This is a genomic window from Roseateles cavernae (genome assembly GCF_040187885.1).
Lineage (GTDB): Bacteria > Pseudomonadota > Gammaproteobacteria > Burkholderiales > Burkholderiaceae_C > Roseateles_E > Roseateles_E cavernae.
The window spans coordinates 392,791-504,326 of sequence record NZ_JBDPLH010000003.1 but is presented as its reverse complement, the minus strand read 5'-3'; the positions used below and the strand labels follow the sequence as shown (position 1 = coordinate 504,326).

Sequence of the window (111,536 nt, the reverse complement as noted above, 5' to 3'; positions counted from 1 at the left end):
CAAAGGGCGAGCCTATGGCCAGCACCCATTCGCCGACGCGCAGCCGGTTCACATCGCCGATCTTGACCGCCGGCAGACCGGTCGCCTCGATCTTGACCACCGCGACATCGGTGCGTGCATCGGCGCCGATGAGCTTGGCCTTGAACTCGCGCTTGTCAGGCAAGGTGACCCAGACCTCGTCGGCGCCGTCCACCACATGCGCATTGGTCATCACCAGGCCGTCGGCACTGAGAATGAAGCCGGAGCCGACACCGCGGCGCTGCGGCTGCTCGTCCTCGTCGCCGCCGCGCGGCGTGCCGGGACGCTGATTGGGCAGCGGGATGCCGAAGCGGCGCAGGAACTCCAGCATCTGCTCATCCATCTCCGGCGTGCCGGCCGCCCGGCGCACGCGCTCCGAGGTGCGGATATTGACCACCGAAGGCGCCGAGCGTTCGACCAGCTCGGCGAAGTCGGGCAGCTCGCGCGCCTGCGCCAAGGCCTGCCGGGGCGCCACGCTCAGACCCAGGCCGAGCGAGAGGACGGCCGCTGACAGCAGCGCGGCAGACCAGCGCGACAGGGCATGACGGGGATCAGAGCTTGTTTGCATGATGAGGAAGGGTGGGCTTTCGGACGGGTGAGGATGACACAAGCGCTGCTCGGTCGCTTGGTCGAGGTTTTGGCGATCTTGCCGCAAGACGGCGGCTTTTGTCAGGCCACTCGGGTCAGGCCACTATGGCTGCGGCGCGGGACCATTGTCTTTAGTCACAGCCGGCTCGGGCGGCAGCTCCATCAGCAGCGCATCGCCGGCAAGCCCGGCCGATTGAGCAAAAGACAGGGCCGGTGCCGGCACCAGCGCTGGCCTGGCGGATGGCGCGGCCGCCAGGACCTCGGTCGGTGGCGAAGGAAGAAACACCGGCAGGCTCGTCAGGCCGGCCGCCAAGGCAACGAAGCCGGCGGCCACGGCCGCGGGCGCCAGCCAGCGCTGCACCCGGGCCTGCGGTGCAACGATGCGCGGCTCGGCCAGCAGCTGCGGCCGCAAGCGGGCCAGCAGGTCCTGGCCACGGCCCATCTCATGCGCCAGTTCGGCCGAGCGCAGACTGTCCCCGATCAGCTGATAGGTCTGCCATTGCTCGCGCAAGCCTTGCTCGGGCCAGGCGCGCAGCAGCGCGCTGGCCTCGGCGGCATCGGCCTCGCCATCGGCCAGCGCCGACAGGGCCGGACCGAGCAGGCTCAGACTCTCAGGCCGGGGTTCGGAACTTCGCATCGCACACTCCATCTTCAAGCTCATTTCACCAGCGCTCGCCCTCGCGAGTGCCCAGCAGCGGCCGCAGCCGCACGGCGACCGCCTCGCGGGCCCGGTAGATGCGCGATCTGACCGTGCCCGCCGGGCAGCCCATCAGGCTCGCGATCTCGTCATAGCTCAGGCCTTCGACCTCGCGCAGCAGCAAGGCTTGCCGGAATTCGTCCGGCAGCGCATCGACGGCCGCATTCACCGCCACGCCCAACTCCTTGCTGGACAGCAGCGACTCGGGCGTTGCGCCATCACTTAGTACGCTGTCGACGGCAAAAGTTTCCTCGTCCTCATCCCCCGACTTGAGGGATGCCTCGCTGAGCAGCGGGTCGCGCCGGAGCTGGACCAGGGCTTTCTTCGCACTATTGACCGCGATGCGGTGCAGCCAGGTGTAGAAGGCGCTCTCCCCCCGAAAACCCGGCAGGGCGCGGTAGGCACGCAGAAAAGTCTCCTGCGCGATATCGGCCACCAGATCGACATCGCGCACCATGCGCGCGATCAGGCGTTCGATGCGCCGCTGATACTTGAGCACCAGCATCTCGAAGGCCTCGACGTCGCCGCGCTGGACGCGCTCGACCAGCAGCCGGTCGGGATCCGGCTCGTTCATGGTTCGGGACTCGGGGCGGTGCGCGCCGAGTAGAGAGTCGCCCGCAGCTGGGGCCATTGCGCGGCACAACTCGTGCGCGCCAGCGGCAGGTAGCAAGGCAGGCGCGAGCGCAAGGCCAGGCGCAGCAGCAGCCAGGCTCCCAGATCGATCACCACCCGGGGGCGCACCGGCGTCTCGTCAAGCCACCATTGCTGGGCGTCCCAGCGCAAGTTCGCGGGTCGTGTGCGGCCGCATCGCCAGCCCAGCCAGCCGGCACCGGGCAGCAGCAGCGCGCCGAACAGGAGCCAGCCCAGCCGAGGAATGGCGGGCAAGCCCAGCCCGGACTGGCTCATCAGCGCGGCCAGCAAGGCGCCGCCGGCCAGCACCGCCAGCGCGGCCATCAATACACACCAGGCCCGATCGGGCCCGACGGTGATCTGGAATGCGCTCGCCTGGCGCTGGGCCGGCATGGCCCCGGCCTCAGACGCGCTTGAAGATCAGCGTGCCGTTGGTGCCGCCGAAGCCGAAGTTGTTCTTCGCGGCGTAGTCGATCTTCATCGGCCGCGCCTCATTGGCGCAGTAGTCCAGGTCGCACTCGGGATCCTGGTTGAAAATATTGATGGTGGGCGGTGCCACCTGGTTGTGCACGGCCAGGGCGGTGAACACCGACTCGATGCCCCCGGCCCCGCCCAGCAGATGGCCGGTCATGGACTTGGTCGAGCTGATCACCATCTGCTTGGCATGATCGCCGAAGGCCAGCTTGATGGCATTCGTCTCGTTCACATCGCCCAGCGGCGTCGAGGTGCCGTGGGCATTCATGTACTGGATCTGATCGGGGTTGAGTCCGGCGTTGCGCAGGGCCGCCCGCATCGAGCGCTTGGGGCCGTCCACATTCGGCGCGGTCATGTGATACGCGTCCGCACCCATGCCGAAGCCAGCCAGCTCGCAGTAGATCTTGGCGCCGCGCTTCTTGGCATGCTCATACTCTTCGAGCACCAGCACACCGCCGCCCTCGCCCAACACAAAGCCGTCTCTATCCTTGTCCCAGGGGCGGGACGCGGTCTTCGGGTCGTCGTTGCGGGTCGACAGCGCGCGCGCTGCGGCGAAGCCACCGACGCCCAGCGGCGACACGGTAGATTCGGCACCGCCGGCGATCATCACGTCGGCATCGCCGTATTCGATCAGCCGGCCGGCCTCGCCGATGGCGTGCAGGCCGGTGGTGCAGGCCGTCACGATCGCCAGATTCGGGCCTTGGAAGCCGAACTTGATCGAGACATGGCCGGAAATCATATTGATGATGGAGGCCGGCACGAAGAACGGCGAAATGCGGCGCGGGCCGCGATTCGTCAATTCCGCGTGGGTCTCTTCAATCATCGGCAGGCCACCGATACCGGAGCCCACCAGCACGCCGATACGCTCGGCCTGCTCTTCCGTCAACTGATCGCCCGTGGGCAGGCCCGCGTCCTGCACCGCCTGTATGGACGCCGCCAATCCGTAATGGATGAAGGTGTCCATCGTCCGCGCTTCCTTGCTGGAGATGTAGTCTCCGACATTGAAGCCCTTCACCTCGCCAGCGAACTGGCAGGCAAAGGTCGAGGCATCGAAACGGGTGATGCGGTCAATGCCGGACTGGCCGGCCAGGATATTGGCCCAGCCTTCAGCCACCGTGTTGCCCACGGGGCTGATCAGACCAAGTCCGGTAACAACGACACGACGACGGCTCATGCGGTACGGGGATCAGTTAAGGAAATGCCAGAGCGCGAGGCTCAGGCCTTCTGGTGCTTGACGGCGTAGTCGATCGCCAGCTGCACGGTGGTGATCTTCTCGGCTTCTTCATCGGGGATTTCGATGCCGAACTCGTCTTCGAGGGCCATCACCAATTCCACGGTGTCGAGCGAGTCAGCGCCCAGGTCGGCCACAAAGGCCTTCTCGTTGGACACATCGGACTCAGGCACGCCGAGTTGCTCGGCGATGATTTTCTTGACACGTGCTTCGATATCGCTCATGACTCCTCCAGGAGGGGTTTGCTAGGAACAGCCCGGGATTCTAAGGCCTCTAGGGTGACGCGCCTAAGTCAAGGCAAGACATCACGTCCAGCGGTCCTTCACCGGCCGGGCAAATCCGGTGGGTGGGTGTCTGAAACACCCACCTCAATTCATGAACATGCCTCCGTTGACATGCAGTTCGCTGCCGGTAATGTAGGCGGCTTGGGCCGAGGCCAGAAATGCGACGGCGGCGGCGATCTCCTCGGGTGCGCCCAGGCGCCCCACCGGGATCTGCGCCAGCAGCGCGGCTTTCTGTGCCTCGGGCAGGACTTCGGTCATGTCGGTGGCGATGAAACCGGGCGCCACGCAGTTGACGGTGATGCCACGGCTGCCCAGTTCGCGGGCCAGCGAACGGGTCATGCCCGCAACGCCGGCCTTGGCCGCCGCGTAATTGGCCTGGCCGGCATTGCCGGATGCGCCGACCACCGAGGTGATGTTGATGATGCGGCCATAGCGCTGCTTCATCATGGTGCGCATCACCGCGCGGCTCATGCGGAACACGGCTTTCAAGTTGGTGTCCAGCACCGCGTCCCAGTCCTCGTCCTTCATGCGCATGGACAAGGTGTCGCGGGTGATGCCGGCATTGTTGACCAGCACCTGCAGGCCACCATCGGTCTTGACGATGGCATCGACCGCCGCCTCGCAGGCGGCCGCATCATTGACGTTCAGCACCAGGCCGCGACCGCCCAGCGGCGCCAGGGCTTCGCCGATGGCGGCGGCGCCGGCTTCGCTGGTGGCCGTGCCGATCACGGTGAAGCCTTGGCTCGCCAGATGCAGCGCAATCGCGCGGCCGATGCCGCGGCTGGCGCCGGTGACCAGGGCTGTTTGTCGGGTATCGCTCATGGGTTCAGGACAGCAGATTCTTGGCTTCGGCCAGCGAGGCCGGGTCCAGCACCGTGGTGCTGATGATGTCGGCATCGATACGCTTGGCCATGCCGGCCAGCACCTTGCCGGGGCCGCATTCGATCAGGGTGTTCAGGCCGCGCGCCTTCAGCGCCTGCACCACCTCGACCCAGCGCACCGGGCCGAAGGCCTGGCGGTACAGCGCATCACGCAGCGCATCGGCGCTGTCGGTGACGGCCACATCGATGTTGTTGATCACCGGGAAGGCTTGGGGCAAGAAATTCACTGCGGCCAGCTGCTCGCGCAGGCGCTCGGCCGCCGGCTTCATCAGGCTGGAGTGGAAGGGTGCCGACACCGGCAGCGGCAGCGCGCGCTTGGCCCCCAGCGCCTTCAGCGCCTCGGCGGCCTTCTCGGCACCGGCCTTGCTGCCGGCAATCACCGTTTGCTTGGGGTCGTTGAAGTTCACCGCCTCGATCACCTCGCCGGTCTCGGCCGCCACCTGCAGGCAGCCGGCGCGCACGGCCTCGCCGTCCAGGCCCAGGATGGCGTACATCGCGCCGACGCCCACCGGCACGGCTTCCTGCATGGCCCGGGCACGGAAGCGCACCAGCGGCAGCGCATCGGCCAGACTCAGGGCACCGGAGGCCACCAGGGCGGTGTACTCGCCCAGCGAATGCCCGGCGGCCGCGGCGGGCAGCAGGCCGGTCTCGGCAATCCAGGCGCGGTAGCAGGCAATGCCGGCGGTCAACATCACCGGCTGGGTGTTGGTCGTCAGGTCCAGCTGTTCCTTCGGGCCGGCCTTGATCAGGGCGCCGATGTCCTCGCCCAGCGCAGCCGAAGCCTCGGCCAGCGTGCGAAGCACCTCAGGATGGTCACCCCAGGCGTCCAGCATGCCGACGGCTTGCGAGCCCTGGCCCGGGAACACGAATGCAAACTTTGCGCTCATAGCAGTCTTGTTTCTTCTCTCGTCAGAAATCCAGCAGCACCGCGCCCCAGGTGAAGCCGCCGCCCACACCTTCCAGCATCACGGTGTCGCCGCGTTTGACCTTGCCACCGCGCACCGCCACATCGAGCGCCAGCGGAATCGAGGCGGCCGAGGTGTTGCCGTGCTCGTCGACGGTGACGATCAGCTTGTCCAGCGGCATCTTCAGCTTCTTGGCCGTGCCCTGCATGATGCGGATATTGGCCTGGTGCGGGATCAGCCAATCGATGTCGGCCTCGCTGCGGCCGGCCTTCTCCAGCACCGAGCGCGCCACCTTCTCCAACACGCCCACGGCCAGCTTGAACACCGCCTGGCCGTCCATCTTCAGCAGCGGATCGCCCAGCACCTGGCCACCGGCCACGGTGCCCGGCACGCACAGGATGCCGGCATGGCGGCCATCGGCGTGCAGCTCCGACGCCAGGATGCCCGGCTCGTCGCTGGCGCCCAGCACCACGGCACCCGCGCCGTCGCCAAACAGCACGCAGGTCGTGCGGTCCTTGAAATCGAGGATGCGCGAGAACACCTCGGCGCCGATGACCAGGGCCTTGGCTGCAGCACCGGTCTTGATCATCGAGTCGGCCACCGTCAGCGCATAGACAAAGCCCGAGCAGACGGCCTGCACATCGAAAGCGGCGCAGCCGGCCACACCCAGCTTGTGCTGCAGCAGGGCGGCGGTGGACGGGAATACCATGTCCGGCGTCGAGGTCGCGACGATGATCAGGTCGATCTCGTCGGCAGCCACACCGGCCGACTCCAGCGCCGCACGGGCGGCCGGCAGGGCCAGGTCGCTGGCCGCCACACCGTCGTCGGCAAAGTGCCGCGCATGGATGCCGGTGCGTTCGACGATCCATTCATTGGAAGTCTCGATGCCGTCGCGTGCCAGCTGGGCCGCCAGATCGGCATTAGACAGACGCTTCGGGGGCAGATAGCTGCCCGTGCCGAGAATGCGGGCAAATCTTGGCTTCGATGAGGGAGTTGTCATGCGGCTTGGGCGGCGTCGGCCACCTTGTCTCCTGCATCGCCCTGGGCAGCGGCCGGCATGGCCTGCAGCGTGGCGATGATGCGATCATGAACCCGGTCCAACAACCGGTTGCGGGCGGCATCATACGCCCGGTTCAAGGCCTGCTCGAAGGCGTAGGCATCGGCCGAACCATGGCTCTTGAACACCAGGCCGCGCAGGCCCAGCAGCGCCGCGCCGTTGAAGCGGCGATGATCGACGCGGCCCTTGAAGCGCTTGAGCACCGGCATCGCCAGCACTGCAGCCGCCTTCGTCAGCCAATTGCGGCCAAACTCTTCCTTGATGATGGTCGAGATCATGGTCGCCAGACCCTCGGCCGTCTTCAGCGCGACATTGCCGACAAAGCCGTCGCAGACCACCAGATCGGTCGTACCCTTGAAGATGTCATTGCCTTCGACATTGCCGTAGAAGTTCAGCTGCCCGGCGGCATCGGCCTGACGCAGCAACTCGCCGGCGCGCTTGATCGTCTCGCTGCCCTTGATCACCTCTTCGCCGATATTGAGCAGGCCCACGGTCGGCTCTTCGCGACCCTCGACCGCCGCCACCAGGGCCGAGCCCATCACCGCGAACTGCAGCAGGTGCTCGGCCGTGCAATCGACATTGGCCCCCAGGTCCAGCACGGTCGTGTAGCGACCGGTCTGGTTGGGCATCACGGTGGCGATGGCCGGGCGGTCGATGCCCTCCAGCGTCTTCAGCAGATAGCGGGCCACCGCCATCAAGGCGCCGGTATTGCCGGCCGAAACGCAGGCCTGGGCTCGCGGCGCGGCGCCGTCAACAGCCTTGAGCTGGTTGATCGCCACACGCATCGACGAATCCTTCTTGCGGCGCAAGGCCACTTCGACAGGATCGTCCATGCTGACCACCTCGCTGGCGGCCACCAGATGACAGCGCGGCCATTGCGCGGCAGCGGCCAGCGCCTCGGGGCGCCCGACCAGCAGCAACTCGGCCTCGGGATGCTTGTCCAGAAACGCCCGGCAAGCCGGCAGCGTCACCGAAGGGCCATGGTCGCCGCCCATGCAGTCGACGGCCAGGCGAAGGGGCGCACCAGCGCTTGAATCAATTGGGAACATCGAGGCAGGAGGAGGTATGACAGCAGGCCTCAGGCCCTTGCTGCGAATGTGCGGACCTTACGCGAGCCCAGGCCTGCGGACAAGCGGGTGCACCCGGGACGACAAAGCCACACACCAACACCAAAACCCGGCACTGCACGGAACAGGCCGGGTTTTGCGCTTATCACCTGTTCGGGCGCCGCGGCTCAGGGCCGGCGGCACAAGCCGATTTAGGCGTCAGCCTTGGTCTTCAGGACCTTGCGGCCACGGTAGAAGCCGGTCGGGCTGATGTGGTGACGCAGATGCACTTCGCCGGTGGTCGGCTCGATCGCGGTGCCCGGATTGACCAGAGCATTGTGCGAGCGGTGCATGCCACGCTTGGAAGGCGACTTCTTGTTTTGCTGAACGGCCATGAAAATTCTCCTAGAGCTGCGGTGATGGAAGGCTTGCAGGCCAGACTTGTTCAAGCCTGCTTACCGCTGCCCAGCTTCCGCTCACTTCCGATGCCCCGGTTCGTTCTTGTCATGCGCACCACGCGCCAAGCACAGGCCCCTGCCATGCGCAAATGACCCCTGAACCGGGAAAGCCCGCGATTCTAGCACGCACCAGAGATTTCTCCCAAGCGCTGCTTAGCCATCACTTCTTCTTCAGTGCCGCCAGCACGGCAAACGGATTCGGCCGCTCCTCTTGCTCCGCATGCTCGGCATCATCCGACGGCAAGGGGAGCGCCTGCGGGCAGACCTCGTGACGGGGGACAAGTGGCAAATCCAGCAGGAGCTCATCCTCGACCAGCTCACGCAGATCCAGGCTGCGCGGCAAGGCCAGCACATCCTCCTCGCTCTCTGCATCCAGGCTGGCGGCTTCGCTCTCATCACGCGCGAAGCGGAACCAACGCTCGAACTGGATGGCCTCATGAACCGGCTGCAAGCAGCGCTGGCAAGTCAGCGCCGTGTTCGCCGAAGCCTCCAGGTGCAGCCAGGTCTGCGGCTCGCTGCCGCGCGGCTTGCGCTGCTCGCCGCGCGCCGACCATTGCACGTCCGGCCAGCCGCTGGCCGGCGCCTCGGGCGCGGCGGCATCGGCCAGCCGAATGAGCTCGGCAGCCGGCCATTGCCCCTGCAGGCTGGCGGCGTCGCGCGCAAAAGCGGCGACATCCAGTTTGCGCGGATCGAGTTCGCGCGCGGGCTTGGAGCTGGAACGGATAGTCATGGCGCAAGTGTACGAGGCGCGGCAATGGGAAAATCGCGACCATGCCCATCCCAGACACCCACGAGCGCCGACTGATTCTCGGCTCCAGCTCCCCCTATCGCCAGGAACTGCTGCGCCGCCTGCGCATTCCGTTTGACGTCGCCAGCCCCGACATCGATGAGACGGCTTTGCCCGGCGAAGCGCCGGCAGCGCTGGCAACGCGACTGGCCTTGGCCAAGGCGCAGGCCGTGGCCAGGCAATACCCCGAGGCCATCGTGATCGGCTCCGATCAGGTGGCCGATCTGCACGGCCAGGCCCTGGGCAAGCCCGGCACCCATGAGCGCGCGCGGGATCAGTTGCACGCCATGAGTGGCCAGCCGGTGGTTTTTCACACGGCGCTGGCCGTGGTCTGCGCCGCGCAGGATTTCACCGCGCAAGACCTGGCCCCGGTGCGGGTACGCTTTCGCACACTCGGCGCCGCAGAGATCGAGAACTATCTGCGCGCCGAACAACCCTATGACTGCGCCGGCAGCGCCAAGGCCGAGGGCCTGGGCATCGCGCTGCTGAGCAGCATCGAGTCCGACGACCCGACAGCCCTGATCGGCCTGCCCTTGATACGCACCTGCCGGCTTTTGCGCCAGGCCGGCATCGAGCTGCTGACCGGAGCCTCGGCATGAGCGGCAAACTCTATCTGGTGCCCAACACCCTGGACTTCGGCGTCGCCGACGCAGAGGTCGATCTCCAGGCGGTGCTGCCGCTGCATGCCATTCAGATCGCAGCGCGGCTGGGCTATTGGGCGGCGGAGAACGCCAAGACCACCCGCGCCTTCCTGAAGCGGGTGGATGCCGTCACACCGTTGACTCAGCCCTTGCAGAGTCTGCAGATCACCGAGCTGCCGCGCCCGCCCAAAGGGCAGGCGACCGGAAAAACCGCCGGCGACCAAAGCAAGGCCTGGAGCGAGTTGCTGGCGCCGGCACACGCCGGCCATGATGTCGGCCTGATCTCCGAAGCCGGCCTGCCGGCGATCGCTGACCCCGGCGCCCATCTGGTGGCGGCCGCCCATGCCGAAGGCATTGAGGTGGTGCCACTGAGCGGCCCGAGCTCGCTGCTGCTGGCGCTGGCGGCCAGTGGGCTGAATGGCCAGAGTTTCGCCTTCGTCGGCTATCTGCCGGTCGACGCGGCAGCGCGCAGCGCGCGGATCCGCGAGCTGGAGGCGCTGTCGCTGCGTCAGCAGCAAACACAGCTGATGATCGAGACACCCTACCGCAACGAGGCCCTGCTGCAAGCCCTGCTGACCCAGCTGAAGCCGCAAACACGGCTGTCGGTCAGCTGCGGCCTGAGCCTGGTCCAAGGCTGGACCCGCAGCGCCACGGTGGCGCAATGGCGGGCCAAGCCGCAGAGCCTGCCGGACAAGGTGCCGGCCGTGTTTGCCTTGCTGGCCGGCTGAGGGCTCAGGAGTCGGCGGTGGCCGGCTGCGCCGGCTTGGCACCGAACAGCGCGGCGACCCGCTTCTTCGGCTTGATATAGGGCGACAAGCCCTTGCCGCCACCCATACCCGCGGCGGGCGTGGTCTTCTCCCAGGACGGCGACTCGCTGCTGGCGCTGGGCTCGTAAGGCTTGTCGAAGAAGGGATCGCGCGAAGACGGGCGGTGCGCAGCGCGAGGCGCTGCAGCATAGTCCGAGCGAGGTGCGGCCGGGCGATCATCGCGCTCGCTGCGCTCGGGCCGCTCGGTACGCACATGGCGGCGCGGCCGCTCCTCTTCCAGCTCAATCGCGTCCAGGTCGATCTTGCGTTTGATCAGCTTCTCGATGTCGGCCACCAGACGGGCATCGGACTTGTTGACCAAGGTCACCGCAATGCCCGAGGCGCCCGCACGACCGGTGCGGCCGATGCGGTGCACATAGTCCTCGGCATTGAAGGGCACATCGAAGTTGAACACCGCCGGCAGGTCGGCGATGTCCAGGCCGCGTGCCGCAACATCGGTGCACACCAGCACATCGACCTCGCCGCGCTTGAACGCGTCCAGCGCCTTCAGTCGCTCGTCCTGCGACTTGTCGCCATGCAGGGCATTGGTGCGCAGGCCATCGCGCTCGAAGGAGCGCGCCAGACGGGCGCAGCCAAGCTTGGAGTTCACAAAGACGATCGCCTGGCGGATCTCGCGATCCTTCAGCACCTTCAGCACCGCCGCTCGCTTGTCCTCGTCGGCCACGCTGTAGAACAGCTGCTCGACATTGGTGGCGGTCGCATTCGGGCGCGCCACCTCAACCAGGATCGGCGACTGCAGATAACTCTCGGCCAGGCGCTTGATCTCGGGCGAGAAGGTGGCCGAGAACAGCAGGGTCTGGCGGGTCTTGGGCAGGAAACTCAGGATGCGCTGCAGATCCGGCAGGAAACCAATGTCCAGCATGCGATCGGCCTCGTCCAGCACCACATACTCGACCTGGTTGAGCACGCAGTTCTTGGCCTCGATGTGGTCCAGCAGACGCCCCGGCGTTGCGATCAGCACCTCGACCCCGGCCTTGAGCTGCAGCGTCTGCGGCTTCATGTCGATGCCGCCAAACACCACCGCCGTACGCAGATTGGTGTGCTTGGAGTAGGCTTTGACATTGTTGGCCACTTGGTCGGCCAGTTCGCGCGTCGGCGCCAGCACCAGTGCACGCACCGGATGGCGAGCGGGCGAGGCACTGGCGTTCTCGTGCTTGAGCATGCGCTGCAGCAGCGGAATCGAGAACGCAGCCGTCTTGCCGGTACCGGTCTGGGCCGCGCCCATCACGTCCCTGCCCTCCAAAACGATGGGAATCGCCTTGGCCTGGATCGGTGTCATGCTGGTGTAGCCGGAGTCGGCGACAGCGCGCAGGAGCTTGGGATCCAGGGGAAGGGTGTCGAAGCGCGCCGGAATAGGTTCGGGAGCAACTTCGGGGATTTGGGTGTCATTCATCCCCTGATTATCCGCCATGCGCGATCGTCAGTCGGGTTTGCCCTTGGCGGGGGGTGCGTCACGCCCCCGCGCCTTGTGCCGCCCCTCCCCTCGCAGGACCAGCCAACGCGGGGTACGAAAACGAACGATGCGCCAGTACAAGCCCACATAAGTGACGCCAAAAAGCACTAGGCATACCGCGAGCGCCGGTGTCGAATCCCAGAACAGCAGAGCCGGAACCAGCGAGGCCACGCAAAGCATCCACAGATAGGGCGCAGTCATCGAATTGCGCCGGGTCATCGCGCTGGCATCCTTCACACCCACCGCCCAGCGCATCAGCCGGCGATAGACCAAGGAGTGCAGATGGATGCCATCCGGCAGGCCCGGCGGCGTGGCACGCAGAACCCGGCGCCGGTAGATCGAGAACAAAGTCTCGAACACCGGATAAATGCACACCATCAAGGCAAACAGCGGCGACACCTCGGGATGGCGTGCCACCAGCAGAATGCCCAACTCGGCCAGCAAGAAACCCATGAAATAGGCTCCGCCATCGCCGAGAAAGATCAACCCGGCCGGATAGTTCCAGACGAAGAACCCCAGGACTGCCCCCACGCCGGCCAGCGCCCACATGGCCAACTCGGCATCACCGACCTGATAGGCCACATAGGCAAAACACAAGAGCATCAGACTGACGCACATCGACGACAGGCCATTGAAGCCATCGATGATATTCACCGAGTTCGCAACGCCGGCCACCGTGAAAACGGTCACGATCATCGCGCCGACAGACGTGGCCACAACCCAATCAAGCCCCGGAAGGCCGGTGCGTGTGATCAAAGCCTGCAGCAACCAGCCCCCCAGGGCCGCCGATACAGCGGTCGCAGCAAGCCGCTTGCCCGGCGACACCTGCTTCGTCAGATCCTCGACCAAGCCGGCCAGAAATGCAGGCAAGCCGCACAGCAGCAGCAGCAGACCCAAACGGGCATAGGCATGATCCATCGCCCACATGACCGCGACGCAGGCCGCCATGCCGACAAAGATGCCAACGCCACCGATCCGAGGCACAGGGCGGGCATGAAACTTCTGCGGGCCCGACAGATCATCGTCCGCCGAAATATGCCCATGCGTGGCCGACGACCGGACGATGAACAAGGTCACGATGGTCGCCACGAAGAACGGAATCAGTAAATACGACATGCGCGGCAGTGTAACCAGGGCGCCACAGTCACCAGCCGCCCGAGCACTCAATGCGACACCCTTAGAATGGCGCGCCGACGGCCTCGCCTGCCAGCATCTAGCCCTGGCCTGGAGACAGTTTATGAATGATCGCGCCCCTAGCGCCACCACAGCCCACTCGATGAAGCTCACAACGAACGCCCCCAAGCCGCAAGTGCGCGCCCTTTTGATCGCTGTGCTGGGCGGATTGGCCATGGCCTCCGCCCATGCGGCCGAGGTCAACGATAGGAACGACGCGTCCGATGCCGGCGGCCCTGTACGTCTGACGACATCACGAACACAAGGCGACAACAGCAACTCCGGCAATGCAAACAATGCAAGCAACAGGAGTCGACAGAACTCGGCGCTCAAGGAGCGCAGCACCCGCCGCTACAAGCCAGGCGAATTCGAGTTGTACGTCAATCGTCTGCTGGGTTGGGAGCCCGCCCCTCTACCAATGCCAGGCCAGGAACCCGAGGAAAAGGAACTGCTAATCCATCGACTCGGTGCCGAGTTGATGAGCGAGACCAACGGCGAGTTCAGCGCGGAGGACCCGAGCTTGCCAGGCACGGATAGCTCGCGGCAGATCCCGCCCGACTACCAGATTGGCGTCGGCGACGAACTGCAAGTCTCGATCTGGGGATCGGTGGACGCCGACCTGCGCCTGACGGTGGATCGCGGTGGGCGCATCGTGATCCCACGCGTCGGCCCCATCCTGGTCGCCGGCATCCGCTACGCCGATCTCAACAGCGTGATCAGCAGCCGGGTCGGTCAGGTCTTCCGCAATTTCCAGGTCAGCGCCTCTCTGGGCCGCCTGCGCGGCATCCGTGTCTATGTCACTGGCTTCACGCCACGCCCGGGCGCCTACACCGTCAGCAGCCTGTCCACCCTGGTCAGCGCGCTGATGAAGGCCGGCGGCCCCTCGGCAGCTGGCAGCTTCCGGCAGATCGAACTGCGCCGCGCCAACAAGACCGTCTCGCAGTTCGATATGTACGACCTGCTGCTCAAGGGCAACAAGTCCGCCGACATCCCCTTGCAAGCCGAGGATGTTGTGCATATCGGCCCCGTCGGCGCCCAAGTGGCCATCCTCGGCAGCGTCAACAAATCGGTGATCGCCGAACTCAAGCCCAACGAAACCATTGCCGACGTGCTGGCAATGGCCGGTGGCTTCAATCCCGTGGCTGACCGCTCACGCGTGACGCTGGAGCGCTTGAGCGAGCGCAATGACCGCCGCGTCGTCGAGTTGGGCTTGCCCGCTGAGTCTGGCCAGCGACTGAGCAACGGCGACGTGTTGCGCATCTTCAGCAGCGTCAACACGACACTGCCGCAGTACAAGCAGTTCAAGCGCGTTCGCATCGAGGGTGAAGTCGCCCGCCCTGGCGAGTACGTATTGCCGCCCAGCAGCACCATCAATGATCTAATCAAGGCCGCCGGTGGTCTGACGCCTCAGGCTTATGTATTCGGCACCGAATTCACACGAGAGAGCGTACGCCTGACGCAACAAGAGAATTACGAGCGGGCATTGCGAGACCTGGAAACCGAGTTCACACGTAGCGGATCGACGCAGAAAGCCCTGACAGCAGATGAGGCGACCGCACAGGCCACGCGAGCCAGTGGCTCCATCCGTCTGATCGAGCGCCTGCGCGCAGTCAAGCCGACAGGTCGGATCGTGCTGCAACTGGACACTGCAGCCACATCTCTGCCGGACCTTGCCGTCGAAGAGGCTGATCGCCTGCTTATCCCGGCTCGACCCAACACAGTGGGCGTGTTCGGCAGTGTCTTCAACGGCGGCAGCTACTTGCTCAAGGACGGCAGCTCTGTGGATGACATCGTTCGTCTAGCGGGTGGCCCCACGAGAGGCGCCGACACCAACAGCGTCTTCGTGCTGCGAGCCAACGGCACCGTCGTCAGTGCTCGACAGTCTAAGAGCGGTTGGGTGAGCTTCAACACAGCACTCAGCACCCTCCCAGCAGTGCCCGGTGACACTGTGTTCGTGCCTGAGGAGTTGAACAAGACGACCTTTGTGCAAGAAGCGAAGGAATGGACACAGATCCTGTATCAATTCGGCCTGGGTGCAGCCGCGCTGCAAACATTGCGGAACAACTGATTGCCGGACTCCCCATTGAATTTCACACACAATGAAAACAGACTCCATGGACGCCGGTGAACTGCGGTTCTCTGACCTCGCCGCTGCTTTGAAGACCAACTGGAAGATGGCGGTCGGCGCAGCCGTCTTGGCCGGTGCAGCCACTTGGTTTGGTACTTTTCTGATAACCCCCACATTTATCGCTACCGCTAGTTTCATCACTCCACAGCAGCAACAAAGCTCAGCAGCGGCAGCCCTGGCCTCATCGCTGGGAAGTCTGGGTGGTTTGGCTGGCGCTGCAGCAGGCCTCAAAACCCCCAGCGATCAATACGTATCGTTGATGCAAAGTGCCGTGGTAAGGGATGGCGTCATCAAACGTTTCGATCTCCAGGATGTCTACAAGGCCGAGCATCCGGCTGATGCGCGGGTCGCTCTGGGGACAAATGTGCGCCTCAGTACAGGCAAGAAGGACAACCTGATCTTTATCGAGGCCGAAGATACTGACCCACAACGCGCTGCAGACATTGCAAACGCACACATCGAAGAACTCAAATCCCTTTTGAACACCCTCGCTCTCACAGAAGCACAGCAGCGTCGCATGTTCTTCGAAAAGCAGTTGGTCGATGCGAAAGCAAAGCTTGCAGATGCACAGAGGGTGTTGATCGCCACCGGATTCAACTCCGCCGAACTTAAAGCGGAGCCCAAGGCGGCCGCAGACACCTACGCGAAGCTACAAGCAGAGCTCTCCACCGCCGAGGTCCGGCTAGCGTTATTGAAAAGTGGCCGAGCTGACAATTCGCCGGAAGTACTCGGGCAGCAATCAGTAATTGCTAACCTGCGCGCCCAAGTCAGCCGCGTGGAAGCCCCGACAAACAACCCGAAGTCTTCTTTTGTCGATGCTTATCGCGAGTACAAATACAACGAGACGATGTTCGAGATCTACGCAAAGCAGTTTGAACTCGCTCGCCTCGACGAGGCGAAAGAAGGCACCCTGGTGCAGGTACTGGACCCGGCCGAAGCGCCTGTGCGCCGAGCCAAGCCTCGCCGGCTAACCATTGCAGGTTCGGTGGGCCTGCTCGTGCTGCTGCTTTCTTCAACCATCGTTATCCATCTGCACATGCGGCGCCGGCGTGACGTCAATGCAACTCAGGCTTGATCCTCAATGCCGCAGAGTTGTGCGTCGCAGCGCGCTAGTTTCAACGCAGTTTCGGACGCCCCTCCCTCAATCACGACCCACCACATCAAACCCAAGCGCCATTTGAACCACGCGTATGAAAAAGCTGTTGGCGATGATGGCGGGGAGTGCCAGCGCCTCCGCACTGAACCTGATTGCGCTGACCTTAGCTGCATCAAAGGTTGACCTTCACGCACTGGACGTCTACTTCGTTTACCGCGATGCCACCGAGTCCATCCTAAAGCTACTCTTCGTTTCCCAGATTGGCCCTATCTGCATCGCTGCGATGCGTAGCCGAGCAGACAACCCGCACCCAGTTCGCTCCGCCCTCCTCATTGGGGGCGCCGCCACCGCGATCAGTTTGTGCCTGTGGACCGCTTTCTTCCCGCTGATCGCGCACTTCTTCGTCAACCCAGAGGCCCCGGTCAGGGTCACAGGCCTCGGCCTTCTAGAACTCTCAGTGGGTGTCTTCTGTCTATTTACCTGGCTTGATGCGATTGCATCTTCTGTGCTGGTGCATAGACGGCTGTTTGCTCAGAACCATTTCGGCAATTTCATCAGTGCGGCCGCAACTTGCGCATGGATGGCAGTACCGGAGCAATTGCCTGTCGAGTCGATGGCGCTTGCATTCGCGGTCGGCAAAGTACTTGGCACTTTGCCGAAACTCCTTATCTGTTTTTGGCCGCGGGCCGTCCCAAAGGGCGGGAGCGCATCCAATAAAAACAAGGTTGCGGAAGCGGCAGACCGCCAGAGCGAAAACGAAAACGGCCTGTCCGGCGTACTGGCGATGGCTGCGCCCTATATACCCTCCAATTTGCTGCAACAGTTCAACAAGTTCGCCTATCTGGCCGGTGCTGCGTTTCTTGCGCCGGGACTGTTTGCAATCTTCAACATCTACCGCCGTTACTACACTGCCCTGCAAAACCTGGTCACGGTAAACATCTTCAATTTAAGCGCCTCCCGGCTTACCGACCCCGCCGAAGCACCTCGCGAAACCGTCCGCCTGCTCGACCGGCACACGCTCTCATTCTTGACCGTTTACGCTGGTGGATCACTGTTGATGTTGCTGTGCTCCCTTCCAACGATGCAGTCTCGACTCCCTGAGTTCGTGACCTCCCCGTATGCGCCCCTGCTATGGAGCGTTACGCTGCTCAATTACCTGCCGGATGGCATCAACTTCGTGCTGTCACGACAGAGCATGCTGCAAAACGACCTCAGGGTAGATTCGCGCCTAAATACCGCCCAGGCACTCGCAAATATAGTGCTCTTGTACCCGAGCATGCGCTATTTCGGCATTGCGGGTTTGGCATACTCGACGATGCTCGTATGCACACTTTTCGCAGCGTTCCGCCTATGGCGTCTGCGCGAGCAGCACAAGCCGGTGAGACCCGCAGTCAACCGTATCGCTGCATATGGCTTGCTAACGTTTGGCATTTCACTGTTCAGCTTGGCCGTCAGCCCCTGGCTGTACTGTTTGGGAACACTGATACTGAGTTTGGGCTCGCTGGCACACCTAAAATTCTCGCTTCGGCGCATCGCCTGACGGGGCACCCCAGCCCCCGAACCCTCTCGAAAAGCATTGTCACCCATGGAATACAGACGCGAAATTGATGGCCTGCGAGCTTTGGCTGTGTTGCCGGTAATTCTGTTTCACGCTGGTTTGCAAGGGTTTGGCGGAGGCTTTGTAGGCGTTGATGTTTTCTTCGTAATCAGCGGATATCTAATCACCACAATCATTCTGGCCGAGTTGGAACGTGGCAGCTTTTCTATTCTAACTTTCTACGAGCGCCGCGCTAGGCGAATTCTTCCGGCGTTATTCCTAGTGATAGTATTCACGCTGCCCTTCGCTTGGCAGTGGATGACCGCTGAAGAACTAAAGGAGTTCGGTGACAGCCTGTTAGCAGTCTCAGCTTTCGGCTCCAACATTTTTTTCTGGCGCCAGAGTGGATACTTTGACAGCGCCACGGAACTAAAACCAATGCTCCATACATGGAGTCTGGCTGTCGAGGAACAGTACTATCTTTTCTTCCCGCCCGTCCTGATGTTGTTTTGGAGAGCGGGCAGGCGCTGGATAGGCCTGGCAATGGGCGTCACCGTACTAGCCAGTTTCGCCGCAGCCGACTGGGGATCGACCAATCGACCTACAGCGACTTTTTACCTACTACCAACGCGCTCCTGGGAATTGCTGGTCGGTGCGTTGGCCGCTTGGCATCTACGTGGCCGTACACCCGTAAAGACGCCCTGGAACGAGGCCGGAGCAGCGCTTGGAGTGTTACTGATAGGCGCGAGCATTGGCCTGATGGATGCGCATACTCCGTTTCCAGGTCGTCATGCGCTACCTCCGACAGTCGGCGCCCTGCTAATCATCCTCTGCGCAGCACCGGGCACAAGAACCAGTCGCTTACTCGGGCACGCTTGGCCGGTCCAGATCGGGCTCATCAGTTACAGCGCTTACCTATGGCACCAACCACTGCTGGCCTTCGCAAGGATTCACAGCACTGGGGAGCCACCACGGTCACTGCTTGTGGTGATCGGCTTGCTCTCTCTGCCTCTTGCGTACCTGAGTTGGCGATTTGTCGAAGCGCCGTTCCGAGACAAAGGCAGAGTTGATAGGCGGACAGTTTTCGCGTTCGCTGCAACAGGCACACTGAGCTTGATGATCGTGGGCCTGGCGATACACCTCACTCAAGGTTTCGAGTCTCGGCGTCCGCCGAATTTGGACTGGGATTCCTTCGGCCAGAAGGTGGAGAGGGCAGGCGATGTCTGCGACCTAGCACCGCTGCCCTCGGTTCCCGGCCTTCTCGGCTGCGAGTTTGGCGAGACTGGCACACCCCAGCGAACGATCATCCTTTACGGTGATTCCCATGCTCAAGCGCTATCTTCAGAACTCGACCGTGCGTTCAGAACCTCCAGCATTAGGGGCATAAAGATGGCACTAGATGGCTGCGAAGTGCTGCCATCCGTGGTGGCCACTACCAGCCCAACCGGCAACTCGGCGACCTGTGGACGCCAGTTCCAAACTCTTATCAACTTCATCCACAAACAACAAGCCGATGTGGTCGTCTCGAGCCGCTGGTCTTTCCGTCTCTATCCCATAGTGGGCGAAATTGAGGACATGCCGACCCGTAATAGCGAAGGAGGCGTAGAGCATGAAACCTACCGCGAATACGCAGTGGAATCCGGGAACCTCCGTCGCATGGATGCTGCAGCCAAGCGCATTACTCTTCAGGAAACCGTACGAGGACTGCTAGGAGCAGGCGGCCACGTGGTATTGGTCTATCCAATTCCGGAAACCTCATGGAACATCGCTTCGCTCAACTATCGACACTTCCAGGCTACCGGCAAACCGATGCAAGAATTGACCTTCCCAGACATAGATTTCCAACGACGAAATCGGCTGGTCAACACTGCCTTTGACGAACTGCTTGGCCACCCGCGGTTACACGCGGTTAAGCCCGCCAACCATTTCTGTAACCACGAGCGCCCCGGCAGGTGTGTCGTCCAGGAGGATGGGATCCCCCTCTACTATGACGACGATCACCTATCCGACGCTGGAGCCGCTCGCGTGGTGCCGGACATCATGGAAGCGCTACGCAGTCGCTAAGGCTTAAGCATCGACGCAGCCCCGCCATACGACCAAAACCCTCGCCAAGTCCTTCAACTGAAGACCACGCGCCAAAAGGCGCTGGAACTCCAGACCTTAAGCAGACTCTCCAAATGCCAGCGCAAATGCCTGCTGGATCTATGGCTATCGCGCTGGGCGTCGTGGATGACCTGAACATCATCGCGCACCATAATCTCATGCCCAGCCAGGTAAATCCGTGCGCAGAGATCGTAATCCTCGCAGTAAAGGAAATAGCGATGATCGAAACCGCCGATCTTCCGGAAAACCTCGGAGCGCACGACCATAAACATCCCTGCGACCCAAAAGAATGGCATGCCCTTACGTGTCACCGTGGCCAACAGTGACTCGCGCCGACCAACCAGCACCCGGGCCATCAGTGATGAAAGACTGAGATTAGGGCGCACCGCATCCTCCCACCCCCCAGACGAGTTCATGATGCGAGGAGACATGAGGCCGGCGGTATTGCCAGCCTTATGGATCAAGTCCGCGATGGCAGTGGCGCAAGGTAAGCGAACGTCAGGATTCAAGATGAAAAACCACTCAGTATGGCACTGCGCGAACGCCGAATTGTGATTCGCCCCAAACCCTCTCGGGCTGGAATTCTTGATAACTGAGATCCGCAAACCCGGATATCGGCTTGGATCGAAGATCTCATCTTCGAGATTGAGCGTAACGATGACCAGCAAATGATCGTGAACGGTCTGATTCTCAAGATCCCTCAACACATGGTCAAGCATTTCGCCATGACCGTGGCTGACAACAGAAATAGCGGCTATTGCCATACTAGCTCCCCTGTCAAGTAGACAGTCGAATATAAAAATTTAATGATGGCTAAACTTGACAAGAACTGCTTCGAAAGCAATCCACCTATGTCATAGCGCGGCAACCATTCAAGCACGGTTATGACTCACCGAAATTACTTAATGCACTAAACATTGATCAAACATCAGTCACACTCATTCCTGGCAAACATAAAACTGGTGGAGAGTTCTTCAATGATTGATCAATATCAAACCCAACGCTAACCATTGCCGTGCCTTCAGGGCAAATCCGTCCATATAGCTCTGGGAGATGAATTTTCCACTTACCAGGGAACCTCAACATGACTCGCCTACACCCATGCACAGTTAGGGATCCAGCAAACGCACAATACAGGATCTACTCAAAATCACTTGGCTCATAATAGCCCTGCGGCTTCGGATATTTACGACGTAAGCAGCAAGCCGCCAATGGTGACGTAATGCGCGGAAATTGGCTAGGCGAAAGGTTTTAATCCCATACGCATCATTTCCTCCAAGCAATGAGCTCAAGGGGGGGGGGAATAGAGGTATGCCTGCAGACGTAGTAATCTTCACGGTTGAGACAGAAGCGCACGTCGAAAACTATGACAATCCGGAACCGCACTCGCGACTGACACATAGAAGACGCCACACACGAAGAATAGACTACTTAGCAGCCAGTTGCTTCGTATATCCGTCCACAGTTCGCGCTAGCCGCCAGTCGGGCAAATGAGCGCGTTCTCGGACGCAAGAGGGATTGATTAGCCGAAGTCCAGTAATACTGAATTCAACAAGCCAGCAAGTACAGATTCAACTAGCCTTTATCAACGGACGAACTGCATATTACTAATGCCATCGCAAATCCGACCCGATTATGAAACAGCACTTACACAACTCCACTTCGGCAACACAAATTTCCACCAGTGTCTCTACACTCCAATATTCCATATTTACACAAGAACTCAGCTTAATCAAAAAGCCGCCCCATCGCCGGACAATGGAAGTGAACTTACCTGCCACCTGATTACCCGAACAAGGCTTGATTCTACGCATAGTGAAGACATCAGCCGACAATCTTCCGATGGGCCGCCGACATCGGACGGCGGCCAGCCTCAATATTCGCAATCATATTCTCAATACGACTAGTTCCAAACGTTGCACTATGTACAAACGGATTCCCCACCACGTACCGTATTGCTGCTCGCGCACCATCATCACCAACGAGACGAAGCCTCTTTCTTAATTGAGCCCCTTTGACGAGGAACATTGGATCACTCTTTAACGCCCTTAAAAGATACCAGACGCGCTCCCAAGAGGTTGGGAGAAAGACTCTTGGAGAATAAATAGCCCGAGCCATAGCGGTACCGGAAATTATGATCTTCCCTTTACTATGCAGCAATTCCATTACCTCAGAAGCAGTCTGATCCACAACGTTATATTGCAGCATCACAGCATCGATTGGCAGTTGTGCACAGTGCGAAAGGACTTCAACATTGAACGAATTAACACCCGACCAGACAACTCGGCCACGACGCTTCTGTTTATCGAGGAAGTTAAGAACCTCCTCATTCAAGTCTGATATCTTTGGGCCGTGCAAGTACAAGATATCTACCCGCTCCACGCCAAGCCGAAGAAGACTCTCATCAAATGACTTCTCCATGTCGGCCAACCTAAATGAGCGCCACGCGCGCCCCTGGCCATTGACATAAGTGCCAACCTTAGTGGAAATTAAAAGATCATCATGGGATCGACGAGCAAGAAACTGACCCAGCCGACGCTCACCCTCCCCCGCACCATAACTTGGGCCAGAATCAAAATAGTTAATGCCACCCTCGACCGCCGCTTCAACAATTTGCCGAGCCAGATGACAGTCAAAGCTCGGCTTAGCCCAAATCGAGGAACACCCGAAAGAGACCGAACTTATCATTCGTCCGTCAGGCAACTTACGATAGAAGGGGAGATTTTCAGACATTAGAACCTGGCCTTAAGATTATGACGCTCCCTAACCCTACGAGTCCACTTGATGAACCGCGTGGTCAACGACCCCAAGTGCGGATCACCATGATGAAAAAGTAACGTCGCACGAAGACTGTGCGGCTTACAAGAGAGATTCGCATGCAACGTCCGATAACCCCAGAATACATAAATATCTCCTGGACTCAAGCGGAAAATATTCTCATCATTACTTCGTTTTTTTATCCGCTGCGCCATAATTCGCCGCGAAATTGGATTTTGAACCAATAGTTTCTCCAAAGCATTCAGTAGTGAGCTCCTCCGGATAGGCCTTGCATTAGGAAATGCAACCAGATCGCCACAATCTTCAGGGCTACCTTCCGGGATTTGCAACGGGATCAACACAGTCACGACAGATGCATCGTAGTGAAACATCATCGACTTTTCGCTGCCTTTTGCCCCTGCTACCACCCGAAGTACATTATAGATAGAGCCTTCAGCCTTCCGGCCAGGGGCGCCGCGCAGGGTCAACCCCGACAAAAGGCGTTTGAAGTTATCGTCCCTGGCCAATTCGCCGTATGAGGAGTTCGGCTCCTGCCAAGGCTGAATCATCGAGAAATAGCGCTGACCCTGCTTCTCCAAATAAACATCAAGTTGTTTCTGCCACCGCATTAAACTCTCGGAGTTCACCCCATTCTTGATACATGCGACGCCTTCTGTATCGATTCGCTCGGCCAACTCGTCGAGAAACTGGTCATCAACCAAAAAACCAAGAGGAGTACTCATATAATTTCCTCACAAAACAATTTCAATCCATCAATATTCTCAAGCATACAAGCCGAAGAACTCACCATTCTTAAGATCGAACCGATTGAATATATTCAAAAAGACTTTTCCAGTTCGGCGCATAAGGCTCATCGATCACAATTTCGTTCTGACCGACATCGAAGTTCAGCAACCCATCCCTAAACCTCTTCATTAAACTGGCAAGGGCTGCACTATCATTGGCAGGAAAGAACTCTGCAGCCGGATATCCCCCTACCGCCTCGCGCGCATAGGGCTCATCAGCCACGAATACTGCTAGTCCCGCCTGCTTCGCTTCAGTGATTGGAAGACCCCACGTCTCGATCTTGGAGGGGAACACAAGGCAGTCGCTCTGCGAATAGATATGTTGTACTTGCTCGCGCGTCAGTCGTCCTGCATAAACAACCCCATTGAGCCCCCCAAACTTCTTCATGAGCGCACGCCCATAGTCGCCACTGGACTCATCGACTGTCACGACCAGCTCGCCATCCCAGCCCGGAATCGCGCACAGGCGTTGCCACGCCTCCAGCAACACTTCAAAATTCTTGTAGAACCGCGGAATTGAAGGGTAGAAGAACTTACGACCCGTTCGCTTGATCCCAACTACCTCAACCGCTCGACCACCCTGCTCAGGATGAGCAACAAGGATGCTCTCACATCCAAAACGCTGAAAAAACTCTTTCCTTATCCATTGCTGCTGAACAATTACCGTACTATTCTTAGCGATGTTAATTTGGTAGAGAAAGCCATAAAGCTTAGAAAACATGTAAAGCTTGAAGTCCAGCAGCATCTCCCTGAAAGAAAAGCGGTAAAAACACATTGCATTATGACAATACACCGCTTGAGCAGTATTCCGCAACGAAGGTGTCATATCGTGCAGCGACAACCAATAGTCAGGGCGAAGGTCCGCCTCAATACTGCGACACTCGATGTATTCGAAAATAATCCGTCGCAACCATGATCCTTTAATCTCTCTTCGCTCTATGTAGCAGATATCTGAAACGCCTACTAGCGCAGCATCATGAACGATTGCAGTAACTTTCCAATCGTTTAGTTGGCGCGCCTCTGATAGACATTGTTTCAATATTTCCAAAGTGCCGGCTTCAACAATATTGACAGCTGAGACAACAAGGTGCTTGGTTGACATTGAGTAATTGGTAATAATCTGAGTGGATGCGGATTTAGACGCCGGACCTACTGTGCGCAAGTACGCCTTGCAGCAAGCAGAATCGCTTACCATGGTCCGCAAATAATTTTCCTTCACCTGGGCTGCTACGAGCGATGCCACCATGCATGGCCCGCTTCCCCACAGCTTTATTGCCGCACATCCTCGCAGGGCGAACCACAACCACATTTGCTCAACAAGGGTGTCGCTACAAATTCGTATTAATACGACGCGACTGGAAAATTACTGCGACATAGCCAAACAGGTGAGTTCGGAAGCACGTTAGAGGTAGCCCAACAGGAACAATGCAATGCGGATTGAGCAATATTTCTCAGCATGGAACTGCATAAGAACACGTCGCATGTGGTCAGCCGAGGTTTGCGATATGCGACCGGATAGGCGACCCAGCCTTGGCACCATGTCGAGCAATAGGAACATGAAGCTTGGTCGGAGATTACCGGTAATTCCACGAAATTCAAAATTTCAGAGTAGACATGATTAAAGATCGACGGCTGGACGTATTCGACAGCATTAACTCCAAATCTTGCTGCACTAGCTATGATCGAAGTGCGCCTTCGGCCGGACCGACTGGCAGCCTCGCACAAGCATTGCCGCAGAATTTCCAGGGGCCGTCATAGACGAGATTGACCGCAGAAAAATGAAGATTCTTTGGGGCCATACAACTACTAACCGTGCCTCGCCGCGCTTACTGCGGGCTCAGCCAAGCTTGACACTCCAAGGCGCCGACGTGACCAGTCTCGCAATGGTGCCTCGATACGGGTGTATACCAGTTGCGCCACTAACAGAGCAGTTCCAACTGCCACTGAGCTCGCCAACAATGCCTGCCAAAGGTTCAGGTCTAGCACCCACTTCCCGTCCGGCCGCAGCGTCTCCGAGAGACCAAAACCTCTCTTAAAAAGAATCGCCGTGATCCACAACACTAGCGCATGCGCCATATAAAGGCTGTAGGAAATGCTGCCCAGCCAAAGCGACACCTTCGCGTTCAATAGTCCCAACGCCACACCACCGGTCGAATTGGCGATGGAGAACACCAGCAAGGCCGCGAGCGCGAACACCAGACCCAGCGAGGGTTGAGCACTGGCTTGCAGATATCCGAAAAACGACAGCAGCATTACCGGGCCACACCATTTTGGAAGGCTGCAACCATACCGCTGCGAGAGCACTGCAGTGAGACACCCCAGCGCGAAGCCGGCGACACAGGTCAGCAACGATTCGAAGCCGGTAGAAAAGCCAAGAAGGGCCATGCACCCAATGAGGAGCCCCAGCATGGCGAGTGGTAGCCATCGCCGCGTGGCGAGACTCACGAGAGCAAACACAAGATAGCTGTAGAACTCTACGCTGATGGACCAAGCTGGTCCGTTGAAAGTTTGAGCGTTGCCAGTCGGACCGATGGCTTGCACCAGCAACAGTTGCTGCAACAGCGCCAAGAGGGAATTCTCGCTGAAAGGAACAACACGTACATTCTGAACATGAAGAAATGTTACAGAGGCCCAACGCACGCACTCGAAAAGCAAGTAGATGAGCAAGAACAACAGATGCACCGGGTACAAGCGCCAAAACCGCAGGTACTGAAATCGCTTCAAAGCGCGCACATCAGTAATCCTTGCACCGTAGGCGCTGTAGATCACAAACCCAGACAGGACGAAGAACAACTCCACCATGAAATGGCCGTTGTTGATCAGGGGCCAGTCCAAGGCTGCATGCCACTTGGGAAGGTGATACAACACAATTAGCAACGCAGCGTAGCCTCTGAGCCCTTCCAGCGCGGTGACGCGGTGTTTCATCGACTATCTTTCCTCAGAGGACAAGGCCGTCCCGCTGGTCGATATAGTGCACAAAGTCCTGCCACAACCACTCTGGCTTTATCGGTGCAGCCATCATGCCCTGCTCGGACCAACCGTGGCTCACCCACTCGACAATATCATCGCGCGTACGGTACGGCTTCATACGCTTCTCAACGAGCGCATAAAACACCTGTTTGCGCACCAGGCGCTCTAGCGACAGATGGTTGAAGTGGACAGACACCAAGTCATCCACGTTCAGCACCTTGTCACCGACTCCGTCCGGATACCCTCGGCCAAGACTCGGCAACGCGCGCTCACCCCGCACCAGTCGCTTGCCAAGCTTGCGCAGCCAGTTGCCCCGACCATCGTGCCAGACGATCGGGCAGGCAGCATTCACGATGATGGGATTAAGCGTCTCGGCGGCCTTGTGGTCGAAACGCGGTTTATCGGTACGATAAGTATCGATACCCTTCCAAGGCGAGACCTTGCGAAACCTAATCATGTTGTACTGCTTCAGATCCGGCAGCTTGCGCGCAAAGTCCTTGATAGCCGGCTCAAGCATTTCGTCTGCGTCGGTATACAGAATCCAGTTCGCGCCATGCTTGCGCGACAACTCTGTCATCCGATTCCAATCCTTGGCCTCATCGACTTGGTTCTCGTCTCGCTGTCCATTACAGAAGACTTCGACTACTTTCGGAAAACTCTTGCAGACCTCTACCGTGTTGTCAGTGGAACCATCGTCAACGACAACGATCTTGTCGACGAACTCAGACAGGGCGGACAGGGTATAGCGGATCACCCAAGTCTCATTCTTTACACGCAGTGCCGCAACTAGCATAAAACTCCTCGATGGATTCGTTAGGTGATTGAGAGATAGCCGACTGGGCTCTCTCAACAAGATGGCAGTGAGCTGAGGATTGCCTCGGCAGTGCGCCGTGACGCTTGCCCATCCAACGCGCCCACCTGATTTGCTACCAGCCGGGATCGCCCCTCGCGGTCGCGGGCTCCATCTTTAAGATAGGCCTGCAATGCAGCGAGGAACTCATCCGGCGAACGTACGATCGCAGCAGCGCCAGCCTCTACTACCAGTCGATAGTGAGTGAAGCGGTAATAACGATCAATCGATCCGACATAGTCATTGCCACTAGGCTTGATATCGAATGCAATATTGATGGACGGCGTATCAAAGCAAGCGGCATCCACTGTGATAGTCGACGCAATATTGATGACGACATCGCTAAAACACATGGTCCGGCCAAGATGACGCGTGTTGTTGTCAGTCGGTCGCCACTGGCGCGGATCAGCGTTAGGTGTGCTGCCGTAACTATCCACAACCACATTCGGCCCAACCAAGTCGAGATAGTCTGTGCTATCCATCGGATGCGGCCGAATCAACAGTGAAACCTGCCCTAGCTGGCCGCTAGCCATCCATCCGATCACCATTTTCGCCAACTGTCGGTGACTTGCTGCGTAATAGATCGGGGGGATCGTCGTAAGCGTTATCAGGCGCTTGTCCGGATCCAAACCGAGGTCCCTTAGGAATGACCGGCGCAAACCATCGTCGGCTTCACTCTGAATCTCGATATACGGGTCGAACACCGGGACACCGCCGACAAACACTTCCTTTTCTGCGTATCCGTGGTAGTGGCATGCCTCCCGCTTCATGACATCGTTCCACACAACGAGTTGATCAGGAGGTATGACGAAGGGGCCCTTGGCAGTCAGGTTGTCCCAACTGTAAACGGGCGACAGCGAGCGGACACCCTGCCGACGCGCCGCATACAGGTAAGGCAAGTCTTCCAATTTCTGTCCGGGGGTTGACAGCACTACCAGCGAGATTTCGTGATCGCGCAACAGCTTGTCGACCCGGCCATCACGCCAAGCGAATTCCAAGAGGCGGGCAGGATCAAGTCCAGTCACATCGACCAGGGCGCCCAACCAGCGACGCAGGCGATACCTGACCGGAAAGTGCTCCTTCTGTTGCTCCGCTTTGATGTTGAGAGTCTCGGTCAGGCGTCGGCTGGCGCAACTCCGTAGGAATAGGTGGGCAGACGTCCAGCGAGTCGCTTTTGCCATTGGCAGAAGACTGAGGACTAGCTTGGGATCTGTCCGCTCTCGCAACATCGCGAGCACCTGCTTTGTTCCACAGACCACCAACTTGTCGCTATGCTGAATTAGGTGATCAAAAATGCCTGTCTGAACAAGATAGCGGTAATGAAAGCCATCCACGATGGTGAGCAGCAAGTTTCGCTTCACGTCATAGCCCCGAAGTAAGGCCGATAATAGATCGAGTCATACTCTTGTTCTCTTCGCTCGGCAATTTTCCGGGCAGGAGTTCCCGCGTAAACCCCCCAAGGGTCAGTATCTCGAGTCACCGTCGCGTTAGCGGCAATCACGCAGCCCCGGGCCAGTCGCACACCCGGCATAACCATCGCGCGGACTCCGATCCAAACGTCGTCCTCGATGACCACCGGTGCGCCCTTCAAAGGAAATCGCGGAAGATTGTAGTCATGCCCTAAAGTTAGAATAAAGGCCTCGCGTGAAATGGAAACGTTGCGGCCGATAGTCAACCCGCTTCGCGCATCGAGGCGTACTTCGGGATTGATAACAGTCTCCGCACCGATACTGAGACGAGACGGGGGACCAAGCACCATGACCGCGATTTGAAGGCTGGCCCGCGCGTGTATTCGGGCTCCCATCAACCGCAACCATCCAACGCGCAAGATGTGGACGGGCACACGATTAACAACGTAGTTTCCCAGCCAGTACTTAATGCCGCGCGCAAAGTCTTTTAGGTGACTCATTTGTCAGACACGTATCGCAAATGCCGATGACACGCATGCCCTTTCATGGTGCGACGCTTTGCAGCTAACAAGACACCGAAGAGAAACCACACGTAAGCCAGGTTGTATGCCGGCGCAGACAACCAGGCGACGAATATTGTTAGCAGCACTACTCGATACGCTTTCGGCGAATTGATGATCAGTGAGACTAGAAATATGCAAAGCAGAGCGAGCCCAATAAGCCCGCCCTCTGCCGCCACCTGCAAGTAGTAGTTAAAAATTAGGGGGTAGTCGAGCCGATGAACTTGCGAGTACTCCTTGAACCCTCCCCAACCCAACCCAAACAGTGGCGACTGCACAAATGCCTGCCAGCCATCCGCTACCGAACCGAAACGTTGAGTAATCGAGCTATCTGCCCCGGAAAAATCTATTTCGACGAATGCAAACAATCCCATCAATGTCAGGCAAATAATCCAAACGAACAAAAGTGGCGAGCGGCGCATGACTAAGTAAACTGCCACAATCGCCAGTACCACCATGCCCGTTCGGGCGAGCGTCAGGGCAATCACCAAGGCTATGAAGGCAATCCGCCAGTCAAACAGCTTTCGACCGTGCGCTATGCCAACAGCCAGCACAGTGCAAAGATAAATAGACCAGAATGAAGGCTCAGGCGACAGCCCAGTGATACGCGGCAAGACGCTCTCAGAGAGTTCTGTCGAAAGCCCGCCGCGATCAAAAGTGTTGGCAATGTTGAAGAAGTCAGTGACGGCATAAAGAAACGCGCCATTGAACGTGCCATAGACATACAGCACCAGCGAGATCGCTGAATAAATGACACCAATATGAAAGTAATCCTCGAGGAGTCGTCGCGGTTCGACTTCATTGCGCAAGGCTAGGGTGTAGGCGACCACCATGATGCCCATCATGAAGGCATAGTTCACCAACTGCGTGATCTGCCCCGCATTGCTGTCTCCAACGACACCAAGCAGCACGTTAGAAGCCACTAACAGCAGAAACACTAGCGCGAAGGCAAAAGAGGGATGTCCCAACCTGAGCCGATCCTTAACCGCCCATATGACGAGCAGGCCAAATGCGATCAGGTGGGCAAACGTGAGCTTGCCGCCAGGAATCGGCCCGAAGTTGACCAATGGCAAAGAGATGAGCAGGAGCCGGCTGACGTTCAGCGAAGACATTCTCGATAGACCTCTACGGTTTCGCGACTCATGCGCTCCCAACTGAACCTCGACAGTGACTCACGCACACGCGCCCCATCCACACCGGCACGACCGCGGTCCAGCAAGCAGACAATCGTGTCATGGATCTGGTCGGGACGATTCGGATCAAAACTGTGAGAATCGTCGAGGCCGGCGACTTCCGGCAGGCAACTGCTACGCGAGTATGCGACCGGAGTACCAACGCTCATCGCTTCTAGCATGGGGAACCCAAAGCCTTCGTACCTGCTGGGATACACGAACAGCGCTGCGTTTCGGTACAACGCCGACAAGGCGGCATCGGTTACATGTCCGGTGAAGATAACGTTGGGAGCCAACCACCCATGCTCCTGTGGGGGCAAACGGCCGACAACGGCGATCTTGAGATGAGGATAACGATCGGAAAGTCGCGGGGCCAATGCGAGCACTGACTGAATGTTCTTGCGCGAATTGAAGGCACCGACGCACAAGAGGTACTGGTCTTGGACTAGATTGAGTGCGGGCAAGACCGTGTCGTCTGGCTCAACCCGCGAGAAGTCCGTGAACCCGTTGTAGACAACCCTCACCTTGCCCTTGCACGCCGGGAAAAATCGGATCAGGTCCGATGCTGTGGTCTCGGAAACACAGATGATGCGCGTCGCCTCGGCAAGCGAGGACTCCAAGAACAGCGTGTAGTAAGCCTTGGTCTTACGATCGAAGAACTCTGGAAAGATACGGAACGCCAAGTCGTGAACAGTAACAACACTGGGCAGGCCGCGCGCAAGTTTGGGCGCAATGAAGGACGGTGAATGGAACACGTCGATGCCCAACTGCCGGCCTTCCAAAGCCTCCATATAGCGGTCCCACGCGGCGAAATAGAACGGGCGCAGTTGGGCAAAGACGGCATTTTTGGCAGGATGCTGTCCGACTAAAGCTCGGACCGTCCGCTGACGGAATACACAGCCCGCCGGGTCGGCGTGCTGCATCAATTCGACCATGTATCGCTCAATGCCGCTCATGGGCGAGTTCATATAGCGCGCATTGATACCAACTTGGATCGGCCGCGCGTAGGCATCCCGCAGCGCGGTTACCACCGGCATCCTCGATCTAACGACCTCAGCTCGATAGGAATCTGCAATGGCGTCAGTCATGGCTTCACACCAGCCTTTTCGCGCATGCGACTTACAAGAAGCTCAGCAACATGGATCTCGACCTTCTGCAAAGACTCCTCCGTGAAGCCTGCTATGTGAGGCGTCAACAGCAGACGTCCCTCATCGATAGATTCGATCAGCGCTACGGTATCGGCGTCGAAGGGCTGCGGTTCGCCGCGCAGGACGTCCAGAGCGGCCCCGGCAATTCGGCCATCCCTTAGCAGTTGAAGCAGCGCCCGCTGATCCACTATTTCGCCGCGCGCCGTATTCACCACGACCGCGTGCGGCGGCAGCCGCTCCAGTAGTGCACCGTTGACCAGCCCCTCGGTTTCCGAACTTAGATTAACGTGAATCGACAAGACATCCGTCTGCCCAAGCACGGCCGGCCATCCGCAACGCAGTGCCTCAGGCACCCGGGAGAGATCCACGTCATGTGCGAAAATCTGACATCCGAATGCGCCATACAAGCGTTCCATTTGGCGACCAATGCGACCGTAGCCCAGCAGGAGCACACGCTTGCCATTGAGCTCCGAGCCCTTAAAGAGATAACGATTCCACCCTTGGGCCCGCGAATGGGAGACCGCCTGCGGCAACTTGCGGATTAACGCCAGCACCATAGCCAACGTATGCTCGGCTGTTGCATAGATCGTATCCAGGAACGCGGTGCGCCCGCGAAGTGAGATCACTTCGATACCGCGGGACGCGAAGTGATCCAGATCAATGTGATTGAGTCCGGTTGTTGGGCTGACAATGAATCGCAGATTTGGGTACTGCGCGCTCAACGAAGCATCCAGCCGCCGCGCGAGCCGAACGAAGATGACCTCGATCGACGCCGCTTCGAAACTCTCACCTGCAAGGTACACCGGACCCAAATGGCGAAGCAGATCCAAAGCGGCGACCGGGAACTCATCCGGCTCACTGATCAGGATTGATGTCATGCGCCGGACATCACGGCCTGAAGAACGACCATGTCCAACTCCGTGTCGATATTCAAGGAACGGCTGGCCGGCATTTCGTATGCCAGCATGTGCTCGCCGATGATGACTCCTGACTCAATCTCGCGCTGCCCGAAGACGTAAACCGCACCGTTGCGATGGAACACCGGGGGAAGATCCTGACGCCGAGCAGCAGCCAACTCTGGAAACAAGGGCAGCAGCAAGCCCTGGTCTGATTGGCGGTACATGCGCGCTGGGTGATTGTCCTCACATCTGACCACACTGCAGACCGGTGTCATCGCATGGTCAAAGAATAGATCTACAGCCGCATCAATGTCGGATGAAAGCCGCATCGGTGCCGTTGGTTGCAGCAACGCCACGCAAGACGGCAAGGGACGCCCCGTCCCGGTCCACCAAGACATGGCATGCCGGACAGCATCGATGACAGGGCTCGCGTCTTCAGCGATGTCAGATGGGCGCTCAACAACCTCTGCACCGAGGGCCCTCGCGATGAACGCAATCTCGGAATCATCGGTACTAACAACTATGGCATCAATACAAGCTGAATCCAGCGCAGCTTCTATGGACCACTGGATCAAGGGCTTGCCAGCCAACAGCCGCTTATTCTTACCTGGCACACCTTTGGATCCTCCGCGGGCTGGAATAAATCCGATGGCTTCATGCCTCATAAAAACGCTTCTCCGTGCTGGTCTTGCGCAATCCGGCAATCACCCGGGCAATCTGTCCTCCCGCATGACCATCGCCATAAAGGTCGGAAGACGCATGTAGCCCGTGCTCTATCTGAGCTCGCACGGCAAGCTCTATGGCAACAGGGTCGTGACCAACGTCGATGACGTTACCTGCGCGATCTCGGCCTAACTGACGGCCGCCAATGTTGACGACCGGGACCCCGAGGTAGGCACATTCGCGCAGGCCGACACTTGAATTTCCGAGTAGACACTGCGCACCCATCAACAACCGAAGGAACAGCTTCCCCTCAAGATTTTTGACGTAATGGACCTTGCCAAGCTTGCCTGATTCACGGAACACTCGGATGCATTTAGAGGTAGCGTCCGATCCTGCATCGACATTGGGCCAGAACACGATGGTAGGCATGTCCAAGTGGTGCACGGCATCAAGTGTGGCCTGCATCTGCGCATAGCTCTCGCCATACGTATCAGTATCCGGATGCTGCAGCACCACAAGATACCCTTTCAACAGGTCAATGTCTGCACCCACACCGCTGCGGAGCAGAGCGTCCTGCACCGCAGGCACCTCAAGTGCCATGGCTTCCCGAGCGATGTCAATGGAGGGACAACCCGTGACGAACACATTCGATGGATGCTCACCCATGCGGACGAGCCGATCCGCGGCGCGCTGGTTCGCCACAAGATGCACATCAGCCAGCTTGGTCACAGCATGGCGGACCTTCTCATCGATATTTCCCGTAATCTCCCCGCCTTGAATATGAATCAACGGAATGCCGAGATAGGCTGAAGCGACAGCCGTTCCAAGTGTCTCGTACCGGTCCGCGATACTGATGACGCAGTCAGGATCAATTCGGCGCAATGCCGATGCGCTCTGGTTGATCGTATTGGCCGCTGTCAATGCCATATTGATCGGTTCGTTCCCTTCAACGAAGGTGTACAGCTCTTCCTCGACGCGAAAACCGTCAGATTTAATCAGATCTACCACCCTGCCGTAGCGATCGAGAAGCGCAGAACCGGAACACAGCACCACCAACTCCACTTCTGGGTTGCGCTGCAATTCCTGTAACGCCGCTCGGATTCGGGAATAGCTTGGCCGGGCAGTTATCGCCGCACAGACTTTCAACTTATTCGACATCATTTAAGCTCAAGGGTTCATCGCGCAAAACCATACGCCGAGATATCTTACCGAGCAGTTGGTGACGCTCTTCGTAGGGCATACCACCGCCTGGCTTTTTGTAAGCGAGCATGGAGATATCCAGCAGCTCCCCAGCTTGAATGTCGCGCGCGGCAACCAGTCGGCGAGTAAATATGTTGCGCTCTTTCTGGAGGCTGGCAAGTTGCTGTGATTTCTCGACAGGATGATTCCGCATCTCCCATGCAAAACGGGTGCCTTCTACAAGCAATTTGAGTTTCTCTGGAGTCAATGAAGACGACACATCCGGACCAAACATCTTCGGATGCAATGTCAGATGAACTTCCAAAATGTCAGCACCCAGGTAGGTCGCTACTACAGCTGGATAGATCTGCCCGGAATGGTCAGATAGTCCAACGGGGATATCGTTGAACTCAGACCTAAAGTCACTGAAAACATTCATTCCGACCTGCGTTGCAGGCGTCGGATACTGAGTTGTGCAATGCAAGAAAGCTACTTCTCTGGAGCCGCTGCGCAATTCTTTCATTACACGGCGGGACTCTTCGCCCAAACTCAGCCCGCTGGAGAGAATCATGGGGTCGCCAGTGGCAAGAATCCAGTCCATCAGCTGGCGATTGTGGACTTCACCGGACGCTATTTTCCAGGTGCGCATCCCCAACTCCCGAAGCCACTCACAGGCCTTCACCGAAAATGGCGAGCTAATGAATGCAATGCCGACCTCGTCCGCATGACGCTTAAGCACCTGCCATTGGGCAAAGGTGAACTCCATCCGCCTCCAGTAGTCGTAGCGACTCTCGTCCTGGTGACTAAATTTCTTACGCCAGGGCTCGTGCAGGGTACTCTCCTCTGCAGCGATGTGCGTTTGAAACTTGATGGCGTCGGCGCCACATTCCTTCGCAACATCGATAAAGGCCATCGCCGCGCCCAAACTGCCATCGTGCGTCTGTGCGATCTCTGCTATCACGTAAGGCGGTCGGCCGTTACCAACTTCCTTGCCTTCGATCACAAAACGTTTCTGCTGTCTTACTTCACTCATGTGTACTCCCGAGCACCGACCGGTCCGTGCTGAACGTCCCGGCAGGGCAATACTTTCAAAGTCGCCAGACTCTCACACCTCGAGCCTGAAGGAGGGCCTTGTCAAACCGAGCCTTCACGTCGATGAAGGCTCCGCCGCCGACTAACTTGGAATGCAGCTCGTCTTCCGTCAACCCCTGAAACTCGTCGTGCGCTACCGCAGCCACTATGGCGTCGGCCTTTGGCAACGAGTTCCAAGGATGCAATTGCACGCCGTACTCTTGCATCGCTTCCGTCTGATCGGCATGGGGATCTGTGACCATGACTTCTACGCCGTAGCTCTGCAACTCACTAATGATGTCGATGACCTTTGAGTTCCGCAGATCACCACAATTTTCCTTGAACGTTAGGCCCAGCATGTGCACTCGAGCCCCCTTAATGCTGCTGCCGCTAGCGATCATCTGCTTGATTGTCTGCTCGGCAATGAACTTACCCATACTGTCATTGATACGCCTGCCGGCCAAAATAACCTGAGGATGGTAGCCAAGCATCTCCGCCTTGTGGGTCAAGTAATAAGGATCAACACCGATACAATGGCCACCGACAAGACCCGGCCTGAACTTCAAAAAGTTCCACTTGGTACCTGCAGCCTCAAGAACTTCGCTAGTGTCAATTCCTAAGCGATCGAAAATGATCGCCAATTCATTCATCAAAGCGATATTGAGATCACGCTGCGTGTTCTCAATCACCTTGGCCGCCTCAGCAGCGCGGATACTGGTGGCTCGATGCACGCCAGGTTCGATGATCGTCTCGTACAACCGGGCCACCCTATCCAGTGTTTCAGGCGTATCGCCGGAGACGATTTTCAAAATCTTGGTGAGCGTATGCTCCTTATCACCAGGATTGATGCGCTCTGGGCTGTAGGCCACGAAAAAATCCTGCATCCATTTAAGGCCAGACTCACGCTCGAGCACCGGAATACAGATCTCTTCGGTGGCCCCCGGATAAACAGTCGATTCGTAGATGACCGTCGCCCCCCTTTTGAGATTGCGGCCAACACTGGCGGAGGCACCAATCAACGGGCCAAAGTCGGGAATATGAGCTTCGTCCACCGGCGTTGGAACGGCAACGATAACGATGTCTGCCTCGCGGAGAAGCTCGGGGTCTTCGGTGTAGACAGCGTGAGCGGCTTGACGAAGTTGCTCATCGGTCAGTTCCCGAGACGGATCGGCACCCTTTTGGCAAGACTCGACCTTGGTCTGGGCAATGTCGAACCCGATGGTGCGCATGTGTCGGCCGAACTCCACGACCAGAGGCAGCCCCACGTAACCTAGACCCACAACAGCAACAACTTGAGAATTCATTCTATGGATGATCGGGGACATCGGCGCAACTGAGACAAGCAGTCGACCGGCAACGGTACCGACAGTTTGCAGGGCCCTAGATTGTGCCAGCTAGGGCAGCCCATCTGTGGCATCCGTCCCACTCACCACAAGAGGTCACCTTGCGTAAGTCAACGATGGCGAAGCAGATCAAAGACCTCAAGATTGCTTTGCAGGCGCCCGAAAGCGGAAGGCACTTCACCGGTGACCAGCAACGGTACTCGATCATCGATCAGCGTGTCATCTGAGGCACAGGCCACTCCCATGTACTGCGTCGATCCGCACCACATCGATGTACGAAGAGGGTGATCCGAGAACACGACCAAGGAAAAGCGCCGGGTCGGCTCGCGACCCAGTGCCTCCGCCATTTGCCCAATCAACCGTGCCGCTCGCTGCAAATTCGCGGCGTAATGCAAGCCCAAACCTTGGGAAGGATCTTCGCCAGGCGGGTGTGGCAACGGCACATGGGCAAAAAGCACACCACCGTCCTTCCACACTGGCGAATTCCAGATTTGTGTTTCCACATCTGAGGCCAGCTCAGACCATACATTGCCATTCAGTGCGGCACAACGGCGATGCCATGGCTCACCTGCTAGCCGAGCGACCGCAGCAGAGCGACGCAACAAAGCACACTTCCAACGCTCCAGATCAAAAACTGGGGATGCGGGCATCGCGACGTGACAGCTTCGCAAACCCCGAATGGCGCAATAGGGAAGATAAAAGCCAACGATGTCAATATCTGGGCGGCTGGCGTGGACACGTGAAAAATCCAGCACCTGATTGCCACTACATACAGTGTCGAGGCTACAAGGCTTTGCGTCGAGGAACGGCGTGCGCGCAAAAATGGAAGGAACTACCTTGGCAGTACCATCACCGACGGGCGTTAAAGCTCGGTGGTGGACGGGGTGACCCGCACGTGCCATCGCCGCCATGACCGGTCCGGCTGCTTTGTCGTTCCATTCATCCAGCAGAACGAAAACCTGCATTTCAGGCGGCACTAACGTCGAATCCGACTCCTCTGCTGGACCCGGCCACATGATGTCCCGGGCGTACCAGTAGGCCAAAGCTGGCTGTGCCAACACAAAGATCACAGCGGCTGCGCCGATACCGCGTCGCAGTCGGCCCCACATATGGGAGGGCAACCTTACACCCGCAATGGTCAGACCAACAATCAGCGCCAACAGAACAGGCCAAGGGCCGAGTTCTGCACCCAGCGTAGTGTCAAGCGCATTCGCTAGCCACGGACCACACACAAGCTGAACCCAGACCGCCGCAGCTATACCTACAAAGATCGGCCCAACCCACGCACCGCCGCGCCTGTCCAACTGAGTAAGCCCCAGTTGCCCACTCCTCATTCGACACACACTGACCCACGCGGCAGATGCCAGGATGGCCGCCCACACGATCAGCAACCCGACGATTCTGGGCGCCTCGGATGAAACACGATAGAAGCCTTCACGCATCGTCAACTCTGCCAGTCCGCTACTTAGCAGGACCGACGCCACCACCACATCATGGCGAAGCAAACCGGTGCGGTGGTTTGTCATCGGGACAGCTTGCGGAACAGGACCAGGGAACGCATCGCACCGTCCAGCGAAACTTCCTGAATCAGCTCGAACCCCGCGCCTAAGAAGGCAGCTCTCTGGCGCTCGGCGGTGAACTCAGAAGGATCACGCTGGCGCTGATCGCAAAGAGAACGGAGTTGAGGATCCTCTGCCTCGATCAGTTCGACGATGGCCGCGTCCCGGGAGCAGCTAAAGACAAATCGGGCTATAGCATCAAGCGGCACAGCCGCTCCGACAGCGAGGTGATGAGTCAGCGCCAACACCATAACCAAGTCCATCCGACCATCAAGGCGCTCGGTAAGGCCCGGATGCTCCGAGGCAGCCCAACCACGCCCGCCGCGTAAGTCATCGAGTACGCTCACCATTGGATGGATCGCAGTCTGATTGGCTTGCGCCTGGAACAAGGTGGCAATACTGTCATGATCTGCGTCGACAGAGACAACTCTCGCTCCGTTTTCAGCAGCAATGATCGAAAACTCGCCCGTGTTGCAGCCCAGGTCCAACACCCAAGCTGGACGCACATGCCTCATCCATTCGGTGACCAAGCTCCGCTTTGTCACCAAGCTCGCATCCCTGTAGTGAGGCCGATCTCCGCGATATCCTGACCAACCGCTCGCCCCTGTTGATGCGACAGCCTTAGCTGACAGACCTTCCATCATCCAGCCGAGGGAAGCATGGACACGCCTGCGGAAATCTTGAGCCTCTTCGACGCGCGCCGCGCTGGAAGTTCTCGGGCCGCCTTGTAACGAGGACACGTCAGAGTGCAACGCTGATCGCCCATCGCCGAGCATCAACGCGCCATAGCGAGTCAGAAAAATTGAACGGCCGAAGAGTTGACGAGCTCGCTCGACAGGCATCCCGTCGCGCCACATGGTGTGCACCACATGACCGCTGAGACCGCAGCGTCGAGAGGCAACAAGCGGAAAAATGAAATGCCTGGCGAACTGTCCCAGCGCCCACCATTTGCGGTTGAGTAAGCGATCAAAGGACATGAGGTCACAGAACACCGGGCGCGCGCCGTCAAACAGCACATTCCAAGCCGAAGCATCCTTCATGTCGTAACCGGCAGCTACTGCCTCGACCTGGAGACGCAACGTCAGAGCCCCTGCGGCATGCAATTGGGCATCACTCCACTCGGCGGGCTGAGTCACGAAGGGAATCCGCCGCCCGATCACCATGCAGTCACTCTCGAACTTGAACTGGACGAGATCGCCACGGTCTACCCATTTACGGGCAAGATCGGAATGAAGAAAGTGATCGGGGCCGAGCGGTGATTTCAAGTCACGGATCACTCGATCATCTTCGAAACGAAGACTTGCCGCAGGATCTCTCATTTGCGCTTGAAGCGCGACAGAAGCCGCTTAATTGCCTCGATAGGGTTTCGCATGAAGATCAGGACTGCGCCGAGCAAGGCCAGCAGACCTTGCCAGATCAACATACCGCTGCCCGGATCAACATAAGCAAAGGCGCTCAGAGGAGCAAAGCACATGCTGATCGCCAAGCCGGTGCGGTTTAGTTTCGTTAGCTGTCGCATCCTAGTCATTGGTTTTCTCTGTTATCCAGTCAGCGGGCAAAGTATTCCGGCACAAAGCTGCCTAGGCGCTGCCGCACCGACACCACCTCTACATCGATTTCCACATGCTCAAGCCAAGTCGTAAGCTCATGTAGCCATTTATCAGAAACCGTATCCCGCAATCGCGCAATCCGCAGTCTCGGATGAGGTGAGGAAAGAGTCAGGTCGGCATCGGCCAGCAACTCTTCAAAAAGCTTCTCTCCCGGTCTCAACCCCGTGAACTCGATTGTCACACCATTGTCACGCTGACCACTCAACAACAGCAGATTGCGCGCCAAATCTAGGATGCGTACGGGCTCGCCCATGTCGAGTACATAGACCTGCCCATTGTCCGCCACGGCTGCCGCTTGCAGCACCAAGCCAGCGGCCTCTGGAATCGTCATGAAGTAACGCGTGATATCGGGATGGGTGACAGTCAGAGGTCCGCCCCTGGCCAATTGCTCCTTGAATTTTGGGATCACGCTCCCGCTTGAGCCCAACACATTCCCAAATCGTACTGCCACCAACTTGGTCCGTCCCCCACGGCCGGCGAGACTGGAAAGCGCCATCTCCGCCGCGCGCTTGCTCGCGCCCATGACATTGGTTGGATTCACCGCCTTGTCGGTAGAGATCAATACAAACCGCTCAACTTCCGCCTCGATCGACGCCAATGCCGCACGATGGGTTCCCAGGATGTTGTTTCTTAGACATCCCCACGCATTCTCCTCCTCCATCAACGGCACATGCTTGTACGCCGCCGCATGGAACACGATCTGCGGCTTGTACTTTCCGAAGACGTATCGCAGATGCTCCAGGTCTTTCACGTCACCAACCAGGCGCACCAGCGGGATGTGGGGGAACTTTTCTGACAGCTCCTGCTCGATGGTATAGAGCGCGAACTCGCTGAGTTCGTACAGCACGATCTTCGAGGGACCGTAGCGCGCCGCCTGGCGGCACAGCTCGGAGCCGATCGAGCCGCCGGCGCCGGTGACCAGCACGACCTTGCCGTTGATGCACTCGCTGATGCCGCCCTCATCGAGCACCACGGGCTCGCGGCCCAGCAAGTCCTCGGGCTCGATATCGCGCAGCTGGTCGACCTTGCTGCCCTGCATCAGCTCGGCGCTGCTGGGCACGGTCAGCACATGGAGGCCAGTGCCACCGGCCAAGTCCAGCGCACGGCGGCGCTTGTCGGGTGCGGCCGAGGGCATTGCGACGATCAAGTGGGTGATGCCATGCAAGGCGGCTAGTCGGCCCACATCTTCAAGGCTGCCCAGCACCGGGATGCCAGCCACGCGAGAGTCGCGCTTGGCGTCATCGTCATCGAGCCAGCCGACCACGACCCAGCCCTGGTGCTGGATGCCGGCTACCAGGATGCGGCCGGCCTGCCCGGCGCCCATCACCAGCACACGGTGCGACTCGACCGAGCTGCCGCTGATGCGGCCGCGCATATGCTCGTAAAGCATGCGGTAGCCCAGGCGCATCATCGCCAGGCCGATCAGGCAGAACACCGGATGCAGGGCCAGCACCGCGCGCGGCACCTTGCTCAGCTGGGCCATCAACACGATCACGGCCGCGATCGCGCCGGCCACCGCGCAGGCCAAGGCCAGGCGCTTGACCTCGCCAAAGCCGCTGAAGCGCCACATGCCCTTGGGCACGCGCAGCACCCAAAGCACCGTTGCATAGAGCATCACCAGACCCAGCAGCACCCAGTGGTCGTAGCTCGGTCGCGCCGAGATCCAGCGTTCGAAGCCGAGACGGAACAGATAGGTGGCCTGCCAGGCCAGCGCGACCACGGCCGCGTCCAGCAGCAGGGACAGGCCCTGGCGGTAGGGGCGGATGCGGGTCAGAAAACCGTCGAGTGACAACCAGAACATCGGATCTTTCTCAAACCTCAGCGCCGCAGCGCAGACAGGGTGGCCAATATCAGGCGCAGATCGCCGAGCAGCGTGGCTTCGCGCACATAGCGGCTGGAGAGCGCCAGCTTGGCCGGCAGCACCTGCTCGACATAGGCACGCTCCGGGTCGGCCGCAGCCGCCAGCACCGCGCTCTCGTCACGGTACTGCAGCGAGGCCAGGTCGGTGATGCCCGGCCGCACCGACAGCAGCAGCTCGCGCATCTCGTCGGGATACAGCGCCACATACTTGGGCACCTCGGGCCGCGGCCCGACCAGGCTCATCGCGCCGCGCAGCACATCCCAGAGCTGCGGCAGTTCGTCGAGCTTGGTGCGGCGCAAGACCTGGCCCGCGCGGGTGATGCGTGGATCGGCGCCGACGGTGATCTGCGGGCCGCGCGCCGGCGCATCCACGGCCATCGTGCGGAACTTGTGGATCATGAAGGGTCGGCCGAAACGCCCGACCCGCTGCTGGCGGAACAACACCGGCCCATGCGAATCGAGCTTGATCCACAGCGCGATCGCCAGCAAAGGCAGTGCCAGCAAGGCCAGGCCCAACGCGGACAGCAGGATGTCGACCAGCCGCTTGAGCATCACGATTCAGCCATCAGCTCAGCCCAGCACGATCTCGCGCACGGCGCGTATCACCCGCTGCACGTCGGCATCGGTCATCGCCGTGTAGAGCGGAATGCTGACCATGCGCTCGAAGGCTTTTTGCGAGTGCGGGAACTGTTCGGGCCGCAGGCCGTAACGGTCGCGCCAGTAGGGGTGCAGATGCAGCGGGATGTAGTGCACGCTGCAGCCGATGCCAGCGGCATACATGCGCTCGATAAAGACATCGCGCTCCATCTCCAGCTCCTCGCTCAGTCGCAGCACATAAAGATGCCAGGAGTGCGTGTCGCCCTCAATGGGCTGCGGCGGCGGGATCAGCGGCAGGTCAGCGAAAGCGTCGTTGTAGGCCTGGGCGATCAGCTCGCGCCGCGCCTGGAAGGTCGGGATGCGCTTGAGCTGGTGCAGGCCCAGTGCCGCGGCGATGTCGGTCAGGTTGTACTTGAAGCCGGGCGCGACGATCTCGTAGTACCAGCTCGGCACTTTGGCGGTGAAGCGATCGAAGGCGTCGCGGTTCATGCCATGCAAGCGCATCACCTTGGCGCGCTTGGCCAGCTCGGCATTGCGTGTCACCAGCATGCCGCCCTCGCCGGTGGTCATGGTCTTGTTGGCGTAGAAGCTGAACACCGTGGCATCGCTGCCCATCGTGCCGATCAGCTCTTTCTCCAGGGTGGTCGGCAGCGCGTGCGCCGCATCCTCGACGACGCGCAGCCCATGCTTGCGCGCGATGTCCAGGATCGCAATCATGTCCACCGCCAGGCCGGCATAGTGGACCGGGATGATGCAGCGGGTCTTCGGTGTGATCGCGGCCTCGACCAGTTTCGGGTCGATGTTCAGCGTCTTCGGATCGATGTCAACCAAGACCACATCGGCGCCCAGATAGCGCACCACCTCGGCCGTCGCGGTGAAGGTGTGCGTGGTCGTGATGACCTCATCGCCGGGGCCGATGCCCAGCGCCTCCAGCGCCAGATGCAGGCCGGCGGTGGCCGAGTTGACCGCGATGCACTCGATCTGCGGCTCACCGAGAAACTCGGCAAAGGCCTGCTCGAAGCGGCGCGCCTTCGGCCCGGTCGTGACCCAGCCGGAGCGCAAGGTGTCGACCACCTCGGCGATCTCGTCTTCGCCGATCTCGGGTAGGGCAAAAGGCAGAAAGGGCAGGGATTCACTCATGGGACTTCTCGATCACGGCCAGCACATGGCTGCGCAGCCACGGGATGCTGTTGAAAACGCGGTAGGCGCCGGGGTGCAGGCGGCACACGGCCCGCGCCAGCGGCGGTGCCAGCGTGAGCCGCTGCCAACGCAAACGCCCTTGCGGGAACAACTCGCGCACGCGCCGCAGCGGCACGCCGCGCACATCGCGGTTGCGTGGATTGTCGACGATGAAGTCGTACCAGAGCACCGCACCGCCCGGTTTGAGCCAGCGCCACATCGCATCCGCCAAGCCCTGCTGCACACCGTCGTCCAGGATGGACGAGAACACCGTGGACTGCAGCACCAGATCCTGGCTGCCAGCCGCCAATGGCGCTTGCGAAGCGTCGCCCAGATGCAGACCCACGGTGGCAGGCAGCAGGTGGCGTGCCGCCTCGTAGCGCTCGCTCAGCAGTTCGACCCCGCTCAGATGCTCCGGCACCAGGCCCAGCCGCAGCATCTCCAGCAGATTGCCGCCGGCGCCGCAGCCCACCTCGGTCAGCCGCCAGTCGGCCGGCGTGCCGGGACGCCGGGCCAGCTCGCGCCACAGCGCGCGCTGGCGCTCCTGCAGCATCTGCCAGACCTCGGGCCGCAGCAGGCTGTAGCGGTCCGCCACCTGGCGCCGTGCATAGCGCTCGGCAATGGCGTCGAGTTCGCGCTGCCGCAGCTCCGTGTTGCTCATGCCAGTGCCTCGACAAAGCGTTGTGCCAGGACCGGATAGGTATGGTTGGCCAGCACGAACTCGCGGCCACGCCGGCCCATCGCCGCGCGGGCTTCGGCCGGCAGCGCGGCCAGGCGCCGCACGCCCTCGGCCACCGCCTGCGCGTCCTCGGGCGGCACCGTCAGCCCGGCCCCGGCCTCGGCCACCGGGTCGTTGCCGGCCTCGACCGAGTGCAGCACAGGACGCTGGGCCATCATGTAGTCCATCAGCTTGTTCGGCGCGATGCCGAAGCGGTAGATCGGCGTGCGCTGCCAGCCGATATAGGCGATGTCGAAAGCGGCCAGCAGGCTGGGGATCTGCCGCTTGGGGATGGCTTCAAACATCGCCACATTGTCCAGGCCCTCGTCGGCCACGCGCTGCTGCAAGCGCTGCTTTTCATGACCGCCGCCCACCATCACGATGGCGATGGGCTGGCCTCTCAGCAGCTTGGCCGCGTCCAGCAGCACGTCCAGCGCATTGGGCAGGCCGTGCGAGCCGGCATAGCCCAGCACCAGGCGGCCGGAGGCACGCTGCACCGCGAGATGCGCGGCCAGCTGCGGATCCAGCGCCTCACCCTCACCGGACCACTCGTCCAGCGTGATGCCATTGGGCACGATGTGCAGCTTCTTCAGATCCAGGCCATGTGCGGCCATATGACCCTGAACCTTGGGCAGCATGGACACGACGACATCGGCATCGCGATAGGCATCGTTCTCGGCCCTCTGGCATAGCAGCGCGAACGGGTGCCGCGGCGACATGCCCGACAGCTCGATCGGCGACAGCGGCCACAGATCGTGCACCTCGTAGACGAGCTTGGCGCCCGCCTTTTTGGCCACGCGGCGCGCCACCCAGATATCCATCGGGTAAGTGCTGGACGCGATCACCGCATCGGGTTGAAAAGCCTCGGCCAGCGCATCGGCATCGGCCCAGACCTGGCGGCAAAACGAGAAGATATTACGCACCCGCCCCAGGCCGTTGCCCTGGTAGGCCGGCGTCTCGTACCAGCAGTAGGACACGCCCTCTATCGTCTGCCCGCCGGCCTGCGGCTGGGTGCTGCGCACATGGGAGTGTGAGGCCGCCAGCACCAGCACCTGGTGGCCGGCGCGCACCCATTCGCGCGCCAGGTAGAAAGGCCGGTACTCCATGCCGTGTTGCGGCGAGCCGGCGTAATGATTGATCAGCAGCAGCTTCAAGAGGAGAGCTCTTTCAAACGGGACAGAAAACCCTGGACGGCGGGCGCGAACAGGCCATGCTGGGCCACCCAGGCGCGGTTGGCTGCGCCGGCAGCCTCGGGCCTCAGGCCTTGCAGCAAGGCGGGCAGCCGCGTGATCTCAGCGTACGGCAGGATCACACCACGACTCGCATCGATCAGTTCGTGGTTGGCCGGCAGGTCCGACAGGATGGGCACGCATTCATGCGCCATCGCCTCCAGCACCGAGACCGCCACCGAGTCACTCTCCGGCAGGCTCAGATACCAGCGAGCGCGGGCATAGAAGCCGGCCTGTGCATTGGCCGCCAGGCGGCCGACAAACTCGACACGATCAGCCAGCCCAAGCGCGACCACCTGCTGCTCAAGCGCACGCTTCAGCGAGCCCTCATTGGCCACCACCAGCCGCGCCTCGGGCCGCTGCGCCGCCACCGCCGCAAAGGCAGTGATCACCCGCTCCGGCCGGTACAGGGGCTCCAGCCCGCGATTGGCAAAAAACAGCCAGGGCTCCTTGCGCGCGCCCTGCTTGGGCAGGCTCTCCAGGCCGAAAGGGAAAGTCATCACCTCGCGCGCCCCGAGCTCCTTCATCCGCGCCGTCATGTGCTGCGAGTCGGAGCTGCACACCGTGCAGGCGCGCAGCACCCGCTGCGTCAGCCAGCGGTAGGCGAAACTCTGCTGCGGCGTGACGAGGATGTCGCTGCCCCAGGCCGAGCCGGCAATGTGCGCGCGCAGCCGCCAACCGCGCTTGGCGGCCCAGGCCAGGGTGCCGTGCGAGGTCAGGTAATGGGCGTTGATCCAGTCGGCGTCGATCTTGGACAACCATTGGCCCAGCATCGGCAGTTTCTTCAGCAAACCGAGATTGCCGCCGCCGTGAGCAGGGTCGGTTTGCAGCGCCAGGCGCCGCTCGGCCGGCAGCAAGGCCTCGAACTCGGGCGTGAAGCCGCGCGAGGATGCAGCCCACAGCTCCACGCTGGGGCTCAGCGCCCGCGCCCATTTGAGCAAGTGCGGGCTCTGGCCGTCGCCGATCAGCACCAGCTTCACTGGGGCAACTCCTCGGCCCAGGCCTGGTAATGCGGGGCGAGTTCGGGATGCAAGGCCAGCAGCCTGGCGTCGCGCTCGCGCACATCGCCGATCTGGCGCGCCGGTTGGCCGGCCATGATGGCAAAGTCCGGCACCTCGCCGCGCACCTGGCTGTAGGCGCAGATCACCACGCCGCGCCCGATGCGGCTGCCGGCCTCGATCAGGCTGTGCGGGCCGATGAAGCTGTAGGCGCCAATGCTGATCGGCGCCTTGATATAGCCCGGCATCGGGCCCTGGTGAGTCGAATAACTGCGGCCCAGCAAGCGAATGGATCGGTGCGAGCTGTGCGTGACGATGCTGACGAAATTCGTGATCTGCACGCCCTCGCCTATCGTCAGTCCGGCCGTCGCGTCGATGAAGTTGAACTGGCCGATGAAGACATGGTCGGCCAGCACCAGGCCTGCCTCGCCCTCGATGCAGCTGCTGGGCGCGATGCGGCTCATCGGCGCGCCCTGCTCGCCGAACAGCATGCGGAAGAACAGCACACGCCAGAGGGCGCGGCGGCAGCGATTAAGCCAGGCTCTCATCGGGGAAGGTCTTCCAATTTGCCAGGGCCCAGAAGAAGTAGCTGAAGTAGGCCAGCATAGCGGCCGACACCCCCCAGGCCGCACCGATCAAGCCGCCCAGATGCAGGCCCAGGCCCAGGCCGGCGATAAACAGCAGCTGCCCGACCAGGGCCAGGCGCAGCGCCCAGGCCTGGGCCCGCCATGCCATCGTCGCGACCGACAGCGGCGAGGCGATGAAATGCAGCGCGATATAGGGCGCCAGCGCCTGGGCCAGTGCGCCAGCGTCGACCCAGCGCTCGCCGAACAGCCAGGCGAACAGTCCCGGCCCCCACAGCAGCAGCACGCCCATCAGCGGCAGGGCCAAGGCCATCAGCACCGCCATGCTGCGCCTGACCATGGTCAAGGCCTCCTGCGGGTCGCGCGCCTGCACCAACCGGGGGTAGAGCGTCTGCGACAAAGCCCCGCCGATCAGGCCGGCCGGCGCCTTCAGGTAGCGCAAGGCCAGCGCCCAGTAGCCGGCCGCCGCCTCGCCGCTGGCGCTGGCAATGATCAGCAGCGCCAGGCTGTCCTGCAAGGCGCCGGCAAAGGCATGCGGGGTGTTGAGCAGCGGGAAGGCGCGATGCTTGGCCGCCATGGCCTTCAGCGCGGACGCGCGCCGGAGCCCGACCCATCCCCCTGCGGGCGCCGGGCGCGCCAGCAAGGCCGCCGTCGCCAGACCGGCGGCGATAGGCCCCAGCACCAGGCCCAGGGCACCGAGCTGCAGCAGCCCGAAGACAAGCTGCAGCAGCGCCCCGCCGCCGTACTGCAGCACGCGCGCCAGCGACAGCAGCTCGAAGCGCTGCGCCCGCGTGGCCCACATGGTCAGCCATTGCGTCGCGCCACCGGCCAGCACGGCCAGCGGCAGCAGCCAGGCCAGGTCCAGCTCCTGCCACTGCAGCAGCACCCAGCCGACCACCACCGAGACCGCGGTGACGGCCAGCAGCACGCGGGCGCACAAACCCATCAGCCGCGCGGCCTCGCCCTCGTCGCGCTCCAGCGGCAGTGCGAACTCATAGCGCGCGCAGCCGACCACGGCCAGATTGGTGGCCACGGCCCACAGCAAGGAGAACTGGCCGAACTCGGTCGGTGAGTAGATGCGCGTCAGCCAGGGGCCTAGCAGCAGCGGCAGGGCCTGGGCCAAAGCACCGCCCGCAAGCAGGGTCAGCGTGGACCTCAGCAAGCCACGCGGCATGTCAGTGAGTCAAGGCCTGGCGCAGCGCGGCGATCACCGCATCCTGCTGCGCCTCACTCAGGTCGGCACTCATCGGCAGACTGATGACCCGCTGGGCGGCGGCCTCGGCGCAAGGGAAATGCAGATCAGGCCGGGCATAGGCCGGCTGGCGATGCAGGGGCTTGGGGTAATGGATGGCGGTCGGAATGCCGGCCTCGCTGAGCTTGCGCTGCACCTCGGGCCTGTTGTTGAGTTGCAGCGTGAACTGGGCCCAGACGCAGTCGCGATCCTCGCGCACCGCCAGCCGCTGGACACCGAATTCAGCGGGCAGATCGGCCAGCAGCTGCTGGTAGCGCGAGCCGATCTTCAGGCGCTGTTCGATCTCCCAGTCGAAGCGCTCCAGCTTGGCCAGCACCACCGCGCACTGGATGGTGTCCATGCGCCCCCCGACACCGACCCGGGTGTGGGTGTAGCGCGCGCTCTGGCCGTGGACGCGGATCTCCCGCGCGGCCTGCGCCAAGGCGTCGTCGTCGGTGAACAGCGCGCCACCGTCGCCATAGCAACCCAGCGGCTTGCTGGGGAAGAAGCTGGTGGCGCCGAAGGTGCTGAGGCCGCAGCTCTTGCGGCCCTGGTAGCTCGCGCCAAAGCTCTGTGCGGCATCCTCGATCACCGGGATGCCGGCGGCCGCCGCCTTGATGTCGTCGATATCGCAAACCTGGCCATACAGGCTCACCGGCATGATGGCCCGGGTTCTCGGCGTGATCGCCGCCCTGATCAGGCGCGCGTCGATATTGCAGGTGTCGGGCTCGATGTCCACATAGACAGGCACCGCACCCAGCAGCGCGATCACCTCGACCGTCGCGGCAAAGGTGAACGGGGTGGTGATGACCTCGTCACCGGGCTTGATGTCCAGCGCCATCAGTGCGATCAAGAGGGCCTCGGTACCACTGGAGACGGTGATGCAGTGCTTGACGCCCACATAGGCGGCCAGCTTGTCTTCCAGCTCCTTGACCTCGGGGCCCATGATGTACTGGCCATGGTCCAGTACCCGCTGGATGCGGGCATCGATGCTGGTCTTGAGCGCCGCGTACTGGGCTTTCAGGTCGATGAAGGGCAGGCTCAAGGGATCAGCTCCACGGTTTGTTCATCACTCGCCAGGCGATAGCGCTCACCCGTTGCGGGGCAGACAGCCTGACCGGCCGCGTCGAAGCGCAGGCGCTCGCCATGCCGGCTCATCCAACCGATGCGTCGCGCCGGCACACCCACCATCAGCGCGAAATCGGCCACGTCCTTCTGCACCACGGCACCGGCGCCGACAAAGGCATAACGGCCTATCGTCGCGCCGCAGACGATGGTGCAGTTGGCGCCCAGGGTCGCGCCGCGTTGCACCAGCGTCTTGCGGTATTCGTTCTTGCGCGCGACCGCGGCACGCGGGTTGTAGACATTGGTGAACACCATGCTCGGGCCGCAGAACACATCGTCCTCCAAGGTCACCGCGTCATAGACCGAGACATTGTTCTGGATGCGGACGTTGTCGCCGATGCTCACATCGTTGCCGACATAAACGCCCTGCCCCAGCGAGCAGCCCGCGCCGATGCGTGCGCCGGGGCTCACATGGGCAAAGTGCCAGACCTTGCTGCCCTCGCCCAGCTGTGCGCCCTCGTCAACGATGGCCGACTCGTGTTTCCAGTAAGCCATCTTCAAAACACCAAGGGCAAACCGACGCGCTGGCCATCGCGCGCCGAGCGATAGGCCGCGATCAGGATCTCCAGCGAGCGCAAGCCCTCGTAACCATCGACCTCGGCGCTGGCCTCGCCACGCAGGGTCTTGATGACGTTGTCGTAGTAGAGCGGGTGGCCGGGGCCGTAGACGCTGCCCCCGTCACCAAGTGCATAGCTCGCGGTCTTGACCGCCTCGTCCTCGGGCCGCTGGTCGGCGAAGGCCCAATGCTCGATCTTGTTGACCGCGGTGCCGCCGATCTTGACCGAACCTTTCTCGCCAAGAATGGTGATCGAGCCCTCCAGATTCTGCGGGTAAGTCAGCATCGTCACATTGATCGAGCCTAGGCCACCATGGCGCAGGCGCACGCTCATCACGCCGGTGTCCTCGGCCTCGATATCGCGGTCCAGCGTGGCGGTGTAGGCGTGGACGCTGTCGACCGGGCCGACCAGCCAGTCCAGCAGGTCGACATAGTGGCTGGCCTGGTTCATGAAGGCCCCGCCGTCCAGATCCCAGCGGCCGCGCCAGGGTGCGGCGTCGTAATAGCTTTGCGGCCGGGTCCAGAACACATTGACCGTGCTCAGGAAGATGCGGCCAAAGCGCCCCTGGGCGATCGCCTGCTTGACCAACTGCACCGTCGCGTTGAGCCGGTTCTGCTTGACCACAAAGAGCTTGACGCCGGCATCGCGGCAGGCCCGCACCATCGCCATGCCCTCGTCAAACTTGGTGGCCATCGGCTTCTCGCTGAGCACATGGCGGCCAGCGCGGGCCACAGCGATGGCCTGCTGCGGATGCAGGCCGCTGGGCGTGGCCAGCACGACGATGTCCGCGTCCGACCCCGCGAGCAAGGCATCCAGCGACGCGAACCCGGCCGCGCCGGTAGCGGCCACTGCGGCCTGCAGCGCCTCGGGCCGGGTGTCGCAGACCGCGACGATCTCGGCGCGTTCCGCATGCTTGGCCAAGGCCTCGATATGGTTCTTGGCGATGCGGCCACAGCCCACCAGGGCGAAGCGGATCTTGCGGTCGAGGATGGGCAGGCTGGGCGGCATGGAAGGCCAGAATCGGGCGAAACACGGATTCTACGGGGGCGCTCCCGCGCAAGCCCTAAAATCGCAGCAAATTCAACGAGTTGACGATGACCCAGCACACCCCCGCCACGCCGCACACCGCGCCCGCCGCTGCCGACGAAAACCAGCTGATCACCGAGCGCCGCGAGAAGCTCGCCGCCATCCGTGCCAAGACTGCGGTCCCCTTCCCCAACGATTTCAAGCCGCAGCACCGCGCGCTGCCGCTCTCGACCCGCTACGGCGAGCTGGACAACGAGGCGCTGGAGCCGCAAGCCGTGGCTGTCAGCGTCGCCGGCCGGCTGATGCTCAAGCGCGTGATGGGTAAGGCCAGCTTCGGCACGTTGCAGGACGCTACCGGTCGCATCCAGCTCTTCGTCACCAAGGACGGCATCGGCGAGGAGGCCTACGCCGACTTCAAGCACCTGGACATGGGCGACATCGTCGGCGCCGAGGGCACACTGTTCAAGACCAAGACCGGCGAGCTGTCGGTGCGCGTCACGTCGCTGCGCCTGCTGACCAAGAGCCTGCGCCCGCTGCCGGACAAGTTCCACGGCATGGCCGACCAGGAGCAGAAGTACCGCCAGCGCTATGTCGACCTGATCACCGACGAGGCCGCGCGCACCCGTTTCGTCGCCCGCTCCAAGGCGGTGTCGTCGATCCGCAGCTTCATGGTGGACAACGGCTTCCTGGAGGTCGAGACGCCGATGCTGCACCCGATCCCCGGCGGCGCCAATGCCAAGCCCTTCATCACCCATCACAACGCGCTGGACCAGGAGATGTTCCTGCGCATCGCGCCCGAGCTGTATCTGAAGCGCCTAGTGGTGGGCGGTTTCGAGCGCGTGTTCGAGATCAACCGCAACTTCCGCAACGAAGGCATCTCGGTGCGCCACAACCCCGAGTTCACGATGATGGAGTTCTATGCGGCCTACTGGACGCACCATGATCTGATGGACTTCACCGAGAACGTGCTGCGCCATGCGGCCATCGCCGCCACCGGCAGCGCCGCGATCAGCTATGCCGGCAAGCCGGTCGCGCTGGACGAACCCTTCGCCCGCCTCTCGGTGCGCGACTCGCTGATCGCCCATGCCGGCCTGACGGCGAGCCAAGCCGACGATGCCGAGGTGCTACGCGCCGAGCTGAAGAAGCACGGCGAGGAAGCCCCCAAGCACTGGAAGCTGCCCGAGCTGCAGTTCGGCATGTTCGAAGCCGTGGTCGAAGAAAAGCTCTGGCAGCCGACCTTCATCATCGACTATCCGGTCGAGGTCTCGCCGCTGGCCCGCGCCTCCGACACCAATCCGGCGATCACCGAGCGCTTCGAGCTCTTCATCACCGGCCGCGAGTACGCCAACGGCTTCTCCGAGCTGAACGATGCCGAGGACCAGGCCGCCCGCTTCCAGGCCCAGGTCGCGAACAAGGACGCCGGCGACGAAGAAGCCATGTTCTTCGACGCCGACTTCATCCGAGCGCTCGAGTACGGCATGCCCCCGACCGGCGGCTGCGGCATCGGCATCGATCGGCTGATGATGCTGATCACCGACAGCCCCAGCATCCGCGACATCATCCTCTTCCCTGCTCTGCGCCGCGAAGCCTGAACCCAGGCCAGATGAACGACAAAAGGCGGCCCGCGGGCCGCCTTTGTCTTGGCCGAAGCCGTTTTTTACTTACTGGGCGCTCTTGGGCTGACCCGCCAGCTGTTGGGCAGCCGACTTGGCCGGAATCAGCGCGATCAGCTGGGCGTAGCTGGGGTTGTTGCTGTTCAGCAGATCCAGCTCGCCGCTGGCGCGGGCGCGCTCGAGTTCGGCCAGCACCTGGGCGCGGGTCGTCGTCGAGCCGGTCGCCTTGATGGCGACGCCGGACTCGCTGTTCAGGCCGTCGAGCTCACCGGCCTGGCGGGCGCGTTGCAGCTCGGCCACGACGGCGCTACGGCTGGTCGTCGAAGCCGTGTTGATGGTGGTGCGGCCGAAGACATCGGGGTTCTCGCTGTTCTGGGCGACCAACTCGCCGGCATTGCGGGCACGCATCAGCTCGGCGACGACTTCTTCACGGCTCAGGCCATTGGCCATCGCGGCACCGGCGGTCAACAGGGTCAGGGCAATTGCGGTCAGCTTCTTCATGATGAGTTCCTTTACGGTTGTTGGAGAACACCGCCGACCTTGTGTGTCGATCCGCCGTGTCCATGGATGCAACTGTAAAACTCACCACTCGGTAAAAAAACTAGGCCAGCATGAATGGACCGTTCAAGAAATAAGAAGAATCCATGACAGGGTTAGCCCTGAGCCGTCAGTTTGTGCGATCAGCGGTGCTTGAACGCCGGTTTGCGCTTGTTGATGAAGGCATCCATGCCCTCGCGCTGGTCCTCGGTGCCGAACAGCGCGTGGAAATAGCGCCGCTCCACATTGACGCCGTCGATCAGTGGGCCCTGGTAGGCCAGGTTCACCAGTTCCTTGATCAAGGCCACCGAGGGCGCGCTGAAGCCGTTGATCTGCTCGGCTGCGGCCAGCGCCTCCTCCAGCAGCTTGTCCGCCGCGACGACGCGAGACACCAGGCCGCCCCGCTCGGCCTCGGCCGCATCCATCATGCGGGCGGTCAGCAGCATGTCCATGGCCTTGCTCTTGCCGACCGCGCGCGGCAGGCGTTGCGTGCCGCCAGCGCCAGGGATGATGCCCAGCTTGATCTCGGGCTGGCCGAACTTGGCCGTGTCGGCGGCGATGATGAAGTCGCACATCATCGCCAGCTCGCAGCCACCGCCCAGCGCGAAGCCGGCCACCGCCGCGATCACCGGCTTCCTGACCTGCAGAATGGTTTCCCAGTTCTTCGAGATCAGGCCGCTCTTGAAGGCGCTCATGAAGTTGTGCGGGGCCATCGTCGGGATGTCGGCGCCGGCCGCGAAGGCGCGCTCAGAGCCGGTCAGCACGATGCAGCCGATGCTGTCGTCGGCATCGAAGGCCAACAGGGCCTGGCCCAGTTCGTCCATTAGCTGGTCGTTCAGCGCATTGAGCTGCTTGGGCCGGTTCAGGGTGATCAGGCCGGTCTTGCGCTCGCCCTCGCCCTGCACAGTGCTCAGGATGCATTCATAAGTCATTCGGGTCTCCGTGGGTCTTGTGGCTCGATGGGCGCAACTATAGGGTCAGGCGCGGCCTGCAGCGGCGGGGCTTTCAGCATCAGGTCGAGGTGGCTGCCGTCGTCCTGGCGTATCAGCAGCCGCACCGGCAGGTATTGCAGGCCCGGCGCCAGCCAGACCTCGGCCTTCAGGTCCTGGACACGGCCCTCCCCGTGGTCGAACAAGGGCCGCAGATGCCAGGCGCTCAGCGGCCCCATCGGCGTGTGCAGCTCCTCCTCGCCAATCACCTCGTAGCGCCAGCGGTAGAGCCGGCGTGGCAGGGCCAGGGGCATCTCAATGACCAGGCCCGGCCGCAGCGTTTCACGCCCGGTCAGGAACAGCCAGGTCAGATGCACGAACTGACTGGCCGCATCCTGCACGCCCGGCGGCTGGGGCTGCGCCTTGCCATCGGCCAGCAGCAAGACCTGACCCTCGAACGAGATCTTGCTGTGCCTCGCATCGCGCAGCAGCATCTTTGTGTCCTCGTCATAGCGCTGGGGCGCTATTCCCTCGGGCGTCAGCAGCCCGTCGCTGCTCATGCGGCGTGTGATCAGCGGCGCGAAACGGGCGCCGACCAGTACATCGAGGTGCACCTGGTAGCGCCGACCCTGGCGCAGCCATTGCACCTGGGCCTCCCCCTCCAGCGGCCCGCGGAAATTGCCTTGCAGGCGGTAGCTGAGCTGGGTGGACAGCGGCCACTCCGGGCCGGGCTCGGCCGGCTCGCCCAGCGCGAGCTCTGCTGCAGCGGGCAACTCGGCCGGCGCCGACAACTCTGCCAGCGCCTCCAGCACGGGAACTTCGGGCAGCGGCGCCAGCACGCTGCTGTGCAGTGGCTGGGGCTTCTTGAGCCTGGGCATAGGCGCCGGCGCGGCCAGACGCTTGGGCGGTGCCTGCTCGACCAGTTCGCGGACAAAGGCCGCCGCCAGCCGTGGCGGCGCCGCTTCGCCTGGCGGCCCCAGCTGCAGCGTGCGCCCCAGCCAGCCATGCGCCAGCAGCACCAGCAGCACGATCAGGGCCAGCAGGCCCCGGCGCTTCAGCCGCCCAGCCATGCCCGGCGCAGGCCGAGAGCGCGCGCCGGGGCTTTCTCGGCCGGACTCAGCCGCACCGGAGCGCCGACCTGAGGCTCCAGCGGCAGACACAGGTTCAGGCTCAGCACCCGCTGGTCGCGCGCCACCAGCAGCGCCATCTGGCTCAAGCGTTCGGGCGCCAAGGTTTGCAGCGCCTCGTCGAGCTTGCGCAAGCGCCAGCTGTTGCAGGCCAGGATCTCATCACCGGCCGCCAGGCCGCCGGCCAGCGCCGCCGAGCCCTGCAGCACCTGCTTGACACGGATGCCGTCCGTCTCGCTGACGCGCAGGCCCAGGCGCTGGGCCAGGCTGGCCTTGTCGCTGCACCAGCGCAGCCCGACGCGCTCCAGCAGCGCCGGCAGCGGCAGATCCTCGGTGCCATGCACCCACTGCCGCAGCTCCTCGGCCAGCGCCGCACCGCCGGCCTCTGCGACCACGGCCAGGATATCGGCCTCGCTGATCGGCCCGCCGCCGCTGCGCTGCCACAGCAGGCGCAAGACCTCATCGAGACTGGCCCCGCGGGACGGTCCCTGGGATTGGCTGCGCAGGCTCAGGTCCAGCGCCAGCGCCAGCAGCGCGCCCTTGGCGTAATAGCTGACGGTGGAGTTGGGCGTGTTCTCGTCCTGGCGGTAGTAGCGGATCCAGGCATCGAAGCTGGCCTGGGCCAGGCTTTGCTGCTTGCGCCCCGGCACGGCCAGCACCGCGCTGATGGTGGCGCTGAGCAGCTTCAGATAGCGGGCCTCGTCGATCAGGCCGCAGCGGCGCAGCATCAGATCGTCGTAGTAGGAGGTGAAGCCCTCGAAGAACCACAGCAGCTCGGTGTAGTTCTCCTGGCTGTAATCGAAGCTGGCGAAGGTATCGGGGCGCAGGCGCTTGACGTTCCAGGTGTGGAAGTACTCGTGGCTGATCAGGCCCAGCAGGCGCAGATAGCCATCCGAGACCTCCTGCTGCCCCAGCACCGGCAGATCGCGGCGCGCCGCGATCAGCGCGGTGCTGGCTCGGTGTTCGAGCCCGCCATAGCCCTCGTCCACCGCATTGAGCAGGAAGACATAGCGCCCGAACGGCAGTGCCGGCCCGGCGCCGCGCCGCTCGCCGTGCCAGAGGGCGATCTGCGCCTCGCAGATGCGTTGCGCATCGGCCAGCAGCCGCGTGCCGTCGAACACCGGCTGCGCGCCGCTGACCACCAGCTGATGCGGCACGCCGGAAGCATTGAACTCGCCGCGCCAGAAGCGCCCCAGCTCGAAGGGATGGTCGATCAACTCGTCGTAATCGGCCGCCTGATAGCTCGACACGCCGGTGGCTGTCATCGAAGTGGCGACCTGCCAGCCCTCGGGCAGCCCCGCCAGCTCGATGCCATGGCTCTGTGCCTCCTTGCCATGGGCGCGCAGGCACAGGCTGGCGCCATTGAAGAAGCCACGTTGCGCGTCCAGAAAGGCGGCCCGCACCGAGCTGTCGAAGGCATAGACCTGGTAGCTGACGACCAGCGCGCCACGACCGCTGCAGCGCGCCTCCCAGCTGCATTTGCTGGTCTGGCGCAAGGCCACCGCGCGGCTGCCCTGGCGCGCCTGCAGGCCGCCGAGATGGCGCGAGAACTCGCGCACCATATAGCTGCCCGGTATCCAGACCGGCAGGCTCAGCGCCTGCGTTTCGGCCGGCGCCGGAATCGTCAGCGTGAGCTGGAACAGATGCGCATGGGCATCGGCGATCTCGATCTTGTAATTGATCATCCGTTCAGCTGCCCGCAGCACCCAGGAAGCAGCACAGGCCGGCGATCGCACTGAGCCGGAATCGCAAAGTCAGCCAGGCACCGGCGCCCAGGGCCGGATAGCAACGCCGGTCGACCAGATAGCAGACCACCAGCATCACCCCGTGCACGACCAGGCCCGCATAGGCCGGCATCACCACCGCCACCCAGGCCAGCAGCGAGGGCACGACACCCCAGATAAAAGGCTGCGGCGACGGGATTTGCTGCCTGAAACCCAGGCCCCAGTGAATACCGCCCAGAAAGGACACGACCACGGCGGCATAGGCCGACAGCCCCAGCGCCGCGAAGGCATGGGCGTCGGCGTTGAAGCCGGCCAGCAGCCAGACCAGGGCGGCACCCAGCACAAAGGGGATCAGCCCGGCATAGGCCAGGCGCTGGGCCAGCGGGTTCGATGACAAGGGGGGGCTGGCGCTCGCGGCAGCAGGCATGCGTCGCTCCGAAATGGGAAAAGAGTCGAGAGAAAGAGGTCAGGACTTGTTGGCAGCCAGGCGGCGCTCCAGCTGCTCGGCGCTGATCGCGCCCGGGGCGCGGCTGCCGTCCTCGAAGATCACGGCCGGCGTGCCGTTGACCTGGTGCTTGCGCGCCAGCGCCAGATTGCGCTCGATGGCCGCGTCATCGCAGCTGGTAGCGGGCTTGGGCGGCACCTTGCCCTCCAGCATCCAGGCCATCCAGGTCGCGGTACTGTCCTTGGCGCACCAGATCGCGCGCGACTTGTCCGGCGAGTCGCCGCCCAGGATGGGGATCAGGAAGGTGTAGACGGTGATGTCCTTGACGTCCTGCAGGCTGCGCTCGAAGCGCTTGCAATAGCCGCAGTTCGGATCGGCGAAGACGGCGATGCGGCGCTTGCCATTGCCGCTCTTCCAGACCACCGCATCCTTCAGCGGCAGCGCGGCGAAATCGATCTGGTTGAGCTTGTCGACTCGCTCAGCGGTCAGATTGCGGACCGGGCGTGCCTTCACATCGATCAGCTCGCCCTCGATCAGATAGCTGCCGGTCGGGTCGGTGTAGCGGATCTCGGTGCCGATGCGGATCTCCCACAGGCCCGGAAAGGCGGCGGCGCGCACCTCGTCGATCTTGGGCAGATTGGGCAGGCGCTCGCTCAGGTTCTTGCGGATCACTGCCTCATTGGCCTGGGCCAGCGGCGCGCACAGCAGCAGGGCCAGGCCCAGCGATTTCATCTTCAGCATCGGGACATCCTCGATTCAATGTGATTCACAGACCCAGCGCTCGCGACGTCAGCCAGCGCTTGACGGGCGGCAGCCGGTTCAGCAGGCCCATGCCCTGGTTGCGCAGTCCGCGCAGGGCCGGGGCCTCGCTGGCAAAAACGCGCAGCAGGCCATCAGTCAGCTCGCCCATGGCCCAGGTCGGCGCGGCCCGCTCGCGCGCATAGCGGCGCAGCAGGCGCTCGTCGGACACGGCCCGCCAGCTTTCACGCTGCCGCAGCACCCGGGCCAAGGTTGCGACATCGGCCAGGCCCAGATTCAGGCCCTGGCCGGCCAGCGGATGGACCAGATGGGCGGCGTCACCCAGCAACACCCAGCCGGGCCCGCTGACCGCATCGGCCCGGGCCAGCGCCAGCGGCCAGGCGGCACGCGCGCCGCTCAGGCGCAGCGCGCCGGCCTCGCCACCGCTGGCCGCCATCAAGGCCTGCTCGAACTCGGCCTCGCTGGCCGCCAGCAACTCGGCCGCGCGGGCCTCGGGCAGGGACCACACCAGGCCGTAAGAGCGGGCCGGCGCCGGCCGCTCAAAGGGCAGCAGGGCCAGCACATCGGGTGAGCGGAACCATTGCCGCGCGACACCCTGGTGCGGCCGGTCCGCGACCAGGCGGGCGGCGATCGCATGGTGTCCGTAGGCCTGCTTGTCAAAGTGCACGCCTAAAGCGGCGCGGCCGGCCGAGTCGCGCCCCTCGCACAAGGCCTGCAGCTCGGCCGCCACCGGCTGGCTCACGCGCCGCACATGGGGCGCAAAGCCGACCGCCACGCCCAGCTGCTGATCCAGCGCGCCGGCATCGACGATATAGGCCAGCTCGCGCACGCCCTGCTGCCAGGCGGAGAAAGCCAGCTGGCCGGCCGCCTGATCGCCCTGCACCTGCATTTCATAGACCGGGCTGATGGCATCGGGCGGCAGCGCGTCCCAGACCCTGAGCTCGCGCAGCAGGGCCACCGAGGCGGCATTCAACGCATAGGTGCGCAAATCGTCATCACGCGGCGCGGCCGGCGCGACGCCGCCGAGCAAGGCCACGCGCAGCCCCTGGGCGCCCAGCGCCAGCGCCAAAGCCCGGCCTACACAGCCCTCACCACGCACCAGGATGTCGACTCTTTCCATGGCGCGCATTGTAGGAGGCGCCGGCGCAGCGGCCGGGGGCGATTAAAATGCCCGTTTTGCCATTCGGCCCCAGCGAAAGTTCCCCCATGAGCCTCAAATGCGGCATCGTGGGCCTGCCCAATGTGGGCAAGTCCACCCTGTTCAACGCCCTGACCAAGGCCGGCATCGCCGCCGAGAACTACCCCTTCTGCACCATCGAGCCCAATGTGGGCATCGTGGAGTTGCCCGACCCGCGCCTGCAGCAGCTGGCCGAGATCGTCCAGCCCGAGCGCGTGGTGCCGGCCGTGGTCGAGTTTGTCGACATCGCCGGCCTGGTGGCGGGCGCCTCCAAGGGCGAAGGCCTGGGCAATAAGTTCCTCTCGCACATCCGCGAGACCGATGCCATCGTCAATGTGGTGCGCTGCTTCGAGGACGGCAATGTGGTCCACGTCAATGGCCGCGTCGACCCGATCTCCGACATCGAGGTGATCCAGACCGAGCTCTGCCTGGCCGATATGGGCACCGTGGAGAAGAGCCTGCACCGCTACAACAAGGTGGCGCGCGCCGGCGACAAGGAGGCGATCGCGCTGGTCAAGGTGCTGGAGAAGTGCGAGGCCGCGCTCAATGAAGCCAAGCCGGTGCGCACCATCGACTTCAGCAAGGAAGAGCTGGTGCTGCTCAAGCCGCTGTGCCTGATCACCGCAAAGCCGGCGATGTTCGTGGCCAATGTGGCCGAGGACGGTTTCGACAACAACCCCTTCCTGGACCGCCTGAAGGAATACGCGGCCGCGCAGAACGGCCCCGTGGTCGCGATCTGCGCCAAGACCGAAGCCGAGCTGTCGGAGATGAGCGACGAGGACCGTGCGATGTTCCTGGCCGAGATGGGCCAGGAAGAGCCGGGTCTGAACCGCCTGATCCGCGCCGGCTTCAGCCTGCTGGGCCTGCAGACCTATTTCACGGCCGGCGTCAAGGAAGTGCGCGCCTGGACCATCCACAAGGGCGACACCGGCCCGCAGGCCGCCGGCGTGATCCACACCGACTTCGAACGCGGCTACATCCGCGCCCAGACGATTGCCTTCGAGGACTTCATCCAGTTCAAGGGCGAGCAGGGTGCGAAGGACGCCGGCAAGATGCGGGCCGAGGGCAAGGAGTACGTCGTCAAGGATGGCGACGTGCTGAATTTCCTGTTCAACGTCTAAAAAAACGAGCGGCATTGCGGCCACACCGGCCGCAAGCTCTGGGCTAGGATGGGGCGGATGCCGCGCCCTCATCGTCTGCTCACCAGCTGGCCCATGCAGGCCCTGGCTTTGGCCCTGGCCTATGCGCTGCTGGGCCTGCTGACGGTCAAGCTGGCCGTCCCCCCGAACTACGCCTCGCCGCTCTACCCCGGCGCCGGACTGGCGCTCGCCGCCGTGCTGTGCCTGGGCCGCCAGGTCGCGCCGGGGATCTGGCTGGGCTCCTTCGGCGTCAATCTCTGGCTGGGCCAGGACATCGGCCTGAACTCCCTGCTGGTGCCGGCGCTGGCCGGTCTCGGCGCGACGCTGCAAGCCCTCGCAGGGGCCTGGCTGGTCGGGCGCTGGATCAGCCAGCCGCTGACCTTGTCGGAACCGCGCGATCTGGCGCGCTTCTATCTGCTCGGCGCCGGCCTGGCCTGCGTGGTCAGCGCCAGCTGCGGCACCGCGGCCCTGCTGCTGGTCGGCGCCATCACGCCGCCCGAACTGGCCGCCAACTGGGCCTCCTGGTGGCTGGGCGACACGGTGGGCGTGCTGATCGGCGCGCCCGTGGCCCTGACCCTGCTGGCGCAGCCGCGCAGCGCCTGGGCGCCGCGCCGGCTCAGCGTCGGCCTGCCGCTGTTGATCGCGACCCTGCTGATGGCCCTGGCCACACTGAAGGTCGGCGAGTGGGACGCCCACCGCGAGCGCAGCAATTTCGAACGCGAGGCCGCCGCCGCCGCCAGCGCGCTGGAGACCGCGCTGCGCGAGCCGCTGGGCGCGCTGGAAGCCATGCACGGGCTGCTGCTGGTGGCGCCGCAGATCAGCCGCGCCGACTTCGAGCGCGGCAGCGCCGCCTACTTGCTGCCTGGAGGCAATCTGCTGGCCCTGGGCTGGGCCGCCGATCTGGCCCGCGCCGATGTCGCGGCCTTCGACCAGCAGGCCCGGGCCGATGGCCTGCCCGGCTACCAGGCCCGGGATCGCCAGCGGCCCGGCGACTTCAAGCCCGAGGCCGACGAGCCGATGCTGGCGATACGGCTGATCGAACCGCTGGCGCGCAACGCGCCGGCCCTGGGAGTCAACATCCGCTCCATACCGGCTTCGCGCCAGGCCTTGCAGCGAACCCAGCGCACCGCCCTGCCCTCGGCCACCGCCGGCTTTCAGCTCTCGCAAGACAGCGGGGTCTCGATCGGCGTGGTCATCTATCAGGCCCTGTATCGGGGCCAGCCCAGCACCGAGGCGCAACGCCGCCAGACACAGCGCGGCGTGGTGTTCGCCACCATCCGGCCCGATCTGCTGGTGCAGACCGTCTCGACCACGATGCCGGCCCATCTGCGGATCTGCCTGGTCGACACCGATCCGGCCGCCCCACACCGGCGCCTGGCCGGCCCGGACGGCTGCGAAACCCTGCCCAGCGCGGTGCCGCACACGCTGCGCCCGGTCAGCTTCGCCGGCCGCAACTGGGACATCGTGATCTACGCGCCACAGGGCGGGCCGCGCGAGTCGGGCCGCAGCAGCTGGGCCTTCGCGATGGTGGGTCTGCTGTGCACCGCGTTGCTGGGGGCACTGCTGCTGACCGTGACCGGCCGGGCGCGCCGCATCGCCGACTTGGTGCAGGAGCGCACGGCCGAGCTGCAGCACGAGGTCGGCGAGCGCGAGCGCGCCTCGCGCGCGCTGGTCGAGAGCGAACGGCGCTTCCGCAATATCTTCGACAACGTGCCGATCGGCATCATCTTTGCCGACCTCGACGGCATGCCGCAGGAAGCCAATCCGCACATCTGCCGCATGCTGGGCTATGCGGCCGAGGAGCTGCTCAGCCGGCGCAGCCTGGCCATCACCCATCCGGATGACCGCAGCGAAGACGTGCGCCTGGCCCGCCTGCTGCTGGCCGGCAAGATCGGCATGTACCGGCGCGAGAAGCGCTATCTGGCCAAGGATGGCCGCATCGTCCATGGCCGCGCGCTGGTCAGCCTGCTGCGCGACGCCAAGGGCGAGCCCTATCGCCTGGTCGGCGTGGTCGAGGACATCACCGACCAGCTGAAGATGCGTGAGCTCGAGCATGCCCGTGCGCTGGCCGAGGCGGCCAACCGGGCCAAGAACGAGTTCCTGTCGCGCATGAGCCACGAGCTGCGCACGCCGCTGAACGCGATGCTGGGCTTCACCCAGTTGCTGGAGATGGACCGCACGCAACCGCTGTCGGAGCGCCAGCGTGGCTGGGCCGCCCAGGTCCAGCAGGCCGGCTGGCATCTGCTGGAGATGATCAACGACACGCTGGACCTGTCGCGCATCGAGTCGGGCTCGATGAAGCTGGATTTGCAGCGCCAGAACCTGGCCGAGCTGCTCGACGATGCGCTGGCCCTGATCGAGAAGCCGGCCGGCCAGCGCGGTATCTCGATCCACAAGAACCTGGACCTGCAGGCGCTGCACGCCCTGGGCGATGCGACCCGGATCCGCCAGGTGCTGACCAATCTGCTCAGCAATGCCGTCAAATACAACATCGAGGGCGGCAGCATCACCATCGGTTCGCAGCGGGTCGATGCGCTGAGCGTCGAGCTCAGCGTCAGCGACAGCGGCCTGGGGCTCAGCCCGGCCCAGCTGGCCGCGCTGTTCCAGCCCTTCAATCGCCTGGGCCGCGAGCACAGCGGCACCGAGGGCACCGGCATCGGCCTGGTGATCTGCAAACGTCTGGCCGAGCTGATGGGCGGCGCCTTGACGGTCAGCAGCGTCGAAGGCCGGGGCTCCCGCTTCGCGCTGCGCCTGCCGGCCGCGACCGAGGCCGGCCCGCAGACGGGCGCCAGCGCCGTGCCGAGCACCGAGCCGGCCTATGCGGCGCCCAAGCGGGTGGTCTATATCGAGGACAACGCCACCAATGTCGAGGTCATGCGCGGCATCCTGGCGCAGCGTCGGCAGATCCTGCTGGAGGTCCATGCCGATGGCCGCAGCGGCCTGGCCGCCGTGCTGGCCGATCCGCCCGATCTGCTGCTGCTGGACATGCAACTGCCCGACACCACCGGCCTGGCCCTGCTGCAGGCCTTGCGTGCAGCGCCGCAATGCGCGGCGCTGCCGGTGGTGGCGGTGTCGGCCAATGCCCTGCCCGACCATATCGAGCGCACCCGCGCCGCCGGTGCCCAGCACTACCTGACCAAGCCGGTCGAGGTACGCGAGTTGCTGGATCTGCTGGACGAGTTGCTGGGCGGCGCCGGGCCGCAGGCAAAATAAGGCACTCCTGCCCACCGTTTTGAAGGTCCTGCCGCTCATGAGTTCCAACGAACTGGCCCCTGCCCCGTCCACCGCCCTGCTCGCCGCCGACGCCCGGTCCGCGCGCGCCAGCGGCCAGTACCTGAGCTTTCGCATCAGCGCCGAGGAATACGGCATCGACATCCTGAAGGTCCAGGAAATCCGCTCCTACGAGGCGCCGACCCGGGTCGCCAACGCACCGGCCTTCGTCAAGGGGGTGGTCAATCTGCGCGGCGTGATCGTGCCTATCGTCGATCTGCGCCTGCGCCTGGGTCAGGCGGCCGAGTACAGCAGCTTCACGGTCGTGATCGTGCTGAATGTCTGCAACCGGGTGGTCGGCATCGTCGTCGACTCGGTCTCCGATGTGCTGGAACTGAAGGCCGGCGAGATCATGGCCGCTCCCGAGGTCGGCTCGGCCATCGATACCCGCTTCGTCACCGGCCTGGGCAAGGTGGCCGAACGCATGCTGATACTGCTGGACATCGAAGGCATGGTTGGGAGCCCGGATTTCGGCCTGATCGACTGAGACCAAGCTACCCATGTTAGTACCCGCTTACGCGGGGATTGTTCATGAATATGAACTGCAGCATTGACCCCAGCGGTTTAGCACTCTTTTGTGGGGAGTGCTAATATTGGCCCCGTTGGAGCCATGGGCTCCGTTTGGCTGAGGACATTCAATGACCACACCTACTGCACTGGCTGTTCGTGACCCCTGGGCTCTGCTGCCCTCGCTGGGCAATCTGGATGCCTACATCACGGCCGTGAACCGCCTGCCGATGCTGACCCCGGAGGAGGAGCTGTCCTTCTCGCGCCGCCTGCGCGAGCACGGCGATCTGGAGTCCGCCGGCCGCCTGGTGCTGTCGCATCTGCGTCTGGTCGTGTCGATCTCGCGCCAGTACGTCGGCTATGGTCTGCCGCAGGGCGACCTGATCCAGGAAGGCAATGTCGGCCTGATGAAGGCGGTCAAGCGCTACGACCCCGAGCAGGGCGTGCGCCTGGTCAGCTACGCGATGCACTGGATCAAGGCCGAGATCCACGAGTACATCCTGAAGAACTGGCGCATGGTCAAGGTCGCGACGACCAAGGCCCAGCGCAAGCTGTTCTTCAATCTGCGCTCGATGAAGCACAGCCTGAAGGAAGAGGCGGCCGAGGGCCAGACACACCGCAACACGCTGACCGAGGCCGAGTTGGAGCATGTGGCGCGCGAGCTCAACGTCAAGCGCGAGGAAGTGCTGGAGATGGAGACGCGCCTGTCGGGCGGCGATGTGGCACTGGAGCCGCAGACCGACGACGACGGCGAGAGCTTCGCCCCGATCGCCTATCTGGCCGACGACAGCCAGGAGCCGACCCGGGTGCTGGAAGCCCAGGCACGCGACGATCTGGCCGGCAACGGCATCAGCCGCGCGCTGGCGGTGCTTGATGACCGCAGCCGCCGCATCGTCGAGGAGCGCTGGCTCAAGGTCAACGACGACAGCTCGGGCGGCATGACCCTGCACGAGCTGGCGGCCGAGTACGGCGTGTCGGCCGAGCGCATCCGCCAGATCGAGGTCGCGGCGATGAAGAAGATGCGCAAGGCGCTGGCAGAGCCGGCCTGAGCACCTTCACCGCCCCATCAAAAAGCCCCTGCTCGCAGGGGCTTTTTTTCATTCAGGCCTTCTCGGCCAGCAGCAGCTTCAGGTCATCGGTCAGCGCCTGGGCGCCCGAGCCATAGCGCGAGAACACCCGCACCCGGCCTTGTGCATCGAACAGAAAGCTCGCGGCCGTGTGGTCCATCGTGTAGGAGCCTTCGGTCTTGCCAGCCACCTTGGCGTAATAGACCTTGAACTCCTTGGCCACCGCCTTGGTCTGCTCCTCGCTGCCGCGCAGCGCGACAAAGCTCGGGTCGAAGCTGGCCAGATAGGCCTTCAGCAACGCCGCGGTATCGCGCTCCGGATCTACCGTGACAAAGATGCCCTGCACCCGCTCGCCGTCCGGGCCCAGCGCCTTCTTGACCTGGGCCAGCTCGGCCATCGTGGTCGGGCAGACATCGGGGCACTGCGTGAAGCCGAAGAACACCACCAGCACCTTGCCCTTGAAGTCGCCCAGCGTGCGGGGCTGGCCGTCCTGATCGCTCAGATTGAGCTGACGGGCATATTCGGCGCCGGTCAGATCCACGCCCTTGAAGGCCGGCTTGGCGGTGTTGCCGAAGCCGAGCTGGTCGCAGCCGGCCAGCAGCAGGGACGAGGAGACGGCGGCGAGACCGAGCAGAAGGTGGCGTTTGTTCATGACAGCAGGGGCATCAGGTAATGGTCCAGCAGCAGTGCGGCGAACAGCAGCGACAAATGCCAGATCGAGAAGCGGAAGGTGGCACGCGCCAGCTCGTCCGAGTAATGGCGCCAGAGTTTCCAAGCATAGCCACAGAAGCCCAGGCCCAGCACGACGGCCGCCACCAGATAGATCCAGCCGCTCATGCCGGTCAGAAAGGGCAGCAGGGTCGCGGCCAGCAGGATCCAGGTGTAGAGCACCACCTGCAGCTTGGTGTAGTCGGCGCCATGGGTGACCGGCAGCATCGGCAGGCCGGCTTTCGCATAGTCCTCGGCGCGGTACAGGGCCAGGGCCCAGAAATGCGGCGGGGTCCACAGAAAGATGATCAGGCACAGCATCAGCGCCTCGGGGCCGACCTCGCCCCGCAGCGCCGCCCAGCCCAGCACCGGCGGCATCGCGCCCGAGGCGCCGCCGATCACGATGTTCTGCGGCGTCGCCGGCTTCAGTATCACCGTGTAGATCACCGCGTAGCCGACAAAGGTCGCAAAGGTCAGCCACATCGTCAGCGGGTTGACCCAGAACCACAGGATGGCCGAGCCCAGCGCACACAGCACGGCCGAGAACGTCAGCGTCTGCGCCCGGCTCAGCTGCCCCTTGGCGGTGGCGCGCCAGGCGGTGCGCTTCATCTTGGCGTCGATCTGCTCCTCGATCAGGCAGTTGAAGGCGGCGGCCGCGCCGGCCACCAGCCAGATGCCGGCGGTGGCCGCCAGCATCACACCCCATTGGGCACTGCTGGGCATGCCGGGCACGGCCAGCGCCATGCCGATGACGGCGCAGAACACGATCAGCTGCACGACGCGGGGCTTGGTCAGCTGGTAGAACTGCTGGAAGCGCGAGGCCGGCAGCGCGGAAGAGGAAGCTTGGGTCATGGCGAGGGTCGGGCCGCCTGAGACAGGCGTGCCAGCATAAAACTCAGCAGTGTCAACAAGGCGGCCGCGCCGCCGGTATGGGCCAGGGCCGCGATGATGGGCCAGTCCAGCACCACATTCGACAGCCCGCTGATCAGCTGCCAGACGGCGACCAAGAGCAGGCGGCGCGACCAGCGGCGTGCATCGGCGGAACCACCGTGCCACAAGCGCCAGGCCAGCAGGCCCAGCACCGCGAAGACGACCAGCGCGCCGATGCGATGCACCATATGGATGGCGGTCAGCGCGGCAAAGGGCAGCCAGGCGCCGTCGGCCCCGACACCCAGCTTGCGCCACAGCGTGAAGCCCTGCCCGAAGTCCATCGCCGGCCACCACTGGCCGGCATGGCATTGCGGGAAGGCGTCGCAGGCCAGCACCGCGTAATTGGTGCTGACCCAGCCGCCCAGCGCCACCTGGGCGATGGACAGTGCCAGCAGCAGCCAGACCGCGCGCCGCAGGCCGGTGCTCAGCAGCAGCGGCTTGTGCTGATAGCCCTGGGCCTGCCAGGCCAGCAGCATCAGCAAGCCCAGGCCGCCCAGCAGATGCAGGGTCACGATGGCCGGGAACAGCTTCATCGTCACGGTCAGCGCACCGAACGCGCCCTGCATGCAGACCCAGACCAGGGTCAGCGTGGCCCACCAGGGCGAGACCTGCAGATTCTTGCTTCGCCAGCTGAGGGCACACAGCACCAGGATCAGGAAGCCGACGCCGCTGGCCAGATAGCGGTGGATCATCTCGACCCAGGCCTTGCCGTGCGTGACCGGGCCGGTCGGCATCGCGGTCTGCGCCGCATGGATCTCGTCCTTGGCGCCCAGGGGGCTGGCACTGCCATAGCAGCCCGGCCAGTCGGGGCAGCCCAGGCCCGAATCGCTCAGGCGCGTGAAGGCGCCGAAGATGACCAGATCGAAGGTCAGGAACAGGGTCAGCAGGGTCAGCGCGCGCAGCCGCTGCTGCGGCGTCGCGCCCTTGGAACGCAGCGCCAGCCACAGCAGCGGGCCCGCGCCCAGCAGGGCACCGGCCAGCAGCAGCTGCCACAGCGGCGACAGATCGATCAGCTCGGTACCCATCAGCGCCCCGGCTTGTCCCAGCTCGCGTTGGCCTTCAGCACGCGATTCAGATCGTTCTTGAGCTTGCCCGGCACGGGATCGACCGGCGAGCGCAGCATCCAGCGGCCCATCGGGTCGATCAAATAGAAGTGGTCCTGCAAGACCTGACCCTGGGCCGGCTTGAGCCAGGCCTGCAGCTGCTCGCGCGGCGCGCGCAACACGGTCACCGGCACGCCGGCCGCCAGGGCCTGCTGCAGCTCGGGGCGCAGCGGCGCGTCATCGGGAATCAGCAGCAGCTTGTCGACCTTGTCGCGCTCTTTGCCCAGCATCTCGCGCAGCTGGCGCTGCATATAGAGGCGGTCCTCGCAGGCCTTGGCACAGTTCGAATCCTGCACCAGGGTCAGCAGCCACTGCCCCTTCAGCGACTCGACGGGCACCGGCCGCCCGGCCAGGTCGCGCAGCGCCAGCGCGGCCGGCAGCTCCACCGTCGGCTCGATCAGATCGCCGTAGGGCTTGCCGCTGAGCTTGAGCACATAGAAGCTGAAGTAGGACGCGATCACCGGCGCCGCGCAGGCCAGCACCACCAGCAGCATGTTCAGCCGGCCGGCGCGGGTGCGCTGCTGGGCGGCCATCGCGCCCGGGTCGGGCAGGCTGTGCACGCTCATCGACAGGGGCTCGCTGTCAGAGCGAGCGGAGGCGGGGGCGGACGAGTTGGAACCAGACATAAAGACCCAGGAACAGCGCAGCGAGCGCAAACCATTGAAAGGCGTAACCGTAGTGCTTTTGCAGGCCGGCCTGCGGCACCGGCCAGTCGCGCAGCAGGCCGTCATCGGCCGCATCGGCCTGCTGGATGACCGTCAGCGGCAGCAGTGGCCGGCCGATCTCCTGCGCATAGGCAGCGGAACTCAGATTTTGCCGGATCGCGCCGCTGGCCGGCGCCGGCAGCTCAAAGGCCCTCGATGGCGATGCCGCCAGGCGCCCGCTCACCTCGACCGGATCGGTGCTGCTGCGCAGCGCCGGCACCTGCGCGAGCTGCCGCTCGTCGCGCGCCACCCAGCCGCGCTGCACCAGCACAGCCTCGGCCCGGTTCTCCAGCTGCAAGGGCGTCAGCACATAAAAGCCGACCCGGCCATTCATGGGCCGGTTGTCGAGGAACACCGTCCGGTCGGCCAGCCAGCGCCCGCGCAGCAACACCCGGCGATGCAGCAGGCCCTCGGCCTGTGCCGGCGCGACGGCCAGCTCGGCCGCCTCCAGTGGCGGCAGCGCCCCACGCTGATCGAGCGCGGCCTGCCAGGCGCGCTTCTGCGCCGCCCGGTCCAGCTGCCAGAAACCCAGGCGCGCGGCCAGGCCCACCGCCAGCACGGCGGCCAGCAGCACGACCCAGCGACGGCCGGCCGCCGTCATGGCCTCCCCCCGCTGGACAGCCCGGTGGAATAATCGGCAGCCATGAAAACCGTTTTTCTGCTCGCCTTCATCGGCATCCTCGGCGCGCTGGCAGCCGCCGGCCTCTTCATGCTGCGCAACAGCGGCGGCAAGCCGCGCGGGATGGCACGCGCGCTGGCCGTGCGGGTGGGCGTGTCGGTGGCGCTGTTCCTGTTCATTCTGCTGAGCTACTACATGGGCTGGATTCAACCGACCGGGGTGCCGCTGGCACGCTGACGAACACGCCAGCAAGCAATGAAAAAGCGCCGCTGCTAGCGGCGCTTTCATTTCAGCGCGAGGCCGCGCCCATCATCACATCCAGTAGACGACGACGTACAGGCCCAGCCACACAACGTCGACGAAGTGCCAGTACCAGGCCGCGCCCTCGAAACCGAAGTGGCGATCCTTGGTGAAGTGGCCCTTGTGCAGGCGCAGCGTGATGAACAGCAGCATCAGCATGCCGACGAACACATGGAAACCGTGGAAGCCGGTCAGCATGAAGAAGGTCGAGCCGAACACGCCGGAGCTGAGCTTGAGGTTCAGGTCGCGGTAGGCATGCATGTACTCGTAGCCCTGCACGAACAGGAAGACGATGCCCAGCAGCACGGTGGCCCACATGAAGGCAATGGTCTTGCCGCGCTTGCCGTCCAGCATCGCATGGTGAGCGATCGTCAGCGTCACGCCCGAGGTCAGCAGCAAGGCGGTGTTGATGGTCGGCAGCGGCCAGGGGCCCATGGTCTGGAAGGGCTCGACGATGCCGGCCGGCGAGGCCGTCATGCCGGCCGCGACGCTGGGCCACAGGGCCTTGAAGTCGGGCCACAGCAGCGCGTTCTCCAGGCTGCCCAGGCTCGGCACCGACTGGATGCGGGCCCAGTACAGCGCGCCGAAGAAGGCGGCGAAGAACATCACTTCGGAGAAGATGAACCAGCCCATGCTCCAGCGGAAGGAGACATCGATGCGGTCGCTGTAGAGGCCGCTCTCGCTCTCGCGGATCGCGTCGCCGAACCACTGCGTCAGCACCACGGCCCACCACAGCAGGCCGAAGCCCAGCGAGTAGGCGCCCCAGTCATGCCCGTTGATCCACTGGCCCGCGCCCAGGATCACGAAGAACAAGCCGATGGCTGCCATGACCGGATGCCGTGAGGGGCCGGGCACAAAATAGTAGGGGGTCTTCCCCGCCGTGGTCGCTGCCGACATATTTTTCTCCTCGAACTTAATCTCTGTTCAGTTCCGCTGACTCTCAGGCGCCGGCCACACCGCTGCCGATCACCCAGTTGACCAGCAGCACCAGCACCAGCACAAATAGCAGGGCCCCGATCACCCCGGCGATGATCACATGCACCGGATTGAGCTTGGCCACATCTTTCTCATAGTCGGCGCCGCGCCGCACACCGAAGAAGGCCCAGGCGATCGCCTTGACCGTCTGCAGGAACGAGGCCGGCCGCGCCGCCGCTTCTTTCAGATCCTGACCGGCTTTCACAGCTTGGCCTCCGGCTGCACCAGTGCCTGCTGCTGCCCCTTGCCCGCCACCTCGAAGAAGGTGTAGGACAGGGTGATGGTCTTGACGTCCTTGGGCAGCTTGGGATCGATCACGAAGGCCACCGGCCATTCCTTCTTCTCGCCCGGCTGCAGCGTGTACTCGTTGAAGCAGAAGCACTCCAGCTTGTTGAAGTGGGCCGTGGCCTGCTTCGGGGCATAGCTGGGAATCGCCTGCGCCGACATCGCGCGCGACTGGATGTTCTGGAACTCGTACATCACCGTGGTCAGCTCGCCCGGATGCACCTCCAGATGCCTGACGGCCGGCTTGAAGTCCCAGGGGCCGCGCGCATTGGCGTCGAACTCGATGGTGATCTTGCGGCTGTAGTCGATCTGGCTGTTCTTGACATCCTCGGCACGCAGCGCGTGCTGACGCTCCGAGAGCGACAGCACATTGATGCCCAGCGCGGTGCAGATGGCGTTGTAGACCGGCACCAGCGCGTAGCCGAAGCCGAACATCAGCGCCACCACCAGGCTCAGCTTGCCCACCAGCTGCAGATTGTCTCTGCGCAGCGCGGCGGCGAGCATGTCGAGGCGGCTTTTCATGGCGATCTCAGGCACCCAGCATCAGGATCTTGGCTGTGAAGCCGATGGCGAACATCGCCGCCACCGAGGCCAGGATCAGGGCCAGGCGCAGATTCTTCCTGCGTTGCTCAGGCGAGTTCATCGGTCAGTCCTCAGCCAATCACCTTGGTGGCGCTGGCATTGAGCTTGGGCGGCTCCTCGAAGGTGTGGAACGGGGCCGGCGACGGCACTTCCCACTCCAGGCCTTCGGCGGCTTCCCAGGGCTTTTGCGGCGCCTTCTCACCCTTGCCGCGCATCATCGGCAGGACCACGAACAGGAAGAAGTAGACCTGCATGAAGCCGAAACCGAAGGCACCGACCGAGGCAATCGCGTTGAAGTCGGCGTACTGCATCGAGTAGTCGGCATAGCGACGCGGCATGCCGGCCAGACCCAGGAAGTGCATCGGGAAGAAGGTGATGTTGAAGGTGATCAGCGAGCCCCAGAAGTGGATCTTGCCGCGGGTCTCCGAATACATCACGCCGGTCCACTTCGGACCCCAGTAATAGACGCCGGCGAACATCGAGAACAGCGAGCCGGCCACCAGCACGTAGTGGAAGTGCGCGACGACGTAGTAGGTGTCCTGCACCTGGATGTCGATCGGCGCCATCGCCAGGATCAGGCCGGTGAAGCCGCCCATCGTGAACACGAAGATGAAGCCCACGGCCCACAGCATCGGGGTCTCGAAGGTCATCGAACCGCGCCACATCGTGGCCAGCCAGTTGAAGATCTTCACGCCGGTGGGCACCGCGATCAGCATGGTCGCGTACATGAAGAAGAGCTGGCCCGTCACCGGCATGCCGGTGGCGAACATATGGTGGGCCCAGACGATGAAGGACAGGATCGCGATCGAGGCGGTCGCGTAGACCATCGAGGCGTAGCCGAACAGGCGCTTGCGGGCGAAGGCCGGCACGATCTGGCTGACGATGCCGAAGGCCGGCAAGATCATGATGTAGACCTCGGGGTGACCGAAGAACCAGAAGATGTGCTGGTACATGATCGGGTCGCCGCCGCCGGCCGGATTGAAGAAGGCGGTGCCGAAGTGGCGGTCGGTCAGCGTCATCGTGATCGCGCCGGCCAGCACCGGCATCACCGCGATCAGCAGGTAGGCGGTGATCAGCCAGGTCCAGGCGAACATCGGCATCTTCATCAAGGTCATGCCCGGAGCGCGCATGTTCAGGATGGTGACGATGATGTTGATCGAACCCATGATGGACGAGGCGCCCAGGATGTGCATCGCGAAGATGCCGGCATCCATCGACGGACCCATCTGCAGCGTCAGCGGCGCATACAGCGTCCAGCCGGCGGCGGGGGCGCCGCCGGGCATGAAGAAGCTGGCGACCAGCATCAGCGCGGCCGGGATCATCAGCCAGAAGCTGAAGTTGTTCATGCGCGCGAAGGCCATGTCCGACGCGCCGATCTGCAGCGGGATCATCCAGTTCGCGAAGCCGACGAAGGCCGGCATGATGGCGCCGAACACCATGATCAGGCCGTGCATCGTGGTGAACTGGTTGAACAGCTCGGGGTTCACGAACTGCAGGCCGGGCTGGAACAGCTCGGCACGGATGGCCAGGGCCAAGAGGCCGCCGATCATCAGCATCGTGAACGAGAACAGCAGGTACAGGGTCCCGATGTCCTTGTGATTGGTGGCAAACACCCAGCGCCGCCAGCCCGTCGGGGCATGGTGGTCGTCGTGATGGTCATGAACGTCGTGACCGTGATGGTCGAGCACTGCACTCATCTTGCTTTCCTTTTTTCGACGTCCGGGCTTACTTGCGAGCCGCCACGATTTCGGAGGGCTGAACGATCTGACCGGTCTTGTTGGTCCAGCTGTTCTTGGTGTAGGTGATCACGGCGGCGATCTCGGTGTCCGAGAGCTGCTTCCAGGCCGGCATCGCGCCGTTGGCAGCGCCGTTGAGCAGCACCGCGATCTGCTTGCCATGATCGGTATCCAGCACCAGCGGCGAGGCGTCCAGGCGCTTGATCGGGCCGGCGCCGGTGCCGTCGGCCTTGTGGCAGGCGGCGCAGTTGGCGTTGTAGACCTTCTCGCCGCGCGCCACCAGGGCCGCCAGCTCCCAGACCTTGCTCGGATCGTCGGCCTTGGCGGCCAGCTTCTTCTTCTCGCCGTCCACCCACTTGCTGTAGTCCTCGGCCGAGACCACCTTGACGTGGATGGGCATGTAGGCATGTTCCTTGCCGCACAGCTCGGCGCACTGGCCGTAGTAGTCGCCGATCTTCTCGGCGCGGAACCAGGTGTCGCGCACAAAGCCGGGGATCGCATCCTGCTTGACGCCGAAAGCCGGCACCATCCAGGCGTGGATCACGTCGTTGGCCGTCGTGATGATGCGCACCTTCTTGTTGACCGGCACGACCAGCGGGTTGTCGACCTTGAGCAGGTAGTTGTCGACGGCTTCGGGCTTGCCGGAGTCGGACATCTCGCGCTGCGTCGCGTCCAGCGTGGCCAGGAAGCCGATGCCTTCGCCCTCGCCCTTCAGGTAGTCATAGCCCCATTTCCACTGATAGCCGGTGGCCTTGATGGTCAGGTCGGCATTGGTGGTGTCCTTCATCGCAACGACCACCTTGGTGGCCGGCAGGGCCATCAGGATCACGATCACGAAGGGCACGACGGTCCAGGCGATCTCGACCTTGACGCTCTCGTGGAAGTTGGCCGACACCGCACCCTTGGACTTGCGGTGCTTGAAGATCGAATAGAACATCACGCCGAACACGGCGAAGAAGATGACCAGGCAGATGACCAGCATGAAGTTGTGCAACCACATCTGTTCGGCAGCGATCTTGGTGACCGGCTCGTGCAGATTGATCTGGTTGACCTTGGGGCCACCTGGCAAGTCATTCACCGCCAAGGCCGCCTGGCTGGCCAGCGTGGCACCGAAGGCCAACGCCAGCTGGCTGATCTGGCGCCTCAGCTGATGCACTCGTGCGTTCATCATCGTCATGGTCGTCGCTTCTAGTTCAAATTCAACCCACGGACTTAGCGGCAGAGAACGGTGTCGTTCGCTGCCGCTACATCCTTCGCAATCTTCGCCCGGGACCAGGCCTCGCCTCTATCGGACACAGCGGGCGCAAAACTTCGGTGATTCACCTCTTGCCCGCCACCCCGTCGCACAAGACGACTGACCTGAATCAACAAGGGACTCGGGCCAATATGGCTGGAACCTGATCGGCGGCGGATTTTAGCCTACGCCTCTGTCGGCCCTGTGGTCTTTGCGCGTCGCTGCGCAGCCCCATTCATGATTCCTTGCCCGCCCCGCGCACCATCGTGCGCATTTGATCCAGGGAAACCCGGGTCTCGGCCGCCATCTTGAGCTTGGGGGCCGGTTTGAACGCATGGCCGTAGACCAGCTCCAGGCTCAGCTGCAGGCGCCCATCCGGCCCGCGCAGAGCCTCCAGTGCCTGCAGCAGCCGGCCGCGCCAGGCCCGCGAGCGCAGGCCGGCAAAGCGCGCCGGCGACAGATTGCCCCCCATCGCGCGCAGATCGGCCAACAGCCGCTCAGGCTGGCCCCAGGTCAGCGTGATGCGCTCCTGGTCCATCACCGGATCGGCAAAACCTGCCCCCACCAGCATGTCGCCGACATCATGCATATCGATCCATTCCGGCCCCGGCAAACCCCAGCCCAGGGCCTCGTACAGCGGCCGCAGCTCGCGCAGGCTGTCCGGCCCCAGGCAGGAGAACATCACAAAGCCGTCCACCGCCAAGGCCCGGTGCCACAGCTTCAGCAACGCCTCGGGATCCGGGCTCAGATGCAGATACATATTGGCCCACAGCAGCTGGGCCACACCCTCGCCCGCCTGCTGGGGCAGACTGACCGAGGGTTTGGCAGTGCCGCGCAAGACCTGCCACCAGCCCTTGTGCTGCGCCAGGCTGCGCTCACGCAGCGCAGGCACCGGCTCCACCAGCAGCTGGGCGGCCTGCGGATAGGCCTGGCGCAGGTCCTCGCCGCTGCCCCCCAGGAACGCCGACCACTGCAGGACGCGCTCGGGCTGCAGCTTGATCACCGGCAGCCGCTCGGCCATGCGGCGCGAAATCTCCGCGTGCAGCCAGGGCGGATCATCGGCACGCGCCAGGCGGCGCAGGTGGTGGACCAGGGCCCGCGCATCGATCTGCTGGCGTTCGGGACGCCGGGCGTCGGTGGATTCATCGGGCGGCAACATGGGGCGGCAGTATATTGAGCCATGGACCGCCGCGCCCTGGCCTCTTCCAAACCCTCGCTGGTCGAGCGGGTGCTGATGCGCTGCCCCGGCCAATGCGCGGTATGCCGCGCCTGGTCGGCACAGCGCGTCTGCGTCGACTGCCTGATGCGCTACGCGCGCCCGGTGCCGCGCTGCTGGACCTGCGCGGCGCGGCTGCCGGCCGAGCTGACCGGCCACCCCGAACCCAAATGTGGCGCCTGCCTGCGCCACCCCCCGCCGCTGACGCGCTGCATCGCGGCGCTGGACTATGCCTTCCCCTGGGACGCGCTGCTGCAGCGCTACAAATTCCACCAGGCCCTGGACCTGCGCGAGACCTTGCTGGACCGGCTCGACCAGGCCCTGGCCAGCGCGCAGGCCGAGGAGCCCGACTGTGTGCTGCCGGTGCCCTTGTCGCGCGAGAGGCTGCGCGAACGCGGCTACAACCAGAGCCACGAGCTGGCCCGCGCGCTGGCCAAGCGCCGCAAATTGGTCTGCCACGCCCATCTGCTCTTGCGCGTGAGGGATACTGCACACCAGCTCAATCTCCCCCCCGAGCAGCGCGCCGCGAACGTGAAGCACGCCTTCGCGATCGAACCCAAGCGACTGCGCGAGCTGCGCGGCTGCCATGTGGCCCTGGTCGACGATGTGATGACCACCGGCGCCACCCTGTTCGAGCTGGCCAGGCTGCTGCGCAAGGCCGGGGTCAGCCGCGTGCAGGCCTGGGTGGTGGCGCGCACCGCAGACAACTGATCACCACACCATGTTCAATATCGTCCTGGTCCAGCCGGAAATCCCGCCCAACACCGGCAACATCATCCGCCTGGCCGCCAACACCGGCTGCCGCCTGCATCTGATCGAGCCGCTGGGCTTCTCGATGGAGGACAAGCTGCTGCAGCGCGCCGGGCTCGACTATCACGAGTACGCACAGCTGACCCGCCATGCCGACTGGCAGGCCTTTCTCGACCAGGCAAGACCCGACCTCGCCCGGATGTTCGCGTTCACGACGCGCGGCAGCCGCCATTTCGGCGACGCGCGGTGGCAGCCCGGCGACTGGCTGGTGTTCGGCTCCGAGACCGCCGGGCTGGCGCCGGCGCTGCGCGAGAGCTTTGCGCCCGAGCAGCGCCTGCGTCTGCCCATGCGGCCCGAGCAGCGCAGCCTCAACCTCAGCAACAGCGTCGCGGTCGCGGTGTTCGAGGCCTGGCGGCAGAACGGCTACGCGGGCGCCGCCTGACTACTCGGCGACCACCCCGGCCGCCTTGATCATCTGGCCCCAGCGCCCGCGCTCGCTCTTCATCAGCGCCGCCAGCGCATCCGGCGTCGAGGCCGCCGCGCTGAAGTACTGGCTCAACATCTTGCCGCGCACCTCGTCGCTCTTGATGATGCGCACCAGCTCGGTCGACAGCCGCTGAACAATGGCCGCAGGCGTCTTGGCGGGTGCCAGCATGGCCTGCCAGGAGATCGCCTCGAAGCCGGCATAGCCCGACTCCGCCAGGGTCGGCAGCTCGGGCAGCGAGCCGACCCGGCCCGGGCTGGTGACCCCCAGCGCCTTCAGCTTGCCGGCCCGCACCTGGCCCATCGCGATGCCGGGCACCATGAAGCCGGCCTGCACCTGGCCGGCCAGGATCGCGTTGACCACCTGCGGAAAGCCCTGGTACGGCACATGGACCAGATCGATGCCGGCGCGCTGCTTGAAGCTTTCCATCGCCAGATGGGCGGCGCTGCCATTGCCGACGCTGCCGTAGTTCAGCTGGCCCTTGCGCTCCTTGGCGATGCGCACGAAATCGGCCAGCGTGTGGGCGCCCAGCTTGGGGTCGACCACCAGCACATTCGGGCTGGTCGCGACCAGGCCGATCGGCTGCAGCTCCTTGACCGGGTCATAGGCCAGGCGGGCGCTCAGCAGCGGCGCCGTCACCAGCGGGCCCTGGATCGTGAACAGCAGCGTGTAGCCATCGGGCTCGGCCTTGGCCACCGCTCCGGTGCCGATATTGCCGCCGGCGCCGGGACGGTTGTCGATGACCACCGGCTGGCCCAGGCTGGCGGCCAGCGGCTCGGCGATCGCGCGGGCGATGATGTCGGGCGAGCTGCCGCCCGGGAAGGGCACGACCAGCTTGATCGGGCGGCTGGGCCAGGCCTGGGCCAGCGCCGGCAAGGCCCATGAAGCGGCCGCAGCCTGCAGAAGATGACGGCGTTGCATGATGAGTGGGTTCCTGTTCAGTGTTCGGGCCGCGCCTCGCGGCCCATCAGCAACTCGACCGCCTCGACCGGGCTCAAGCGCCCCTCCAGCACGGCCACGACCGCAGCGGTGATCGGCATGTCGACACCGGCGGCGGCGGCGCGCGCCAGCACGGTCGGCGCGCTGTAGACGCCCTCGGCCACATGGCCCAGCTGCTGCAGGATCTGCGGCAGCGCCAGGCCTTCGGCCAGCAGCAGGCCGACGCGGCGGTTGCGCGACAGATCGCCGGTGGCGGTCAGCACCAGGTCGCCGATGCCCGAGAGCCCCATAAAGGTCTCGGTCCGTGCGCCCAGTGCCTGGCCCAGGCGCAGCATCTCGGCCAGGCCGCGGGTGATCAGCGCGGCACGGGCGTTCAGACCCGGCAGCAAACTGCCGGCCCCGGCACGCTGGCCCAGGCCATCGGCAATGCCCACCGCAATGGCCATCACGTTCTTGACCGCGCCGCCGACCTCGACGCCGACCGGATCGGCCGAGGTGTAGACGCGCAGCCGCTCGCTGTGAAAGGCATCCACCGCCAGCTGCACCAGCGCCGCATCGCCGCTGGCCGCGACCAGGGCGGTGGGCTGGCCGGCCGCGACCTCCTGCGCAAAGCTGGGACCCGACAAGATGCCGGCGCGCAGGCGCGGCTGCACGGCGGCCGCGATCTGGTGCCCCAGCAGACCGGTGCCGGCCTCGAAGCCCTTGCACAGCCACAGCACGCCCGCGCCATCGGGCAGCGCGGCCAGCATCTCGCGCAGGCCGGCCATCGGCGTCGCGACGATCAGCAGGCCCTCGCGGCCATGGGCGATGGCCGCCGCCAGATCGGCGCTCAGCGCCAGGCCGTCGGGCAAGGCGGTGTCGGGCAGATAGCGGTGGTTGAGGCGGGTCGCGGCCATCTCGGCCACGGCGGCGCTGTTGCGCGCCCACAGCAGCACCTGATGGCGCGCCGCAGCCTGGATGGCCAGCGCCGTGCCCCAGGCCCCGGCGCCCAATATCGTGATCTTCATGACAGTGGATCTGAAATGCAAAAACGCCCCGGCCGCTGCTGCTGCTCGGGGCGCATCATCACCGAGACCGGTCTCAGTTGATCGTCGGGGTGGCGGCCTGCTCGGCGCGCTGGGCCTGCTGGGCTTCGAACATGGCCTGGAAGTTCACTTCGGTCAGCAGCACCGGCGGGAAGCCGGCGCGGGTGCAGACGTCCGAGACCACGGCGCGCAGATAGGGATAGATCATCTGCGGGCAGACGATGCCGACAATGCCTTCGACCTGGTCTTGCGGCAGATTGCGGATCTCGAAGATGCCGGCCTGCTTGGCCTCGATCAGGAACAGGGTCTTGTCGCCATTGACCTTGGTCGTCACGGTGGCGGTCACGCAGACCTCGTAGATGCCGTCGGCCACCGGCTCGGCGGACAGCGCGAGGTTGATGTCGACCTGGGGCTGGGCCTGGTCCAGCAGGATCTGGGGCGAATTCGGCTGCTCCAGCGACAAGTCCTTCAGGTACATGCGCTGGATCTGGAACACGGGGGTGTTGTTGCTCTCGTCGGCCATGATGTCTTTCCAAATAAAAGCCCGTCGGCCAAGCGCCACGGGCAGCAGGGCGGGATTATGGCCCAGGCCACCCCGACGCCATCCCCCGCGCTCAGGCGCCTTGCAAGAGCGTCTGCAAGCCCCCACGCTGGTCCAGGGCCATCAAATCGTCACATCCGCCGACATGGGTGTCGCCGATGAAGATCTGCGGCACGGTGCGCCGGCCGGTCAGCGCCATCATCGCGTCGCGCGCCGCCGGGTCCATATCGATGCGGACCTCCTCGATCTGCTCGACGCCGCGCTGCTTCAGCAGGCTCTTGGCCCGCACGCAGTAGGGGCAGACCTGGGTGGTGTACATCTTCACGGCTTGCATAGGAATGACTCAGGCGTTCTTCTCGACAGGCAAATTCGCCTCGCGCCAGGCAGTGACGCCGCCGGCCAGCGGCTGGGCCTTTTCGTAACCCAGCTTGCGCAGCATGCCAGCGGCGCGCGCGGCGCGTGCGCCGGTCTGGCACACCACCACCACAGGCAGGGCCTTGTTGCTGGGCAGTTGCTTGTGGCCTTCTTGCAGGGCAGACAGCGGGATGTTGCGGGCACCGCTGACATGCGATGCGGCGAACTCGGCCGGCTCGCTGACATCGATCAGCACCGCTTTCTCACGGTTGATCAGGCGCACGGCCTCGGCCGTCGAGATGGCCGCGCCGCTGCGCGCCAGGCTCGGCCACAGCAGCAAACCGCCGGACGCAAGCGCCGCCAGCACCAAATACCAGTTGTCGAGCAGGAAGTTCAAGGGCAGGTCCGATTGGAGAAAAGGGCCGGATTATAAAACCCGGCCACCCCACAGGCCTCAGCCGAGCTTGAAGGTCGATACCGCCGTCTGCAGCGCCTGGGCCTGCTGCTCCAGGCTGCTGGCCGCCGCGGCGGCCTGTTCGACCAGGGCCGCGTTCTGCTGGGTCATCTGGTCGAGCTGGGCGATCGACTGGTTGACCTGGCCGATGCCGGCGCTCTGCTCGCTGGAGGCGGCGGTGATCTCGCCGATGATGTCGGAGACCCGCTGCACGCTGGCGACGATCTCGCTCATCGTGCTGCCGGCGTCCTGCACCAGGCGGGCCCCGGTCTCGACCTTGTCGACCGAGGTGCCGATCAGGCCCTTGATCTCGCGCGCCGCCTCGGCGCTGCGCTGCGCCAGCGAACGCACCTCGCCGGCCACGACCGCGAAGCCGCGGCCCTGCTCGCCGGCCCGGGCCGCCTCGACCGCCGCGTTCAGCGCCAGGATATTGGTCTGGAAGGCAATGCCGTCGATCACGCCGATGATGTCGGCGATCTTCTTCGAGCTGGCATTGATCTCGTCCATGGTCGCGACCACCTGGCCCACCACCGCGCCGCCCTTTTGCGCCACCGCCGCGGCCGAGCCGGCCAGCTGATTGGCCTGGGCGGCGGCTTCGGCGCTCTGGCGCACCGTGCCGGTCAGGTCCTGCATATTGCTGGAGGTCTGCTCCAGCGAGCTGGCCTGCTTCTCGGTGCGCAGCGACAGATCATGGTTGCCGACTGCGATCTCGCGCGAGGCCACCGTCATCGAATCGGTGCCGCTGCGCACATTGGCGACGATGGCCGAGAGGCCCTGCGACATCGCCCGCACCGCCGCCAGCAGGCTGGCCTCGGCGCCGGGTGCCACCGCGATGGTCTGCGACAGATCGCCGTCGGCCATCATGCGCATCACATCGCGAGCGTACTCGGGCTCGCCGCCGAGTTGGCGCCAGACACTGCCTATCACCAGCCAGGAGCCGACCCCCAGCGCCAGCACCACCACCAGGCCGCTGATCAGGATGGCCATCAGGCTGGCCGACACACCGTCATTGGCGCGCGCCAGGCCGGACTCGAAGCCCTCGTTGGCCTCCACCCGCGCCTGCGCGACGACCGTCTCGACGGCCTTCAGCGCCGCCTGCATCCTGGGCACGGCGCCGGCCTGATCACCCTGCTTGAGGCCCATGAAGAGCTCGGCTGTCTCGACCGAGGCCGCGAAATAGGCCTCGAAGCTGGCCTTCAGCTTGGCGCCCATCTCGGCCTTGCCGTCGATGCGGGCGATCGCGTCGAGCAGCTTGCGCATCGTCGCGGCGCGTTCGTTGGCCTCGTCCAAGCGCTTTTTCTCGCCCTCGGCCACCGCGCTCTGTATCGTCACGCCCAGCGCCTCCAGATTGGAGGCGAACTGGGTGGTGGCGTCCAGATAGGGGTAGTCGGTCTGCCCTACTGCAGCGATGGCCGCCGAGGTGCGGGCCGAGAACGCCCACACCACGGCAATGCCCACGGCAAAGATCAGGGCGGCAAACGCTGGCAGCAGCCAGATCCGGGTTCGGACATTCATTGAGAGTCTCCAGCGGCGTGGCGCCACGGCTTTTCTTGGGATATCAATCGACGCTCAGCACAACCTTGACGCTGCCGTCCACCGCCGACTTCTCGATATAGCCGATCGCATCGGCATTGGCGGCGACGAACTTCTTGATCTCGGCCGAGCTCGCCAGCTCCTTGGGCGGCGTGGCCTTGCCCGAGAACACCAGGCGCGACCAGGCGGCCTTGACCTGGGCGGCCTGCTTGCCGGTCACCTTGGTATAGAACTGCTCGCGCACGGCCGCACTCTCGGGCTGGTCCAGCGCCGCAGCGGTGGCGCCGCCGGGCAGGGTATTGCTCTTGCCGAGAAAGATGCCGGCCACCTGGTCGGCCGTCATCGCGGCCGTGGCGTTCTTCGGGTTGACGATCACGGCCACCTGGGCCTGGGCCAGACCGGCAGCGGCCAGGGCCAAGGCGGTCAAGGAGAGACGAAGCTTGTTTTTGATCATGGCTGCACCCCGCCTCAGAACACCACATCCACAGCCAGGCTGTAGACATTGACATGGCCGCTGCCGAAGCCGGGCTGGACACGGGTGAACAGGCCGCTGCCCTTGGGGCTGATGCGGTCGAACTGGGTCTTCACCGCGACATTGCGCATCGCGTCCCAGCGCAGGCCCAGGGCCACCGTTTTCTGCTCGGTGCGCTGGCCTTCGACCGTGCCGTCCACCAGGGCCTTCAGCCCGTTGAGCTGGGGCGACAGGCCCAGCGGGATGGTGTTGTCGACATTGTTGTCGTCCACCTTCAGGCGCGACAGCGTCAGATAGGGCGTGAACTTGCCAACCCGGTAGCCCAGGGTCGTGTACCAGCCGGTGGTGTCGGGGATATAGGTCTTGGTGCGGCGCAAGGTGTACTCGCTGTTGAACAGCCAGTTGCCCTCGTCGAAAGCCAGGCCGACGCCGGTGAAGCTGACGTCCTTGGAGCGCGCCGACAGTTGGTCACCGACGCTGGAGACGCTCGGCAGCGGCACGCCGCGCAGGCCGGCCACCAGCTGGTCCAGCGTCGCGCTCTCGACCGTGATCTTGCCCACCGCATGGCCCAGGCGCAGCGTGATGCCGCCATCCAGCTCGGCCGTGGTGTTGAAGCCCATCAGCTCCTTGATCTTGAGCTTGGTGCGCTCGAAATGGGCCGAGGAGCTGCCGGCGAACAGCTGGGCGCTGACGGTGGCCGAACCGATATTCGTCTGATACAGGCCGTCAACGCCATCGAAATGGCTGACCGGCACCTGGCCATAGACATCCAGCGGCGGGCGCAGCCAGGTGTTGGCATAGCCGACATCGCGGAAATCGGAGACCGCGAAGAATGGCGCGCCCATGCGGCCGGCGCGCAGCGCCAGCGACGGCAGCAGCTGGGCCTTGACGAAAGCCCACTCCAGCTCGGGCGTGAAGCTGCCCTTGCCGTTCTGCTTGGTCAGCAGCTGGGCGGTGCCGGAGAACACCGTGTTGAGCCGGCCGGTGGCCTGCAGGCCCAGCTTGCTGTCGACCTCGCCGCTGAAGGACTTGTCGCCGCCACGGACCTGGCCGGGCAGCGCGTAGTGGGCCTTGTTCGTGTCCGTGCCCACCACGCCCAGCGTGGCAAAGCCCGAGAACGTGAACGCGGACTGGGAGCTCTGCGCCTGCGCGCCCAGGCTCGCCAGGGCGGCGACCAGGGGCAGCAGACGGCACAGGCTCGATCGAGCGGTCGACAACATCATCACAACATCTCCTTCAACGACAAACTGGTTTTGGTGCGCGAATACAGCACAAGCGTGCGCTGTTCGCCCCATGCATCACCGGGTTTTCGGCCATCGCCACCCGGTCTTGAATCACAACTGGCCGGCAATGGCCCGGCTTTTGCTCGCATTTAGAATCGCGCCAGCCCAAAAACGGGCTGCATCCAACAAGACCCACGTCCATGTACAAGCTCGTGCTCATTCGCCATGGCGAATCCACCTGGAATCTCGAAAACCGCTTCACCGGCTGGACCGATGTCGACCTGACCCCCACGGGCGTCGAACAGGCCAAGCAGGCTGGCCGCCTGATCAAGCAGGCCGGGCTGGATTTCGATGTCGCCTACACCTCGGTGCTCAAGCGCGCCGTCTGGACGCTGTGGCACTGCCTGGACCAGATGGATCGCACCTGGCTGCCGGTGGTGCACGAGTGGCGCCTCAACGAGCGCCACTACGGCGCGCTGCAAGGGCTCAACAAGGCCGATATGGCCAAGCAGTATGGTGACGAGCAGGTGCTGATCTGGCGCCGCAGCTACGACACGCCGCCGCCGGCGCTGGAAGCGAGCGACCCGCGCAGCGAACGCAGCGATATCCGCTACGCCAAGCTCAAGGACGGCGATGTGCCGCTGACCGAATGCCTGAAAGACACGGTGGCCCGCGTGATGCCGTTCTGGAACGAAAGCGTTGCGCCCGCCATCCTATCGGGCAAACGCCTGGTCATCGCGGCCCATGGCAACAGCATCCGTGCCCTCGTGAAGTATTTGGACAATATCGGCGACAACGAGATCGTTGGCGTGAATATTCCCAACGGCATCCCGCTGGTCTACGAGCTCGATGCCAACCTGAAGCCGATCAAGAGCTACTACCTGGGCGACGCCGAGGCGGCCGCCAAGGCCGCTGCGGCGGTGGCGAATCAGGGCAAGGCCTGAGCCAGCAGCGGCCGCAGTGCTGCGGCCAGCAGCGGCACTACGCTGACGGCATTGCTGGCATGCGGCACGCTGTTGCTGCTCCACACATGGCGCACGCCGGCCGCTTGTAGCGCCGGCAGCGCGTCGCCGTTGAACAGCGCGTGGGTCACCGCGACATCGACCGCAGCCGCGCCGCGCGCCAGCAGGCCCTGGGCCGCGCCGATCAAGGTGCGGCCGGTCGAGGCCATATCGTCCAGCAGCACCACCGCCCGGCCCTGCACCTCGACCTGGGGCAGCGCCAGGCTGACCACATGGTCGCCATGGCGGACCTTGCGGCCTACCGCATGATCCAGGCCGCCGGCGCGGGCCGCCTCGCTGACCCACTGGCCCGATTCCTCGTCGGGGCCGAGCAGCAGCGCACCGGGCACCCGCTCGGCGATCCAGCGCCCCAGCAGCGGCGCGGCCGATAGCGCAAGACCCGTCCCCGCCGGCATCACCTCGTCGAGGCTGGCGATGCGGTGCAGATGCGGGTCTATCGTCAGCACATGGTCGAACTGCGCGGCCAGCAGCCGCGCGATATGGCGCTGGCTGACCGCCTCGCCGGGCGTGAACTCCATGTCCTGGCGCATATAGGCCAGATAGGGGCTGACCAGGCTCAGCGCTCGCGCGCCCAGCTCGCGGGCAGCGGGCGCGGCGATCAGCAGCTCGACCAGCTTTTCATTGGGCTGCTGCAGGCCGCGCAGCAGGATCACGCGCGCAGGCAAGGGCTTGGGCAGGACCAGGCGCAGCTCGCCGTCCGGAAAACGATGGCGTGTCACGAAGTCCAGCGGCACGCCCAGGGCCTGCGCCAGTTCCTCGGCCAGCGCGCGTTCATCGTCAAAGGCAAGCAGCAGGGTGTCGGTCATCACAGCGAGAAGAAAGAGCCGCCGGCAAAGTCCTGCGGCAGTTGTTCGGGGGTGCCGACGCGGCAGCCGGGGTCCTTGTCGGCATGGGCGCGGGCAAAGGCCAGGTCGGCGTCGAAGGCGGCATGGATGCGGTAGAGCGGCTCGCCGCAGCGCACCGGGTCGCCCAGCTTCTTCAGCAGCAGCAGACCCGCGCCGGCCGCCTGGGGCGCGCCGGCCAGGCGGGCGATACGGGCGATGCGCAGATTGTCGAGTTCGATCACGACACCGTTCGCGCTGGCCAGCACCTCATGGGTCAGCGCGCCCAGGACGGGCCTGTCGGCGCGCCGCCCCTGGGCATCGATGAGGGCGTTGAAGCGGGCCAGCGCGCGGCCGGAATCGAGGATGTCCCGGGCGATCCGCTCACCCTGGCCGCCGCGCACATCGGGATCGAACTCGATCATGCGGCCGGCCAGCCGCAAGGCCTTCTGGCGCAGATCCTGCGGTGCGCCGGGCTCGCCCTGCAGGACGGCCATCACGTCGCGCGCCTCCAGCACCGGGCCGATACCGGCACCGATGGGCTGGCGGCCATCGGACAGCAGCACATCGAGCTGCAGGCCCAGATGGCCGGCCACATACTCGAACAGCTTCTTCAGGCGCTGGGCCTCCGGGGCCGACCGGACCTTGGCGCTGGGCCCCACGGGAATGTCCAGCACCAGGTGCGTGGCACCGGCCGCGACTTTCTTGCTGAGGATGGAGGCCACCATCTGGCCCGGCGAATCGATGGACAGCGGGCGCTCGACCGAGATCAGGATGTCGTCGGCCGGCGAGAGATCGGCCGTGCCGCCCCAGGCCAGGCAGGCCCGGGTCTGGCGCACGATCTCGACCATGCGCTCGAAGCTCAGCTCCACAGTCGCTAGCACCTCCATGGTGTCGGCCGTGCCGGCCGGCGAGGTGATCGCGCGCGAGCTGGTCTTGGGGCACAGCATGCCGTGCGCCGCGACGATGGGCACGACCAGCATCGAGGTGCGATTGCCGGGAATGCCGCCTATGCAGTGCTTGTCCACCACCAGGCCGGCGCCGACCTGGTGCTGCCAGTCGAGCTTGCGGCCCACCGCAATCATGGCCTCGGTCAGATGCAGCACCTCCTCGCGGTCGAGCTCGTACTGGTTGGTCGCCACCACGAAGGCCGCCAGCTCGATCTTGGAATAACGGGCCGAGGCCACATCGCGGATGATGGCGGCCAGCTCCTGCCGGCCCAGCCGCTCGCCATTGATCTTGCGATGCAGCGCGGCAATCGAGGCCGGCGGCTCGGCATGCGCAATGCTGGCGCCGTGGCCCTCGAGCACGCCCAGGCGCTCGAAGGCGTCCTCGCTCAGGCCCAGCTCGCAATTGCTGACGATGCGTTCGTCATCGACCACATTGAGCACGGCCAGGATCGCCTGCCCGTTGGCATGGACCTCGACCTTGGACAAGGCCTGAAAGCCCGCCGCCCGCACCACCGGGCAGTCGCGGTGCAGATAGACCACGTTTTCGCGCCAGGTGTCGATGCCGACCCGGCGTATCTGCAGCGGTGCAAGCGTCATGCCCCGACTGTAGGCCAGCAGCGTGCGACCCGGGGGCCTGTCAGATCAAGCCAGGGCGTCAGCGATCTCGCCGCGCAGGCGCTCGGCCAGCGCGCGCCGGTCGGCGTGCGCGCTGCTGTGAGCGCTCAGGATCTGGATCTCGATGGCCAGGCCCTGCGCACTGGCCACGCTCCACAGGCTGCGCACCAGGGTCATGTCGCCGACGAAGCGGGCCGTCGTGCTGAAGCGCTCACCGGGCTCATGCCAGCGCAACACCACCGGCTGGATCGGCATCTCGGTGGCGATGGCCGCCTGCAGCAGATTGGCATGGAAAGGCAAGGGCTCGGGGCCGGGGCCGGTCGTGCCCTCGGGGAAGACCGCCACGGTGTCGCCGGCCTGCAGCGCCTCGGCCGTCTGATGCACGACGCGCAGGGCATCGCGCTTGCTGGAACGCTCGATGAACAGCGTGTTCACGCCCACCACCAGCATGCCGACGATGGGCCAGTGCTTGAGCTCGGCCTTGGAGACAAAGCGCGCCTCGGGCAGCACCGCATGCATGGCGGCGATATCCAGCCAGGACACATGGTTGGCCACCACCAGCTTGGCGCCCGGCCGGCCCTGGCCGCGCAGCTGCAGCTCGACCCCCAGCAGCCGCAAGGTCTTGCGCGACCACCACTGGATGTGGTGCTGGCGCTGCGGCTTGGCCAGACCATCAAAGCGCAAGGCGATCAGCGCCAGGCCGTGCAGGATGTGCAGGCTCAGGCGCAACAAACGCCACACGGCGATGGGGGCTCGCATCTCAGGTCGCGGAGGTCTTGGCTTCGTGGGCGATATGGCCCGCCACCAGGGTATAGCGCACCCGGCCCGGCAGCTCAAATCCGGTGATGTCGGCGGCGAAGGGCGTGTACTTGCCCTGGCTCAAGAGCTGATCCGGTGTGACCGCCCAGCGCGCGCGCGCATCGAAGACGCAGACATCGGCCACCCCGCCCTCGACCAGGCGGCCGGCGCTGGCCGACAGCGAACCCAGCGCATTGCCAAGCACCCGCACCGGCTCGTTGCTGACCACGGCCAGCGCCCGCGCCAGCGGCAGCTGCAGGTCCTCGGCCCATTTCAGCGCCAGGCTCAGCAGCAGCTCCAGCCCGGTGGCGCCGGGTGTGGCCTCGGCAAAGGGCAGCATCTTCTCATCCTCGTCGACCGGCATATGGTCGGACACCAGCGCGTCCAGCGTGCCGTCGGCCAGGCCGGCGCGCAACGCGTCGCGGTCGCGGCCCTGGCGCAGCGGCGGCGTGACCCGCATCGCCGAGTTGAAGTAGCCGATGTCCACATCGCTCAGATGCAGCGAGTTGATCGACACATCGGCCGTCACGTTCAGCCCTTCGCGCTTGGCCGCGCGCAGCAGCTCGACGCCGGCGGCGCTGGAGAGGCGGCACAGATGGACCCGCGCGCCGGTGACGCGCACCAGCTCGAAGATGGTGTGCAGCGCCACCGTCTCGGCCGCCACCGGCACGCCGGACAGGCCCAGCCGGGTCGCGACCGCGCCGCTGGCCGCGACGCCGCCGGCCAGCCAGGGGTCCAGCGGGTGCAGCCAGACCGTGTAGTCGAAGGTGGCCGCGTACTGCAGCGCGCGCAGCAGGATCTGCGTGTTGCGGATCGGATGGTCGGCTTGCGAGAAGCCGACACAGCCGGCCTCGGTCAGCTCGGCCATCTCGGTCAGCGCCTCGCCCGCCAGGCCGCGGGTCAGCGCGCCGAGCGGGAAGAGACGGCACAGGCTGAGCTTGCGGGCGCGGAACTTCAGCATCTCCACGAGGCCAGGCTCGTCCAGCGCCGGATCGGTGTCGGGCGGGCAGACCAGGCTGGTGACGCCGCCGGCCGCGGCCGCGTTCAGCTCGCTCTCCAGCATGCCCTCGTGCTCATGGCCGGGCTCGCGCAGCCGCGCCGCCAGGTCCACCAGGCCGGGGGCCACCACCAGGCCGCTCGCGTCGATGACGCGCTGCGCCTCGAACTCGCTGACATCACCCAGCGCGACGATGCGGCCGGAGGCGATCGCCAGATCGCCGATGCGGTCCAGGCCCGAGGCCGGGTCGATCAATCGACCGTTCTTGATCAGGATCTTCATGCTTCGTTTCCAGCCAGGATGGACATCACCGCCATGCGCACCGCGATACCGAAGGTCACCTGCGGCAGGATCACGCTCTGCTTGCCGTCGGCCACGGCCGAGTCGATCTCGACGCCGCGGTTGATCGGCCCCGGATGCATCACGATGGCATCGGGCTTGGCCAGCGCCAGCTTCTCCGGCGTCAGGCCGAAGTTCTTGAAGAACTCACCGGCGCTGGGCAGCATCGCACCGCTCATGCGCTCGTTCTGCAGGCGCAGCATGATGATGACGTCGGCGCCGCGGATGCCCTCGGCCATATCGTGGCAGACCCGCACGCCCATCTCGCGCAGATCGCCGGGCACCAGGGTCTTGGGGCCGACCGCGCGGATCTCGGGCACGCCCAGGATGTTCAGCGCGTGGATGTCGGAGCGGGCCACGCGCGAATGCACGATGTCGCCGACGATGGCCACGGTGAGGTTGCGGAAGTCTTTCTTGAAATGCCGGATCGTGTACATGTCCAGCAGGCCCTGCGTCGGATGGGCGTGGCGGCCGTCGCCGGCGTTGACCACATGGACATGGGGCGCGCAATGCTGGGCGATCAGATAGGGGGCGCCGCTCTCGCTGTGGCGCACGACGAACATATCGGCATGCATCGCGGACAGATTGGCCACCGTGTCGAGCAGGGTCTCGCCCTTGGCCGTCGAGCTGCGCGCGATGTCCAGGTTCAAGACATCGGCCGACAATCGCTTGGCGGCGATCTCGAAGGTCGTGCGGGTGCGGGTGCTGTTCTCGAAGAACAGATTGAACACCGACTTGCCGCGCAGCAGTGGCACCTTCTTGACCTCGCGGTCGTTGACCGACAAAAAGGTACCGGCGGTGTCCAGGATCTGGTGGATCACGGCCTGGGGCAGGCCCTCGATCGACAGCAGATGGATCAGCTCGCCGTGCTTGTTCAGTTGGGGATTTCGTTTACTCAGCATCTGGTCGTCCCCTCGCTCATTCCACATCGAAACTGAAGCGGCCATCGTCGGCGCGCGCCAGCCGCAGCTTGTGCTCGGCCGCCAGCGTCACGCGCGCGGCCGAGAAGGCCGGCTCGATGGGCAGCTCGCGCCCGCCCCGGTCCACCAGCACCGCCAGCGTGACGCTGGACGGGCGGCCGAAGTCGAACAGCTCGTTGATCACGGCCCGCGTCGTGCGGCCGGTGTAGAGCACGTCGTCGATCAGCAGCACCGGGCGGCCGTTGACGTCGAAGGGCAGCTTGGTGTGGTCGGCGCTGGCACTCATGCCCTTGGAGCCGAAGTCGTCGCGGTGCAGCGAGCTGGAGATCACGCCGGGCTCGCCGGCCAGACCCAGATCCTTCTGCAGCCGCTCGGCCAGCCAGGCCCCGCCGGACCAGATGCCCACCAGGGCCGCGTCGGGCATCAACAGCCGGCGCACGCCCTTCAGCAGGTCGGCATAAAGGGCTTCGGCATCAAGTAAAAGTGTGCTCATGGATGCTCACGAAAGAACTGTTCAAGAATCAGGGCGGCAGCGGCCGAGTCGATGTCGCGCGCCCCCATGCTTTCGGCCTCGACGCTGGTGTAGCGCTCGTCGACCTCGAAGACCGGCAGGCGAAAGCGCCCCTTCAGCTGGCGGCCGAAGCGGCGCGCCCGCAGCGTGATCTCGTGCTCGGCGCCATCGGGATGAAAGGGCACGCCGATCACCAGGCCCTCGGGCTGCCATTCCTTGATCAGCCTGGCGATCGCCTCGAAGCGGGCGTCGCCTTCGAGATGGATGCTCTTGAGCGGCTCGGCGTTGCCTGAAAAGCGGCTGCCGGTGGCCACGCCCAGACGCTTGATGCCGTAGTCGAAGGCCAACAGCGATTGCAGCGGACCGCTCATGCGTGGCCGGCGTCCGTGCTGAGCATGCGCGGATCGATCCCCAGCAGGCCCAGCGCCCGCTCGTAGCGCAGCTCGACCGGGGTCTCGAAGATGATCTCGGGTGTGGCGCTCACGGTCAGCCAGCCGTTGCGGCCGATCTCCTCCTCGAGCTGGCCGGCGGCCCAGCCGCTATAGCCCAGCGTCACCAGCACCTTCTTAGGGCCGGCGCCATTGGACAGCGCCTCCAGCACATCGCGGCTGGTGGTCATCTCCAGCCCGCCGGGCACGGCCAGCGTGGCGTTGTAGTGGCCACCGGCGGCGTCCAGCGGCTCGTGCAGCACAAAGCCGCGCTCGGTCTGCACCGGGCCGCCGAAGAACACCGGGCGGGCGGCCAGATCGTCGTCGTCCAGGCTCAGCTCGACCTTCTCGAACAGATTGCCCAGGGTCAGCGCGATCGGCTTGTTGATCACCAGGCCCAGCGCACCCTTGTCGTTGTGCTCGCACAGATAGACCACGGCGCCGGCGAAAGTATCGTCCGCCATGCCAGGCATGGCGATCAGGAACTGATTGGAGAGGGCCATCTGGTGCTTGGACATCCGTGCATTTTATTCGTAGGCGACACTTCCTCTATGCAAAAGCTTCACGACAAGGCCCTGCTCTGGTTCCGCCGCGATTTGCGCCTGGACGACCAGGCCGCCCTCTACCACGCCCTGCGTTCGGCGCGCCGGCTGTTCTGCTGCTTTGTGCTTGATACCGAGATCCTGGCCGCCCTGCCCCGGGCCGACCGCCGCGTCGAGTTCATCCTGCAGGCCCTGAACCAGCTCGATGCGGCGCTGCGCGCCCGCGGCGGCGCGCTGATCGTGCGCCACGGCCGCGCCGCCGAGCTGCTGCCGCAACTGGCCGCCGAGCTGGGCGTGCAGGCGGTGTTCGCCAATCATGACGACGAGCCCCAGGCCGTGGCGCGCGACACCCTGGTGGCCGAGCGCCTGGCCAGCTTCGGCTGCCGCTTCACGAGCTTCAAGGACCATGTGGTCTTCGAGCGCAGCGAGCTGCTGACGACCCTGGGCAAACCCTATGGCGTGTTCACGCCCTACAAGAACGCCTGGCTCAGGAAGCTCACGCCCTTCTACCTGCGCGCCTACCCGGTCGAGCGCTACGTCGATGCCTTGGCGGCCAGCCCGCTGGCCCAGGGCGTGCCAGGTCTTGCCGAGATCGGCTTCGAGCCGGCCGGGCTGGCGCCCCATCTCGGTGCCGACCGTGCCGAGGCCTTGCTGGACGATTTTCTGGACCGCATTGATCGCTACGACCAGACCCGCGACTTCCCGGCCGTCAAGGGCCCCAGCTACCTGAGCGTGCATCTGCGCTTCGGCACCGTCTCGATCCGGCGCCTGGCCCGCGAGGCCTGGCAACGCGCGCAGGCCGGCGAGCGCGGCGCCGAGGTCTGGCTGTCCGAGCTGATCTGGCGCGACTTCTATCACCAGGTGATGCACCACCACCCGCAGGCGATGAGCGGCGCCTTCCGGCCCGAGTACGACGCCATCCAATGGGAGCAGGGTCCGGCGGCCGAGGCCCTGTTCCAGGCCTGGTGCGAGGGGCGGACCGGCTACCCGCTGGTCGACGCGGCGATGCTGCAGCTCAACCAGACCGGCTATATGCACAACCGCCTGCGCATGGTGACGGCCAGCTTTCTGATCAAGGACCTCGGCATCGATTGGCGCCGGGGCGAGCGCTACTTCGCCGAGCAGCTGCTGGACTTCGACCTCGCCGCCAACAACGGCGGCTGGCAATGGGCCGCCTCCAGCGGCTGCGATGCCCAGCCCTGGTTCCGCATCTTCAATCCCGTCACGCAGAGCGAGAAGTTCGACGCCGAGGGCAAGTTTATCAAGCGCTACCTGCCCCAGCTCGCCGCGCTGCCGGCCAAGCTGATCCACGCCCCCTGGCTGGCCGGCCCGCTGGCCGCGCCCGACTATGCGCCGCCGCTGGTGCGCCACGACGAGGCGCGCGAGCGCACGCTGGCGCGCTATGCGGTGGTCAAGAGCCGCAGCCTGCCCGGCTGAACCCAGAGGACCGAACGGTCAGGCAAGACCCGGCACTGTGGCGCCCGGGCCACCGACGGCCTTCTGATCTTGCTTTTTTGAATCCCAGCCCATAGCCTCGCCTGACGGCGTCGGAAACAGGGGCCCGGTCGAGGCTCCACCGGCACCATTCATGGGTAGGGTGGACGCTGCGGGTCCCTGTCATCACCGCCAGCACAGCGTCCGCATGTATCCGAAGTGTTGAAGCTCACTGGGTCGGACATGCGTTTCACGTCATTCCCTCTGGCTGCGGGCTTGCTGCTGACCGGCTGTGTCGCCTTTCTGGCCACCGCCTATGGCGAGCATCGCAGCCTCGGCGAGCTGGTCGCGGGCAATGCGCAGCGCGTGCAGGCCTTGCAGACCCAGCTGCAGCTGCGCCGGCTCGGCGCCTTGCTGATCGACCTCGAAAGCGGCCAGCGCGGCTTCCTGATCACCGGCCAGCTGGCTTTTCTGACGCCTTATGAGAGTGCCCGCAAGGAGCTGGCCCAGGCCTACGCCCAGCTGACCGCCGCGCTGCCGCCCAGCGCCGAGACCGCACCGGCGCTGGAGCGGCTGGACGATTTCATCCGGCAGCGCGTCGAGCAGGCCGAGAAGAATATCGAGCGGCGCTGGCAGATCGGCGAGGCCGCGCTGAAAGACCTGTCGGCCTATGTCAACGGCAAGCGGCTGATGGACGACATCCGCGCCGAGCTGGCCCTGCTGGAGCGCCACCAGAGCCGCGTGATTGAGGCGGCCGAGCGCCGCAATCTGGCGGTGCAGCAGCGCACCGCGCTGCTGTCGGCCGTGCTTCCGCTGGTGGGCGCGCTCTTGATCGGCGGCGCGATGCTGGCCCTGGTCCGGGAGCGCCGCCAGCGTGACCGGGCCGAGACCGCCTTGCGCGAGGCCAACGCCCATCTGGAGAGCGCGGTGGCGGCGCGCACCGTCGATCTGCAGGCGGCGCTGTCGCGCATCCAGAGCTTTGCCGTCGAGCTGGACCGCAGCATCGAGGCCGAGCGCGCCCGCCTGGCGCGCGAGGTGCACGACCAGCTCGGCCAGCTCGGCACCGCCAGCAAGATGCTGGTGCTGGCGCTGCGCCGCAAGCTGGCGCCGGCCAAGGAGGAGCTGATCGACGAGCTGCTGGCGATGACCGACGAATCGATCGCCGCCGCGCGCCAGATCTCGGCCGCGCTGCGCCCGCCGCTGCTCGACGACCTCGGCCTGGCCGCTGCCATCGGGCACTACGCCAAGGGCCTGGCGCGCCAGGGCGAGCTGGCGGTCGAGGTCGAGGTGGACGACGAGCAGCTGCTGAGCCCCGAGCAGCGCACCCAGCTGTTCCGCATCCTGCAGGAGGCCAGCACCAATGTGCTGCGCCACGCCCGTGCGGACCGCCTGCATATCGCCGGCCGCGTGGCGGGCCGGCACTACACGCTGGACATCCGCGACAACGGCGGCGGCCCCGGCGCGGTGCGCGCCGATGCCTCGGGCCTGCGCAATATGCGCGAGCGCGCGGCGCTGGCCGGCGGGCGCTTCGAGTTCGGCCCGGCACCCGGTGGCGGCACCCGGGTGGCCGTGCACCTGCCGCTGCCGGCGGAGGCTGCGGCATGAGGTTTCTGATCGTCGATGACCACCCCATCATGCGGGTCGGCGTGCGCCAGCTGATCCTGGCCGAATGGCCGCAGGCCCAGATCGACGAGGCGGCCAGCCTGGCGCAGGCCCTGAGCCTGGGCCAGGCCCAGCGCCCCGATGCCGTGGTGCTCGACCTGTCGCTGCCCGACGCCAGCGGCACCGAGGGCGTCAGCCGCGTGCTGCGCACGCTGAAGGCCGTGCCGGTGCTGATCCTGAGCCTGAACGCCGAGTCGGCCTATGCCTCGCGCCTGCTGCAGATGGGCGTGGCCGGCTATCTGCCCAAGGACCGCGCCGGCGACGAGCTGGTCAAGGCGCTGCACCGGCTGCTCCAGGGCGGCCGCTATGTGACGGCGGCCATGGCCGACCATCTGCTGGGCCTGCTCGACGGCCGGGCGCCGGCCAGCCTGCCGCACGAACAGCTCTCGACGCAGGAGCACCGGGTGATGCTGCTGATCGCCGCCGGCAAGACCCCGGCCGAGATCGCCGACACGATGAGCTTGTCGGTCAAGACCGTCGGCACCTACCGCGCCCGCATCCTGGAGAAGGCCGGCTGGCGGAACAACACCGAGCTGACCAAGTACTGCCTGCAGCACGGCCTGACCGTGTAGGCAATCGGCTGACACGGGCTTGCGCGGATCATGCACCCCGGCTTGCGGCAAGCCCCTCTGCGAAAAGCCAGGGCGAAAACAGAAGATAAGCGCCATCGCACAGGGGCTTTCATGAACATCTTTCTGGTTGAAGATTCGCCGTCCATCCGCCGCCTGCTGGTACGCCGGCTGGACAGCATGGCCGGCGCACGCATCGTCGGCGAGGCCAGCCGCCAGGACGAAGCGATCGCGCTGATCGAGTGGCTGCAGCCCGAGATGGTGCTGCTGGACCTGTCGCTGGCCTCGGGCTCGGGCCTGCAGGTGCTGGCCGCGCTGCGCGGCAAGGGCTTTCGCGGCCAGGTGATGGTGCTGACCTCGCAAGCCGTCGATGCCTATCGCCAGGCCTGCACGGCCGCCGGCGCCGATGGCTTCTACGACAAGGCCAGCGGCCTGGACACCCTGTTCGACGATCTCGGCGAGCAGCTGGAAGCACGCCGCGACGACGAGTCCAGCACCCCGGCCGCCCTGCTGCTGCGCGATGCGCTGACCGGCCTGTACAGCCAGCTCGCGCTGCTGGAGCGGGCCGACCAGGCCATCAAGCTGGCGGCCGCCGAGAATGCCGAGATCGCCGCCTTCGTGCTGGTGCTGAAGGGCCTGGACGCACTGCGCCAGACCCATGGCGAGGCCGCCGTCGAGGCGGTGCTGCGCGAGACCGCGCAGCGGCTGAGCCTGTCCTGCACGCCGGCCGATGTGCTGGCCCGCCATGCCAGCGAGCAGTTCGCGCTGGTGCTGACGCGGATCGATTCGGCCGCCGACGCCGCGAGCTTCGCCCGGCAGATCGGCGCGCTGATGGCCCAGCCTTTCCAGATTGACGGCGGGGCCCTGGCCCTGCAAAGCGAACTGGGCATGGCCCTGTTCCCGCGCGACGCGGTCTCGGCCCGCGCCCTGCTGACCCTGGCCGAGGCCCATGCCTATGGCGCGGCGCTGCCGCAGCGCCCTACGGTCTTCTGCCACTGATCCCCGCCTTCAGCCCTTACGGAGTTCGCCATGATGTCTTCCGCCAAGCTCAAATCGCTGCTGCTCACCGCCGCCCTGCTGGGTGCGGGTTCGGCAGGCGCCGCCACCGCCGGCAACACCTTCCAGGTGCAGGCCACCGTGGTCAGCGCCTGCACGGTGTCGGGCTCGGCGATGAACTTCGGCGCCAGTATCGACCCGCTGGCCACCGCGACGCCGCTGGACGCCAGCTCGACGCTGAGCGTCGTGTGCACCAACACCACGCCCTATACCGTGTCGCTGAATGCCGGTGCCAATGCCGGCGGCGCCTCCAACTTCACGAACCGCGCGATGAAGAGCGGCGCCAACAGCCTGGGCTACCAGCTCTATCTGGATGCCGGCCGCTCCAGCATCTGGGGCGACGGCACGGCCAGCAGCACCCACAGCGGCACCGGCACCGGCAGCACCCAGAGCCTGACCATCTACGGCCGCCTGCCCTCGCTGGCCAATGTGGTGCCCGGCAGCTACACCGACACCGTCACCGTCACCATCTCCTACTGAGGTCTCGACATCATGCGCACCGCCCTGCTCGCCTGCCTGCTGGCCCTGAGCGGCCTGACCCATGCTGCCGACATCAGCCTGATGCCGGTCAATGTCAAGCTCGACCGCCTCAACGACCGTGCCACCGTGCAGGTGCAGAACAACGGCAGCGAGGCCGTCATCATGCAGGCCGATGCGATCGCCTGGACCCGGGTCCAGGGCCAGGATGTCGACGGTCCGACCAGCGACATCATCGTCAACCCGCCGATCTTCACGATCCAGCCGGGCCAGACCCAGATCGTGCGCGTCGGCCTGCGCCGCAACCAGGAGCTGCAGCAGGAAGCCACCTACCGCATGGTGCTGCGGGAGGTGCCGAGCCCGCGGCTGTCCGACATCGGCAATGTCAGCGGCAGCGTGCGCGTGCTGGTGGCGCTGCGGGTGCCGGTCTATGTGGCGCCGAGCAAGGTCGTGCGCCAGGAGCAATGGCAGCTGCGCCGTGATGCCTCCGGCGGGATGGTCGCCAGCGTCAGCAACACCGGCAATGTGCATCTGAAGATCGGCGAGCTGCGCCTACAGGGCGAAGGCGGCAAGGTGCTGGCGCTGCAGGGCAGCGGCAGCGTGATCTTCCCCGGCGAGCAGCGCAGCTTCCGCCTGCAGGGCTCGCAGAGGCACCGGCTGCTGGAGGTCGTGAGCGACCAGGGTGTGCAGCAGGTGGCGCTGAATGAGGCGCAGGACTGAGTCCCGGCACGGCCACCTGCTGTGGCCGCTGCTGCTGGGGCTGTCCGAGCCTCTCGGCGCCCAGTCCGGCGGCCTCTTGCCCAGCCCCGAACTGGCCCAGGCGCTGGCCGAGCTCGGGCGCCCCGGCGAGACCCTGTTGCTGGGCCTGCGCATCAACGGCGTGGCCCAGCCGCAGACCCTGCGTGCGGTGCGGGTGGCCGAGGGCCTGGCGCTGCCGCAGCCGCTGTGGGAGGCCCTGCACCTGAAGCTCCCGGCGCTGGCGCCGCGCCTGATCGACGGCGAGCCGCATATGGTGCTCGACGGCCGACCCGACCCGGGCCTGGACACCCGCTGGCATATCGAGGAGGCCAGCCAGACCCTGGTGATCGAGGCCGCCGCCTCGGCCTTCAAGCGCCAGCAGCTCAGCATGGAGAGCTTGGCGCCGCGCCTGACCCTGCCGCAGCAGCTGGGCCTGTTCGCCAACTACGATCTCTACTGGCAGCGCCGCAGCCGGGGCGGCGGCAGCAGCCTGGACGGCCTGGCCGAGCTCGGCGCGCTGACCGCCCGGGGCGACCTGAACCATCTGCTGCTGTACCGCCAGCAAGGCGGCCTGCTGAGGCTGGAGACGCGCTGGACCCTGGACCAGCCCGAACGCATGGCGCGGTTGCGCGTCGGCGATACGGTCAGCCAGCCCGGTGCCTGGGGCCGGGCGCTGCGCCTGGGCGGCCTGCAGTGGGGCACGGACTTTTCGCTGCGGCCCGGTTTCCTGAGCTTCCCGCTGCCCAGCCTGAAGGGCGAGGCCGCCCTGCCCTCGACGCTGGACGTCTATGTCAACAACAGCCAGCGCCTGCAAGGCCGGCTGCAGCCCGGCGCCTTCGACCTCAGCGAGCTGCCCATCGTCACCGGCCAGGGCGAGATCCGCAGCGTGGTGCGCGATCTGCTGGGGCGCGAGCAGGTCGTGATCCAGCCCTACTACGTCAGCCCCGCCCTGCTGAAGCCGGGGCTGCGCGCCTTCAGCGTCGAACTGGGCCGGCTGCGCGAGGACTATGGCCTGGCCAGCAACCGCTACGGCCCCGCGCTGGCCAGCCTGACCGAGCGCAAGGGGATCAGCGAGCGCTTCACCCGCGAGCTGCGCGCCGAGCTGATGCGGACCCAGCAGACCCTGGGCGCCACCGGCATCTGGCTCTGGCCGCATCTGGGCACCGGCACGCTGTCACTGGGCTTGAGCCGGCAGCGCCAGGCCGGCCGGGGCTGGCTGCTGGACGCCGGCCTGGACCGCCAGGGCCGCGACTGGAGCGGCAGCCTGCAGCTGCGCAGCGCCAGCGCCGGCTTCACACAGGCCGGTGATACCGGCGGCGCGGCGGGCAACAAGATCCGCTGGAGCGTGGCCGCCGCGCTGGGCAGCGCCTGGGGCGGCAGCGCGCTGGGCCTGAGCTATCTGCAGCAGAGCGGGCGCAGCGACGAGACGAGCCGGGCCCGGCTGCTGTCGCTCAGCGCCAGCCGCGATCTCGGCGACTGGGGCTATCTGAGCCTGGTGGCGCTGCGCGATCTGGGCGGCGGCACGGCGCTGTCGCTGTCCTGGAGCCATGCGCTGGGCGAGCGCGGCAGCGCCAGCGTCAATCTGCTGCGCAGCCGCAGCGAGGGACCGAACGGCCGCCAGGAAACCCAGAACCTGCAGCTGCAGGTCCAGCAGAACCCGCCCTTCGGCCGCGGCCTCGGCTACCAGTTGCTCAGCGAGGCCGGCGACCAGCGTCGCAGCCTGGCCCAGGCCGTTTGGCAGACCGACAAGGCCGACTTCAGCGCCGGCGCGGCCAAGCTGGGCCGGGCCCAGGAGTTGCGCGCCGGCGTCAGCGGCGGCCTGGCCTGGATGGATGGCGAGCTGTTCGCCAGCCGGCGCATCGACGGCGGCTTTGCCATCGTGCAGGTCGGCGACTATGCCGGCGTCGGCGTGCTGCATGACAACCAGCCGGTGGCCCGCACCGATGCCAGCGGCCGCGCCTTCATCGGCAGCCTGCGCGGCTACCAGAGCAACCGGGTCGGCATCGATGCCGCCGACCTGCCCTTCGACGCCCAGCTCGACGCGGTGGAAGTGCGGCTGACGCCGGCCGCCCGCAGCGCCGCGCTGATCAGCTTTCCGGTGCAGCGCAGCCGCGCGGCAAGCTTTCGCGTGATCGACCCGCAGGGCCGGCCGCTGCCGCCGGGCAGCGAGCTGCGCGTCGAGGGCGGCTCGCGCAGCTTTCCGGTCGGGCTGGAAGGCCGCGCCTTTGTCAGCGGCCTGGCCGAGCGCAGCCGCGTCGACGCGCGCTGGCCCGACGGCGGCTGCAGCCTGATACTGACGCTGCCGCGCGAGCTCAGCGAATGGCCCGAGCTGGGCACTCTTGAATGCAAGGCCACCCCATGAGACTGCTACGTCTGCTTGTCCTGCTGCTGGGCGCCGCATGCGGCGCCGGCTCGGCCCAGGCCCTGTGCCTGCCGGTGCTGTGCAGCTGCACCGTCGGCACCACGCCGCTGCTGTTCGGCAGCTACAACCCGCTGGCCCATGGCCATACCGACAGCAGCGCCAGCATCAAGGTCGACTGCGGCGGTGTGGCCGGGCTCCTGATTCCCTACAACGTCGCGATCAGCGCCGGCGGCAGCGGCAGTTTTGCCAACCGGCACATGAGCCTGGGCGCCCACCAGCTCGGCTACAACCTCTATACCGATGCCGCCCGCAGCACGGTCTGGGGCGATGGCACGGCCGCCACGCTGCTGATGTCGGCCTCGATCACGCTGGACGTCCTCGGGCTGGCGCCGCAGCAGACGCACTGGGTCTACGGCCGGCTGCCGGGCCGCCAGCTCGGCGCCGTGCCCGGCATCTACACGGACACCCTCAGCGTGACGCTGACGTACTACTAGCGCCGGGCCGCACCCAGCGCGCCAGCAGGCCGCCGTGGCGCTCGCCCCAGCTCAGCAGGCCCTCGCCCTGCCCGTCGAAGACCTGGCTCAGAAAGGCCAGGGTCAGCTCGCGGGTGGCGGTCTTGAGCTTGGGGTTCAGCGTGAGGCCGCCGGTGCCGTCGCGGTCGGTGAAGACGCTGTGCGAGCCGCCCTCGAACACCACCAGCGACTTGGTCGCGCTGCCGGTGGCGTCGAACACCCGCAGCCGGTCCTGCGCGTCGGAGTAGTAGCCGGGGATGCGTATCACGTCCTCGGTCGCGGTGATGTGCAGGGTCGGGATGCTGACGGAGCCCAGGATGCTGGCGGGATCGCCCTCGCCATAGAAGGGCGGGGCCGAGATGATCAGCGCCGCCTTGAAGCGCTCGTCGCGCAGATCCATCACCGCGCCCTGGCGCGCCACCCGCGCGCCGGCCAGCAGGAGGCTGGTGTTGGCGCCATAGGAATGGCCGGCCGCGACGATGCGCCGCGCATCGATGCGCGCGCCCCACTCGCCCTGCAGCAGCCGGTCCAGCGCGAAGCTGACATCGCGGGCCCGGTGGATCGCCTCGCGCTCCTGGGCCGCGTCCTGCAGCCGGCCCACCAGGCCCAGCGGATTGCCCATCCAGAGCTGGCGGTCGCTGCCGACATGCTGGACATGCAGGCTGGCATAGCCCTGGCTCGCCCAGTACTGGCCCAGATAGCTGTAGCCGCGCCGCGAGCCGCCGATGCCGTGCGAGAACACGATCAGCGGCACCGGCGCGCCGTCCGCCTGCGCCGGCCAGTACAGCCGCACCGGCACGGCGCGCTGGCGCTGCGTGTCCTGCCAGTCCAGGTCCTGGCCCGGGATCGCCGGCGCCGCGCTGGGCGCTGGCGGCGCGGCCTGGGCCAGGGCCGCCGGCAGGCCAGGTGCTATCAGGGCCAGGGCCAGCAGGATTCGACGTGAGACAGCAAACAACATCGGGGGGCTCTCCTTGGCGTGCCAGTATGGGGCCGGCCTCAGGGCCTGGCGGAAGTCAGGGCTTGTGAGGCCTTGGCCCGCCCCGGCCGCAGCAGCTGCACCGCATCGTCCACATAGGTGAAGACGATGGGGATCACCAGCAGGCTCAGAAAGGTCGAGGTGATCAGCCCGCCGATCACGACGATGGCCATCGGCGCCCGGAAGCTCGGGTCCACCCCCCAGCCCAGCGCGATCGGCAGCATGCCGGCCCCCATCGCGATGGTCGTCATCACGATGGGCCGGGCGCGCTTGCGGCAGGCATCGAGAATCGCCTCGAAGCGCGGCAGGCCATGGTCGCGGCGAGCGATGATGACGTAGTCGACCAGCAGGATGGAGTTCTTCGTCGCGATGCCCATCAGCATGATCAGGCCGATCATCGAGGGCATCGACAGCGCGGTCTGGCTCAGATAGAGCGCCAGGAAGGCGCCCGGGATCGACAGAACCAGCGCGGCCAGTATGGTCAGCGGCTGAACGAAGTCCTTGAACAGCAGCACCAGCACGATGTAGATGCACAGCACACCGGTCAGCATCGCCAGACCGAAGCTGTCGAACAGCTCGGCCATCGCCTCGGCATCGCCGACCGTGGTCTGGATCACGCCCGGCGGCAGGCTTTGCAGGCTGGGCAGAGCCAAGGCCTGGCGCTCGACATCGCCCAGCGCCTGGCCATTGAGCTCGATCTCGATATTGATATTGCGCAGCCGGTCATAGCGGTCGATCTGCGAGGGCCCGCTGTCCAGCGCCAGGCTGGCGACATTGCCCAGTGGCACCGGGCCATGGCTGCCCGGCACCGGCAGGCGGCTCAGATAGCCCAGATCCGCGCGCGCATCGCTGCGCAGCCTGACCACCACCGGCACCTGGCGCTGCGCCAGGTTCAGCTTGGCCAGCTCCTGCTCGTAGTCGCCGGCCGTGGCCACCCGCAGCGTCTCGGCGATGGCGGCGGCGCTGACGCCCAGATCGGCGGCGCGCGCAAAGTCGGGCCGCACGATCAGCTCGGGCCGGGTCAGGCTGGCGCTGGAGGTCACCGCGCCGATGCCGGGAATGCCGCGCAACTCGCGCTCGACGGCATGCGCATGCTCGGCCAGCACCCGGCCGTCCTCGCCGGCCAGCACCAGCACGTATTTCTCGCTGGAGGCGCCGAAGCCGACCTTGACCCGGGCGCCGGGGATCAGCTCGACCGCCTCGCGCAGCTGGGCCTCGATGGCCTGCTTGCTGAGGCCCGGCCGCTCGTCGCGGTGGGTCAGGTTCAGGGTCAGCGTGGCCTTGCCGACGCTGGAGGCCGAGCCCATCGCGAAGGGATCGGCGCCGGCGCTGCCGCCGCCGATGGCGGTGTAGATCAGCTTGACGTGGGGGTTGGCCTGCACGATCTGGCGCGCCCGCTCTGCCAGCTCGGCGGTTTGCTGGAAGCTGCTGCCCGGCGGCAGGGTCAGCGTGACCTGGGTCTGACTCAGGTCATCGGGCGGGATGAAGCCGGTCGGCAGCAGGCCGGCCAGGCCGAAGGAGCCGACCGTGAACACCAGCGTGGCCAGCAGCGTCTTGATGCGGTGCTGCAGGCACCAGCGCGCCCAGCCGGTGTAGCGCAGCAGCCAGCGCGGCTCGTGATGCTCGCCGGTGGGCGGCTTCAGCAGATAGGCCGCCATCATCGGCGTCAGCATGCGCGCCACCACCAGCGAGAAGAACACCGAGATCGCCGCCGTCCAGCCGAACTGCACGAAGAATTTGCCGGCGATGCCGCTCATGAAGGCGGTCGGCAGAAAGACCGCGATCAGCGTGAAGGTGGTCGCGATGACGGCCAGCCCGATCTCGTCGGCCGCCTCCATCGCCGCCTCGTAAGGCGTCTTGCCCATGCGCAGATGGCGCATGATGTTCTCGATCTCGACGATCGCGTCGTCGACCAGGATGCCCACCACCAGGGACAGCGACAGCAGGGTCACGGTGTTGACGGTGAAGCCGAGGAAATACATCGCCGCAAAGGTCGGCACCACCGACAGCGGCAGCGCCGTCGCGGCGACGATGGTGGCGCGCCAGTCGCGCAGAAAGAACCAGACGACGACCACGGCCAGGAAGGCGCCCTCGTAGAGCAGCACCATCGAGCCGTCGTAGTTTTCCTGCACCGGGTCGACGAAGTTGAAGGCCTCGACGATCTCGATCTCCGGATGCTCGGCGCGCAGCGCCTGCAAGGCCGTCGCGACGCCACGCGCCACCTCGACCTCGCCGGCGCCGCGCGTGCGGGTGATCTCGAAGCCCACCACCGGCTTGCCGTTCAGCAGGGCCGCCGAGCGCTGCTCGGCCACCGTGTCCTTGACGCTGGCCAGCTGGTCCAGGCGCAGGCGCCGGCCATCGGCCAGCGCGATGTCCATCGCGGCCAGCTCCTCGGCCGAGGCCACGGTGGCGATGGTGCGCACCGACTGCTCGGCGCCGCCGATATCGGAGCGCCCGCCCGAGGCCTCCTGCTGGATCTGGCGCAACTGGCGCGAGACATCGGCGGCGGTGGCGTTCAGCGCCTGCAGCTTGGCCGGGTCGAGCTCGACCCGCACCTCGCGGCTGACACCACCGACCCGGCCGACCGCACCGACCCCGGGCACGGCCAGCATGGACTTGGCCACCTGGTTGTCAACAAACCACGACAGCGCCTCGTCGTCCATGCGGCTCGATGCCACCGTGTAGGTCAGGATGGGCGTGCCCGAGAGCTCCAGCTTGGAGACCACCGGATCGCGCATCTCGCCGGGCAGGTCGGAGCGCACCCGCGAGACCGCATCACGCACATCGTCGAGCGCCTCCTGCGTGGGCTTTTCCAGCCGGAACTCGGCCGTGATCGTGGCCATGCCGTCGCTCAGCGAGGTGTAGATGTGCTTGACGCCCTGCAGGGTCGCGATCTGGTTCTCGATCTTGCGCGCCACCTGCGATTCCAGCTGGGCCGGCGAGGCCCCGGGCAGCGCCGCGCTGACCGTCACGGTGGGCAGGTCGATATCGGGGAAGTTCTGGATCTTCATCCAGCGAAAGCCCGCCAGACCCAGCAGGGTCAGCATGATGAAGAGCAGGATGGCCGGGATCGGATTGCGGATCGACCAGGACGAGACATTCATCATGACTTACTCCCGTCCACCACCCGCACCAGATCGCCGTCGGCCAGGAAGCCGACGCCGCTGGCGACCACCCGCTCGCCGGCCTTCAGCCCGGCCAGCAGCTCGATCTTGTCGCCCAGGCGGCGGCCGATGCTGACCTTGCTCTGCTGCACCCGGCCGTCGGTGCCGACCTTGAACACATAGGCAAAACCGTCGCGCAGCTGCACCGCCGCCTGCGGCAGCGCCAGCGCGGGGCTGCGGCCCAAGAGGATGCGGCCGCGCACAAAGCCGCCGGCACGCAAGGCGGCGTGCGGGCTCAGGTCGATATAAGCAAGGCCGTTGCGGCTTTGCGCATCGACGGTCGGGCCGACCAGGCGCAGCCGACCGCTGGCGCGCTGGCCATCGGGCAGCTCGATCTCGACCTCGGCCCCGGGTGCGAGCCGGGCCAGCTCGGCGCTGGGCAGCTCGGCACGCCACTCGAGGCGGCTCTTGCGTATCAGCCGGAACAGCTCCTGGCCCGGCTGCGCCACCGCGCCGACGATGGCCGGCGCGGCCGCGATCAGGCCGTCATCGGGCGCGACGATGCGGGTCTGGGCCAGGCGCAGTTCCTCGCTGCGCACCTTGGCCTGGGCGGCCTCGAAGCGGGCCTTGGCCGCCTGTTCCTGCACCAGGTATTGCTGGGCCTGCTGGGCGCTCAGTGCGCCGCTGCCGCTGGCCTGCAGGCTGCGCACCCGCTCGGCATCGGCCTGGGCGCCGGCCAGCAGGGCCTGGGCCTCGGCGGCGGCCGCACGGCTCTGCGCCAGCTCGGCCTGCACCGTCTCGCTGGCCAGGCTGGCCAGCAGCTGGCCGCGCCGCACCCGGTCGCCGACCTGGGCCCGCACCTCGGCCAGGCGCAGCCCGGACAGCTCGGCGCTGACCACCGCCTCCTGCCAGGCGGCCACCGTGCCGCCGGCCTGCACGGCCTGCTCCCATTGCTGCGCGCTGGCGCTGACCAGATTGACGCTGAGCGCCGGCTTGGCCTTGGCCGCTGTTGTCGTCTGCGCCTGGGCCGCTGCGATCAGCAGGGCTGTGGCGATAAGGCCGATTGTCTTGTTCATGAGCTACTCCCTTGCTGCCAGCCACCACCGCTGGCCTTGTAAAGCGCCACCCAGGCGGCGACCCGTTGTTCCTGCACCTGCACCAGGCTGGCCTGGGCATTCAGCGCCAGCCGGCGCGCGTCTTCGAGCTCGGCCGCGCTGGCCAGCCCCTGGCGCCAGCGCTGCTGCGTGCCGGCCAGCGAGCGCTCGTAGGCCGAGACACTGGCCGCCACATGGCTTTCGCGGGCCTGGGCTGCATCGAGTCGCACCAGCGCCTCCTCGACCTCGCGCACCGCCTGCAGCAGCGCTCCGCGGTGCGCCGCCAGCGCCTCCTCGTAGCGGCCCTGGGCCGCATCGACCTGGGCGCGGCGCGCGCCGCCGTCCAGCAAAGGCAGGCTCAGGCTGGGGCCCAGCGACCAGCCATTGCCGTCGTCGCGCGAGCCGGCCACGCGCAGCGCGCCGATATTGAGCGAGCCGCTGAGCCGCAGCTGCGGATAGCGCTCGGCCTCGGCCGCGCCGCGCTCGGCCCAGGCCGCCAGCACCAGGCGCTCCGAGGCCGCCAGATCGGGGCGCTGGGCCAGCAGCTCGGCCGGCAGGCGCGGCAGCGCAAACAAGGCCGGGGCCGGCAGGCGCGCGGTGGCCGCGCCCAGGCGCTGGCGCAGTGCCGCCTCGTCCAGCGCGGTCAGCGCCACCAGGCCCTTGACCGCCAGATCGCAGTCGGCGCGCTGGGCCAGGCGGCGGCTGTGCGCCTCGGCGGCCGCGCCCTCCAGCAGATCGGCGGCGGCCGGCGCCTCGAAGCCGACCCTGGCCTTGTCGCGCGCCAGCAGCGCCAGCTGGCCCAGCGACTCGGCCTCGCGTTCGCCGATGGCCAGCAACTGCTCGCAGCTGCGCAGGCTCAGGTATTGCCGGGCCACCTCGGCCGCCAGGCTGACACGGGCCTGGTGCCAGTCCAGCTCGCTGGCGGCGGCCCGTTCGCCGGCGGCCTGGGCCTGCTGGCGCACGCGGGCAAACAGATCGATCTCCCAGCTCGCGTCCAGGCCCAGGCTGGCCTGGCCGCGGGCCGGCTCGTTCGAGGGCACGGCCGAGCGGGACCGGCCGGCGCTGCCGGCCAGGCCCAGCTGCGGCGCGCCGGCGCTGGCGCTGAGGCCGGCGGCGGCACGCGCCTGGCCGATGCGGGCCAGCGCCTGCTGCAGGCCCGGGTTCGCGCCCTGGGCCTGGGTGATCAGCTCGGCCAGCAGCGGGTCGTCAAAGCGCGCCCACCACTGGCGCAGCTGTTCGGGACTGCCCTGATGGGGCAGCAGCGCCGGCAAGCCGGCCTGCCAGGCCGGCGGCGCCGGCAGCTCGGCACGCGGCGCCGGCACGACGGCACAGCCGCCGAGCGCAATAACGAGCAGGCACAGCGGCGCCAGACCGGCCCGCCTGGGCCGGTGCAACAAGGAGGAATTCATGGGCTAGCTTCTTCCGTGGGTAGAGGGGGGCGGCGGGGGCAGGCGCAGCAGGCGCTCCTGCTCCACCAGGGCCGAGCCATAGGCCACCATGCGCGCCAGCACGCGCTCATAGGCCCCGGGGCCGTAGACGACACCGGGGGCCAGCGCCTCCATATAGTCGGCCGACATCCAGTAGTCCTGCACCAGGGCCGTCAGCGCATGGGCCAGGTGCTGCAGGCCCAGATCGGCCTCGGCCGCGCCGACGCGCTGGCGCAGCATCTCGATCAGCGCCGCATGCTGGGGCCCGAGGTGCTGGGCGCACAGCTGCTCGTAAGCCAAGCTGGGCTCGAGCATCTCGCGGCCCAGCAGGCGCATCAGCTGGGCCGCGCTGCCATCAGCGGAGCGCAGCGGCGCCAGCAAGGCCTCGTAGAAGCCGCGCAGCCAGTCCTGCAGCGGCACCTCGACGTCGGGCGCCGGCACCTGGGCCAGCAGATCGAGGATGGGCTGGACCAGGGCCTCCCGGTACAGGCCCTGCTTGTCGCCGAAGTAGTAGGAGATCGAGCCGATATTGACACCGGCGGCCTGGCAGATCTCGCGGGTGCTGGCCTTGTCGAAGCCCTTGTCCGCAAAGATGCGGGTGGCCTCGGCAAGCATGCGCTCGCGGGTGCCGGGCTGGGAGGGGGCGGAACTGGACATGGCGCGATCATAAGGGAATTTAATCAATCGATTGATTAAGGGCTCATGAAGACTTCAGATTCGCCCGGGCCTGTGTGTGGCATGACACAAAGCCCGCCCGTCCGAGCTGTTAGGGTGGCCTGCCCTGCACTCCGGAACACGCCTCCGATGGCCAAACGCAAGCCCGCCGCCGCCTGGACCCGGCTGATGCAGCAGAGCTGGTCGGCGCTGGCGCGCTCGAATCTGCGCGCCGGCCGCCGGGCCGTTGCCAAGGCGATCAAGCCGGCGCTGGCCAGCCGCCAACCACCGCCCGGCGATGGCGACTGGCTGGCCGGCGCGGTGATGGGCCCGGCCGGCCTGCGGCGCTACTGGCTGTATCGCCCGCCGGGCTTGCGGCTCAAGCCCGGGGAACGACTGCCGCTGCTGCTGATGCTGCACGGCTGCGGCCAGACCGCGCCAGGCTTTGCCGCCAGCACCCGGATGAACCGGGTCGCCGCGCGCGAGCGCTTTCTGGTGCTCTATCCGGAGCAGGACCGGCTGGCCAATGCCCAGGGCTGCTGGAACTGGTTCGACACCCGCTCGGGTCGCGCCCATAGCGAGGCCGCGCTGATACTGCAGGCGGTCGACCAGGTCTGCCTGCTCTACCCGGCCGACCGCGAGCGCGTCGCGCTGGCGGGCCTGTCGGCCGGGGCCAGCATGGCGGCGCTGCTGGCGAGCCGGTATCCGGAGCGCTTCAAGGCCGTGGTGATGCACTCGGGCATTCCGCCTGGCACGGCCGACTCAGGCCTGTCGGCGCTCGGTGCGATGCGGGGCCGGCGCGCCACCCAGCCGCTGCCGGCATCAGCGCCCGCGGCCGCGCCGGCGCCCAGCCCCTGGCCGCCACTGCTGGTCATCCATGGCAGCCGTGACGCCGTGGTCGCGCTCAGCAATGGGCGCGCCGCCGTGCAGGCCTGGGCCGAGGCCGCAGGTGCGCGCGCGGCCCAGCCGCGCAGCGTGCGGCGCGGCAAGCGCTATCCGAGCACGGTGACCGATTTCAAGCGCGGCGCGGCGACCGTGGCCAGCCTGGTCGAGGTGGACGGGCTGGGCCATGCCTGGAGCGGCGGCCTGGCCAGCCAGCCCTTTGGCGACGGCCAGGGGCCCGATGCTTCGCGCATGGTGTGGGCCTTCGCGGCCCGGCAGTTCCGCCGCTGAGGGGCCGCCCCAGAGCTCAGAACAGCTCGACCGCGCTGAGCTTGGCCGGCTCCTGCATCAGCCCCATGGCCAGCAGGGCCGCATGGCTTTGCACCTGGTTGCGGCCGGCACTCTTGGCGTGATAGACCGCGCGGTCGGCCCGCTCGAAGGCGCTGGCCGGCGAGTCCTCGGGGCGCACCGGCGTGAAGCCGACGCTCACGGTGATGCGGCCGACCTGCGGGAACTGGTAGGCCTCGGTATTCAGGCGCAGGCGCTCGAAGGCCTGGGCCGCGTCGAGCTCGTCGGTGCAGCGCATCAGCACGACGAACTCCTCGCCGCCGAAGCGGTAGAGCAGGTCATGGAAACGGAAGCTGTTGCGCATCAGGCGCGACAGCAGCAGCAGCACCTCGTCGCCGATCAGGTGGCCGAAGTTGTCGTTGACGCGCTTGAAATGATCGATGTCGATCACGCCCAGCCAGTAGCTCGGGCGCTGGCCCTCGTGGCGGCGGCCGTCGTCGGCCTGCTCGATCGCGCTGACGGGCGAGCCGTTGCCGACGGCCTTCAGAAAGCTCTCGTCAAAGGTCTTGCGGTTCAGCAGGCCGGTCAGCGTGTCGCGCTCGCTGTAGTCCAGCAGGCCCTGGAAGTTGTGATAGATGCGCAGGATGCTGCCGACCAGGCGCTGGTCGGAGTTCTTCAGCTTGTCGCGCGACTCGATCTCCAGCACCCCGACGACCTCGCGCTCGGTGGCGATCGGGAACAAGGTCAGCCAGTGCTCGCCCTCGCGGCGTTGCAGCACATGGCGCTCGTGCATGCAGTCGAGCCGGTCGGGGTGGGACTGGGCGCTGGGCAGGCGCTCGGCCCAGACCGAGTCGGCGCTGGCCACCGCCGCGTCGCCGACCAGGCGCGCGCGCGTCAGCCAGCGCTCCTGACCGGCCTCGCCGACCAGCCGGAAGATCGCCACCGACAGCGGTTCGACCAGATCGCGCAGGGCCGAGACCAGGGTCACGTCCATCACGTCACGATCCCTGAATCCGGTCAACTCGGCAAGATGCTCAACGACTTCAGACATGGCGCCCGACTTAGACACGAACAAGGCGCCACAAAGGGCGCCTTGCCTTGTTCCATGATGCCCCGGATCTGGTCCAGGATCGGCTTCTACTGCGTCACCGCAATTTGCGACGAAGTGTATCTGCCTATCAGATCCAAAAGCAGCTCTTCGTCATAGGGCTTGCCCAGGTAGTGGTCGACACCGAGCTCCTGTGCGTAGTCCTTGTGCTTCTGCGCGATGCGCGAGGTGATCATGATCACCGGCAGGCCGGCCAGGCGCGCATCGGCACGCATATTGCGCACCAGATCGAAGCCGTCCATGCGCGGCATCTCGATGTCGGACAGCACCACCGCCGGCAGCTCGTCGCCGGACAGTTTCTCCATCGCATCCATGCCGTCCTTGGCCAGCTGCACCCGGTAGCCCTCGCGCTCCAGCAGGCGCTGAGTGACGCGACGCACGGTCAGCGAGTCGTCCACCACCAGCACCAGCGGTGCCAGCACCTCGGGCGCGTCCAGCGGCGAGGCCGCACTGACGGCCGCCTGCTGCGCATGGCTTTGCGCCGCCGCGCCGTACCAATGGGCCAGCGCCACCGGGTTGTAGATCAGGGCCACATCGCCGGAGGCCAGCAGGCTGATGCCGGCCAGGCCCGGCACGCCGCTGAGCTGCGGGCCGAGGTTCTTGATCACCACTTCCTGGTTGCCCAGCACCTCGTCGACATGCAGGGCCAGGCGCTGATGCGCGCTCTTGATGAAGACCACCGGCAGGCTGCGGCCCAGCAGCACGCCGCGGCCGCTGTGCTTCATCAGGCCGCCCAGCCAGTAGAAGGGCAGCGTCGTGTCGCCCTGCTGCAGACTGGCGCTGTTGTAGGCCTGCTCGACCTTGTCCAGCGGCAGGCGCTGCACCGATTCCATCAGCGCGGCCGGCACCGCGACCTTGTGCTCGCCATAGCGCAGCAGCACCACCTGGGTCAGCGCCGTCGTCAGCGGCACGCGCAGATCGAAGCCCGCGCCCTGGCCCGGTGTCGAATGGATGTCGACATAGCCGCCCAGCGTGCTGACTTCGGCCCGCACCACGTCCATGCCGACGCCACGGCCGGCCAGCTCGGTGACCTCGCTGGCGGTCGAGAAGCCCGGCGCGAAGATCAGCTCCATCAGCGCGCTGTCTTCCAGCTCGGCCCCTTGGGCGATCAGGCCCAGCATCTCTGCGCGCTCGCGGATGCGCGCAAGGTTCAGGCCGGCGCCGTCATCGCTGAAGGCCAGCAGCACCTCGTTGCCTTCCTGGGCCAGGCGCAGCGTGATCGTGCCGCTCTCGGGCTTGCCGGCGGCGACGCGCGCCTCGGGCGTCTCGATGCCATGGCTGAGGCTGTTGCGCAGCAGGTGCTCGAAGGCGCCGGTCAGGCGCTCCAGCACGCTGCGGTCCAGTTCGATATGGCCGCCGACGATGGTCAGCGTGGCCTGCTTGCCCGACTCGCGCGCCGCCTGGCGCACCACACGGTGCAGACGTTCGGCCAGGCTGGCATCGAACTCGACCATGCGGGTGCGCAGCAGATCGTCCTGCAGCTCGCGCGTCAGCCGCGACTGCCCGGCCAGCTCGTCCTCGCCCAGCTGCACATTGCGCTGCAAGGAGCGCTGCACGGTGGCCACGTCGTTGACCGACTCGGCCAGCATGCGGGTCAGTTCCTGGAAGCGGGTGTAGCGGTCGAACTCGAGCGGGTCGAAGTCGCGCCCGGCCAGCTTGGCAGCCTCCTGCTGCG

At 65.0% G+C, this 111,536-nt stretch carries 109 protein-coding genes (2 of these 109 only partly in view); 24 read left to right on the top strand and 85 right to left on the bottom strand.

Translation table 11 applies throughout. The features are described 5' to 3' along the window. The 12 genes from ABGI63_RS12965 to ABGI63_RS12910 form a co-directional block, all read right to left on the bottom strand. Positions 1-586: the 5' end (the start) of a DegQ family serine endoprotease gene (locus ABGI63_RS12965; RefSeq protein ID WP_349742792.1), read on the bottom strand. Its footprint begins 869 nt before the window's first position; the window shows 586 of its 1,455 coding nt (coding positions 1-586); the start codon lies at positions 584-586; its stop codon lies off the left edge, out of view. 123 nt (positions 587-709) lie between these two features. Next, positions 710-1,243 carry an RseA family anti-sigma factor gene (locus ABGI63_RS12960; protein WP_349742791.1) on the bottom strand — a complete coding sequence of 178 codons (534 nt, stop codon included), beginning with the start codon at positions 1,241-1,243 and terminating at the stop codon, positions 710-712. Between the two features lie 25 nt (positions 1,244-1,268). Next, positions 1,269-1,877 carry an RNA polymerase sigma factor RpoE gene (gene rpoE / locus ABGI63_RS12955; protein ID WP_349742790.1) on the bottom strand — a complete coding sequence of 203 codons (609 nt, stop codon included), beginning with the start codon at positions 1,875-1,877 and terminating at the stop codon, positions 1,269-1,271. Beyond that, positions 1,874-2,326, bottom strand: coding sequence for a hypothetical protein (locus ABGI63_RS12950; protein ID WP_349742789.1), 453 nt, complete (start codon positions 2,324-2,326; stop codon positions 1,874-1,876). The genes rpoE and ABGI63_RS12950 overlap by 4 nt, the downstream gene beginning before the upstream one ends. Before the next feature lie 10 nt (positions 2,327-2,336). Beyond that, positions 2,337-3,581 carry a beta-ketoacyl-ACP synthase II gene (gene fabF / locus ABGI63_RS12945; protein WP_349742788.1) on the bottom strand — a complete coding sequence of 415 codons (1,245 nt, stop codon included), beginning with the start codon at positions 3,579-3,581 and terminating at the stop codon, positions 2,337-2,339. A 41-nt stretch (positions 3,582-3,622) separates the two neighbouring features. Then, positions 3,623-3,862 (bottom strand): acyl carrier protein, encoded by a 240-nt coding sequence (gene acpP / locus ABGI63_RS12940; protein WP_137943034.1) that lies wholly within the window; start codon positions 3,860-3,862, stop codon positions 3,623-3,625. 144 nt (positions 3,863-4,006) lie between these two features. Beyond that, entirely contained in the window at positions 4,007-4,744 is a 738-nt protein-coding gene (fabG, locus tag ABGI63_RS12935) for a 3-oxoacyl-ACP reductase FabG (protein ID WP_269837841.1), read from the bottom strand. 4 nt (positions 4,745-4,748) lie between these two features. After that, positions 4,749-5,690, bottom strand: coding sequence for an ACP S-malonyltransferase (gene fabD / locus ABGI63_RS12930; RefSeq protein WP_349742787.1), 942 nt, complete (start codon positions 5,688-5,690; stop codon positions 4,749-4,751). Between the two features lie 22 nt (positions 5,691-5,712). Continuing rightward, positions 5,713-6,708, bottom strand: a complete 996-nt coding sequence (locus ABGI63_RS12925; protein WP_349742786.1) for a beta-ketoacyl-ACP synthase III — start codon at positions 6,706-6,708, stop codon at positions 5,713-5,715. Continuing rightward, positions 6,705-7,814: a phosphate acyltransferase PlsX gene (plsX, locus tag ABGI63_RS12920; RefSeq protein WP_349742785.1), complete on the bottom strand. Its 1,110-nt coding sequence runs from the start codon at positions 7,812-7,814 to the stop codon at positions 6,705-6,707. Before plsX ends, ABGI63_RS12925 begins: the two co-directional genes overlap by 4 nt. A gap of 209 nt (positions 7,815-8,023) precedes the next feature. Continuing rightward, the gene (gene rpmF / locus ABGI63_RS12915; protein ID WP_137943039.1) at positions 8,024-8,206 is read right to left on the bottom strand and encodes a 50S ribosomal protein L32; all 183 of its coding nucleotides are present in this window, start codon (positions 8,204-8,206) and stop codon (positions 8,024-8,026) included. A 223-nt stretch (positions 8,207-8,429) separates the two neighbouring features. Then, positions 8,430-8,999 (bottom strand): YceD family protein, encoded by a 570-nt coding sequence (locus tag ABGI63_RS12910; RefSeq protein WP_137943040.1) that lies wholly within the window; start codon positions 8,997-8,999, stop codon positions 8,430-8,432. A 41-nt stretch (positions 9,000-9,040) separates the two neighbouring features. Here ABGI63_RS12910 and ABGI63_RS12905 point away from each other — a divergent pair, with 41 nt between their 5' ends. Beyond that, complete coding sequence (locus ABGI63_RS12905) at positions 9,041-9,655, top strand: Maf family nucleotide pyrophosphatase (RefSeq protein ID WP_349742784.1); 615 nt, start codon at positions 9,041-9,043, stop codon at positions 9,653-9,655. After that, positions 9,652-10,425 carry an SAM-dependent methyltransferase gene (locus ABGI63_RS12900; protein WP_349742783.1) on the top strand — a complete coding sequence of 258 codons (774 nt, stop codon included), beginning with the start codon at positions 9,652-9,654 and terminating at the stop codon, positions 10,423-10,425. Before ABGI63_RS12905 ends, ABGI63_RS12900 begins: the two co-directional genes overlap by 4 nt. A 4-nt stretch (positions 10,426-10,429) precedes the next feature. On the opposite strand, the gene ABGI63_RS12895 is transcribed toward ABGI63_RS12900, so the two are convergent. Continuing rightward, a complete protein-coding gene (locus ABGI63_RS12895) occupies positions 10,430-11,917 on the bottom strand; it encodes a DEAD/DEAH box helicase (RefSeq protein ID WP_349742782.1) in 1,488 nt (495 codons plus the stop codon). Positions 11,918-11,944: 27 nt separating this feature from the next. Further along, positions 11,945-13,093 carry an MraY family glycosyltransferase gene (locus tag ABGI63_RS12890; protein WP_349742780.1) on the bottom strand — a complete coding sequence of 383 codons (1,149 nt, stop codon included), beginning with the start codon at positions 13,091-13,093 and terminating at the stop codon, positions 11,945-11,947. A 121-nt stretch (positions 13,094-13,214) separates the two neighbouring features. On the opposite strand from ABGI63_RS12890, the gene ABGI63_RS12885 reads away from it, so the two are divergent. The 4 genes from ABGI63_RS12885 to ABGI63_RS12870 all read left to right on the top strand — a co-directional run bounded on the left by ABGI63_RS12885 (position 13,215) and on the right by ABGI63_RS12870 (position 19,975). Continuing rightward, positions 13,215-15,218 (top strand): SLBB domain-containing protein, encoded by a 2,004-nt coding sequence (locus ABGI63_RS12885; RefSeq protein ID WP_349742779.1) that lies wholly within the window; start codon positions 13,215-13,217, stop codon positions 15,216-15,218. A 31-nt stretch (positions 15,219-15,249) separates the two neighbouring features. Continuing rightward, a complete protein-coding gene (locus tag ABGI63_RS12880) occupies positions 15,250-16,353 on the top strand; it encodes a GumC domain-containing protein (protein ID WP_349742778.1) in 1,104 nt (367 codons plus the stop codon). A 115-nt stretch (positions 16,354-16,468) separates the two neighbouring features. After that, positions 16,469-17,914 carry a hypothetical protein gene (locus tag ABGI63_RS12875; protein ID WP_349742777.1) on the top strand — a complete coding sequence of 482 codons (1,446 nt, stop codon included), beginning with the start codon at positions 16,469-16,471 and terminating at the stop codon, positions 17,912-17,914. A 45-nt stretch (positions 17,915-17,959) separates the two neighbouring features. Continuing rightward, entirely contained in the window at positions 17,960-19,975 is a 2,016-nt protein-coding gene (locus tag ABGI63_RS12870; protein ID WP_349742776.1) for an acyltransferase family protein, read from the top strand. A 53-nt stretch (positions 19,976-20,028) separates the two neighbouring features. Here ABGI63_RS12870 and ABGI63_RS12865 read toward each other — a convergent pair whose 3' ends face one another. The 29 genes from ABGI63_RS12865 to ABGI63_RS12725 form a co-directional block, all read right to left on the bottom strand. Continuing rightward, positions 20,029-20,778, bottom strand: a complete 750-nt coding sequence (locus tag ABGI63_RS12865; protein WP_349742775.1) for a glycosyltransferase — start codon at positions 20,776-20,778, stop codon at positions 20,029-20,031. 1,060 nt (positions 20,779-21,838) lie between these two features. Beyond that, positions 21,839-22,747, bottom strand: a complete 909-nt coding sequence (locus ABGI63_RS12860; protein ID WP_349742774.1) for an aldo/keto reductase — start codon at positions 22,745-22,747, stop codon at positions 21,839-21,841. After that, positions 22,747-23,514, bottom strand: coding sequence for a hypothetical protein (locus ABGI63_RS12855; protein ID WP_349742773.1), 768 nt, complete (start codon positions 23,512-23,514; stop codon positions 22,747-22,749). The genes ABGI63_RS12860 and ABGI63_RS12855 overlap by 1 nt, the downstream gene beginning before the upstream one ends. Positions 23,515-23,584: 70 nt before the next feature. Continuing rightward, positions 23,585-24,679, bottom strand: a complete 1,095-nt coding sequence (locus ABGI63_RS12850; RefSeq protein ID WP_349742772.1) for a glycosyltransferase — start codon at positions 24,677-24,679, stop codon at positions 23,585-23,587. A 704-nt stretch (positions 24,680-25,383) separates the two neighbouring features. Continuing rightward, on the bottom strand, positions 25,384-26,502 hold the full coding sequence (locus ABGI63_RS12845; protein ID WP_349742771.1) for an acyltransferase family protein: 1,119 nt from the start codon (positions 26,500-26,502) through the stop codon (positions 25,384-25,386). Between the two features lie 13 nt (positions 26,503-26,515). After that, a complete protein-coding gene (locus ABGI63_RS12840; RefSeq protein ID WP_349742770.1) occupies positions 26,516-27,340 on the bottom strand; it encodes a glycosyltransferase in 825 nt (274 codons plus the stop codon). A gap of 53 nt (positions 27,341-27,393) precedes the next feature. Beyond that, entirely contained in the window at positions 27,394-28,746 is a 1,353-nt protein-coding gene (locus ABGI63_RS12835; protein ID WP_349742769.1) for a CDP-glycerol glycerophosphotransferase family protein, read from the bottom strand. A gap of 8 nt (positions 28,747-28,754) precedes the next feature. Beyond that, on the bottom strand, positions 28,755-29,156 hold the full coding sequence (locus tag ABGI63_RS12830; RefSeq protein WP_349742768.1) for an acyltransferase: 402 nt from the start codon (positions 29,154-29,156) through the stop codon (positions 28,755-28,757). Between the two features lie 146 nt (positions 29,157-29,302). Continuing rightward, positions 29,303-30,478: an O-antigen ligase family protein gene (locus ABGI63_RS12825; protein ID WP_349742767.1), complete on the bottom strand. Its 1,176-nt coding sequence runs from the start codon at positions 30,476-30,478 to the stop codon at positions 29,303-29,305. Then, positions 30,466-31,626 (bottom strand): glycosyltransferase family 4 protein, encoded by a 1,161-nt coding sequence (locus ABGI63_RS12820; protein ID WP_349742766.1) that lies wholly within the window; start codon positions 31,624-31,626, stop codon positions 30,466-30,468. Before ABGI63_RS12820 ends, ABGI63_RS12825 begins: the two co-directional genes overlap by 13 nt. Next, positions 31,623-32,564 carry an NAD(P)-dependent oxidoreductase gene (locus ABGI63_RS12815; RefSeq protein ID WP_349742765.1) on the bottom strand — a complete coding sequence of 314 codons (942 nt, stop codon included), beginning with the start codon at positions 32,562-32,564 and terminating at the stop codon, positions 31,623-31,625. The genes ABGI63_RS12820 and ABGI63_RS12815 overlap by 4 nt, the downstream gene beginning before the upstream one ends. Continuing rightward, complete coding sequence (locus ABGI63_RS12810) at positions 32,561-33,250, bottom strand: acylneuraminate cytidylyltransferase family protein (protein ID WP_349742764.1); 690 nt, start codon at positions 33,248-33,250, stop codon at positions 32,561-32,563. Before ABGI63_RS12810 ends, ABGI63_RS12815 begins: the two co-directional genes overlap by 4 nt. Continuing rightward, positions 33,240-34,409 carry a UDP-N-acetylglucosamine 2-epimerase gene (gene neuC, locus ABGI63_RS12805; protein WP_349742763.1) on the bottom strand — a complete coding sequence of 390 codons (1,170 nt, stop codon included), beginning with the start codon at positions 34,407-34,409 and terminating at the stop codon, positions 33,240-33,242. The genes ABGI63_RS12810 and neuC overlap by 11 nt, the downstream gene beginning before the upstream one ends. Continuing rightward, positions 34,396-35,460 (bottom strand): N-acetylneuraminate synthase family protein, encoded by a 1,065-nt coding sequence (locus ABGI63_RS12800; RefSeq protein WP_349742762.1) that lies wholly within the window; start codon positions 35,458-35,460, stop codon positions 34,396-34,398. Before ABGI63_RS12800 ends, neuC begins: the two co-directional genes overlap by 14 nt. Before the next feature lie 55 nt (positions 35,461-35,515). Next, positions 35,516-36,823, bottom strand: a complete 1,308-nt coding sequence (locus tag ABGI63_RS12795) for a nucleotide sugar dehydrogenase (protein WP_432767410.1) — start codon at positions 36,821-36,823, stop codon at positions 35,516-35,518. A 128-nt stretch (positions 36,824-36,951) separates the two neighbouring features. Further along, entirely contained in the window at positions 36,952-38,367 is a 1,416-nt protein-coding gene (locus ABGI63_RS12790) for a hypothetical protein (protein ID WP_349742761.1), read from the bottom strand. Next, positions 38,364-39,719, bottom strand: coding sequence for a methyltransferase domain-containing protein (locus ABGI63_RS12785; protein WP_349742760.1), 1,356 nt, complete (start codon positions 39,717-39,719; stop codon positions 38,364-38,366). The genes ABGI63_RS12790 and ABGI63_RS12785 overlap by 4 nt, the downstream gene beginning before the upstream one ends. Next, positions 39,716-39,886 carry a hypothetical protein gene (locus tag ABGI63_RS12780; RefSeq protein WP_349742759.1) on the bottom strand — a complete coding sequence of 57 codons (171 nt, stop codon included), beginning with the start codon at positions 39,884-39,886 and terminating at the stop codon, positions 39,716-39,718. Before ABGI63_RS12780 ends, ABGI63_RS12785 begins: the two co-directional genes overlap by 4 nt. Positions 39,887-39,948: 62 nt before the next feature. Continuing rightward, the gene (locus tag ABGI63_RS12775) at positions 39,949-41,811 is read right to left on the bottom strand and encodes a polysaccharide biosynthesis protein (protein ID WP_349742758.1); all 1,863 of its coding nucleotides are present in this window, start codon (positions 41,809-41,811) and stop codon (positions 39,949-39,951) included. A 17-nt stretch (positions 41,812-41,828) separates the two neighbouring features. Beyond that, positions 41,829-42,422, bottom strand: coding sequence for a sugar transferase (locus tag ABGI63_RS12770; protein ID WP_349742902.1), 594 nt, complete (start codon positions 42,420-42,422; stop codon positions 41,829-41,831). An 18-nt stretch (positions 42,423-42,440) separates the two neighbouring features. Then, positions 42,441-43,607 (bottom strand): DegT/DnrJ/EryC1/StrS family aminotransferase, encoded by a 1,167-nt coding sequence (locus ABGI63_RS12765; RefSeq protein WP_349742757.1) that lies wholly within the window; start codon positions 43,605-43,607, stop codon positions 42,441-42,443. Next, on the bottom strand, positions 43,600-44,307 hold the full coding sequence (locus ABGI63_RS12760; protein WP_349742756.1) for a class I SAM-dependent methyltransferase: 708 nt from the start codon (positions 44,305-44,307) through the stop codon (positions 43,600-43,602). The genes ABGI63_RS12765 and ABGI63_RS12760 overlap by 8 nt, the downstream gene beginning before the upstream one ends. Continuing rightward, positions 44,304-45,518 (bottom strand): glycosyltransferase family 4 protein, encoded by a 1,215-nt coding sequence (locus ABGI63_RS12755; protein WP_349742755.1) that lies wholly within the window; start codon positions 45,516-45,518, stop codon positions 44,304-44,306. The genes ABGI63_RS12760 and ABGI63_RS12755 overlap by 4 nt, the downstream gene beginning before the upstream one ends. Further along, positions 45,515-46,573: a glycosyltransferase gene (locus ABGI63_RS12750; RefSeq protein ID WP_349742754.1), complete on the bottom strand. Its 1,059-nt coding sequence runs from the start codon at positions 46,571-46,573 to the stop codon at positions 45,515-45,517. Before ABGI63_RS12750 ends, ABGI63_RS12755 begins: the two co-directional genes overlap by 4 nt. Beyond that, a complete protein-coding gene (locus tag ABGI63_RS12745; protein ID WP_349742753.1) occupies positions 46,570-47,139 on the bottom strand; it encodes an acyltransferase in 570 nt (189 codons plus the stop codon). Before ABGI63_RS12745 ends, ABGI63_RS12750 begins: the two co-directional genes overlap by 4 nt. Beyond that, complete coding sequence (locus ABGI63_RS12740) at positions 47,123-48,349, bottom strand: lipopolysaccharide biosynthesis protein (RefSeq protein WP_349742752.1); 1,227 nt, start codon at positions 48,347-48,349, stop codon at positions 47,123-47,125. The genes ABGI63_RS12745 and ABGI63_RS12740 overlap by 17 nt, the downstream gene beginning before the upstream one ends. A 1-nt stretch (position 48,350) precedes the next feature. After that, the gene (locus tag ABGI63_RS12735; protein ID WP_349742901.1) at positions 48,351-49,445 is read right to left on the bottom strand and encodes a DegT/DnrJ/EryC1/StrS family aminotransferase; all 1,095 of its coding nucleotides are present in this window, start codon (positions 49,443-49,445) and stop codon (positions 48,351-48,353) included. Between the two features lie 2 nt (positions 49,446-49,447). Then, positions 49,448-50,026, bottom strand: coding sequence for an acyltransferase (locus ABGI63_RS12730; protein WP_349742751.1), 579 nt, complete (start codon positions 50,024-50,026; stop codon positions 49,448-49,450). Positions 50,027-50,028: 2 nt separating this feature from the next. Further along, the gene (locus tag ABGI63_RS12725; RefSeq protein WP_349742750.1) at positions 50,029-51,096 is read right to left on the bottom strand and encodes a Gfo/Idh/MocA family protein; all 1,068 of its coding nucleotides are present in this window, start codon (positions 51,094-51,096) and stop codon (positions 50,029-50,031) included. An 86-nt stretch (positions 51,097-51,182) separates the two neighbouring features. On the opposite strand from ABGI63_RS12725, the gene lysS reads away from it, so the two are divergent. Then, positions 51,183-52,706 carry a lysine--tRNA ligase gene (gene lysS / locus ABGI63_RS12720; protein WP_349742749.1) on the top strand — a complete coding sequence of 508 codons (1,524 nt, stop codon included), beginning with the start codon at positions 51,183-51,185 and terminating at the stop codon, positions 52,704-52,706. A 69-nt stretch (positions 52,707-52,775) separates the two neighbouring features. Here lysS and ABGI63_RS12715 read toward each other — a convergent pair whose 3' ends face one another. The 7 genes from ABGI63_RS12715 to ABGI63_RS12685 all read right to left on the bottom strand — a co-directional run bounded on the left by ABGI63_RS12715 (position 52,776) and on the right by ABGI63_RS12685 (position 59,368). After that, positions 52,776-53,228, bottom strand: a complete 453-nt coding sequence (locus ABGI63_RS12715) for a DUF4148 domain-containing protein (RefSeq protein WP_349742748.1) — start codon at positions 53,226-53,228, stop codon at positions 52,776-52,778. Between the two features lie 179 nt (positions 53,229-53,407). Beyond that, the gene (locus ABGI63_RS12710) at positions 53,408-54,196 is read right to left on the bottom strand and encodes an enoyl-CoA hydratase (protein WP_349742747.1); all 789 of its coding nucleotides are present in this window, start codon (positions 54,194-54,196) and stop codon (positions 53,408-53,410) included. After that, a complete protein-coding gene (locus ABGI63_RS12705) occupies positions 54,193-55,263 on the bottom strand; it encodes a DUF3108 domain-containing protein (RefSeq protein ID WP_349742746.1) in 1,071 nt (356 codons plus the stop codon). The genes ABGI63_RS12710 and ABGI63_RS12705 overlap by 4 nt, the downstream gene beginning before the upstream one ends. Then, a complete protein-coding gene (locus tag ABGI63_RS12700; protein WP_349742744.1) occupies positions 55,248-57,005 on the bottom strand; it encodes a M61 family metallopeptidase in 1,758 nt (585 codons plus the stop codon). The genes ABGI63_RS12705 and ABGI63_RS12700 overlap by 16 nt, the downstream gene beginning before the upstream one ends. Positions 57,006-57,009: 4 nt before the next feature. Next, entirely contained in the window at positions 57,010-57,471 is a 462-nt protein-coding gene (locus ABGI63_RS12695) for a DUF3429 domain-containing protein (RefSeq protein WP_349742743.1), read from the bottom strand. A gap of 39 nt (positions 57,472-57,510) precedes the next feature. Then, the gene (locus tag ABGI63_RS12690; RefSeq protein ID WP_349742742.1) at positions 57,511-58,230 is read right to left on the bottom strand and encodes a DsbC family protein; all 720 of its coding nucleotides are present in this window, start codon (positions 58,228-58,230) and stop codon (positions 57,511-57,513) included. Between the two features lie 25 nt (positions 58,231-58,255). Beyond that, positions 58,256-59,368 carry an FAD-dependent monooxygenase gene (locus ABGI63_RS12685; RefSeq protein WP_349742741.1) on the bottom strand — a complete coding sequence of 371 codons (1,113 nt, stop codon included), beginning with the start codon at positions 59,366-59,368 and terminating at the stop codon, positions 58,256-58,258. Between the two features lie 86 nt (positions 59,369-59,454). On the opposite strand from ABGI63_RS12685, the gene ychF reads away from it, so the two are divergent. The 4 genes from ychF to rpoH all read left to right on the top strand — a co-directional run bounded on the left by ychF (position 59,455) and on the right by rpoH (position 65,390). Then, complete coding sequence (gene ychF, locus ABGI63_RS12680; protein WP_262971168.1) at positions 59,455-60,546, top strand: redox-regulated ATPase YchF; 1,092 nt, start codon at positions 59,455-59,457, stop codon at positions 60,544-60,546. A 57-nt stretch (positions 60,547-60,603) separates the two neighbouring features. Further along, on the top strand, positions 60,604-63,777 hold the full coding sequence (locus tag ABGI63_RS12675) for a CHASE domain-containing protein (RefSeq protein WP_349742740.1): 3,174 nt from the start codon (positions 60,604-60,606) through the stop codon (positions 63,775-63,777). Positions 63,778-63,814: 37 nt separating this feature from the next. Further along, the gene (locus tag ABGI63_RS12670) at positions 63,815-64,321 is read left to right on the top strand and encodes a chemotaxis protein CheW (protein ID WP_349742739.1); all 507 of its coding nucleotides are present in this window, start codon (positions 63,815-63,817) and stop codon (positions 64,319-64,321) included. A 151-nt stretch (positions 64,322-64,472) separates the two neighbouring features. Then, positions 64,473-65,390, top strand: a complete 918-nt coding sequence (gene rpoH / locus ABGI63_RS12665; protein WP_349742738.1) for an RNA polymerase sigma factor RpoH — start codon at positions 64,473-64,475, stop codon at positions 65,388-65,390. A gap of 52 nt (positions 65,391-65,442) precedes the next feature. Here the strand turns inward: rpoH and ABGI63_RS12660 are convergent, their stop codons facing one another. From ABGI63_RS12660 to ABGI63_RS12640, 5 genes are read right to left on the bottom strand one after another with little or no spacing between them, the layout of a single operon-like run. Then, a complete protein-coding gene (locus ABGI63_RS12660; RefSeq protein ID WP_349742737.1) occupies positions 65,443-66,060 on the bottom strand; it encodes an SCO family protein in 618 nt (205 codons plus the stop codon). Further along, the gene (cyoE, locus tag ABGI63_RS12655; protein WP_269837892.1) at positions 66,057-66,968 is read right to left on the bottom strand and encodes a heme o synthase; all 912 of its coding nucleotides are present in this window, start codon (positions 66,966-66,968) and stop codon (positions 66,057-66,059) included. Before cyoE ends, ABGI63_RS12660 begins: the two co-directional genes overlap by 4 nt. Further along, positions 66,965-68,071 carry a COX15/CtaA family protein gene (locus tag ABGI63_RS12650; protein ID WP_349742736.1) on the bottom strand — a complete coding sequence of 369 codons (1,107 nt, stop codon included), beginning with the start codon at positions 68,069-68,071 and terminating at the stop codon, positions 66,965-66,967. The genes cyoE and ABGI63_RS12650 overlap by 4 nt, the downstream gene beginning before the upstream one ends. Continuing rightward, entirely contained in the window at positions 68,071-68,715 is a 645-nt protein-coding gene (locus ABGI63_RS12645) for an SCO family protein (protein ID WP_349742735.1), read from the bottom strand. The genes ABGI63_RS12650 and ABGI63_RS12645 overlap by 1 nt, the downstream gene beginning before the upstream one ends. A gap of 16 nt (positions 68,716-68,731) precedes the next feature. Continuing rightward, positions 68,732-69,454 (bottom strand): SURF1 family protein, encoded by a 723-nt coding sequence (locus tag ABGI63_RS12640; protein ID WP_349742734.1) that lies wholly within the window; start codon positions 69,452-69,454, stop codon positions 68,732-68,734. A 42-nt stretch (positions 69,455-69,496) separates the two neighbouring features. On the opposite strand from ABGI63_RS12640, the gene ABGI63_RS12635 reads away from it, so the two are divergent. After that, the gene (locus tag ABGI63_RS12635) at positions 69,497-69,709 is read left to right on the top strand and encodes a DUF2909 domain-containing protein (protein WP_272645476.1); all 213 of its coding nucleotides are present in this window, start codon (positions 69,497-69,499) and stop codon (positions 69,707-69,709) included. A 75-nt stretch (positions 69,710-69,784) separates the two neighbouring features. On the opposite strand, the gene ABGI63_RS12630 is transcribed toward ABGI63_RS12635, so the two are convergent. The 7 genes from ABGI63_RS12630 to ABGI63_RS12600 all read right to left on the bottom strand — a co-directional run bounded on the left by ABGI63_RS12630 (position 69,785) and on the right by ABGI63_RS12600 (position 75,743). Next, a complete protein-coding gene (locus ABGI63_RS12630) occupies positions 69,785-70,669 on the bottom strand; it encodes a cytochrome c oxidase subunit 3 (protein ID WP_137943120.1) in 885 nt (294 codons plus the stop codon). A 43-nt stretch (positions 70,670-70,712) separates the two neighbouring features. Then, positions 70,713-70,952, bottom strand: a complete 240-nt coding sequence (locus ABGI63_RS12625; RefSeq protein WP_171018254.1) for a DUF2970 domain-containing protein — start codon at positions 70,950-70,952, stop codon at positions 70,713-70,715. Beyond that, positions 70,949-71,554 (bottom strand): cytochrome c oxidase assembly protein, encoded by a 606-nt coding sequence (locus ABGI63_RS12620; RefSeq protein ID WP_349742733.1) that lies wholly within the window; start codon positions 71,552-71,554, stop codon positions 70,949-70,951. Before ABGI63_RS12620 ends, ABGI63_RS12625 begins: the two co-directional genes overlap by 4 nt. Positions 71,555-71,561: 7 nt before the next feature. Further along, positions 71,562-71,675, bottom strand: coding sequence for a cytochrome oxidase small assembly protein (locus ABGI63_RS12615; protein WP_262971178.1), 114 nt, complete (start codon positions 71,673-71,675; stop codon positions 71,562-71,564). Positions 71,676-71,685: 10 nt separating this feature from the next. Further along, a complete protein-coding gene (gene ctaD, locus ABGI63_RS12610; protein WP_349742732.1) occupies positions 71,686-73,311 on the bottom strand; it encodes a cytochrome c oxidase subunit I in 1,626 nt (541 codons plus the stop codon). A gap of 28 nt (positions 73,312-73,339) precedes the next feature. Beyond that, entirely contained in the window at positions 73,340-74,518 is a 1,179-nt protein-coding gene (gene coxB / locus ABGI63_RS12605; RefSeq protein WP_349742900.1) for a cytochrome c oxidase subunit II, read from the bottom strand. Between the two features lie 301 nt (positions 74,519-74,819). Further along, positions 74,820-75,743, bottom strand: a complete 924-nt coding sequence (locus tag ABGI63_RS12600) for a class I SAM-dependent methyltransferase (RefSeq protein WP_349742731.1) — start codon at positions 75,741-75,743, stop codon at positions 74,820-74,822. A 21-nt stretch (positions 75,744-75,764) separates the two neighbouring features. Here ABGI63_RS12600 and ABGI63_RS12595 point away from each other — a divergent pair, with 21 nt between their 5' ends. Both ABGI63_RS12595 and trmL read left to right on the top strand, forming a co-directional pair. Further along, positions 75,765-76,511, top strand: a complete 747-nt coding sequence (locus ABGI63_RS12595) for a ComF family protein (protein WP_137943123.1) — start codon at positions 75,765-75,767, stop codon at positions 76,509-76,511. 10 nt (positions 76,512-76,521) lie between these two features. Continuing rightward, positions 76,522-76,992 carry a tRNA (uridine(34)/cytosine(34)/5-carboxymethylaminomethyluridine(34)-2'-O)-methyltransferase TrmL gene (gene trmL, locus ABGI63_RS12590; RefSeq protein WP_349742730.1) on the top strand — a complete coding sequence of 157 codons (471 nt, stop codon included), beginning with the start codon at positions 76,522-76,524 and terminating at the stop codon, positions 76,990-76,992. Here trmL and ABGI63_RS12585 read toward each other — a convergent pair whose 3' ends face one another. The 8 genes from ABGI63_RS12585 to ABGI63_RS12550 all read right to left on the bottom strand — a co-directional run bounded on the left by ABGI63_RS12585 (position 76,993) and on the right by ABGI63_RS12550 (position 83,575). Further along, complete coding sequence (locus ABGI63_RS12585) at positions 76,993-77,955, bottom strand: Bug family tripartite tricarboxylate transporter substrate binding protein (protein WP_349742729.1); 963 nt, start codon at positions 77,953-77,955, stop codon at positions 76,993-76,995. Positions 77,956-77,972: 17 nt separating this feature from the next. Continuing rightward, a complete protein-coding gene (locus ABGI63_RS12580) occupies positions 77,973-78,980 on the bottom strand; it encodes an NAD(P)H-dependent glycerol-3-phosphate dehydrogenase (protein WP_349742728.1) in 1,008 nt (335 codons plus the stop codon). A gap of 73 nt (positions 78,981-79,053) precedes the next feature. Beyond that, positions 79,054-79,521: a protein-export chaperone SecB gene (secB, locus tag ABGI63_RS12575; protein WP_137943127.1), complete on the bottom strand. Its 468-nt coding sequence runs from the start codon at positions 79,519-79,521 to the stop codon at positions 79,054-79,056. Between the two features lie 91 nt (positions 79,522-79,612). Further along, positions 79,613-79,873, bottom strand: a complete 261-nt coding sequence (gene grxC / locus ABGI63_RS12570; protein WP_266004339.1) for a glutaredoxin 3 — start codon at positions 79,871-79,873, stop codon at positions 79,613-79,615. A gap of 9 nt (positions 79,874-79,882) precedes the next feature. Beyond that, positions 79,883-80,290 (bottom strand): rhodanese-like domain-containing protein, encoded by a 408-nt coding sequence (locus ABGI63_RS12565; RefSeq protein ID WP_349742727.1) that lies wholly within the window; start codon positions 80,288-80,290, stop codon positions 79,883-79,885. A gap of 57 nt (positions 80,291-80,347) precedes the next feature. Beyond that, complete coding sequence (locus ABGI63_RS12560; protein ID WP_349742726.1) at positions 80,348-81,862, bottom strand: methyl-accepting chemotaxis protein; 1,515 nt, start codon at positions 81,860-81,862, stop codon at positions 80,348-80,350. Positions 81,863-81,905: 43 nt separating this feature from the next. After that, positions 81,906-82,334, bottom strand: coding sequence for a type 2 periplasmic-binding domain-containing protein (locus tag ABGI63_RS12555; RefSeq protein ID WP_349742725.1), 429 nt, complete (start codon positions 82,332-82,334; stop codon positions 81,906-81,908). A gap of 14 nt (positions 82,335-82,348) precedes the next feature. Further along, positions 82,349-83,575, bottom strand: coding sequence for a porin (locus tag ABGI63_RS12550; protein ID WP_349742724.1), 1,227 nt, complete (start codon positions 83,573-83,575; stop codon positions 82,349-82,351). 200 nt (positions 83,576-83,775) lie between these two features. On the opposite strand from ABGI63_RS12550, the gene gpmA reads away from it, so the two are divergent. Continuing rightward, on the top strand, positions 83,776-84,519 hold the full coding sequence (gpmA, locus tag ABGI63_RS12545) for a 2,3-diphosphoglycerate-dependent phosphoglycerate mutase (RefSeq protein ID WP_137943133.1): 744 nt from the start codon (positions 83,776-83,778) through the stop codon (positions 84,517-84,519). Here gpmA and ABGI63_RS12540 read toward each other — a convergent pair. From ABGI63_RS12540 to ABGI63_RS12505, 8 genes are read right to left on the bottom strand one after another with little or no spacing between them, the layout of a single operon-like run. Beyond that, entirely contained in the window at positions 84,504-85,403 is a 900-nt protein-coding gene (locus ABGI63_RS12540) for a ribose-phosphate diphosphokinase (RefSeq protein WP_349742723.1), read from the bottom strand. The genes gpmA and ABGI63_RS12540 overlap by 16 nt on opposite strands. Next, the gene (locus ABGI63_RS12535) at positions 85,403-86,965 is read right to left on the bottom strand and encodes a thymidine phosphorylase family protein (RefSeq protein WP_349742722.1); all 1,563 of its coding nucleotides are present in this window, start codon (positions 86,963-86,965) and stop codon (positions 85,403-85,405) included. The genes ABGI63_RS12540 and ABGI63_RS12535 overlap by 1 nt, the downstream gene beginning before the upstream one ends. A gap of 45 nt (positions 86,966-87,010) precedes the next feature. Beyond that, a complete protein-coding gene (locus tag ABGI63_RS12530; RefSeq protein WP_349742721.1) occupies positions 87,011-87,742 on the bottom strand; it encodes a lysophospholipid acyltransferase family protein in 732 nt (243 codons plus the stop codon). A 1-nt stretch (position 87,743) separates the two neighbouring features. Then, positions 87,744-89,060 carry a dihydroorotase gene (locus tag ABGI63_RS12525; RefSeq protein WP_349742720.1) on the bottom strand — a complete coding sequence of 439 codons (1,317 nt, stop codon included), beginning with the start codon at positions 89,058-89,060 and terminating at the stop codon, positions 87,744-87,746. Further along, a complete protein-coding gene (locus ABGI63_RS12520; RefSeq protein WP_349742719.1) occupies positions 89,057-90,019 on the bottom strand; it encodes an aspartate carbamoyltransferase catalytic subunit in 963 nt (320 codons plus the stop codon). Before ABGI63_RS12520 ends, ABGI63_RS12525 begins: the two co-directional genes overlap by 4 nt. A gap of 16 nt (positions 90,020-90,035) precedes the next feature. Further along, positions 90,036-90,530 carry a bifunctional pyr operon transcriptional regulator/uracil phosphoribosyltransferase PyrR gene (pyrR, locus tag ABGI63_RS12515; RefSeq protein ID WP_349742718.1) on the bottom strand — a complete coding sequence of 165 codons (495 nt, stop codon included), beginning with the start codon at positions 90,528-90,530 and terminating at the stop codon, positions 90,036-90,038. Next, complete coding sequence (ruvX, locus tag ABGI63_RS12510) at positions 90,527-90,919, bottom strand: Holliday junction resolvase RuvX (protein WP_269837910.1); 393 nt, start codon at positions 90,917-90,919, stop codon at positions 90,527-90,529. The genes pyrR and ruvX overlap by 4 nt, the downstream gene beginning before the upstream one ends. Further along, positions 90,916-91,494, bottom strand: a complete 579-nt coding sequence (locus tag ABGI63_RS12505) for a YqgE/AlgH family protein (RefSeq protein WP_262971190.1) — start codon at positions 91,492-91,494, stop codon at positions 90,916-90,918. The genes ruvX and ABGI63_RS12505 overlap by 4 nt, the downstream gene beginning before the upstream one ends. 33 nt (positions 91,495-91,527) lie before the next feature. On the opposite strand from ABGI63_RS12505, the gene ABGI63_RS12500 reads away from it, so the two are divergent. The 8 genes from ABGI63_RS12500 (at position 91,528) to ABGI63_RS12465 (ending at position 100,310) form a co-directional block, all read left to right on the top strand. Next, positions 91,528-92,955 carry a cryptochrome/photolyase family protein gene (locus tag ABGI63_RS12500; protein WP_349742717.1) on the top strand — a complete coding sequence of 476 codons (1,428 nt, stop codon included), beginning with the start codon at positions 91,528-91,530 and terminating at the stop codon, positions 92,953-92,955. Between the two features lie 240 nt (positions 92,956-93,195). Continuing rightward, complete coding sequence (locus ABGI63_RS12495) at positions 93,196-94,557, top strand: CHASE3 domain-containing protein (protein WP_349742716.1); 1,362 nt, start codon at positions 93,196-93,198, stop codon at positions 94,555-94,557. Next, positions 94,554-95,186 carry a response regulator gene (locus tag ABGI63_RS12490; protein ID WP_349742715.1) on the top strand — a complete coding sequence of 211 codons (633 nt, stop codon included), beginning with the start codon at positions 94,554-94,556 and terminating at the stop codon, positions 95,184-95,186. Before ABGI63_RS12495 ends, ABGI63_RS12490 begins: the two co-directional genes overlap by 4 nt. 111 nt (positions 95,187-95,297) lie before the next feature. Continuing rightward, on the top strand, positions 95,298-96,182 hold the full coding sequence (locus ABGI63_RS12485; protein WP_349742714.1) for a diguanylate cyclase domain-containing protein: 885 nt from the start codon (positions 95,298-95,300) through the stop codon (positions 96,180-96,182). A gap of 30 nt (positions 96,183-96,212) precedes the next feature. Further along, on the top strand, positions 96,213-96,719 hold the full coding sequence (locus tag ABGI63_RS12480; protein WP_349742713.1) for a Csu type fimbrial protein: 507 nt from the start codon (positions 96,213-96,215) through the stop codon (positions 96,717-96,719). A gap of 12 nt (positions 96,720-96,731) precedes the next feature. After that, positions 96,732-97,436, top strand: coding sequence for a fimbrial biogenesis chaperone (locus ABGI63_RS12475; RefSeq protein WP_349742712.1), 705 nt, complete (start codon positions 96,732-96,734; stop codon positions 97,434-97,436). Further along, positions 97,420-99,816, top strand: a complete 2,397-nt coding sequence (locus ABGI63_RS12470; RefSeq protein WP_349742711.1) for a fimbria/pilus outer membrane usher protein — start codon at positions 97,420-97,422, stop codon at positions 99,814-99,816. Before ABGI63_RS12475 ends, ABGI63_RS12470 begins: the two co-directional genes overlap by 17 nt. Next, positions 99,813-100,310, top strand: coding sequence for a Csu type fimbrial protein (locus ABGI63_RS12465; RefSeq protein WP_349742710.1), 498 nt, complete (start codon positions 99,813-99,815; stop codon positions 100,308-100,310). Before ABGI63_RS12470 ends, ABGI63_RS12465 begins: the two co-directional genes overlap by 4 nt. Here ABGI63_RS12465 and ABGI63_RS12460 read toward each other — a convergent pair. From ABGI63_RS12460 to ABGI63_RS12440, 5 genes are read right to left on the bottom strand one after another with little or no spacing between them, the layout of a single operon-like run. Next, positions 100,285-101,286 (bottom strand): alpha/beta hydrolase family protein, encoded by a 1,002-nt coding sequence (locus tag ABGI63_RS12460; protein ID WP_349742709.1) that lies wholly within the window; start codon positions 101,284-101,286, stop codon positions 100,285-100,287. The genes ABGI63_RS12465 and ABGI63_RS12460 overlap by 26 nt on opposite strands. Before the next feature lie 38 nt (positions 101,287-101,324). Continuing rightward, a complete protein-coding gene (locus tag ABGI63_RS12455; RefSeq protein WP_349742899.1) occupies positions 101,325-104,408 on the bottom strand; it encodes an efflux RND transporter permease subunit in 3,084 nt (1,027 codons plus the stop codon). Beyond that, the gene (locus ABGI63_RS12450; protein WP_349742708.1) at positions 104,408-105,484 is read right to left on the bottom strand and encodes an efflux RND transporter periplasmic adaptor subunit; all 1,077 of its coding nucleotides are present in this window, start codon (positions 105,482-105,484) and stop codon (positions 104,408-104,410) included. The genes ABGI63_RS12455 and ABGI63_RS12450 overlap by 1 nt, the downstream gene beginning before the upstream one ends. Beyond that, complete coding sequence (locus ABGI63_RS12445; RefSeq protein ID WP_349742707.1) at positions 105,481-106,911, bottom strand: efflux transporter outer membrane subunit; 1,431 nt, start codon at positions 106,909-106,911, stop codon at positions 105,481-105,483. Before ABGI63_RS12445 ends, ABGI63_RS12450 begins: the two co-directional genes overlap by 4 nt. Before the next feature lie 3 nt (positions 106,912-106,914). After that, the gene (locus ABGI63_RS12440; RefSeq protein WP_349742706.1) at positions 106,915-107,586 is read right to left on the bottom strand and encodes a TetR/AcrR family transcriptional regulator; all 672 of its coding nucleotides are present in this window, start codon (positions 107,584-107,586) and stop codon (positions 106,915-106,917) included. A 147-nt stretch (positions 107,587-107,733) separates the two neighbouring features. Here ABGI63_RS12440 and ABGI63_RS12435 point away from each other — a divergent pair, with 147 nt between their 5' ends. Beyond that, a complete protein-coding gene (locus ABGI63_RS12435) occupies positions 107,734-108,756 on the top strand; it encodes an extracellular catalytic domain type 1 short-chain-length polyhydroxyalkanoate depolymerase (protein WP_349742705.1) in 1,023 nt (340 codons plus the stop codon). Between the two features lie 16 nt (positions 108,757-108,772). Here the strand turns inward: ABGI63_RS12435 and ABGI63_RS12430 are convergent, their stop codons facing one another. Both ABGI63_RS12430 and ABGI63_RS12425 read right to left on the bottom strand, forming a co-directional pair. Next, on the bottom strand, positions 108,773-109,804 hold the full coding sequence (locus ABGI63_RS12430) for a GGDEF domain-containing protein (RefSeq protein ID WP_349742704.1): 1,032 nt from the start codon (positions 109,802-109,804) through the stop codon (positions 108,773-108,775). Positions 109,805-109,890: 86 nt separating this feature from the next. Then, positions 109,891-111,536, bottom strand: the final stretch of a protein-coding gene (locus tag ABGI63_RS12425; RefSeq protein ID WP_349742703.1) for a hybrid sensor histidine kinase/response regulator. It continues 4,135 nt past the right edge of the window; the window shows 1,646 of its 5,781 coding nt (coding positions 4,136-5,781); its start codon lies beyond the right edge, outside the window; the stop codon is at positions 109,891-109,893.

What these genes read in the sequence shown, in the direction of transcription:
- ABGI63_RS12555 (WP_349742725.1), bottom strand. Translation starts at nt 82,334, where the DNA reads ATGATCAAAAACAAGCTTCGTCTCTCCTTGACCGCCTTGGCCCTGGCC.
- rpoH (WP_349742738.1), top strand. Translation starts at nt 64,473, where the DNA reads ATGACCACACCTACTGCACTGGCTGTTCGTGACCCCTGGGCTCTGCTG.
- ABGI63_RS12845 (WP_349742771.1), bottom strand. Translation starts at nt 26,502, where the DNA reads ATGAAACACCGCGTCACCGCGCTGGAAGGGCTCAGAGGCTACGCTGCG.
- ABGI63_RS12485 (WP_349742714.1), top strand. Translation starts at nt 95,298, where the DNA reads ATGAACATCTTTCTGGTTGAAGATTCGCCGTCCATCCGCCGCCTGCTG.
- ABGI63_RS12685 (WP_349742741.1), bottom strand. Translation starts at nt 59,368, where the DNA reads ATGGAAAGAGTCGACATCCTGGTGCGTGGTGAGGGCTGTGTAGGCCGG.
- ABGI63_RS12700 (WP_349742744.1), bottom strand. Translation starts at nt 57,005, where the DNA reads ATGATCAATTACAAGATCGAGATCGCCGATGCCCATGCGCATCTGTTC.
- ABGI63_RS12520 (WP_349742719.1), bottom strand. Translation starts at nt 90,019, where the DNA reads ATGCTGAGTAAACGAAATCCCCAACTGAACAAGCACGGCGAGCTGATC.
- ABGI63_RS12710 (WP_349742747.1), bottom strand. Translation starts at nt 54,196, where the DNA reads ATGACTTATGAATGCATCCTGAGCACTGTGCAGGGCGAGGGCGAGCGC.
- ABGI63_RS12885 (WP_349742779.1), top strand. Translation starts at nt 13,215, where the DNA reads ATGAATGATCGCGCCCCTAGCGCCACCACAGCCCACTCGATGAAGCTC.
- ABGI63_RS12765 (WP_349742757.1), bottom strand. Translation starts at nt 43,607, where the DNA reads ATGAGTGAATCCCTGCCCTTTCTGCCTTTTGCCCTACCCGAGATCGGC.
- ABGI63_RS12690 (WP_349742742.1), bottom strand. Translation starts at nt 58,230, where the DNA reads ATGCTGAAGATGAAATCGCTGGGCCTGGCCCTGCTGCTGTGCGCGCCG.
- rpoE (WP_349742790.1), bottom strand. Translation starts at nt 1,877, where the DNA reads ATGAACGAGCCGGATCCCGACCGGCTGCTGGTCGAGCGCGTCCAGCGC.
- ABGI63_RS12660 (WP_349742737.1), bottom strand. Translation starts at nt 66,060, where the DNA reads ATGAACAAACGCCACCTTCTGCTCGGTCTCGCCGCCGTCTCCTCGTCC.
- coxB (WP_349742900.1), bottom strand. Translation starts at nt 74,518, where the DNA reads ATGAACGCACGAGTGCATCAGCTGAGGCGCCAGATCAGCCAGCTGGCG.
- ABGI63_RS12440 (WP_349742706.1), bottom strand. Translation starts at nt 107,586, where the DNA reads ATGTCCAGTTCCGCCCCCTCCCAGCCCGGCACCCGCGAGCGCATGCTT.
- fabG (WP_269837841.1), bottom strand. Translation starts at nt 4,744, where the DNA reads ATGAGCGATACCCGACAAACAGCCCTGGTCACCGGCGCCAGCCGCGGC.
- ABGI63_RS12890 (WP_349742780.1), bottom strand. Translation starts at nt 13,093, where the DNA reads ATGTCGTATTTACTGATTCCGTTCTTCGTGGCGACCATCGTGACCTTG.
- ctaD (WP_349742732.1), bottom strand. Translation starts at nt 73,311, where the DNA reads ATGAGTGCAGTGCTCGACCATCACGGTCACGACGTTCATGACCATCAC.
- ABGI63_RS12810 (WP_349742764.1), bottom strand. Translation starts at nt 33,250, where the DNA reads ATGAGGCATGAAGCCATCGGATTTATTCCAGCCCGCGGAGGATCCAAA.
- ABGI63_RS12535 (WP_349742722.1), bottom strand. Translation starts at nt 86,965, where the DNA reads ATGACGCTTGCACCGCTGCAGATACGCCGGGTCGGCATCGACACCTGG.
- plsX (WP_349742785.1), bottom strand. Translation starts at nt 7,814, where the DNA reads ATGTTCCCAATTGATTCAAGCGCTGGTGCGCCCCTTCGCCTGGCCGTC.
- ABGI63_RS12790 (WP_349742761.1), bottom strand. Translation starts at nt 38,367, where the DNA reads ATGACAAACCACCGCACCGGTTTGCTTCGCCATGATGTGGTGGTGGCG.
- ABGI63_RS12500 (WP_349742717.1), top strand. Translation starts at nt 91,528, where the DNA reads ATGCAAAAGCTTCACGACAAGGCCCTGCTCTGGTTCCGCCGCGATTTG.
- ABGI63_RS12705 (WP_349742746.1), bottom strand. Translation starts at nt 55,263, where the DNA reads ATGGCTGGGCGGCTGAAGCGCCGGGGCCTGCTGGCCCTGATCGTGCTG.
- ABGI63_RS12475 (WP_349742712.1), top strand. Translation starts at nt 96,732, where the DNA reads ATGCGCACCGCCCTGCTCGCCTGCCTGCTGGCCCTGAGCGGCCTGACC.
- ABGI63_RS12880 (WP_349742778.1), top strand. Translation starts at nt 15,250, where the DNA reads ATGAAAACAGACTCCATGGACGCCGGTGAACTGCGGTTCTCTGACCTC.
- ABGI63_RS12830 (WP_349742768.1), bottom strand. Translation starts at nt 29,156, where the DNA reads ATGGTGCTTGGTCCCCCGTCTCGTCTCAGTATCGGTGCGGAGACTGTT.
- ABGI63_RS12795 (WP_432767410.1), bottom strand. Translation starts at nt 36,823, where the DNA reads ATGTCCCCGATCATCCATAGAATGAATTCTCAAGTTGTTGCTGTTGTG.
- ABGI63_RS12595 (WP_137943123.1), top strand. Translation starts at nt 75,765, where the DNA reads ATGGACCGCCGCGCCCTGGCCTCTTCCAAACCCTCGCTGGTCGAGCGG.
- ABGI63_RS12825 (WP_349742767.1), bottom strand. Translation starts at nt 30,478, where the DNA reads ATGTCTTCGCTGAACGTCAGCCGGCTCCTGCTCATCTCTTTGCCATTG.
- ABGI63_RS12435 (WP_349742705.1), top strand. Translation starts at nt 107,734, where the DNA reads ATGGCCAAACGCAAGCCCGCCGCCGCCTGGACCCGGCTGATGCAGCAG.
- ABGI63_RS12960 (WP_349742791.1), bottom strand. Translation starts at nt 1,243, where the DNA reads ATGCGAAGTTCCGAACCCCGGCCTGAGAGTCTGAGCCTGCTCGGTCCG.
- ABGI63_RS12580 (WP_349742728.1), bottom strand. Translation starts at nt 78,980, where the DNA reads ATGAAGATCACGATATTGGGCGCCGGGGCCTGGGGCACGGCGCTGGCC.
- ABGI63_RS12865 (WP_349742775.1), bottom strand. Translation starts at nt 20,778, where the DNA reads ATGGCAATAGCCGCTATTTCTGTTGTCAGCCACGGTCATGGCGAAATG.
- ABGI63_RS12645 (WP_349742735.1), bottom strand. Translation starts at nt 68,715, where the DNA reads ATGAGCGTGCACAGCCTGCCCGACCCGGGCGCGATGGCCGCCCAGCAG.
- ABGI63_RS12530 (WP_349742721.1), bottom strand. Translation starts at nt 87,742, where the DNA reads ATGCGAGCCCCCATCGCCGTGTGGCGTTTGTTGCGCCTGAGCCTGCAC.
- ABGI63_RS12630 (WP_137943120.1), bottom strand. Translation starts at nt 70,669, where the DNA reads ATGTCGGCAGCGACCACGGCGGGGAAGACCCCCTACTATTTTGTGCCC.
- acpP (WP_137943034.1), bottom strand. Translation starts at nt 3,862, where the DNA reads ATGAGCGATATCGAAGCACGTGTCAAGAAAATCATCGCCGAGCAACTC.
- ABGI63_RS12445 (WP_349742707.1), bottom strand. Translation starts at nt 106,911, where the DNA reads ATGAATTCCTCCTTGTTGCACCGGCCCAGGCGGGCCGGTCTGGCGCCG.
- lysS (WP_349742749.1), top strand. Translation starts at nt 51,183, where the DNA reads ATGACCCAGCACACCCCCGCCACGCCGCACACCGCGCCCGCCGCTGCC.
- ABGI63_RS12640 (WP_349742734.1), bottom strand. Translation starts at nt 69,454, where the DNA reads ATGACGGCGGCCGGCCGTCGCTGGGTCGTGCTGCTGGCCGCCGTGCTG.
- secB (WP_137943127.1), bottom strand. Translation starts at nt 79,521, where the DNA reads ATGGCCGACGAGAGCAACAACACCCCCGTGTTCCAGATCCAGCGCATG.
- ABGI63_RS12770 (WP_349742902.1), bottom strand. Translation starts at nt 42,422, where the DNA reads ATGCTCAAGCGGCTGGTCGACATCCTGCTGTCCGCGTTGGGCCTGGCC.
- trmL (WP_349742730.1), top strand. Translation starts at nt 76,522, where the DNA reads ATGTTCAATATCGTCCTGGTCCAGCCGGAAATCCCGCCCAACACCGGC.
- ychF (WP_262971168.1), top strand. Translation starts at nt 59,455, where the DNA reads ATGAGCCTCAAATGCGGCATCGTGGGCCTGCCCAATGTGGGCAAGTCC.
- ABGI63_RS12925 (WP_349742786.1), bottom strand. Translation starts at nt 6,708, where the DNA reads ATGACAACTCCCTCATCGAAGCCAAGATTTGCCCGCATTCTCGGCACG.
- ABGI63_RS12800 (WP_349742762.1), bottom strand. Translation starts at nt 35,460, where the DNA reads ATGAGTGAAGTAAGACAGCAGAAACGTTTTGTGATCGAAGGCAAGGAA.
- cyoE (WP_269837892.1), bottom strand. Translation starts at nt 66,968, where the DNA reads ATGACCCAAGCTTCCTCTTCCGCGCTGCCGGCCTCGCGCTTCCAGCAG.
- ABGI63_RS12675 (WP_349742740.1), top strand. Translation starts at nt 60,604, where the DNA reads ATGCCGCGCCCTCATCGTCTGCTCACCAGCTGGCCCATGCAGGCCCTG.
- ABGI63_RS12725 (WP_349742750.1), bottom strand. Translation starts at nt 51,096, where the DNA reads ATGCCGCCCAGCCTGCCCATCCTCGACCGCAAGATCCGCTTCGCCCTG.
- ABGI63_RS12615 (WP_262971178.1), bottom strand. Translation starts at nt 71,675, where the DNA reads ATGAACTCGCCTGAGCAACGCAGGAAGAATCTGCGCCTGGCCCTGATC.
- ABGI63_RS12775 (WP_349742758.1), bottom strand. Translation starts at nt 41,811, where the DNA reads ATGTTCTGGTTGTCACTCGACGGTTTTCTGACCCGCATCCGCCCCTAC.
- ABGI63_RS12950 (WP_349742789.1), bottom strand. Translation starts at nt 2,326, where the DNA reads ATGCCGGCCCAGCGCCAGGCGAGCGCATTCCAGATCACCGTCGGGCCC.
- ABGI63_RS12430 (WP_349742704.1), bottom strand. Translation starts at nt 109,804, where the DNA reads ATGTCTGAAGTCGTTGAGCATCTTGCCGAGTTGACCGGATTCAGGGAT.
- ABGI63_RS12745 (WP_349742753.1), bottom strand. Translation starts at nt 47,139, where the DNA reads ATGAGAGCCTGGCTTAATCGCTGCCGCCGCGCCCTCTGGCGTGTGCTG.
- ABGI63_RS12465 (WP_349742710.1), top strand. Translation starts at nt 99,813, where the DNA reads ATGAGACTGCTACGTCTGCTTGTCCTGCTGCTGGGCGCCGCATGCGGC.
- fabD (WP_349742787.1), bottom strand. Translation starts at nt 5,690, where the DNA reads ATGAGCGCAAAGTTTGCATTCGTGTTCCCGGGCCAGGGCTCGCAAGCC.
- ABGI63_RS12785 (WP_349742760.1), bottom strand. Translation starts at nt 39,719, where the DNA reads ATGAGAGATCCTGCGGCAAGTCTTCGTTTCGAAGATGATCGAGTGATC.
- ABGI63_RS12560 (WP_349742726.1), bottom strand. Translation starts at nt 81,862, where the DNA reads ATGAATGTCCGAACCCGGATCTGGCTGCTGCCAGCGTTTGCCGCCCTG.
- ABGI63_RS12760 (WP_349742756.1), bottom strand. Translation starts at nt 44,307, where the DNA reads ATGAGCAACACGGAGCTGCGGCAGCGCGAACTCGACGCCATTGCCGAG.
- ABGI63_RS12670 (WP_349742739.1), top strand. Translation starts at nt 63,815, where the DNA reads ATGAGTTCCAACGAACTGGCCCCTGCCCCGTCCACCGCCCTGCTCGCC.
- ABGI63_RS12860 (WP_349742774.1), bottom strand. Translation starts at nt 22,747, where the DNA reads ATGTCTGAAAATCTCCCCTTCTATCGTAAGTTGCCTGACGGACGAATG.
- ABGI63_RS12600 (WP_349742731.1), bottom strand. Translation starts at nt 75,743, where the DNA reads ATGTTGCCGCCCGATGAATCCACCGACGCCCGGCGTCCCGAACGCCAG.
- gpmA (WP_137943133.1), top strand. Translation starts at nt 83,776, where the DNA reads ATGTACAAGCTCGTGCTCATTCGCCATGGCGAATCCACCTGGAATCTC.
- ABGI63_RS12505 (WP_262971190.1), bottom strand. Translation starts at nt 91,494, where the DNA reads ATGTCCAAGCACCAGATGGCCCTCTCCAATCAGTTCCTGATCGCCATG.
- ABGI63_RS12470 (WP_349742711.1), top strand. Translation starts at nt 97,420, where the DNA reads ATGAGGCGCAGGACTGAGTCCCGGCACGGCCACCTGCTGTGGCCGCTG.
- ABGI63_RS12495 (WP_349742716.1), top strand. Translation starts at nt 93,196, where the DNA reads ATGCGTTTCACGTCATTCCCTCTGGCTGCGGGCTTGCTGCTGACCGGC.
- ABGI63_RS12635 (WP_272645476.1), top strand. Translation starts at nt 69,497, where the DNA reads ATGAAAACCGTTTTTCTGCTCGCCTTCATCGGCATCCTCGGCGCGCTG.
- ABGI63_RS12460 (WP_349742709.1), bottom strand. Translation starts at nt 101,286, where the DNA reads ATGTTGTTTGCTGTCTCACGTCGAATCCTGCTGGCCCTGGCCCTGATA.
- ABGI63_RS12910 (WP_137943040.1), bottom strand. Translation starts at nt 8,999, where the DNA reads ATGACTATCCGTTCCAGCTCCAAGCCCGCGCGCGAACTCGATCCGCGC.
- ABGI63_RS12875 (WP_349742777.1), top strand. Translation starts at nt 16,469, where the DNA reads ATGAAAAAGCTGTTGGCGATGATGGCGGGGAGTGCCAGCGCCTCCGCA.
- ABGI63_RS12525 (WP_349742720.1), bottom strand. Translation starts at nt 89,060, where the DNA reads ATGAAGATCCTGATCAAGAACGGTCGATTGATCGACCCGGCCTCGGGC.
- neuC (WP_349742763.1), bottom strand. Translation starts at nt 34,409, where the DNA reads ATGATGTCGAATAAGTTGAAAGTCTGTGCGGCGATAACTGCCCGGCCA.
- ABGI63_RS12740 (WP_349742752.1), bottom strand. Translation starts at nt 48,349, where the DNA reads ATGCCGCGTGGCTTGCTGAGGTCCACGCTGACCCTGCTTGCGGGCGGT.
- ABGI63_RS12455 (WP_349742899.1), bottom strand. Translation starts at nt 104,408, where the DNA reads ATGAATGTCTCGTCCTGGTCGATCCGCAATCCGATCCCGGCCATCCTG.
- ABGI63_RS12540 (WP_349742723.1), bottom strand. Translation starts at nt 85,403, where the DNA reads ATGACCGACACCCTGCTGCTTGCCTTTGACGATGAACGCGCGCTGGCC.
- rpmF (WP_137943039.1), bottom strand. Translation starts at nt 8,206, where the DNA reads ATGGCCGTTCAGCAAAACAAGAAGTCGCCTTCCAAGCGTGGCATGCAC.
- grxC (WP_266004339.1), bottom strand. Translation starts at nt 79,873, where the DNA reads ATGCAAGCCGTGAAGATGTACACCACCCAGGTCTGCCCCTACTGCGTG.
- fabF (WP_349742788.1), bottom strand. Translation starts at nt 3,581, where the DNA reads ATGAGCCGTCGTCGTGTCGTTGTTACCGGACTTGGTCTGATCAGCCCC.
- ABGI63_RS12815 (WP_349742765.1), bottom strand. Translation starts at nt 32,564, where the DNA reads ATGACATCAATCCTGATCAGTGAGCCGGATGAGTTCCCGGTCGCCGCT.
- ABGI63_RS12450 (WP_349742708.1), bottom strand. Translation starts at nt 105,484, where the DNA reads ATGAACAAGACAATCGGCCTTATCGCCACAGCCCTGCTGATCGCAGCG.
- ABGI63_RS12480 (WP_349742713.1), top strand. Translation starts at nt 96,213, where the DNA reads ATGATGTCTTCCGCCAAGCTCAAATCGCTGCTGCTCACCGCCGCCCTG.
- ABGI63_RS12650 (WP_349742736.1), bottom strand. Translation starts at nt 68,071, where the DNA reads ATGGGTACCGAGCTGATCGATCTGTCGCCGCTGTGGCAGCTGCTGCTG.
- pyrR (WP_349742718.1), bottom strand. Translation starts at nt 90,530, where the DNA reads ATGAGCACACTTTTACTTGATGCCGAAGCCCTTTATGCCGACCTGCTG.
- ABGI63_RS12905 (WP_349742784.1), top strand. Translation starts at nt 9,041, where the DNA reads ATGCCCATCCCAGACACCCACGAGCGCCGACTGATTCTCGGCTCCAGC.
- ABGI63_RS12585 (WP_349742729.1), bottom strand. Translation starts at nt 77,955, where the DNA reads ATGCAACGCCGTCATCTTCTGCAGGCTGCGGCCGCTTCATGGGCCTTG.
- ABGI63_RS12715 (WP_349742748.1), bottom strand. Translation starts at nt 53,228, where the DNA reads ATGAAGAAGCTGACCGCAATTGCCCTGACCCTGTTGACCGCCGGTGCC.
- ABGI63_RS12620 (WP_349742733.1), bottom strand. Translation starts at nt 71,554, where the DNA reads ATGAAAAGCCGCCTCGACATGCTCGCCGCCGCGCTGCGCAGAGACAAT.
- ruvX (WP_269837910.1), bottom strand. Translation starts at nt 90,919, where the DNA reads ATGAGCGGTCCGCTGCAATCGCTGTTGGCCTTCGACTACGGCATCAAG.
- ABGI63_RS12900 (WP_349742783.1), top strand. Translation starts at nt 9,652, where the DNA reads ATGAGCGGCAAACTCTATCTGGTGCCCAACACCCTGGACTTCGGCGTC.
- ABGI63_RS12490 (WP_349742715.1), top strand. Translation starts at nt 94,554, where the DNA reads ATGAGGTTTCTGATCGTCGATGACCACCCCATCATGCGGGTCGGCGTG.
- ABGI63_RS12840 (WP_349742770.1), bottom strand. Translation starts at nt 27,340, where the DNA reads ATGCTAGTTGCGGCACTGCGTGTAAAGAATGAGACTTGGGTGATCCGC.
- ABGI63_RS12855 (WP_349742773.1), bottom strand. Translation starts at nt 23,514, where the DNA reads ATGAGTACTCCTCTTGGTTTTTTGGTTGATGACCAGTTTCTCGACGAG.
- ABGI63_RS12870 (WP_349742776.1), top strand. Translation starts at nt 17,960, where the DNA reads ATGGAATACAGACGCGAAATTGATGGCCTGCGAGCTTTGGCTGTGTTG.
- ABGI63_RS12895 (WP_349742782.1), bottom strand. Translation starts at nt 11,917, where the DNA reads ATGAATGACACCCAAATCCCCGAAGTTGCTCCCGAACCTATTCCGGCG.
- ABGI63_RS12820 (WP_349742766.1), bottom strand. Translation starts at nt 31,626, where the DNA reads ATGACTGACGCCATTGCAGATTCCTATCGAGCTGAGGTCGTTAGATCG.
- ABGI63_RS12730 (WP_349742751.1), bottom strand. Translation starts at nt 50,026, where the DNA reads ATGGCTTACTGGAAACACGAGTCGGCCATCGTTGACGAGGGCGCACAG.
- ABGI63_RS12695 (WP_349742743.1), bottom strand. Translation starts at nt 57,471, where the DNA reads ATGCCTGCTGCCGCGAGCGCCAGCCCCCCCTTGTCATCGAACCCGCTG.
- ABGI63_RS12850 (WP_349742772.1), bottom strand. Translation starts at nt 24,679, where the DNA reads ATGTCAACCAAGCACCTTGTTGTCTCAGCTGTCAATATTGTTGAAGCC.
- ABGI63_RS12550 (WP_349742724.1), bottom strand. Translation starts at nt 83,575, where the DNA reads ATGATGTTGTCGACCGCTCGATCGAGCCTGTGCCGTCTGCTGCCCCTG.